This window comes from Oceanobacillus sp. GQ8 (genome assembly GCF_059758495.1).
In genome coordinates, this window is record NZ_JCAXEV010000002.1 from 748,080 (window position 1) to 846,328 (window position 98,249).

The 98,249-nt window shown below is 40.1% G+C and carries 81 protein-coding genes (1 of these 81 only partly in view); 58 read left to right on the top strand and 23 right to left on the bottom strand.

Annotated features, from left to right (window positions below):
- The 4 genes in view from celB to chbG are tightly spaced (at most 42 nt apart) and all read left to right on the top strand, a layout consistent with a single transcriptional unit that may run on beyond the window.
- Positions 1-496, top strand: partial view of a PTS cellobiose transporter subunit IIC gene (gene celB / locus AC6CHS_RS08535; protein ID WP_498235597.1) — the 3' portion only. The gene continues 833 nt to the left of window position 1, outside the view; only the last 496 of its 1,329 coding nucleotides appear in the window; its start codon lies off the left edge, out of view; the stop codon is at positions 494-496.
- Between the two features lie 10 nt (positions 497-506).
- Complete coding sequence (locus AC6CHS_RS08540; RefSeq protein ID WP_498235598.1) at positions 507-818, top strand: PTS lactose/cellobiose transporter subunit IIA; 312 nt, start codon at positions 507-509, stop codon at positions 816-818.
- Positions 819-832: 14 nt separating this feature from the next.
- Positions 833-2,149, top strand: coding sequence for a 6-phospho-beta-glucosidase (locus AC6CHS_RS08545; RefSeq protein WP_498235599.1), 1,317 nt, complete (start codon positions 833-835; stop codon positions 2,147-2,149).
- 42 nt (positions 2,150-2,191) lie between these two features.
- Positions 2,192-2,902, top strand: coding sequence for a chitin disaccharide deacetylase (gene chbG / locus AC6CHS_RS08550; RefSeq protein WP_498235600.1), 711 nt, complete (start codon positions 2,192-2,194; stop codon positions 2,900-2,902).
- A gap of 264 nt (positions 2,903-3,166) precedes the next feature.
- Here chbG and AC6CHS_RS08555 read toward each other — a convergent pair whose 3' ends face one another.
- Entirely contained in the window at positions 3,167-4,345 is a 1,179-nt protein-coding gene (locus AC6CHS_RS08555) for an ROK family protein (RefSeq protein ID WP_498235601.1), read from the bottom strand.
- 298 nt (positions 4,346-4,643) lie between these two features.
- Between AC6CHS_RS08555 and xylA the strand changes: the two genes are divergently transcribed.
- The 20 genes from xylA (at position 4,644) to mmsB (ending at position 28,874) form a co-directional block, all read left to right on the top strand.
- Complete coding sequence (gene xylA / locus AC6CHS_RS08560) at positions 4,644-5,972, top strand: xylose isomerase (RefSeq protein ID WP_498235602.1); 1,329 nt, start codon at positions 4,644-4,646, stop codon at positions 5,970-5,972.
- A gap of 26 nt (positions 5,973-5,998) precedes the next feature.
- Complete coding sequence (gene xylB, locus AC6CHS_RS08565) at positions 5,999-7,498, top strand: xylulokinase (protein ID WP_498235603.1); 1,500 nt, start codon at positions 5,999-6,001, stop codon at positions 7,496-7,498.
- A gap of 67 nt (positions 7,499-7,565) precedes the next feature.
- On the top strand, positions 7,566-8,192 hold the full coding sequence (locus tag AC6CHS_RS08570; RefSeq protein ID WP_498235604.1) for an SGNH/GDSL hydrolase family protein: 627 nt from the start codon (positions 7,566-7,568) through the stop codon (positions 8,190-8,192).
- Between the two features lie 36 nt (positions 8,193-8,228).
- On the top strand, positions 8,229-8,639 hold the full coding sequence (locus AC6CHS_RS08575) for a GNAT family N-acetyltransferase (RefSeq protein ID WP_498235605.1): 411 nt from the start codon (positions 8,229-8,231) through the stop codon (positions 8,637-8,639).
- Between the two features lie 545 nt (positions 8,640-9,184).
- Positions 9,185-9,901: an L-ribulose-5-phosphate 4-epimerase gene (gene araD, locus AC6CHS_RS08580; protein ID WP_498235606.1), complete on the top strand. Its 717-nt coding sequence runs from the start codon at positions 9,185-9,187 to the stop codon at positions 9,899-9,901.
- Entirely contained in the window at positions 9,898-11,601 is a 1,704-nt protein-coding gene (locus AC6CHS_RS08585) for a ribulokinase (RefSeq protein ID WP_498235607.1), read from the top strand. The genes araD and AC6CHS_RS08585 overlap by 4 nt, the downstream gene beginning before the upstream one ends.
- Positions 11,602-11,629: 28 nt before the next feature.
- Positions 11,630-13,114, top strand: coding sequence for an L-arabinose isomerase (araA, locus tag AC6CHS_RS08590; protein ID WP_498235608.1), 1,485 nt, complete (start codon positions 11,630-11,632; stop codon positions 13,112-13,114).
- 79 nt (positions 13,115-13,193) lie between these two features.
- Complete coding sequence (locus AC6CHS_RS08595) at positions 13,194-14,324, top strand: GntR family transcriptional regulator (protein WP_498235609.1); 1,131 nt, start codon at positions 13,194-13,196, stop codon at positions 14,322-14,324.
- A 47-nt stretch (positions 14,325-14,371) separates the two neighbouring features.
- A complete protein-coding gene (locus tag AC6CHS_RS08600) occupies positions 14,372-15,529 on the top strand; it encodes a family 43 glycosylhydrolase (RefSeq protein ID WP_498235610.1) in 1,158 nt (385 codons plus the stop codon).
- A gap of 321 nt (positions 15,530-15,850) precedes the next feature.
- Complete coding sequence (locus AC6CHS_RS08605) at positions 15,851-17,185, top strand: ABC transporter substrate-binding protein (protein WP_498235611.1); 1,335 nt, start codon at positions 15,851-15,853, stop codon at positions 17,183-17,185.
- Positions 17,186-17,424: 239 nt separating this feature from the next.
- Complete coding sequence (gene arfA, locus AC6CHS_RS08610) at positions 17,425-18,918, top strand: arabinosylfuranosidase ArfA (RefSeq protein ID WP_498235692.1); 1,494 nt, start codon at positions 17,425-17,427, stop codon at positions 18,916-18,918.
- Positions 18,919-18,944: 26 nt separating this feature from the next.
- Positions 18,945-19,934, top strand: a complete 990-nt coding sequence (locus AC6CHS_RS08615; RefSeq protein ID WP_498235612.1) for a carbohydrate ABC transporter permease — start codon at positions 18,945-18,947, stop codon at positions 19,932-19,934.
- A complete protein-coding gene (locus tag AC6CHS_RS08620; protein WP_498235613.1) occupies positions 19,927-20,775 on the top strand; it encodes a carbohydrate ABC transporter permease in 849 nt (282 codons plus the stop codon). Before AC6CHS_RS08615 ends, AC6CHS_RS08620 begins: the two co-directional genes overlap by 8 nt.
- A gap of 29 nt (positions 20,776-20,804) precedes the next feature.
- On the top strand, positions 20,805-21,443 hold the full coding sequence (locus AC6CHS_RS08625; RefSeq protein WP_498235614.1) for a YesL family protein: 639 nt from the start codon (positions 20,805-20,807) through the stop codon (positions 21,441-21,443).
- A gap of 27 nt (positions 21,444-21,470) precedes the next feature.
- Positions 21,471-22,940 carry an alpha-N-arabinofuranosidase gene (locus tag AC6CHS_RS08630; protein WP_498235615.1) on the top strand — a complete coding sequence of 490 codons (1,470 nt, stop codon included), beginning with the start codon at positions 21,471-21,473 and terminating at the stop codon, positions 22,938-22,940.
- Between the two features lie 72 nt (positions 22,941-23,012).
- Positions 23,013-24,242, top strand: coding sequence for a sn-glycerol-1-phosphate dehydrogenase (locus AC6CHS_RS08635; RefSeq protein WP_498235616.1), 1,230 nt, complete (start codon positions 23,013-23,015; stop codon positions 24,240-24,242).
- Positions 24,232-24,483: a DUF6171 family protein gene (locus tag AC6CHS_RS08640; RefSeq protein ID WP_498235617.1), complete on the top strand. Its 252-nt coding sequence runs from the start codon at positions 24,232-24,234 to the stop codon at positions 24,481-24,483. Before AC6CHS_RS08635 ends, AC6CHS_RS08640 begins: the two co-directional genes overlap by 11 nt.
- Before the next feature lie 534 nt (positions 24,484-25,017).
- On the top strand, positions 25,018-26,097 hold the full coding sequence (chvE, locus tag AC6CHS_RS08645) for a multiple monosaccharide ABC transporter substrate-binding protein (RefSeq protein WP_498235618.1): 1,080 nt from the start codon (positions 25,018-25,020) through the stop codon (positions 26,095-26,097).
- A 79-nt stretch (positions 26,098-26,176) separates the two neighbouring features.
- Positions 26,177-27,712 carry a multiple monosaccharide ABC transporter ATP-binding protein gene (gene mmsA / locus AC6CHS_RS08650; protein WP_498235619.1) on the top strand — a complete coding sequence of 512 codons (1,536 nt, stop codon included), beginning with the start codon at positions 26,177-26,179 and terminating at the stop codon, positions 27,710-27,712.
- Between the two features lie 49 nt (positions 27,713-27,761).
- Positions 27,762-28,874 carry a multiple monosaccharide ABC transporter permease gene (gene mmsB / locus AC6CHS_RS08655; protein ID WP_498235693.1) on the top strand — a complete coding sequence of 371 codons (1,113 nt, stop codon included), beginning with the start codon at positions 27,762-27,764 and terminating at the stop codon, positions 28,872-28,874.
- 76 nt (positions 28,875-28,950) lie between these two features.
- Here mmsB and AC6CHS_RS08660 read toward each other — a convergent pair whose 3' ends face one another.
- Positions 28,951-30,561, bottom strand: coding sequence for a glycoside hydrolase family 43 protein (locus AC6CHS_RS08660; protein WP_498235620.1), 1,611 nt, complete (start codon positions 30,559-30,561; stop codon positions 28,951-28,953).
- Positions 30,562-30,898: 337 nt separating this feature from the next.
- Between AC6CHS_RS08660 and AC6CHS_RS08665 the strand changes: the two genes are divergently transcribed.
- The 3 genes from AC6CHS_RS08665 (at position 30,899) to AC6CHS_RS08675 (ending at position 33,995) form a co-directional block, all read left to right on the top strand.
- The gene (locus tag AC6CHS_RS08665; RefSeq protein WP_498235621.1) at positions 30,899-32,197 is read left to right on the top strand and encodes an extracellular solute-binding protein; all 1,299 of its coding nucleotides are present in this window, start codon (positions 30,899-30,901) and stop codon (positions 32,195-32,197) included.
- A gap of 81 nt (positions 32,198-32,278) precedes the next feature.
- Positions 32,279-33,157, top strand: coding sequence for a carbohydrate ABC transporter permease (locus tag AC6CHS_RS08670; RefSeq protein ID WP_498235622.1), 879 nt, complete (start codon positions 32,279-32,281; stop codon positions 33,155-33,157).
- A gap of 16 nt (positions 33,158-33,173) precedes the next feature.
- Positions 33,174-33,995 (top strand): carbohydrate ABC transporter permease, encoded by an 822-nt coding sequence (locus AC6CHS_RS08675; RefSeq protein WP_498235623.1) that lies wholly within the window; start codon positions 33,174-33,176, stop codon positions 33,993-33,995.
- Positions 33,996-34,246: 251 nt separating this feature from the next.
- On the opposite strand, the gene AC6CHS_RS08680 is transcribed toward AC6CHS_RS08675, so the two are convergent.
- Entirely contained in the window at positions 34,247-34,867 is a 621-nt protein-coding gene (locus tag AC6CHS_RS08680) for a YesL family protein (protein ID WP_498235624.1), read from the bottom strand.
- Between the two features lie 256 nt (positions 34,868-35,123).
- Between AC6CHS_RS08680 and AC6CHS_RS08685 the strand changes: the two genes are divergently transcribed.
- Entirely contained in the window at positions 35,124-36,272 is a 1,149-nt protein-coding gene (locus tag AC6CHS_RS08685) for an ROK family transcriptional regulator (protein ID WP_498235625.1), read from the top strand.
- A gap of 358 nt (positions 36,273-36,630) precedes the next feature.
- Here AC6CHS_RS08685 and AC6CHS_RS08690 read toward each other — a convergent pair whose 3' ends face one another.
- Positions 36,631-37,359 (bottom strand): MurR/RpiR family transcriptional regulator, encoded by a 729-nt coding sequence (locus AC6CHS_RS08690; RefSeq protein ID WP_498235626.1) that lies wholly within the window; start codon positions 37,357-37,359, stop codon positions 36,631-36,633.
- Between the two features lie 190 nt (positions 37,360-37,549).
- Between AC6CHS_RS08690 and AC6CHS_RS08695 the strand changes: the two genes are divergently transcribed.
- Positions 37,550-38,878, top strand: a complete 1,329-nt coding sequence (locus AC6CHS_RS08695) for a 6-phospho-beta-glucosidase (RefSeq protein ID WP_498235627.1) — start codon at positions 37,550-37,552, stop codon at positions 38,876-38,878.
- Positions 38,879-39,098: 220 nt separating this feature from the next.
- The gene (locus AC6CHS_RS08700) at positions 39,099-40,142 is read left to right on the top strand and encodes an ATP synthase beta subunit C-terminal domain-containing protein (protein ID WP_498235628.1); all 1,044 of its coding nucleotides are present in this window, start codon (positions 39,099-39,101) and stop codon (positions 40,140-40,142) included.
- 77 nt (positions 40,143-40,219) lie between these two features.
- Here the strand turns inward: AC6CHS_RS08700 and AC6CHS_RS08705 are convergent, their stop codons facing one another.
- From AC6CHS_RS08705 to AC6CHS_RS08720, 4 genes are read right to left on the bottom strand one after another with little or no spacing between them, the layout of a single operon-like run.
- Positions 40,220-41,257 (bottom strand): aldose epimerase family protein, encoded by a 1,038-nt coding sequence (locus tag AC6CHS_RS08705; protein WP_498235629.1) that lies wholly within the window; start codon positions 41,255-41,257, stop codon positions 40,220-40,222.
- 15 nt (positions 41,258-41,272) lie between these two features.
- On the bottom strand, positions 41,273-42,745 hold the full coding sequence (gene galT, locus AC6CHS_RS08710; protein WP_498235630.1) for a UDP-glucose--hexose-1-phosphate uridylyltransferase: 1,473 nt from the start codon (positions 42,743-42,745) through the stop codon (positions 41,273-41,275).
- Positions 42,742-43,743, bottom strand: a complete 1,002-nt coding sequence (gene galE, locus AC6CHS_RS08715; protein WP_498235631.1) for a UDP-glucose 4-epimerase GalE — start codon at positions 43,741-43,743, stop codon at positions 42,742-42,744. Before galE ends, galT begins: the two co-directional genes overlap by 4 nt.
- Positions 43,740-44,915 (bottom strand): galactokinase, encoded by a 1,176-nt coding sequence (locus AC6CHS_RS08720; RefSeq protein WP_498235632.1) that lies wholly within the window; start codon positions 44,913-44,915, stop codon positions 43,740-43,742. The genes galE and AC6CHS_RS08720 overlap by 4 nt, the downstream gene beginning before the upstream one ends.
- A 457-nt stretch (positions 44,916-45,372) precedes the next feature.
- On the opposite strand from AC6CHS_RS08720, the gene AC6CHS_RS08725 reads away from it, so the two are divergent.
- The 9 genes from AC6CHS_RS08725 (at position 45,373) to AC6CHS_RS08765 (ending at position 61,948) form a co-directional block, all read left to right on the top strand.
- The gene (locus AC6CHS_RS08725; protein WP_498235633.1) at positions 45,373-46,650 is read left to right on the top strand and encodes an ABC transporter substrate-binding protein; all 1,278 of its coding nucleotides are present in this window, start codon (positions 45,373-45,375) and stop codon (positions 46,648-46,650) included.
- Between the two features lie 229 nt (positions 46,651-46,879).
- Complete coding sequence (locus AC6CHS_RS08730; protein ID WP_498235634.1) at positions 46,880-47,734, top strand: carbohydrate ABC transporter permease; 855 nt, start codon at positions 46,880-46,882, stop codon at positions 47,732-47,734.
- On the top strand, positions 47,731-48,567 hold the full coding sequence (locus AC6CHS_RS08735; RefSeq protein ID WP_498235635.1) for a carbohydrate ABC transporter permease: 837 nt from the start codon (positions 47,731-47,733) through the stop codon (positions 48,565-48,567). Before AC6CHS_RS08730 ends, AC6CHS_RS08735 begins: the two co-directional genes overlap by 4 nt.
- An 18-nt stretch (positions 48,568-48,585) precedes the next feature.
- Positions 48,586-50,310: a glycoside hydrolase family 35 protein gene (locus AC6CHS_RS08740; RefSeq protein ID WP_498235636.1), complete on the top strand. Its 1,725-nt coding sequence runs from the start codon at positions 48,586-48,588 to the stop codon at positions 50,308-50,310.
- An 11-nt stretch (positions 50,311-50,321) separates the two neighbouring features.
- The gene (locus tag AC6CHS_RS08745) at positions 50,322-52,577 is read left to right on the top strand and encodes an alpha-galactosidase (RefSeq protein WP_498235637.1); all 2,256 of its coding nucleotides are present in this window, start codon (positions 50,322-50,324) and stop codon (positions 52,575-52,577) included.
- Positions 52,578-54,533 carry a beta-galactosidase gene (locus tag AC6CHS_RS08750; protein WP_498235638.1) on the top strand — a complete coding sequence of 652 codons (1,956 nt, stop codon included), beginning with the start codon at positions 52,578-52,580 and terminating at the stop codon, positions 54,531-54,533.
- A gap of 51 nt (positions 54,534-54,584) precedes the next feature.
- Complete coding sequence (locus AC6CHS_RS08755) at positions 54,585-55,559, top strand: LacI family DNA-binding transcriptional regulator (protein WP_498235639.1); 975 nt, start codon at positions 54,585-54,587, stop codon at positions 55,557-55,559.
- Positions 55,560-55,946: 387 nt separating this feature from the next.
- The gene (locus tag AC6CHS_RS08760) at positions 55,947-57,434 is read left to right on the top strand and encodes a glycine betaine uptake BCCT transporter (RefSeq protein WP_498235640.1); all 1,488 of its coding nucleotides are present in this window, start codon (positions 55,947-55,949) and stop codon (positions 57,432-57,434) included.
- 293 nt (positions 57,435-57,727) lie between these two features.
- Entirely contained in the window at positions 57,728-61,948 is a 4,221-nt protein-coding gene (locus AC6CHS_RS08765; RefSeq protein WP_498235641.1) for a GH92 family glycosyl hydrolase, read from the top strand.
- 260 nt (positions 61,949-62,208) lie between these two features.
- Here the strand turns inward: AC6CHS_RS08765 and AC6CHS_RS08770 are convergent, their stop codons facing one another.
- From AC6CHS_RS08770 to AC6CHS_RS08820, 11 genes are all read right to left on the bottom strand, one after another.
- Positions 62,209-63,084 (bottom strand): aldose 1-epimerase family protein, encoded by an 876-nt coding sequence (locus tag AC6CHS_RS08770; RefSeq protein WP_498235642.1) that lies wholly within the window; start codon positions 63,082-63,084, stop codon positions 62,209-62,211.
- 31 nt (positions 63,085-63,115) lie between these two features.
- Positions 63,116-63,436 carry a hypothetical protein gene (locus AC6CHS_RS08775; RefSeq protein ID WP_498235643.1) on the bottom strand — a complete coding sequence of 107 codons (321 nt, stop codon included), beginning with the start codon at positions 63,434-63,436 and terminating at the stop codon, positions 63,116-63,118.
- 107 nt (positions 63,437-63,543) lie between these two features.
- Positions 63,544-63,789 carry a hypothetical protein gene (locus tag AC6CHS_RS08780; RefSeq protein ID WP_498235644.1) on the bottom strand — a complete coding sequence of 82 codons (246 nt, stop codon included), beginning with the start codon at positions 63,787-63,789 and terminating at the stop codon, positions 63,544-63,546.
- A 275-nt stretch (positions 63,790-64,064) separates the two neighbouring features.
- On the bottom strand, positions 64,065-64,544 hold the full coding sequence (locus AC6CHS_RS08785; protein ID WP_498235645.1) for a DUF4306 domain-containing protein: 480 nt from the start codon (positions 64,542-64,544) through the stop codon (positions 64,065-64,067).
- Between the two features lie 109 nt (positions 64,545-64,653).
- The gene (locus tag AC6CHS_RS08790; protein ID WP_498235646.1) at positions 64,654-64,824 is read right to left on the bottom strand and encodes a hypothetical protein; all 171 of its coding nucleotides are present in this window, start codon (positions 64,822-64,824) and stop codon (positions 64,654-64,656) included.
- 158 nt (positions 64,825-64,982) lie between these two features.
- Positions 64,983-65,270: a TIGR04104 family putative zinc finger protein gene (locus AC6CHS_RS08795; RefSeq protein ID WP_498235647.1), complete on the bottom strand. Its 288-nt coding sequence runs from the start codon at positions 65,268-65,270 to the stop codon at positions 64,983-64,985.
- A gap of 392 nt (positions 65,271-65,662) precedes the next feature.
- Entirely contained in the window at positions 65,663-65,986 is a 324-nt protein-coding gene (locus tag AC6CHS_RS08800) for a YolC/YozM family protein (RefSeq protein WP_498235648.1), read from the bottom strand.
- A gap of 139 nt (positions 65,987-66,125) precedes the next feature.
- A complete protein-coding gene (locus AC6CHS_RS08805; protein WP_498235649.1) occupies positions 66,126-66,962 on the bottom strand; it encodes a DUF4037 domain-containing protein in 837 nt (278 codons plus the stop codon).
- An 85-nt stretch (positions 66,963-67,047) separates the two neighbouring features.
- Complete coding sequence (locus tag AC6CHS_RS08810; protein ID WP_498235650.1) at positions 67,048-67,281, bottom strand: DUF3953 domain-containing protein; 234 nt, start codon at positions 67,279-67,281, stop codon at positions 67,048-67,050.
- 216 nt (positions 67,282-67,497) lie between these two features.
- Entirely contained in the window at positions 67,498-67,839 is a 342-nt protein-coding gene (locus AC6CHS_RS08815; protein WP_498235651.1) for a hypothetical protein, read from the bottom strand.
- A gap of 34 nt (positions 67,840-67,873) precedes the next feature.
- Positions 67,874-68,059 (bottom strand): hypothetical protein, encoded by a 186-nt coding sequence (locus AC6CHS_RS08820; RefSeq protein ID WP_498235652.1) that lies wholly within the window; start codon positions 68,057-68,059, stop codon positions 67,874-67,876.
- A 496-nt stretch (positions 68,060-68,555) separates the two neighbouring features.
- Here AC6CHS_RS08820 and AC6CHS_RS08825 point away from each other — a divergent pair, with 496 nt between their 5' ends.
- The 6 genes from AC6CHS_RS08825 (at position 68,556) to AC6CHS_RS08850 (ending at position 75,867) form a co-directional block, all read left to right on the top strand.
- Positions 68,556-69,536, top strand: a complete 981-nt coding sequence (locus AC6CHS_RS08825; RefSeq protein ID WP_498235653.1) for a sugar-binding protein — start codon at positions 68,556-68,558, stop codon at positions 69,534-69,536.
- Positions 69,533-70,978 (top strand): sensor histidine kinase, encoded by a 1,446-nt coding sequence (locus AC6CHS_RS08830; RefSeq protein ID WP_498235654.1) that lies wholly within the window; start codon positions 69,533-69,535, stop codon positions 70,976-70,978. Before AC6CHS_RS08825 ends, AC6CHS_RS08830 begins: the two co-directional genes overlap by 4 nt.
- A complete protein-coding gene (locus tag AC6CHS_RS08835; protein WP_498235655.1) occupies positions 70,959-72,374 on the top strand; it encodes a response regulator in 1,416 nt (471 codons plus the stop codon). The genes AC6CHS_RS08830 and AC6CHS_RS08835 overlap by 20 nt, the downstream gene beginning before the upstream one ends.
- Before the next feature lie 104 nt (positions 72,375-72,478).
- Positions 72,479-73,774, top strand: a complete 1,296-nt coding sequence (locus AC6CHS_RS08840) for an ABC transporter substrate-binding protein (protein ID WP_498235656.1) — start codon at positions 72,479-72,481, stop codon at positions 73,772-73,774.
- 333 nt (positions 73,775-74,107) lie between these two features.
- A complete protein-coding gene (locus AC6CHS_RS08845) occupies positions 74,108-75,046 on the top strand; it encodes a carbohydrate ABC transporter permease (RefSeq protein WP_036576003.1) in 939 nt (312 codons plus the stop codon).
- Between the two features lie 68 nt (positions 75,047-75,114).
- Positions 75,115-75,867, top strand: coding sequence for a carbohydrate ABC transporter permease (locus AC6CHS_RS08850; protein WP_379553672.1), 753 nt, complete (start codon positions 75,115-75,117; stop codon positions 75,865-75,867).
- A 345-nt stretch (positions 75,868-76,212) separates the two neighbouring features.
- Here the strand turns inward: AC6CHS_RS08850 and AC6CHS_RS08855 are convergent, their stop codons facing one another.
- Complete coding sequence (locus tag AC6CHS_RS08855; RefSeq protein ID WP_498235657.1) at positions 76,213-77,412, bottom strand: AGE family epimerase/isomerase; 1,200 nt, start codon at positions 77,410-77,412, stop codon at positions 76,213-76,215.
- A 61-nt stretch (positions 77,413-77,473) separates the two neighbouring features.
- A complete protein-coding gene (locus tag AC6CHS_RS08860; RefSeq protein ID WP_498235658.1) occupies positions 77,474-77,947 on the bottom strand; it encodes a hypothetical protein in 474 nt (157 codons plus the stop codon).
- Positions 77,948-78,090: 143 nt separating this feature from the next.
- On the opposite strand from AC6CHS_RS08860, the gene AC6CHS_RS08865 reads away from it, so the two are divergent.
- Both AC6CHS_RS08865 and srtD read left to right on the top strand, forming a co-directional pair.
- Positions 78,091-79,470 (top strand): processed acidic surface protein, encoded by a 1,380-nt coding sequence (locus AC6CHS_RS08865; protein ID WP_498235659.1) that lies wholly within the window; start codon positions 78,091-78,093, stop codon positions 79,468-79,470.
- A 13-nt stretch (positions 79,471-79,483) separates the two neighbouring features.
- Positions 79,484-80,065, top strand: a complete 582-nt coding sequence (gene srtD, locus AC6CHS_RS08870; RefSeq protein ID WP_498235660.1) for a class D sortase, LPxTATN-specific — start codon at positions 79,484-79,486, stop codon at positions 80,063-80,065.
- A 113-nt stretch (positions 80,066-80,178) separates the two neighbouring features.
- Here the strand turns inward: srtD and AC6CHS_RS08875 are convergent, their stop codons facing one another.
- On the bottom strand, positions 80,179-81,114 hold the full coding sequence (locus AC6CHS_RS08875) for a type II toxin-antitoxin system SpoIISA family toxin (protein WP_498235661.1): 936 nt from the start codon (positions 81,112-81,114) through the stop codon (positions 80,179-80,181).
- A gap of 265 nt (positions 81,115-81,379) precedes the next feature.
- On the opposite strand from AC6CHS_RS08875, the gene AC6CHS_RS08880 reads away from it, so the two are divergent.
- On the top strand, positions 81,380-82,102 hold the full coding sequence (locus AC6CHS_RS08880) for a nuclease-related domain-containing protein (RefSeq protein ID WP_498235662.1): 723 nt from the start codon (positions 81,380-81,382) through the stop codon (positions 82,100-82,102).
- Between the two features lie 813 nt (positions 82,103-82,915).
- On the opposite strand, the gene AC6CHS_RS08885 is transcribed toward AC6CHS_RS08880, so the two are convergent.
- Positions 82,916-84,007 (bottom strand): C40 family peptidase, encoded by a 1,092-nt coding sequence (locus tag AC6CHS_RS08885; protein ID WP_498235694.1) that lies wholly within the window; start codon positions 84,005-84,007, stop codon positions 82,916-82,918.
- Positions 84,008-84,466: 459 nt separating this feature from the next.
- On the opposite strand from AC6CHS_RS08885, the gene AC6CHS_RS08890 reads away from it, so the two are divergent.
- From AC6CHS_RS08890 to AC6CHS_RS08935, 10 genes are all read left to right on the top strand, one after another.
- Positions 84,467-85,093 carry a helix-turn-helix transcriptional regulator gene (locus AC6CHS_RS08890; protein ID WP_498235663.1) on the top strand — a complete coding sequence of 209 codons (627 nt, stop codon included), beginning with the start codon at positions 84,467-84,469 and terminating at the stop codon, positions 85,091-85,093.
- A gap of 526 nt (positions 85,094-85,619) precedes the next feature.
- A complete protein-coding gene (locus tag AC6CHS_RS08895; RefSeq protein ID WP_498235664.1) occupies positions 85,620-86,807 on the top strand; it encodes a glycosyltransferase family 4 protein in 1,188 nt (395 codons plus the stop codon).
- A 29-nt stretch (positions 86,808-86,836) separates the two neighbouring features.
- Entirely contained in the window at positions 86,837-88,123 is a 1,287-nt protein-coding gene (locus tag AC6CHS_RS08900; RefSeq protein ID WP_498235665.1) for a glycosyltransferase, read from the top strand.
- 30 nt (positions 88,124-88,153) lie between these two features.
- Positions 88,154-89,257, top strand: a complete 1,104-nt coding sequence (locus AC6CHS_RS08905; RefSeq protein ID WP_498235666.1) for a class I SAM-dependent methyltransferase — start codon at positions 88,154-88,156, stop codon at positions 89,255-89,257.
- Positions 89,217-91,916 (top strand): glycosyltransferase, encoded by a 2,700-nt coding sequence (locus AC6CHS_RS08910; RefSeq protein WP_498235667.1) that lies wholly within the window; start codon positions 89,217-89,219, stop codon positions 91,914-91,916. The genes AC6CHS_RS08905 and AC6CHS_RS08910 overlap by 41 nt, the downstream gene beginning before the upstream one ends.
- Before the next feature lie 34 nt (positions 91,917-91,950).
- A complete protein-coding gene (locus tag AC6CHS_RS08915) occupies positions 91,951-93,228 on the top strand; it encodes a nucleotide sugar dehydrogenase (RefSeq protein WP_498235668.1) in 1,278 nt (425 codons plus the stop codon).
- Positions 93,225-94,028: an ABC transporter permease gene (locus tag AC6CHS_RS08920; protein ID WP_498235669.1), complete on the top strand. Its 804-nt coding sequence runs from the start codon at positions 93,225-93,227 to the stop codon at positions 94,026-94,028. Before AC6CHS_RS08915 ends, AC6CHS_RS08920 begins: the two co-directional genes overlap by 4 nt.
- A 17-nt stretch (positions 94,029-94,045) precedes the next feature.
- Complete coding sequence (locus tag AC6CHS_RS08925; protein ID WP_498235670.1) at positions 94,046-95,686, top strand: ATP-binding cassette domain-containing protein; 1,641 nt, start codon at positions 94,046-94,048, stop codon at positions 95,684-95,686.
- Positions 95,687-95,785: 99 nt separating this feature from the next.
- Positions 95,786-96,607 carry a glycosyl transferase family 2 gene (locus tag AC6CHS_RS08930; RefSeq protein WP_498235671.1) on the top strand — a complete coding sequence of 274 codons (822 nt, stop codon included), beginning with the start codon at positions 95,786-95,788 and terminating at the stop codon, positions 96,605-96,607.
- Positions 96,608-96,695: 88 nt separating this feature from the next.
- The coding region (locus AC6CHS_RS08935) for an SH3 domain-containing protein (protein ID WP_498235672.1) at positions 96,696-98,249 on the top strand (1,554 nt) is incomplete at its 3' end.

The following is a 98,249-nucleotide window of genomic DNA, read 5'->3' on the forward strand; positions in this document are numbered from 1 at the left end:
GGAGGGGATGGCTGCAGCCGATTTACCGAACATCTTTACTAAACAATTCTTTGATATTTTCGTCTTTATGGGTGGATCTGGTGCGACTTTTGCGCTCGTTATTGCGATTTTGTTCTGGGCGAAAAGTAAACAGATGAAGCAGCTTGGCAGGTTATCCGTAGGTCCTGGAGTTTTTAATATAAATGAACCGATTATTTTCGGTATGCCAATTGTGTTAAATCCATTGTTAATCATTCCGTTTTTGCTAACACCACTTGTTATTGTTCTTACAACCTATATTGCGATGTCAACTGGCCTCGTTCCAAAACCAATTGGTATTGCAGTGCCATGGACGACTCCACCGGTTATAGGAGGGTATTTAGCAACGGGAAGTCTAGCGGGTTCGATTCTGCAACTGGTTAATATTTTCATCGGGTTACTCATCTATCTACCATTTTTCAAGATTTGGGACACGATGAAAGTAAAAGAAGAAAAAGCGGCAGAGGAAACGAACTAGGAGGATTTATATGAATACGGAAGAAATAAGCTTTCATATTATTTTACATGGTGGAAATGCAAAAAGTTGTGCAATGGAAGCAATACGCTTTGCCAAGGATGTGGATTTCATATCCGCATCTGAAAAAATAAAGGAAGCCAGAACGGAACTGGGAAAAGCGCACCGATTCCAGACGGATTTAATCCAAAGAGAAGCGAAGGGTGAGTTTAAACAGGTTAGTGTGTTGCTTGTCCATGCCCAAGATCATTTTATGAATGCTATGACGATTACCGATCTGGCAAGTGAAATCATGGAAGTTCACCGAAGACTCGCGGAGAAATAGAAGGAGGAATTTTGTTGAGTAAAGGAGTAAAAATTGTCACCATTGGTGGAGGTTCCAGTTATACCCCGGAGTTAGTTGAAGGATTTATTAATCGATATGAGGAGTTTCCTGTTTCCGAGCTATGGCTTGTGGATGTTGAGGCTGGAAGAGAGAAATTAGATATTGTTGGGAATCTGGCGAAGCGTATGGTGAAAAAGGCGGGACTTCCGATGGCTATTCATCTTACGCTTGATCGTAAAGAAGCGTTAAAAGGTGCGGACTTTGTAACGACCCAATTCCGTGTAGGACTCTTGGATGCGCGTGCTAAGGATGAAAGAATCCCGGCAAAACATGGCGTCATCGGCCAAGAAACAAACGGACCTGGCGGGTTATTTAAAGGGCTGCGAACAATCCCTGTCATTTTGGATATTATTCAAGACATGGAGGAGCATTGTCCAGATGCCTGGCTGATTAATTTTACCAATCCTGCAGGCATGGTGACAGAGGCCGTGTTCCGCCATACAAATTTTAGAAGGATTGTTGGGTTGTGTAATGTCCCAATTGGGATGGAAATGGGAATTTCGAAACTATTAGAAGTGGACCATTTAAGAATTCGTATCGATTTTGCAGGGTTAAATCATATGGTTTATGGGTTAGAAGTCTATCTGGATGGCGTCAGTGTTAAGAATAAGGTAATCGAAATGCTATCTAATCCAGAACATAGTAGTTTTGTTAAAAATATTGATGGTCAAGGCTGGGAAGTAGAGTTTATCCGTGGGTTAGACGCTCTAATGTGTCCGTATCACATGTATTATTATAAAACAGATGAAATGCTAAAAAAGTCGATAGAAAGCTACGAAAAAGGTGAAACGAGAGCAAAAGTTGTAATGAAGCTTGAAGAAGAATTATTCGAGCTTTACAAAGACCCTGATTTAGCTATCAAACCACCACAATTAGCAGAACGGGGTGGGGCTTATTATAGTGATGCTGCAGTTCGGCTTATTACTTCTATCTATAATGATAAGCGCGATATTCAGCCTGTGAACACGATGAATAATGGTGCGATTGCCAGTGTTCCGAGTGACTCTGCAGTTGAAGTAAGCTGTGTGATCACAAAAGAAGGACCTATCCCGATTGCAGTTGGAGATATCCCTGTAGCAGCCCGGGGTCTTGTGCAGCAAATCAAATCATTTGAAATCATCTCGACTGATGCGGCTGTAACAGGCGATTATGATAAGGCAATGCTTGCGATGACCATTAATCCCCTTGTACCATCCGATGTTGTGGCGAAAAAGATATTAGATGAAATGCTAGAAGTTCATAAAGAGTTTTTGCCTCGGTTTTTTGATTGAGTTTGAGGAAGTGAAAAACTCGCTTTTTTAGGAGGAAGTCAAATGATAAAGCTAATCGTAAATGCAGACGATTTCGGGTATTCCAATGCGGTGAATTATGGTATTCTCGATGCGTTTAAATACGGTGTCGTTCGTTCCACTACCATGATGATGAATATGCCTGGTACAGAACATGCTGTAAAATTAGCAAAGGAAAATCCTTCACTTGGTGTTGGCATCCATCTGGTCTTAACGTGTGGCAAGCCCTTACTTCATGATGTAGATAGTCTAACTGATGAAGAGGGGAATTTTTTTAGAAATCCGGATCTATTTTTCTCTAACCATATTAGCATGTCAGATGTGGAGAGAGAATGGAGAACCCAAATTGAACTTTTCCTAAGCTGTGGTCTTACTCCTACTCACTTAGATAGTCACCATCACATGCACGCACGGAGATTACTCCACCCAGTTATCGAAAAACTTGCCATAGAGTATGACTTGCCTGTAAGGAAATACGTTGGTATGAAGATAAGCCCTTTTACAGATGAACTAAATGTAGATTTTTATGGGAAGAATATCTCTCACAGTGTCCTAGATGACGCTGTTTCAATCATAGAAGATGAAAAGAGCTTGGAAATAATGGTCCATCCTGGTTACTTGGATTCTGTGATCATGAATGGCTCTTCCTATAATGTAGAACGTGTAAAGGAAGTGGATGTATTGACCTCTTGGGACATGCCAGAGCATGTTCTTCTAGTGAAAGAAGATAGTTAATAGTGAAACTTCATTTGGTAGGGGTTTCCCTACCTCTCCCACTTAGAACGCTTGATTGCTTCTCACATTCTTGAAGTGGGGGTTTTATGCCAGTTGAGGCGGGATAAATGGTCCTTCGTTATTTACAAAGCTAAGGGAAGGAAAGGAACAGAAGATGATTGTTAGTACCAGTTTCTCCGTCAAAGAAGCAGCTTAAACAAGTAAAGCACTTGGAGATCATCCAAGTGCTTTACTTGTTTTTAAACTACTTACCCTACCATTCACTTATATTACCTTAACCCGATTTATATCCAGGAATTTTGAAATAACAAAGGCTGACGCTCCCAAAGCGTTTGAATATTTTCCAAGGGAGGAGACAGTTAAGTTCACAGCGTTACCATGAAAAGCGGAAAGTCTGTCGTCTAGTACACTCTTTATCGGATTCATTATCCAATTTTCAAAGCGGGCCATTCGGTTTCCAATGATAAGCATATCGGGGTTAAATGTGTTGATTATGTTGACTAAACCAACCCCATTATATTCTCCAATGGTGTGCAACAGCCTCAAAACGTCTTTATTTCCTTTTTTGGCCTCTGACTCTATATGATCCAATGTGATGGAAGGAGTATCCTTAAAGTATTCTAATTTTTTTGCTTCCGTTAACAAAGCACTTTCCGAGGCATACAGTTCCCAACATCCACGGTTACCGCAACTGCATTTTCTCCCATTTACTTCAATTGTAAGATGCCCCATTTCTCCTGATATACCTGTTGCACCTTTATAAAGTTGGCCGTTAATAATAATCCCAGTACCGATTCCAATCCCGACACTTACATAGATAAGATTCATAGCATTTTTTCCAGCACCGTAAAGATGTTCTCCTAGTGCTCCTGTATTCGCCTCGTTATCTATTAAGGTAGGAATATTAAATTCGTCTTCTAGAATTTGCTTCAGATTAACTTGATTTAAATCTAAATATGGAGTGAAGAGAATAAGACCATCTGGATCAACAATTCCAGGGGCGCCAATACCTATTCCCACAACACCATAGGGACTATCAGGTGATTTCTCATTTAGCGAACGGATAAGGGAGCGTAAAGCCTGCATAATTTCCTCAGCACTTTGACCTGAAAGAGGGGTGGATTCTTCTTCTACTATTTCACCACTCAAATCTGTCAATACCGCTAAAATATAATTCACCCCAAGATCAATACCAATAGCATAACCAGCATGGGTATTAAAATAAAGCATGACTGGTTTTCTTCCACCACTAGACTGCCCCTGCCCCAGTTCGTTAACAAGCTTATCCTCAATTAGTTCACTGACCATGGTAGAAACCGTGGTTTTATTTAATCCTGTATCTTTAGATATTTGCGCCCTGGAAATAGGGCCCTTTTTTTCAATTTCATTTAAAACGATTGATTTATTAATCTGCTTCACTAATGTTAGGTCCCCAGTTTTCATTTTATATAAAATTCCCCTCATTGTTTATTGCTTAAATATAGTGTAACCATTTTATCACAAATATAATGTAGTCAGGTAAACGGATTAATTAATAGTTATGACGAAAGATAATGTTGACATCGCTTACATATAAATTTATACTTTGTTTAATGAATAAACTAAATGGATGGGAGGAGTGGTCAAAACGCCGATATGGATAACGGGCATGACATCATGATAATTCATATAAAAACAAGGGAAAATCACTCGCATACCAAAAGTAAGGAATTTTTTATACTAAACTTATAGAGGTGAAACAATGACGACTTATTTTAAAGATATTAATCATATTAAGTTCGAGGGAGCTACTTCAACAAACCCATATGCATTTAAATTCTACAACCCGGAAGAAAAACTAGGTGGAAAAACGATGGAGGAAGTCCTCCGATTTGGTGTGGCATATTGGCATACATTTACGATGGATGGTTCCGATCCATTTGGGGCGGGCACAATGCAACGACCATGGGATAAGTACACAGGAATGGACCTAGCAAAAGCCCGCTTAGAGGCAGCTTTTGAGCTATTTGAAAAATTGAATGTCCCGTTTTTCTGTTTTCACGATGTGGATATTGCCCCAGAAGGAAGTAGTCTTCGAGAAACGAATAAAAATCTCGATACCATTGTGGGCTTAATGAAAGATTATATGAAAGATAGTAAAACAAAGCTCTTATGGAATACGGCAAACAATTTTACCCACCCTCGATTTATTCATGGTGCTGCTTCATCAAATAGTGCAGATATTTTTGCTTATTCGGCTTCCAAGGTGAAAAAAGGACTGGAGATTGGGAAAGAGCTCGGTGCAGAGAATTATGTTTTCTGGGGTGGTAGAGAAGGTTATGAAACGCTCCTTAATACAGATATGAAATTGGAAATGGATAATTTAGGCCGATTCTTCCAGATGGCCATTGATTATGCCAAGGAGATTGGCTTTGATGCCCAATTTCTAATTGAACCGAAACCAAAAGAACCAACGACCCACCAATATGACTTTGATGTGGCGACAGGTTATGCGTTCCTGCAAAATTATGGTCTACAGGATGACTTTAAATTCAACATAGAAGCAAACCATGCTAGGCTTGCTGGCCACACTTTTGAACATGAACTTCACTATGCAAGAATACACAATATGCTTGGTTCAGTTGACGCAAACCAAGGTGATCCACTAATTGGCTGGGATACAGATGAGTTCCCGACAGACTTGTATTCTACTACACTGGCAATGTATGAAATTCTGAAAAACGGCGGGCTTGGACGTGGTGGCTTAAATTTTGATGCCAAAGTTCGCAGAGGATCCTTTGAAGCAGAGGACCTTTTCCATGCACACATTGCAGGGATGGATGCTTTTGCTGTCGGCCTGCGCGTTGCACAAAAGTTGCTTGATGATAACGTGCTTGAAGGAGTAGTTGAGGAACGCTACCAAAGCTATACGAATGGAATTGGGTTAGAGATTGTCCAAGGAAAAACAGATTTTCATAAATTAGAAAAACATGCATTAGAGATGAATGAAGTGACGCATTCTTCTGGTCGCCTGGAAAGAATCAAGGCAACAATCAACCAATATTTACTGCGAGCCTACGCCGGAGAATAGGTTTGCTTTGAAAGAAGAGGTGCGAAATGAAATATGTAATTGGAATTGATTTAGGAACAAGTGCCGTAAAAATTCTACTTGTTGACCAAAACGGTAACGTAACACAGGAGATTACGAAGCAGTTTGCTTTAATTCAGGAAAAGCCTGGATATAGTGAACAACATCCAGAGGATTGGGTGGAACAAACAATTGCAGGGCTTGCTGAATTGCTTGAAAAGTTCCCTGGAAATAAGGATGCGATTGAAGGGATCAGTTTTTCCGGGCAAATGCATGGACTTGTATTACTGGATGAACAGCAGAAAGTATTGCGTCCTGCCATCCTTTGGAATGATACGAGAACCACTTCGCAATGTGAGGAAATTTACCGGCTGGTTGGGGAAGAGCGGTTATTGGACATTACGAAGAATCCAGCACTAGAAGGATTTACGCTTCCAAAGTTGCTATGGGTTAAGCAGCACGAACCAGAAATTTACGCACAGGTGAAGACTTTTGTTTTGCCAAAGGACTATGTACGATACAGGTTGACCGGCGCCTTGCATATGGACTATTCCGATGCTGCGGGTACTTTGTTGCTGGATATCGCCAACAAAGAGTGGAGTTCGGAGCTATGTGATGTGCTGGGCATTGAAGCTAGTCTCTGCCCGCCATTAGTAGATTCCCATGAAGAGGTGGGCAGTGTAACAGAGGAAGTTTCCGAGAAAACTGGACTATCGTCAGCAACCCGTGTGTTTGCGGGAGGTGCTGACAATGCATGTGGCGCGATAGGCGCAGGTATTTTATCGGAAGGAAAAACGCTTTGTAGTATTGGGACATCAGGGGTCGTCCTCTCCTATGAGCCTCAAGCGGATAAAGAATTTGGTGGGAAAGTACATTACTTTAACCATGGTTCTCCTGACGCTTATTATACAATGGGCGTCACATTGGCAGCAGGACACAGCTTAAGCTGGTTTAAGGATGTTTTTGCGGAGGATGTATCCTTTGAGGAGCTGTTAGCTGAGATTGCCACCGTTCCCGTTGGATCGAATGGACTACTGTTCACACCATATATTTCAGGCGAACGTTCACCACATGCGGATGCCATAATTCGAGGAAGTTTTATCGGGATGGATAGCAGACATAAAAGGAAGGACTTTGTCCGAGCTGTGATGGAGGGAATTACGTTCTCTTTAAATGAATCTTTAGAGTTGTTTCGTGAGAGTGGAAAAATAGTCGATACCGTCATTTCAAGCGGTGGGGGCAGTAAAAATGAAGCATGGTTGCAAATGCAGGCCGATATTTTCCAGGCAACGATTGTAAAGCTGTCCAATGAACAGGGACCAGGAATGGGAGCGGCAATGCTCGCTGCATATGGTTGTGGCTGGTTTGCTTCCCTGCAGGAATGTGCAGATCGCTTCTTGGAAAGAGACAAAGTTTATAAACCAAACACTGAAAATGTTGCAAAATATAAAGAATTGTTTGCTATTTATCAGGATGTGTATGGACAGACGAAGAAGTTAAATGATAGGTTAAATGTATACCGCATGTAAAATAGGCAAGCATCAGCTAATTAAGCGGCTGGTGTTTTCTTTTTTACTTTTGAAAGGAGCATGGTTCATGAAAAAAATACTCTTTATCGGCGACAGTATTACAGAGTGGGGAAAGCCGGAAGACCCAGAAGACTTAGGGATTGGATATGTTCGTCTGGTTCATGACTATTTACGGGTTACCTATCCTGCGGCGGAATTTAATGTCGTGAATAAAGGCATTGGTGGCAACCGTGTCACAGATTTAGCGAACAGATGGGAAAAAGATGTGCTAGAGGAGAAGCCGGATCTGGTTTCAATTTCTATTGGTGTAAATGATGTTTGGCGACAACTGGATCAGCCAGACATGGACCAGGTAACTCCAGAACAATTTGCGCAAGTTTATGAAAAGCTTTTACAGCAGCTGAGTGGCATGGAAGTTGTGTTAATGGAGCCGACGATTATTGAGGAGGACGTAGAAGCAGTGGGGAACCAGAAGCTTTCTGCGTATGTAGAGATAGTACGTGAGCTTGGAGAAAAGTATCAGGCGAAAATAGTACCAACTCATAAAGCATTTTTAACATATTTAAAGACTGAAAATGGCGTTGGGTTGACGACTGATGGAGTACATATGAATTCAAAGGGTAATATGCTCATGGCAAAGACGTGGCTTGATGTCGCGGGAGATAGCTGTGTGAAGATTCTTAGCGCTGAGTAAGAGGTAGATGTTAATAACCAGAAGGAGAAGATTATAATGGATAATAATTTTAGTATTTTACATGAAGCCCCGACTCCGCAAGAATATATTGATCTACGATTAGAGGGTGGCATTAGTGGAAAGTCCACGGAAGCTGCAACCATCGGTTTGAAAAACTCCTTGTTTGCAGTGAGCCTCTATGATCAGGAAACACTCATTGCAATGGGACGAATCATCGGCGATGGAGGAGCATTTTTTCAAGTAGTGGATATTGTAGTAAAGCCAAGTTATCAAGGAAAAGGACTAGGGAAAACGGTTATGCGAGAACTTATGGATTACTTGGATAGCAATACTTATTCCGGTTCCTATGTAAGTCTGATAGCGGACGATCCAGCGAATAAACTTTATGAGCAATTTGGATTTCGTTATACATACCCAGCGTCACATGGGATGTTTCGCAAATATTAGTGTTTGATATAAATAGGAATGCCAAGGCATCTGCATAGCAGGTGCCTTTTTTGGATGGATAAACTATCAATCTCATTATTTTGGGAACAATTGACTGAGTTAAGGTTAAAAAGAAGCACTGCATCGGCAAAAACAAGGGAGTATCAGCAAATAAAGGGAGAGCGTCGTTCGAAAAGGAAGAAACATCGGCCAAGAAAGAGAAAGCTTCGTCCGAGAGAGAAGGGACATCGGCCAAGAAAGAGAAAGCTTCGTCCGAGAGAGAAGGGACATCGGCCAAGAAAGAGAGAGCATCGGCCGAGAAGGAAGAACAATCGGCCAAGAATAGGAGTACATCGTCCGAGAGGGGAGAAACATCGGCTAAGAATACGAGGACATCGCCAGAGAGCCCCATGCCACACCAGATCCACACCCCTTCTCCCTAACACAAAAACTAAAAAAACTTCTTAAAATTTTCAAATTAATATTGATTGTACGTACGAATTGTATTATTATAGATCACATAAGTTAAATATACGTACAAGTTAAGTAGATGAGAGGTGAGTAGAATGCTAGAAGATTTAAAAGAACAAGTATTGGAAGCAAACTTACAACTCCCTAAGCATAATTTAGTCACTTTTACGTGGGGTAATGTAAGCGGTGTCAACAGAGAACAAGAACTTATTGTTATTAAACCAAGTGGTGTGGATTATGAAAATATGAAAGTGGATGACATGGTGGTCGTAGACTTTGATGGCAACGTAGTGGAAGGAAATTTAAACCCATCATCAGACACACCGACCCATATTGTGCTTTATAAAAATTTCCCAGATATAGGTGGAGTTGTTCATACACACGCGCCATGGGCTACGAGTTGGGCACAAGCAGGTAGAAGTATTCCGCCACTTGGCACCACTCATGCTGATTACTTTTATGGAAGTGTTCCATGCACGAGGGAAATGACGGATAGAGAAATAAATGGGGCGTATGAGTTGGAAACAGGAAATGTGATTGTGGAAACGTTCAAGGAACAAGATATCAATCCGAATGCCATTCCTGGCGTACTTGTACATAGTCATGCACCTTTTACTTGGGGAAAAGACCCAGCAGAAGCAGTGCATAACGCAGTAGTGCTAGAAGAAGTTGCCAAAATGGGGTGGAAAACATTCCAATTGAAACCAGGTACAGAAGACATGAATCAAGCGCTTCTTGATAAGCATTATTTAAGAAAACATGGGGCTGAAGCTTATTACGGCCAAGGAAAAAATGAGGTGAGAAGGTCATGACAAAATTTGCAATTGGAGTAGATTATGGCACTGAATCAGGTAGAGCTGTATTAGTTCGTGTTGCTGATGGGCAGGAGATAGCCGATCATGTAACCCCATATAAACACGGTGTCATTGATGAGAAATTACCGGAATCGAATGTGCTACTCGGGAACGAATGGGCTTTGCAGCACCCTGAGGATTATCTTGATGTGTTGACACAATCTATTCCTGCAGTGTTGAAAGAATCTAAGGTTAATCCAGAAGATGTCATCGGGCTTGGAATCGATTTTACTGCATGCACGATGCTTCCACTGGACCATGAAGGAGAACCACTTAGCCTTGATCCGTTGCTTAAAGAGAATCCACATAGCTGGGTAAAGCTTTGGAAACATCACGCAGCACAAGAGGAAGCGACGAGAATTAATCAAATCGCAGAACAAAGAGGAGAAGCATTTCTCGCGAGGTATGGTGGGAAGATTTCTTCGGAGTGGATGATTGCAAAAATCTGGCAAATTCTTAATGAGGCACCCGACATTTATGAGGAAACAGACCGTTTTTCTGAAGCAACGGACTGGGTCGTTTCCAAATTGACCGGTCGTTTTGTACGTAATAGTTGTACTGCCGGCTATAAATCAATTTGGCATAAACAGGACGGTTACCCGGACAAGGAATTTTTTGCTGCACTAGATCCTCGTCTGGAAAATCTAGAAGAAACGAAGCTACGGGGAGACATTGTACCACTTGGCACGAGAGCTGGTGGACTGACAGAAGAGATGGCAGCCCGAACAGGGCTTTTACCTGGAACATCGGTGGCTGTTGGGAATGTCGATGCCCATGTATCTGTACCAGCAATGGGTGTGGCTGAACCAGGTAAACTTGTGATGACGATGGGGACATCAATTTGTTCCATGATTCTTGGCGAGGAAGAGAAGGAAATTGAAGGCATGTGTGGTGTTGTGGAGGATGGCATCATTCCTGGATTTTACGGATATGAGGCTGGCCAATCAGCTGTAGGTGATATTTTTGCCTGGTTTGTAGAGCAGGCTGTTCCAGAAACTGTGAAAAAAGAAGCAGAGGAAGCAGGCGAGAACATCCACCAATTTTTAGAGAAGAAGGCAACCAAATATAAGCCTGGTGAAACAGGGCTACTTGCACTTGACTGGTGGAATGGAAATCGTTCAGTGCTTGTCGATACAGAACTCAGTGGCGTAATACTTGGAATGACCTTGCAGACAAAGCCAGAGGAGATGTATCGCGCCTTACTTGAAGCAACAGCATTTGGAACGAGAAAAATTGTAGACGCTTTCCACCATAATGGAGTAGAAGTGGAGGAGCTCTATGTCTGTGGCGGACTACCGCAAAAAAATAAGCTCTTGTTGCAAATTTATGCTGATGTAACCAATCGTGTTATCAGAATTGCTGACTCTGTACAAACCCCTGCACTAGGTGCAGCCATGTTCGGGGCACTTGCTGCAGGATCAGAAAATGGTGGATTCGACCATATTTTAGATGCAACCAAACAGATGGGAAGGGTAAAGGATAAGGTGGTCAAACCTATTCCAGAACATGTGGCGATCTATGAGAAGCTCTTTCAGGAATATAACCGACTCCATGACTATTTCGGTAGAGGCGAAAACGATGTAATGAAGCGGCTACGCGGTATTCGAGATGGACTGAATAAAATAGATGGTCTTCATCCATCAATACCAGTTTCATAGAGATACCAAAAATTTAGGGGGACACGAAATGCTAACACAAAAGAAATATCAATTCTGGTTTGTAACTGGAAGCCAACACTTATATGGCGAAGAGGCACTTCTCGAAGTGGAAGAGCATGCTAAAGCAATAGTAAAAGGATTAAACGAAAAAGAAGGTTTGAATTATGAGATTCAATTTAAGCAAACATTAACCAATGCCAACGACATCCAAGCACTTATGTTAGAGGCCAACAACGATGAAAATTGTGCTGGTATTATGTCATGGATGCACACCTTTTCCCCAGCGAAAATGTGGATTGCAGGTCTTAAGGCTCTACAAAAGCCTTTGTTGCATTTGCATACTCAATACAACAGGGAGATTCCATGGAACGAAATTGATATGGACTTTATGAATATCAACCAGTCAGCGCATGGAGACCGAGAGTACGGATTCATTGGGACGCGCATGAATATTGCCAGAAAAGTTGTGGTGGGTCATTGGGAAAACGCGGATGTAGAACAGAAAATTGGCGACTGGATGCATACTGCGGTTGCGGTGACAGAAGGGACATCTATTCGGGTAGCCAGATTTGGTGACAACATGCGTAATGTAGCGGTTACCGATGGAGATAAAATAGAGGCGCAAATAAAGTTTGGTTGGACCGTAGATTATTACGGAATTGGAGATCTGGTGGAAGAAATAAAGGCACTATCAGAAGAGGCAGTTGACACCCTATACCAAGAGTACGAATCGCTTTACACACTACCACCAGAAGCTGTTGAGTCCGGTTCAGTGCGTGAATCAATACGCGAGCAAGCTCGAATTGAGCTGGGGTTAAAGGCATTTCTTTCCAAGCATAATTACAACGCCTTCACAACAAACTTTGAAGACTTACATGGCATGGAGCAACTTCCAGGACTAGCAGCACAACGATTGATGGCTGAAGGTTACGGGTTTGCTGGAGAAGGAGATTGGCGGACAGCCGGGCTTCTGCGTCTGATGAAGATTATGGCAGACAACAAAGGAACGTCCTTTATGGAAGATTATACGTACCATTTAGAAAAAGGGAATGAACTAGTGCTAGGCTCCCACATGTTAGAAATTTGTCCAACGATCGCGGCAGATAAGCCAGCTATTGTCGTCAATCCATTGTCGATTGGAAATAAAGCTGATCCAGCAAGACTTGTTTTTGATGGGAGAGAAGGTAAGGCACTTGTCGCGTCTCTAGTAGAAATGGGGGGAAGATATCGCCTTATCGTCAATGAAGTTAATGCAGAAACGGTAAAAGAAGAAACCCCGAATCTTCCGGTGGCAAAGGTATTATGGAAACCAGAGCCGTCATTAAGTGAAGCAACAGAGGCCTGGATTTATGCTGGAGGAGCTCACCATACCGTATTTTCTTATGAAGTATCTGTAGAACAATTGATGGATTTTGCGGACATGACAGAGATAGAATGCATCGTTATTGATAGCACCTCGACTGTTCGCAGTATTAGACAGCAATTGCGATATGGAGAGGCGGTTTGGCGGTAAGTTTTCGCTTAAGAGAGGCATAGGAAATAGCAGGCTTATATGGTATCCTTAACTTATACGAATAAGTTGAGGTGGTTGCATGGAAACTAAGTACAGCATGGTAAAGCGAGCAATTCAATCCGATGTTCTGGACGGTACGTATATACCGCATCAAAAAATCAGCTCGGAAAGTGAATTGATGAAGCAATTTGGAGTCAGTAGACATACCGTTAGGCTGGCGATCGGCGATTTAGTAGCAAAAGGTTGGCTATATCGTGAGCAGGGGGCTGGTACGTTCGTTGCTGACAGAAAAGAAGAGCAGGATACCATACAAGTAGATCGAAAAAACATTGCGATAATTACAACCTATATTTCGGATTATATTTTCCCTTCTATTATTAGAGGAGCGGAATCTACCTTAAGCCAGGAAGGCTATCAAGTAAGTATCTTCAGTACAAATAACGATCATGAAAAAGAACGTGAAATACTGGAAAAGATTCTGAGTCAGCCTTTTGATGGGGTGATTGTGGAGCCGACAAAAAGCGCTTTTTCCAACCCAAACATCAATTATTATCTTAATTTGGAGCGTCTTTCCATTCCGTATATCATGATTAATGCTTATTATGATGAACTGGAGCCTACAAGTATCGTGATGGATGACGAAAAAGGTGGCTTCCTACAGACAAAGCATCTTATTGAATTAGGACATACAGAAATCGCAGGCGTTTTTAAAACAGATGATACACAGGGTACAAAGCGGATGAAGGGATTCTTAAAGGCCCATCGTAGTCACGGAATACCACTCAATCCAAAGAATATTATTACTTATCATACCGAAGAAAAGCATACAAAGCCCATCAAAGAGTTAGAGAAAATGCTGTTTTTTGGGGACACGCGGGGTATTACGGGTCTCGTTGCTTATAACGATGAGCTGGTGATCAACGTGTTGAATCTTCTGCGTAATAAAGACATGCAAGTTCCAAATGATCTATCGATTGTTGGGTACGATGATTCCTTCTATACAGAAGTATCAGAGGTGAAGCTTACCTCTATTGCGCATCCTAAAAGCGAGATGGGGCAAGCTGCAGCTAAGACAATACTTGATCTTATTAAAAGGAAAAATAGTAATAAAGTAAGCGCCCCAGAGCAGGTTGAATCCATTGTGTATCAGCCTGAACTGATATTGCGAAGTTCAACAAAAGAGTTAAAAACAATCGAAATCACTTCTTAAGATGAGGCCCGGTAAGGTGGCCTCCTTTAAACCGGGAGGGAGTATCATTGATAGTTAAGCAAGTGAATCCTGTCTCCGTGCATACGACAGTGGGCGCCAAGCCTGTTCTACCGTCCAAGGTAGCTGTTGAACTTGAAGATGGGAATACAGTAGAAATGCCTGTGGAATGGACAGGTGGAGAAAACATAGATTACCAGAATGATGGAAAGTATGAAATCGATGGAAATTTATACTACAAGCAATACCCTAGACCGTTAATTGAACAGCGTGCAGACCCGTATATTTATTTGCATGAGGATGGGTATTATTATTTCACAGGATCCTACCCTCTCTATGACCGGATTGTGCTTCGTAGAGCAAAAACAATAGAAGATTTATCACAAGCTGAAGAGGTTACCGTTTGGGTGAAACGCCAAGAAGGGATCCTTTCTGAACATATCTGGGCGCCAGAGATTCATTTCATTGACGGTAAATGGTATATCCATTTTGCTGCTGGCGATAAAGATGACGTCTGGGCGATTAGACCGTATGTCTTGGAAACGAGCTCTGCTAACCCGCTAGAAGGGGACTGGCTGGAAAAAGGACAAATCAATACGGCTTTTCAAAGCTTCTCTCTTGATGCAACGACTTTTGAACATAAAGGTTCGAGATATCTCGTATGGGCCCAAAAAGTCGAGGAGGATACGATCTCCAATATGTACATTGCCAAAATGAAAAACCCGTGGACACTTGATGGGGAGCAAGTTCTCTTATCAACTCCCGAGTTCAAGTGGGAGCAACAGGGGTTTTATGTGAATGAAGGGCCATCCCTATTAAAACGTAATGGAAAACTATTTATCTCGTATTCTGCAAGTGCAACAGATGACCGTTATGTAATGGGACTACTTACCGCTGATGAGAATAGCGATCTATTAGATCCGAATTCGTGGAAAAAGGAACCAACGCCAGTTTTTGTTTCAAATGAGCAGCACCAACAGTATGGACCAGGACATAACTGCTTTACAGTCGATGAAGAGGGGAATGACCTGCTTGTTTATCATGCAAGACCGTACAAGAAGATCACTGGAAATCCATTATACGACCATAATCGTCATGCAAGGATACAGCCTTTGCTTTGGAGAACAAATGGAACACCATACTTTGGGTCACCTGGAGAGATGCTAGAGGGCGAGACAACTGTTAAATGTAGCGTAGAAGTAGAGTAGTTCGTTTTTAACTCTCGAAGAGACCCATTTTTGTATTTCCGTACGTATAAGTTAATTTGGAATATTCTTATAAGTTATTGACTAGTTATAGTAGTAGTGATACTATTTTATCAACATAGACCAAAGTGATGTGTTTGAAGTAAACAACACCTATCTTCAAACATGTACGTACAAGATTCGAAATGAAGGCGTTATCAAGAACTCATAGTCCAAAAAGGCAATAGGGGGTGGAGGCGTTAACTCATTACTCATTATTGAATTTCAAATAAGGATCAGATGCTAATTGTGTAAGCGCTTTATAATAGTGGAGGGGGAAAAGAAATGAAAAAGTTCTTATTATTGGTAGTTCTCATGTTTATCCCTGCAATACTTGCAGCATGCGGAGGAGATAGCGATGAGGCAAGTGGTGAAGCAGAAGAAACTGAGATCATTGGAGAAGATATCGAAGGTGCGACAGAGTTAACATACTGGACCTTTGTAGGGCAGCACGTTGACTTGTTCCGAGACTCGGCTGAAAGATGGAATGAAGAAAATCCAGACAGACCAATTAAACTGGTTGCTGAGACGTATCCTTATGATCAGATGCACAATAACTTATTATTAGCCTTACAATCAGGCAAAGGGGCACCAGACATATCCGATATTGAGCTTGGCCGTTATGCAAACTACCTGCAAGGGGAGCCGCAATTAGAGCCAATGAATGAATATGTAGAGCCAGTTTTAGATGAATCCGTCTCCTCAAGGTTTGAGCTTTATGCAAAGGATGGGAATTACTACGGAATCCCAACACATGTAGGGGCCACAGTCATGTACTATAATACAGAGATTATGGATCAAGCAGGCGTTGATATTGATGCAATTAAAACATGGGACGACTATGTGGAAGCAGGAAAGCAGGTTGTCGAGAATACAGATTCTGTGATGTGGAACGTAGGAACAACAGACTTTTTAATGGATTTTTGGCCAATGGTTTCTCAACGGAAATCTGACTTTTTTGACGGGAATGGCGATGTAACGCTTGATAATGAAACAAATGTTGAGACACTTCAGTTCTTACATGATGTCATATATGAAGAAGAGATCGCAGAACTTACACCAGGTGCTATGAACCAATCGGAAGAATTTTATGGCTATATGAATGATGGTGGAGCAGCATCTATCTTAGCGCCAATCTGGTATATGGGAAGATTCATTGATAGCATGCCAGATTTGGAAGGGAAGATTGCGATACGTCCAATGCCCGCATGGGAAGAAGGAGGCAATCGCTCTGCCGGAATGGGTGGAACAGGTACAGTTGTAACAAACCAATCGGAAGCAACAGATCTTGCAAAAGAATTTCTTGCTTATACAAAGCTATCAGAGGAAGGAAACATAAACCTTTGGACTGTTCTTGGTTTTGACCCTCCACGCTGGGAAGTTTGGGAAAGTGAAGAAGTAAGAGAAGACAATAAATATTATCAATATTTTGGGGAAGGTATTTTTGACACACTATTAGATGTTAAAGACGAAATACATGAACTGAATATAACGGAAAATACTCCTGATGTGGCTACAGAATACAATACAAATGTAGCGGAAAATGTACTCAGACAACAGGCCCAGTCACCAGAAGAAGCTTTAAAAGAGGCTGCAGACAAGATTCGAGATATGCAGTAGAAGATGCGAACAAGAGTGGGGAGACGCAAGGAGAATCTCCTTGCTTTTGTTCTTTTATTTAGTCTAGCAAATTTTTTAAAATGATTGAAAAGTAAAATAAGTTTATATATAATCAACTTATACGTACCAATTATGCTGTAGTATAGTTACACACATATGAATGAATGTAGAGAGGGACATAGGTTACATCTTACTTAAATATGGGAGGAATTGCGTTGTCTAATGAACTGAAGGCGAAAATGGTATTAGATAAGAGCTATAGTATTTCCGAAATAGATAACCGAATATATGGATCTTTTATTGAACATCTGGGCAGAGCAGTCTATGGAGGGATATATGAACCCGATCATCCTGAAGCGGATGACCAAGGCTTTCGGAAGGATGTTATAGATCTCGTGAAAGAATTAAATGTCCCAATTGTCCGGTATCCAGGTGGAAATATGGTATCTGCTTATAATTGGGAGGATGGAGTGGGGCCGAAAAGTCAGCGGCCGAAAAGGCTTGAATTAGCTTGGCGGACAATCGAAACCAATCAAATAGGGACAAATGAATTTATGGATTGGGCTAAAAAAGTGAATACAGATGTCATGATGGCTGTCAATTTAGGAACTAGGGGAATTGATGCTGCAAGAAACTTAATAGAATATACGAACCATCCTGGTGGAACTTACTGGAGCGATCTGAGAAAAGAACATGGATACGAGGACCCGCACAATATCAAAACATGGTGTCTAGGGAATGAGATGGATGGCCCATGGCAGGTTGGACAAAAGACGGCCTATGAATACGGAAGAATTGCGAAGGAAACCGGAAAAGCTATGAAACTCGTAGACCCATCCATCGAATTGGTTGCTTGTGGGAGTTCAAATACGGGAATGCCAACCTTCCCAGAATATGAAGCGACAACGCTAGATATAGCATATGAGGAAATAGATTTTATTTCCTTGCATCAATATTATGGAAATAGATCGGACGATACCGCCAACTATTTAGCTAAAACAATGGACATGGATCACTTTATTAAAACAGTTACGTCCACCTGTGATTATATTAAGGCAAAACATCGAAGTAAAAAAACGATCAACTTAAGCTTTGATGAATGGAACGTTTGGTATCATTCCAATGATGCGGATAAACAAATTGATGCCTGGCAAATTGCTCCCCCTCAGTTAGAAGATGTCTATAACTTTGAAGATGCGTTGCTTGTTGGCAGTATGTTAATCACATTTCTCAATCATGCAGATCGTGTCAAAATGGCTTGTATGGCACAGTTAGTCAATGTCATTGCGCCCATTATGACGGAAAATAATGGACGATCATGGAAGCAAACAATTTATTATCCATATATGTACACATCCTTATATGGACGTGGGACAGCACTGAAACCAATCCTTTCTTCACCAAAATATGACTCAAAAGACTTCACGGATGTTAATTATATTGACTGTGCAGCTGTTTATCAAAAAGAAGCGGAAGAAGTTGTTCTCTTTCTAGTAAATAAAAATTTGCAGGAAAGTATTTCAGTTACGACGGATGTAAGGTCCTTTGAAGGATATCAAGTATTGGAACATGTGGTTTTAGAGAATGAGGACCTAAAGGCAACAAATAAACCAGGTAGTGAAAAGGTCACGCCACACAAAGGTGGTTCTTCCAAAATAAACGATGGTGTATTGGAAACAAGATTATCGAAGGCATCCTGGAATATGATCCGTTTAAAAAATGTAAACGCTTAAAAATCAAGGTTTAAGGAGGGGAAACGATGGAACCGGCATCAAGCAATGTACAGTTACAAGTAGAAAACGAGGTGCGGCATCCAAATGAAAGTGGACCGCAACCTAAAGGGAAGAACAAAGGACCGAATAAACTTTTAAAGTTCCTAAATTCAAAGAAAGTAGTACCATATGTTTTTGTCTCACCATTTATTATTACGTTTCTTGTGCTTACCTTATATCCAGCTATACAAGGGATCATCATGAGCTTCCAAAGTGTACTACCGGGACAGGTAACCTTTATCGGGTTGGAAAATTACTCTAGGATTACAAATGGCACGTTTCTTAAAGCATTAACCAATACGACCATTTATGTGGTCTTAACGGTTATTATATTGACTATCATTCCCATGTTATTGGCAGTATTTTTAGATTCCAAGTTTGTTAAGATGAAGACTTTTTTTCGGGCATCTTTCTTTATACCAGCCCTTACGTCAACCATAGTTGGTGGTATGATCTTTCGTTTGATGTTTGGAGAACAAGATACAGCAATCGCAAATCAAATTTTAGGATTTTTGGGAATGGAATCTGTTAACTGGCGATTTACTGCATGGTCAGGGATGTTTTTAATGGTACTTCTAGCTTCCTGGAGGTGGATAGGAGTTAACATGTTGTACTTTCTGGCAGCATTGCAAAATATTCCAACAGAATTATATGAGGCTTCGGAAATTGATGGAGCATCCAAGTTAAAGCAATTTTGGTATGTTACCCTGCCACAATTAAAACCAATCATTATATTCGTAACGACGATCACGATAATTAACGGCTTTAGAATGTTTGAGGAAAGCTTTGTATTTTGGGAAGCAGGTTCGCCCGGAAATATTGGTTTAACAGTTGTAGGCTATATTTATCAACAAGGTATTCAGCAAAATAATATTGGTTTCGGAGCAGCTGTAGGTGTCGTATTAATGCTCATCATTTTTGTCGTTAGTATTATTAACCTCATCTTAACTGGTGCTTTCAAAAAGGGGGATGAGTAGATTGAGTAGAAAGCGTTTTCCTTTACTAAAATGGGCTATTAATATTGGTTTATTCATTACTGCGTTGATTGCGCTGTTTCCTATTATAAGTCTTGTCATTTCATCTTTTATGCCTTCTTCTGAATTGATGAGAAATGGTATTTCTTTAAGTGTAAGTTTTGACCAGCTACAACTAGATAACTATCTTTATATTTTTACGCAAGCCTCTGAGTATTGGGCCTGGTACGGAAATAGTTTAATAATCTCAGCCATTACGATCGTCCTTTCCTTATTCTTTTCGTCCATGGTAGGTTATGCGTTAGCATTGTACGATTTTAAAGGAAAAAACCTTTTCTTTATCCTCGTGCTATTTATCTTAATGGTACCGTTTGAAATATTAATGCTTCCATTATTCCGTATGATGATAAGTACACAATTAATCGATACATACTTTGCTGTCATCTTACCATTGGTGGTAGCTCCAGTAGCCGTGTTTTTCTTTAGACAATATGCGCTTGGACTACCTAAGGAATTAATGGATGCCGCAAGAATAGACGGCTCTACGGAGTATGGGATATTCTTTCGGATTATGTTACCGCTAATGGGGCCATCGTTGGCAGCAATGGCAATCTTGCAAGGTCTTGCAAGCTGGAATAACTTCCTGTGGCCATTGCTCGTGCTCCGGTCTAACGATATGTTCACATTACCAATAGGTCTCGCTACATTGCTGACACCTTATGGAAACAATTACGATGTGTTAATCGCTGGTTCAGTTATGACCATAATTCCAATTATTATTTTGTTTATCTTTTTCCAACGCTATTTTGTGTCAGGTCTTACTGTAGGTGGCGTTAAAGGATAGTTAGGTAGTTAAAGAGGGGGTTGCACAAGGTGAATGTGAATGGAATGGTAACAACTTTAGAAAAAATGATGAGTTGGATTGTTAGATTGGCGTATGTAAACATGTTGTGGTTGCTGTTCTCTTTAAGGGGCTTCTTAGTGGCTGGTGTCTTTCCAGCTACTATTGCAGCACTTGGGGTGTCCAGAAAATGGGTCTCTGGTGAACAGGATATAAAGATATGGAAAACCTTTAAAGAGGGGTATACGAGTGAATTTAAAGCAGCCAATGCTTTAGGGTGGATATTAACAGCGATTGGCTCCTTGCTTTACGTCAATTACCGCGTGTTACAGGGATTACAAGAAACGGTTTCATTCATTGTTCCCTTTGCCTTTTACTTTATCATCATCGTGTATCTTCTAGTGATTATTTGGAGCTTCCCGCTCTTAACACATTACCAGACGAATATTTTACAGCATTTAAAAAATGCATTCATTATTGGCTTTTCAAAGGTGCATATATCGATTGGCATCGGGATACTTGGTTTTATTAGTATTTATCTTTCTCTTGAATACCCTGCGCTCATTCCGTTTTTTCTATTTAGCGTAATCGCAATCATGTGGATGTGGGCCGCAATGTATGTCTTCACAGCGCTAGATAAAAAGACAATTAAGGTAGGAAACGAAGCATAGACTGTAACCATAAATGGAGGAGTTTTAATGAACAACATTATTATTAATACAGATGTAGGGGAAGGAACAATTAACAAAAATATTTACGGCCACTTTGCTGAGCACTTGGGTCGTTGTATATATGAAGGAATTTGGGTTGGAGAAGATTCTAGTATCTCGAATACGAAGGGGATCCGGAATGACGTCCTGCAAGCGTTGAAGAATATTGATGTTCCTGTCCTGCGCTGGCCTGGTGGCTGTTTTGCAGACGAATACCATTGGAAGGATGGAGTCGGCCCTGCTGAGAATCGCAAGCGGATGGTGAATACCCATTGGGGCGGAGTAGTGGAGAATAATCATTTTGGTACACATGAATTCATGCTGCTATGTGAACTGCTAGGGACCGAACCCTACATTTGTGGGAACGTAGGCAGTGGCTCTGTCCAGGAAATGTCTGAATGGGTAGAATACATGACATTCGATGGGGAATCTCCAATGGCAAACTGGCGTCAGGAAAACGGTCAGAAGGAGCCGTGGAAGCTGAAATACTTTGGTGTGGGCAATGAAAACTGGGGATGCGGTGGTAATATGCGCCCAGAATACTATGCTGATTTGTATCGTCAGTATCAAACATACTGCCGTAACTACGGGGAGAATACCTTGTACAAAATTGCTGGAGGTGCCAATGTAGATGATTTTAATTGGACGGAGGTCCTGATGCGTGAGGCTGCTCCGTTAATGGATGGATTGAGCCTGCACTATTATGTTCATCCAGGCGGGTTTGATAATAAAGGCTCTGCTGTTGACTTCACGGAGGATGAATGGGACATCACGATGAAAAAAGCACTGTTTATAGAAGAGCTCATCATGAAGCATGGCACCATTATGGACAAATATGATCCAGAAAAGCGTATTGGCATGATCATTGATGAATGGGGAACATGGTTTGATGTAGAAAAGGGGACAAACCCAGGTTTCCTATATCAGCAGAATACTATTCGTGATGCCGTTGTAGCAGGGGTGTCTCTCAATATCTTTAACAACCACAGCGATCGAGTTCAGATGGCGAATATTGCACAGACCGTCAATGTTCTGCAAGCGATGATTTTAACAGAAGGAGACAAAATGATTCTGACGCCGACATACCATGTGTTTGAAATGTACAAAGTACATCAGGATGCTGAGAAGCTAAGCCTTGACCTAACGTCTGAAAATGTCGGAAACAATGAGTTCCCCCAAGTTAGTGCTTCTGCATCTAAAGCAAAGGATGGTTCGATTAACATTAGCCTTTGTAACATGGATAAAGCAACCGAGACTAACGTCACGTTAGAACTGCGGGGATTAAACACTGCTAACATAACAGGACGTATATTAACTGCAGATGAAATGAATGCACGAAATACTTTTGAAGCACCTGAGGAAGTACAACCAACTAAATTCACTGGGTTTACGTCTCAAGAAAACAAACTGGCTATTACATTGCCAAAAATGTCTGTAGTAACGTTAACTGTAAAATAATGTTCTTGAGAGTCGGTAGGTCAATGTCTGCTGGCTCTTTGCTTTAATCACTTTAAGACAGGAGGAATACATATGGAGATGGAAAATGAATGGCATCAACTTGCAAAGGAATTAAAAGTGGATAAGCAAATGTTGCCGGTAATCGATATATCCGCTGGAAGTGTAAAGCATCTCGCTCCCTTTTTACAGGAGAAGAAATTAAGTAGAGCGGTTATCATTGCGGATCGAAACACGTTGCAGGTAGCAGGCGAAGAAGTACAACGATTACTGGAACTAGAAGGTATAGAGACCACTGTTATACGACTTGTGGAAAATGAGCTGGACCAAGTAAACGCCGATGAAGCGACATTGATGCAAGTGATGGTGGAAACACCAGAAAACGTTGATGTACTCCTGGCAGTGGGAGCGGGAACAATCCATGATATTACAAGGTTTTGTGGTTACAAAATGGGGATTCCCTTTATATCGTTACCGACAGCTGCATCTGTCGATGGCTTCACATCGAAGGGAGCGCCATTAATATTAAGAGGTGTGAAACAAACGATTCAAACAGCATCGCCTATCGCTGTTTTTGCTGATAGTACCATCATAAGGAACGCACCGAGAGAGCTAACGGCGGCGGGCTTTGGAGATATGCTCGGGAAGTATACTTCCCTTTTGGATTGGAAAATTTCTTATTTGGTTGGAGAAGAGCCATATGTTCAAACAGCTGCATCGTTAACGGAGAACGCGTTGCAAGCTTGTGTAAACCATGTTGAAGATATTGCTTCATCGGACGGAACTGGCGTAGAAATACTCATGCAGGCACTCATTGAGTCAGGTCTTGTCATGCTGTTAATTAATTCATCTAGGTCTGCTTCAGGGGGAGAGCATCATCTTTCTCACTTTTGGGAAATGGATCTTTTGAGAAAAAAACATCGCCAAATTCTACACGGAGCAAAAGTTGGTGTTGCAACCATTATTATCACAAAGTTATATAAGCAGTTTGCGAACCAATTTAATCCTGATAATGTAGCGAAAGAGAATCTATATTTGCAAAGACTTTCTGATCGTTGGCCTGAACTAAAGACTGCAATAGAGCAACTTCCAGATCCTGATCAGCTAAGGGCGTTGCTCGAAAAGGCGGGTGGCCCGAGTTCACCGGAAGATCTAGGAATCGGACATGCACTTGTGGAAGAAAGTCTGAATGAGGCCTATCACTTACGCGATCGATGTACAGGGCTACGATTAATCAATAAGCTAAAGCAAACAAGAATTACGTATCAACCAGAAGATGTGGAGAGTAGTTACAGTGGCTTGTAAGGGCTGTGGGCGTTCCATTGCCGTACTCTCAAGTGATTTACAGGATCTATTAGAAGAACAGCTTGCCATCGAGACAGACATCGTGGTAGATGAGATTTATGAGAAACGTCTTGCTGTATGTGCCGCTTGCCCCTTCCTTATAAATGAAACAACGTGTGGGCTCTGCGGCTGTTTTGTACAATTTAGGGCAAGGCTTGCGTATAAGCAGTGCCCCGATCCAGAAGAAACTAGATGGTATTAAAAGTATAATTTCTCTAAATTTTATTAGATTTACTAAAAGTCTCAGTCGTTCTTTATTCAAATATGGCATCACTCTGTATGTAAACATATAGGTTCTAATTATAAATTAATTTAATTAACGTATTGACAATGGGTTAAAGGATTGTTTTACCACATTGGGTTTCCATAGAGGTATCTGTTGAACTGCTAAACGATTTTGAAAAAACGTTGAAAGCAATACTTCAACTGTTAACTTATACGAATGAGTTTAGGTAGCTTCGTGAAAATCAAATACAAGATTGGGAAAGAAACAACTCTATAAAACGTAGGGGTCGCTTTACGTAAAGGTTGAGAGACACAAATATTGTAAAATTATTTTGAAAATTGGGTTGAAAAAGAAAAACTCATCGACTATAATAATACGTACGTACGAGTGATGGAAAAATCTTCACTTGTGCTTACAAATTCAGGTGTTGGTGAAAGTATCAGAATGAAAATGTAAGCGTTACCTATTTTGGTTTGAAGCCAATACATAAAAACAAGGGGGATGACGTTGATGAAGAAAGGTTTTTGGTTTGTAGTCTTAACACTGATTGTTTTAACCATAAGTGCTTGTAGTAGTAGTGCTGGTGGAGAAAATGGAGAAGGGGAAAAGACAGTTGGGATTGCAATGCCGACTAAATCATCTGAACGTTGGGTAAAAGATGGGGAAAATATGCAAAGTCAATTTGAGGAATTAGGTTACAAGGTTGATTTACAATACGCAGAGGATGTAGTGGAAAATCAATTATCACAGATTGAAAACATGATTACAAAAGGCGTGGATATTCTTGTAATCGCCTCCATTGATGGGGAAGCATTATCAGATGTTCTTGAGCAAGCTAAAAATCAAGAAATTCCGGTAATTGCATACGATCGCTTAATTATGAACAGTGATCATGTAAGTTATTATGCAACTTTCGATAATTTCCAGGTTGGAGTATTGCAAGGAGAATATATGGTCGAGAAGCTTGATTTAGACAATGCAGAAGAGCCTTTAAACATCGAGCTATTTGCAGGATCTCCAGATGATAACAATGCTTACTTCTTCTGGGATGGGGCAATGTCAGTACTTCAGCCTTATATTGATGAAGGAACCCTTGTTGTTCAAAGTGGCCAAGAAACGTTTGAACAAGGAGCAACACTAAGATGGGATGGAGCGAAAGCGCAAGAACGTATGGATAATCTACTTAGTGCCCACTATTCCGGTGAGCAGGTGGATGCTGTCCTTTCACCATTTGACGGAATTAGTAGAGGAGTCATTTCTTCATTAAAAGCGGTAGGTTATGGTTCTGGTGACAAGCCAATGCCATTGGTAACTGGCCAGGATGCAGAGCTTGCTTCTGTTAAATCAATTATTGCCGGAGAGCAGACGCAAACAATCTTTAAGGATACAAGAGAGCTGGCGAAGCAGGCAGTTAACATGGCAGAAGCTGTGTTGAGCGGGGAAGAGCCAGAAGTGAACGATGAAGAGACATATGATAACGGAGCTAAAGTAGTACCATCTTACTTGCTAGCACCAATTTCTGTTGATGCTGATAATTACAAGGAAGAATTAGTAGATACAGAGTACTATACCGAAGAAGAGCTTAACTAATCATGCCGTTTGGCAGCAGCACGGTGCAGATGGTGCTGCCAAACGACCTTGTTTTTTTAAGGAAAGGGGCAGGCTCAGAATGTCTGAAAGAATACTAGAAATGAACAGTATTACCAAAACTTTTCCCGGTGTCAAGGCATTAGACGACGTTAATTTGGACGTAAGGAAAGGTGAAATACATGCACTGATTGGAGAAAATGGGGCAGGAAAATCAACGTTAATGAAAGTGTTGAGTGGCGTGCATCCCCATGGAACATACGAGGGAGACATTCTATTCCACGATAAGCGTTGTGAATTCAAAAACATTAACCAAAGTGAAGAACTTGGCATTGTTATTATTCACCAGGAGTTAGCGTTGATTCCAGAACTATCGATTGCGGAGAATATATTCTTAGGAAATGAGCGGGCTTTAAAAGGTGTTATTAATTGGAACAAAACCATCATAGAGACACGGGCATTACTGAAAAAGGTTCGCCTTAACGTAGATCCCGAGGAAAAAATTAAGAACCTTGGGGTAGGTCAACAGCAATTAGTAGAAATCGCGAAAGCCTTATCTAAAGAGGTGAAATTACTTATTCTGGATGAACCCACAGCAGCCTTAAATGAAGAAGATAGTGAAAACCTTTTACAATTATTGAAAGAGTTTAGGGAACAGGGCATGACCTCTATTTTAATTTCCCATAAATTAAAGGAGCTTCTTAAAGTCTCCAATAGCATCACGGTTTTACGTGACGGACAGACGATACGTACATATCGTCGAACAGAAGAAGAAGTTACGGAGTCTATGATTATAAAAGAAATGGTAGGACGAGATCTTACAGAGTTATTTCCAGATAGAGTTTATAACGTGAAGGACAAAGTCGTGTTCGAGGTGAAGGATTGGTCGGCGTATCATCCTCTGGATGTGGAAAGGCAAATACTTCATAATGTGAATCTCCATGTTAAAGAAGGCGAAATAATCGGGATTGCGGGATTAATGGGGGCAGGCAGAACAGAGCTTGCAATGAGTTTATTTGGAAAGTCTTATGGTAAAAAAATTACCGGAACCATAATTAAAAATGGTAAGGAAGTTTCCTTTAAGACAGTAGATCAAGCTATTAAAAGTGGTGTTGCCTACGTTTCGGAAAATCGAAAAGAATTTGGGCTCATTTTAATAGATGATGTGAAGAACAACTTGACGTTAGCGAACCTGGATAGAATCTCCAAACACAATGTCTTGAACACGAGTAAAGAAGTGGTTGAAGCAGAAAACATGAAACAAAGGATGAACGTTAAAACCCCGTCTATTCAGCAAAAAATAGTGAATCTAAGTGGTGGAAATCAACAAAAAGTGGTGCTAGGAAAATGGATCTTTACCGATCCTGACGTTCTTATATTGGATGAGCCAACAAGAGGCATTGATGTGGGAGCCAAATTTGAAATCTATAAGATTATTAATGATTTAGCGGAAAAAGGAAAAAGCATTATCATGATTTCCTCAGAGTTACCGGAATTAATGGGTATGTGTGACCGAATTTACACATTGTGTGAGGGAGAAATCACAGGAGATATCGCTGCCAAAGATGCGACACAAGAAACATTAATGACCTATATGACACAGAAAGGGAGGTCTTAACGTGGAGGGATTAAAACAGCTTCTTAGTAACAACGTAAGAAAGTTTGGAATGATTATCGCACTTATAGGTATCGCTTTATTATTCCAAATCCTAACAGACGGGATCTTGCTAACCCCCCTAAATGTTACGAACATTATCATGCAAAATAGTTATATTATCGTCCTTGCTATTGGGATGATGCTCATCATTATTACGGGAGAAATTGACTTATCTGTTGGTTCCGTAGCAGCCTTTGTTGGGGCTGTCGCCGGAGTATTAATGGTTACCATGGACTTCCCGGTGTTTGCTGGCATTTTAATTTGTCTTGCTATCGGGGCAATTATTGGAGCATGGCAAGGTTTCTGGGTGGCTTATGTGAATATTCCTTCCTTTATTGTTACACTTGCTGGAATGCTTATTTTCAGAGGATTAACCTTAGTCGTTCTGCAAGGGCAAACCATTGCGCCGTTCCCAGATGGGTTTCGAGGTTTAAGCTCAGCCTTTGTTCCAGATGTATTCGGTGGAGAGGGAGAAATTCAATTATTTACAGTAGTAGTCGGGATTGTCCTTTCAATTGTATACATTTTATCAGAATTAAGGATTAGAAGAACGGATTTAAAGTATGATTTCAAAACCATACCCTTTCCGTTATTTATCGTAAAACTTGTTCTCTTTACCATCGTTATCAATCTGTTTACATACGTACTGGCGCAATACGAAGGAATACCGTATGTGCTGATTGTATTGTTTGTTCTTATTATTGGATATACGTTTGTGATGAACAAAACAGTGATCGGAAGGCATATCTACGCAGTAGGTGGTAATGCTAATGCCGCACAGCTTTCCGGTATCAAAACGAAGAAAATGAAATTTTGGGTATTTGTAAACATGGGTGTCCTTGCTGCACTTTGTGGAATGATTTTTGCCGGCAGGTTAAACGCTGCTACTCCACAAGCGGGAAATCTGTTTGAACTAGATGCCATCGCAGCAGCCGTAATTGGGGGTGCTTCCTTTACAGGTGGAGTAGGAACAGTGTTTGGAGCTGTAATAGGGGCACTTGTAATGGGAGTTTTGAATAACGGAATGTCCTTAATGGGAATTGGCATCGACTGGCAGCAAGCAATTAAAGGTCTTGTCCTATTAGCCGCTGTAGCCTTTGATGTATTGAATAAAAATAAGTAGGGATGAAAAACCGGTTACGCGAATTAGAGGCGTAACCGGTTTTTTTATAAATCCACTCGTGCTCTCACCTCACTCTTCAGCTTTCACTCCGATAAAGAAAGTAGTCAAAATCTGCATGCAGATTTTGGCCAGAGGTATCCTGACACTGCATGCCTACAAAAGCTCCCGTAAAGAAGCCGCCTCCCTTAATATAATCATCTGAAAGTTTATGCGATGGTAATGTAACCGGAATCGTTGTCCATGTTTCCCCTTCAAAAGAATAGGCATATTCATAGGTATTGGTACGTACGACGACACGTAGATATACAGCCTCTAACTCTTCAGGTACGGTAATCTCATTCCCCAGTAAAGGCTGCTCCATTTGTTGATTATCATAAATGGTTAAGTCTAGTATTTTCCCTTTCTCTTCATCGTGTGTTAGCTGTAATGTTGTCCAATTTTCCGAGTTATAGTAATTCACCAGTCCTGCTGCTTGCTGAAAAGAGGTGGGCTGAAAGGCTACCTTCGTCTCTGCAGTAAACTCAAAATGTTGCCAGCGTCGGGCTACGTGTGCTTGCGTGAATTTGGATGTCAACGATTCTTTTCCGTATAGCCGTAAATGACCTGGGTTATCTTTCAGAGAAAGAATGGAATCACCTAAAGGAATGCGCAGGGATTGAAAATGCTGGCTTAACGTTTCCTTGTTAAAATCGTCCTTTTCGTCAAAATCACTATCCCATTTGACCTCTGGTAGGTTAGGTCCTTCAATATGAAGCGAAGGCTCATTTCCGCCTACGACATAGGGCCAGTCCTTTTTCCATTCCAGACGTTGTATAGCGGTTTCCCTTCCAAGTGGACAATACCCTCGTGGATCCAACAATGGCTTATTTTCTTCAGGCAGGGGCCGCCCTGTCAGATGTACAAGAAACCATTCATCGGTATGAGTCTGTACCATGGAGGCGTGCCCCGCTTTTTGTAGCGGATTTCTTGGATATGGAAACGATGTAATGAGCGGATTGTCTGGATGGACTTCATATGGACCGTTGATGTTTCGAGATCGAGCGATCGTTGCCTGATGGTCGTATTTTGTTCCCCCCTCTGCAGTGAGAAGATAATAATACCCATTACTTTTATACAGATGGGGGGCTTCTGTTAATTTCACATCTGTCCCTTTAAAAATAATCTCTCTTTTTCCAACAAGCTTTTGCTGCACAGGATCATACTCCTGTAGGACAATGCCGTAAAAACTATGATTATGTGCGCGATGGTCCCAGACCATATTCACAAAGAATTTCTTGCCATCCTCATCATGGAAAAGGGAGGGGTCAAAACCAGAGCTGTTCATGTGGATTGGCTCAGACCATTCCCCGTCAATTGTGTCACAGGTGACCAAATAGTTGTGGCAATCCTTCCAACTGCCATCTACCACTTTTACGTCCGTATAAATGAGCCAGAACTTCCCATCACTGTATGATAGCGCGGGTGCCCAGACGCCGCCCGAGTCAGGGTTTCCAAGCATATTCAATTGACTAACGCGCTGGAGCGGCCTTGCGATAAGTCTCCAATTTTTAAGATCCTTAGAATGATAAATTCCTACACCTGGAAACCATTCGAAGGTTGAAACGGCAATGTAGTAATCTTCACCAGCTCGACATATGCTTGGATCTGGGTTAAAGCCTGTTAAAATTGGGTTTTGAATTGTTGACATGCTACACACTCCTTTAGTATTTTCATAGATTTTACAAAGATAAAGAGCAGACCTTAACGAGGTGAATCTATTTAGTATGCGCTTACAAAATAAATGGTCAGCTACAAAACTTTGTCTAAGGAGCCGATAAACGATGGATCCTCATTTATTATTTAGGAGCATAACACAGGAAATTGAAGTTGGGAAGTGGCAAAATAGGATGCTACCCGCTATATTTCCGAAAAAAAGCCTCAAAAAAATCTTTGTTTATCCGCTAGACAAACGATGTGGCACGTGTTATTCTATGTGTAAGCTTTGACAGGAAAATTTTTAAAAATAAACTATTGGGGGTTAACACATGCTTAAAAGGAAAGCGTTTGCAGGTGTCTTTGTTATTTTCCTTTCTGTTTTGGTCATGGTGGGGTGCTCTTCTGATGAAGAGGCAAATTCAAGTTCTAGTGGTGACAAGACGATCGAGTTTATGCACTTATGGCCAGAAGGTAGTTCTGCACAGCACAATAAAATTGTAAGCGATATCATTAAAGATTTTGAGAGTGAGCATGACGGTGTAACCATTGATTTGGAAGTCCTGAGTAATGAGCAGTACAAGGACAAATTAAAGGTATTATCTACATCTAATGAACTACCAGATGTGGGAATGACATGGGCGGCAGGATTTTTAGAGCCATATGTGGACGGGGAGATGTTTACTCCGCTAGATGATCTACTAGAAGGAGACTTAAATGATAGCTTCGTTTCCGGAACAGCAGAAGCTTATGAAATAGACGGTAGCACATACGGGCTTCCACTGGAATTAAATATTGCCACGGTTTTTTATAATAAAGCTATATTTGATCAGTATGGACTAGAAGCCCCTTCGACGTATGAGGAACTCCAACAAGTCGTGAAGACGTTGAATGAAAATGATGTTGCTCCAATAGCCCTTGGAAATAAAGACCGCTGGACTGGTTCCTTATGGTACATGTACTTGGCAGATCGTATTGGAGGGGCTGAAGTGTTAACAAATGCAATTAATCGATCCGGTTCTTTTGAAGATCCAGCTCTTGTAGAAGCTGCTGAGAAAGTACAGGAATTAGTAGACATGGATAGTTTTGTAAAGGGTTTTAATGGCCTTTCAGATGAGGAAGCCAAAAGCATGTTTATGAACGAGCAGGCTGCTATGTACCTTATCGCCACATGGGATTTACCGAATTATACAACAAATGAAGATGTTCCACAGGAATTTAGAGATTCTGTAGGATATTTTCCTTTCCCAACAGTGGAGGGTGAAGGAGACATGAACAGCTTTGTTGGTGGACCTGGTGTAGGATTGTTTGTCTCTGAAGATTCTGAGGTGAAAGAAGAGGCGAAAGAGTTTGCATCCTTCTTTGTTCAGGAATGGGGAGAAAAGTCTGTGACAGAGGCGGGTGTTATTCCGGCTACTAAGGTAGATGCTGGGTCATTGGATTTGCCTGATATGTATGTTGATGTGCTGGATGATCTAAATGAGGCAAGTAATATCACATTGTTTGCCGATGTACAGATGAGCGCGGATGTAGCGCAGGTTCATTTGGACATGATCCAATCACTTTTCGGCACGGAGATATCTCCTGAAGATTTCGCTAAAGAGCATGAGGAAGCACTTTCAGCAGAGTAATAGATTGATTTAATAAAAGAAAAGGGCATCTCCATCAAGTGGAATGTCCTTTTCTACATAATAGATATGGGGTTGAATGGTATGAATAAAGTAATGTCCAACAAATGGATAATAGCACTGTATGTTCTCCCAGCGCTCTTGTTAATTGCTGTGCTCATTTTTATTCCACTCATTTTGACTGGATACTATGGATTGATGGATTGGAATGGCATTGCCTCTATGGAGTTTATTGGGCTTGAAAATTATATTAACGCGATCCAGGATGCGAAATTCTGGGAAAGCGCCTTACATTCTTTCTTACTCGCTTTATTTTCCACGCTCAGTTTACTTGTTTATCTAGCAATCTCGTTAATATTAGCTTCGAAAATTAAGGGATCCGATCTGTTGAGGAAAATTTATCTCATTCCAATGCTTCTCTCATCTGTTGCAATTGCGCAACTATGGATAAAAGTGTTTAATCCTTCAAATGGAATGTTAAACAGCATTTTAATGGCATTGGGTGTAGATAATCCTCCCGCCTGGCTGGCAGAACCTTCTATTGTATTGTACGCAATTTTTATCCCAATTTTGTGGCAGTATGCAGGGTTTTACATTTTGATCTACTACGCAGCTTTAAAAAATATCCCAGAATCTTTAGTAGAAGCGGCTAGAATCGATGGTGCGACACCACTGCAAATAGCCTACAAAATTAAATTACCATTGATTATGTCTGTATTTAAAGTAACCATTGTGTTAGCGATTGTCGGGTCTTTAAAATATTTTGATCTTATTTATGTTATGACAGGTGGGGGACCAAATGGTGCAAGTGAAGTAATGGCCTCCTATATGTACAAACTTGCCTTTTCGAGTAATGAATTTGGCTACGGGAGTGCAATCGGCTTTTTGTTACTCATCATCACCCTGATTGTAACGGTTATTGTGCGAAAAGCTACAGCAACAAAAGAAGAAATCCAATATTAAAAAAGGGGGTTATATAGTGGGACGAATTGGTTATATTATACTTTACTTTTGCTTAGGTCTTGTTGCATTATTTCAGATATTCCCGATCATCTGGTTATTCCTATTTTCTTTAAAAGATAATAAAGAAATATTCTCCGGATCACCTTTTGCGTTGCCAGCAGAATTTCGCTGGGAAAACTACGTGAAGGTTTGGGAAGGCGGGATTGGACTTTACTTCTGGAATAGCATTTGGATTACAGGGATCGCGATTATTTTAACTGTATTACTGGCAAGCATGGCTACATTTGTTATTACAAGAATGCACTGGAAGCTTAGTAAACTGGTATTAGGGTTGTTTATGATTGGTTTAATGATCCCAATCCATTCGGCGATTATCCCTTTATTCAGTATGTTTTTAAATGTCGAGTTAATTGATAATCCTTGGTCAATCGTCATTACATACACGGCATACAATCTACCCATAACCATGATGATCTTGTTAGGATTTTATTACACACTACCACGTGAAATAGAGGAGGCAGCTATTATTGATGGTTGTTCCATTCATCGCATGTTTTTTAAAATCATTCTTCCGATGACGATGCCGGTTATGTCTACTACCGTCATTATTAACATGATTTATAACTGGAATGAGTTTGTGTTTGTGAATACCTTTATTAGCTCTGATAAGTACAAAACGCTTACTGTAGGGATTCAGAACTTTATTGGCCAATATATGACAGATTGGGGGGCGATTGGCGCAACCTTAATTATAAGTGTCGTTCCCATTTTACTCGCCTTCCTCTTTTTCAGTAATAAAGTAGTGGAAGGGATCTCCTCGAGTGCAATAAAAGGATAAGCAACATCCCCTTGGTTTCATAGACACAAGGGGATGTTTTTTTATTGTCTAGCAAATTATAGATTGTGAGTACTGTGGATAATCAAGTAACTGAATTAGCTACGTTCAGCTCCAGAGCCCAGAAACTAGGCGACTTCACGAAGTCGCCCTACGATAAGTCATCATCGGCTCGAATCCTCACCGTGATTCCTTTATCTCAGTTGATTCGCTCCACTCGCTACGTTTCTAAACGGGCGCTTGCGCTTTTGTTCTTAAACACGTTGCTTTTTTTGAATTCTATCAAATGCATGAAGGCAAAGCCACATTGTAATAAAAGCGGAGGAGGGTGCTCCAAAGAGGAAGGCTAATGCTGGAAGAAAATCCATTACAAAGTAAAGGGAAAGAAAACATACTGCCATAAGCAGGCTATGTAATGGATGAATTAGCATAATGAGGAAGGCATTCTTAAATAATCTACCAAGATTTAAATCATAATGTACAAATGCTGGGAAAAGATAACAAAGATAGATAGAAAACAAGAGTATAAATGCAAATAAGGGGGAGAAAGTCCATGTGGGCAAAATGCTTCCATAAAAACGAACGAACCAAATATCAGCACCAATTAATAATACCACTCCCATAAGCAGCATTCCGAAACGGTTACTTTTCCAAAAGTCTTTTTTATAATAGCTTAAGTATGTCTTAAAGAGTGGCTGCTCTGTATTCCCTCTCAACCAATCTCTCATAATAGCAAACATAGCTACTGTCGATGGGAAAAAACCGAGGAAGATTCCACCTATCAAGGAAAAGAAGATCCAGAGAAGTTGAACATAAGCAAATCTCGTAATCCATTCCATTATGGTATATAGAACATTTCCTGCATTATTCATCATTCTGGCCCCCAAAGTATGTATCACGTTACCTTTCTCTATTATAACTGAAAGCGAATACATTCTGCAAAAAAGGTAGTTGGACTTACAAGTTAGTAAAAGAAGACTTTTTGATTAATCGTCCTAACTGTTTAACATCTCTATTTACCACCAAAACTAGCGTGTGAACAGAGCCTCCGCACATTTCGTATATGATATACTTAACGGTATATATTCTTATAAAATTTGATAGAATTCGATAAAGAACAGGAGCGGTAAAATGCAACGCGGTACCTTCCAATTAATGAAATCCGTAAATAAATCGATCATTTTAAATAAAGTACGAACAGCCGAACCAATCTCACGAGCGCAAATTGCGAAAGAGACAAAGCTTACACCTCCCACTGTCAGCAGTATTGTGAAGGAGCTACTGGAAGAGGGAATTATTAGAGAAAGCAGTCTTGGAGAATCACAAGGTGGCCGGAAGCCAACCATGCTACATATTAATTTAGATGCTTTTTATGTCATTGGGGTGGACGCTGGGCCACAGAGGGTAACTAGTATACTGACAGATTTGGCTGGGAACATCATCCACCGTGCAGATAAGCAGCTTTTTACACCTATAACAAATGAGCAATTCATGGGAATTTTAAAGGATGCGATAAGGGAAACAATTGAGGCCTCGAATAGGGAAAAAAGAGAAATGGTCGGCATTGGTGTTGCCATGCATGGGGTTGTCAATGTGGAAACAGGTACCTCGCTCATTGCGCCAAACTTAAAACTGAAAAACATACCGATCAAAGAAGAATTAGAGAAGGAATTCGAGCTTGATGTAAAAGTAGAAAACGACGCGCGGGCCATGGCATTAGGCGAGTCATGGTTTGGCGGGCATGCTTCAGCCAGTATGGTTGCCGTAAATATTGGACATGGCGTCGGTGCAGGGCTCGTAATAAATGAAAAATTATACCACGGTGATCGGGATATCGCGGGAGAAATCGGCCATATGACGATCGATTTGCATGGCCCTACATGCACATGTGGGAATACCGGATGCTTACAGGCTTTTGTATCAGGACCTGCTATAGCAGCTCGTGCCCAAAAGGAAGGACTAACTGGCGAGGACATTGCGAAACTGGCCAAGAGTGGGGACCAGGAAGCAACTTCCCTCCTAGAGGAAACGGGCAAGCTGATTGGCATTGGGTTAGTTAACCTCATTCATTTGGTTAACCCAGAGAAGATTGTCCTTGGTGGTGGAGTGATGAAAAGCGAGAATTTTATCCTGCCAGCGATTAAAGAAACCATTTCAGCCAGAGGCCTTACTCAAGATGCCAAAGAAACCAACGTATCCGTTACAAAGCTTGGTGATCATGCAACATTACTGGGAGCCGTAGCACTCTTGCTTGTGGAGTTGTTTGATCCGGTAGGGTAGGGAGACGTAGGAGAAGTTATAAATAGTAAACACAAAGAAGAGGCTGGGACATAACTAAATCGTCTATGCTTAAATACGAATAATAAGCTTTAGCACCGCTTCGGCGGAACACTCCGCTTTCCACGGGCACGGCCTCAGCCTCCTCGTGGAAAGGACACCACTCCGGGGTCTTCGGACTCGTGCTGTTCCCGTTGGAGTCTTCGCGTTCTGCCTACGCTAAAATAAGAAAACCCGAACTAGGCAAACCTTTATTAACGGATTTGCAAGATAGTTCGGGATTTCTTGTGTTAAGAGAACTTTTGTCTCATTCTCTTTTTATTTACATCTCGAATTTCCTATTTATAAAGATGAGTCAAATTTACGTCCTATTTCGTATTTCATACACTTTTCTTGCTAACTCTTCTAATATATAAATAACAGGGATTTGTGTCGTCACATTGGACTCGGCGAAAAATTCCTCCGTCACATAATAGGATACATTGTTATCAGAGGCTTTAGCGATGGTGGATTGCATGTTATTCGTGATACTTAAAATTTCACTACCTTTTTCTTTAAGCTTATGAATGTGAGATAAGGTAATCCCGCTTTCACCAGAAACGGACAAAGCAACGGTAACGCAGTCATGTAAGTCGGCGTGAATTGGAAAATACCAGTCTTTTAAATACGTGGAGAAAGTGCCTAAGCTCGATAGATACCTAGCACCATATTCTGCAAGCGCTCCTGAACTGCCAATCCCTATGAAATATACATGTTTCGCTTTAGAAATAGCTTCTGCAGCATCCGCTAGTTTGGAAGTAAAGCGCTCATTTTGGGTGCGCTCAAAAAACTCCGCTAACACGTGTTGGCCGCTTTTAACTTTCATGTTAGGTTTTTCATCAAGTAAGAGCTTTAACTTTACTTTAAACTCTGAGAAACCATCACAATGTAATTTTCTACAGAAGCGCATAATAGTAGAAGTAGAAACATGTGATTCAGCCGCAAGATCGCGTATGCGCATATAAACGACTTTTTCTTTATGCTGCATGACATATTTATATAGAAGCATTTCTAGATCATTAAACGATGCGATAACCTCATTTGTAAACAAAGGCTCAGCCCCTCCCGAAATAGTAGTCTATTCATTTAGTATAAACTAAATAGGAAACGGTGTGTGACAAATGCGAAACAAATTGCTTTCGGTGAAACAAAAATCTAACGCTTTCATAAGCCTATCAGAATCCTATAGTCTCCTATAGAATAGGGTTTGTACGTTCATTATCTATTTAGGAGGATGAATTATGAGCAAAGGATTGAAGATTGCGACGATCGGTGGAGGTTCAAGCTATACGCCGGAATTAGTAGAAGGCTTTATAAAACGATACGATGAGTTACCAGTACGTGAATTATGGCTGGTGGATATAGAAGCAGGGAAGGAAAAGCTAGAAATAGTTGGAAACCTTGCAAAACGAATGATTGAAAAAGCAGGACTGCCAATTGAAGTTCATTTAACATTAGATAGAAAAGCCGCATTAAAGGATGCTGACTTTGTAACAACCCAGTTTCGTGTCGGCCAATTGGACGCACGTGCTAAGGATGAAAGAATTCCACTAAAGCATGGTGTGTTAGGCCAAGAAACAAATGGACCTGGTGGACTTTTTAAAGGATTGCGTACGATCCCCGTTATTATAGACATTGTAAAAGACATGAAGGAGCTTTGCCCAGATGCTTGGTTAATTAACTTCACCAACCCTGCTGGTATGGTAACAGAAGCCATCCTTCGCTATACAGATCACGAAAAAGTAGTTGGTTTATGTAATGTGCCAATTGGAATGGAAATGGGCACAGCAAAGCTTTTGGATGTAGATCACTCCCGTATTCGAATTGATTTCGCTGGTTTGAATCACATGGTATACGGATTAGACGTGTATTTAGATGGTGTAAGTGTCAAAGATCGCGTAATGGAATTGTTAGCTGCTCCAGAGAATAGTAGCTTTGTGAAGAATATAGACGGACTAGGATGGGAGCCCGAATTTATTCGCGCATTAAACGCTCTAACTTGTCCATATCATCATTACTATTATAAGCGAAATGAAATGCTGGAAAAAGAGCTGAAAAACTTTAGAGAGGGCACGACGAGAGCAGAAGTAGTCAAGAAATTAGAAGCGGAATTATTCGAGCTTTACAAAGATCCTAATCTCTCCATCAAACCACCACAGTTAGAGGAGCGAGGCGGGGCGTATTACAGTGATGCAGCGGTTCGATTGATTTCATCCATGTATAATGATAAGCGAGATATTCAACCGGTTAACACAAAAAATAATGGATCGATCGCAAGCATCCCAAATGACTCAGCAGTGGAAGTGAGCTGTGTGATTACCAAAGAAGGGCCTAAACCGATTGTAAATGGGGACCTGCCAGTTGCAGTTAGAGGTTTAGTACAACAAATTAAATCATTTGAACGCATAGGGGCAGAGGCGGCAGTAACGGGTAACTATGATACGGCATTGCTTGCGATGACAATCAATCCGCTCGTTCCTTCTGACAAAATAGGAAAAGTAATAATGGATGAAATGCTGGAAGCACATAAAGAACATTTGCCACAGTTTTTCCAAGCTGTTGAAAAATAGGTGCAAAAGGAGTAGCAATATTATATTGCTGCTCCTTTTTCGTTTTATAAAAATAACGAAGTTTAATGCAGGCACTATTAAGACCTAGATATTTCCCCTAAATTCCCATAATAAATCTTTATAATTACTTCGAGGAGTAATAAAATTATATTTAAGCGTAATTAATTGTTGCTTTTAAACGTACTTTAAATTACTATATAAAGTAAGGGAGGTGAAAAAAGTGGATGATTTAATTTTAAATGTAGGTTTGTTACGCAGAAAAGTACCGAATCTTACAAGTGCAGCACGTCAAGTTGGTTTACGACCCGCCACTGTTTCTAATTTATGCACGGGAAAAATACCTATTGGGAGAGCGGAGGTTCGAACTTTAGCTGCACTTGCATCATTAGCCGATTGCAGTTTGGATGACCTGATTATCAGAGGGGAGAAGATCGAAATGATTGAAACCGGTGTAAAGACGCTAGATATGTTTGCTCCTTTAGCAAAGGGAGGGACTGTAGGTTTGGTTGCACGTCCTGGAATAGGACAGCTCGCTGTGTTAGCAGAATTACTCTATCTGTTTAAGAAGGAAGTTTATAAAACAATCTTTCTCATGCCTGAAGGGGAACACCAAGGGTTGGATGAAATCGTTAAAAATGCAGAAATTGTGACCCACACGATTGAAGAGTCCTATAAGCGGATGGAAGAGATTGGTGGAGGACAGGATATGATGTTCGTTGCAGACAGAACTCATGTTATAACAGGGCGCATTCACCAACTCCAAGAAAAACTTCAAGATGCTGGATTTCACTCTGTTACAACATTTCTTGTTGATTTAACAGGGGAGGTCGTAGATGAAGATTTACCATATGGACCACTTGAAACCTTATGGCAATTCGATGCAGACCTTGCTGCAAGACATCGCTTTCCAGCAGTTAATCCTCTAAGTTCAACATCCTCCGTTCTCGAAGGAGCCCATCTAGATCAAGATCACTTCACAATCCAACAAAAAGCTCTTAAAACACTTCGTCGCTATCGGGAACTCCGTTCATTAGTGAACGTTAGCGGAATGGAGCGAATCCCTAAATCCGAACTACAAACATACCAAAGAGGCGAGAGGCTTGAAGCCTATTTAACACAGCCTTTTCATGTTGCAGAGCCATTTACCAATAAACCTGGTCATACTGTTAGCCTTAAAGAGACATTGCGTGATGTGAAAGAGATTTTGAACGGGGCTTTAGATGCAAAAGATGTTTCAGAGCTAGAATTCATTGGAACGTTATAATGCAAGCTAGGTAAAGAGCCAGTAATTTAAAGAAGTGGGGGGACGCATTGTCCCCCACTAAAGTATTTCAATCTTTTTTACAAACCGCCAAAATCAAACAAAGTCCTAGTCTGATAAACTTCCCCAGGCTTCAACATGACTCCAGGAAATCCTTCATGATGCAAGGAAGCGGGCGAGGCTTGCGTTTCAAAGCAGACACCGAGGTATTGCCGTGAAATCCCTTCCTGTAGCTGCAATCCTTCAGGCAAATTATTCGATGTATACATCACCATGCCAGGCTGGTCTGTTTGCACCGTCATTTTTCTGCCAGAGACCGGGTCAGCTGCTGTTGCTTTTACTGCCTCATTGCTTTCATTAAAAATAAAATAGTGATCAATGCCCTTCCCAGCGACACGATTTTGTTTCGTATCTTCATTAAACCCATCCTGTAGGGCACGGGCTTTACGAAAGTCAAAGGTCGTTCCTTCTACGGAAAGCAGCTCACCTGTCGGGATAAGCTTTTCATCAAGCTCTACAAAATGATCGCTATCAATAGATACATGCTGTTCATGCAAGGTATTCTGCAAATTTCCGCTCAAGTTAAAATAAGAATGATTCGTCAACGTGAGCGGTGTTGTCTTGTCAGTTGATGCCGTATAGCTGATCTCAAATTGGTTGGTTTGATGTAAGGTGTAAGTGACTTCCACATCCACATTTCCCGGATAGCCACCTTCTCCGTCGGCTCTTGTATAAGAAAGCACAAGTCCAATAGCATCGGCCTTTTCAAAGGGTTCTACATCCCAAATAACCTGATGAAATCCTGTTGGGCCACCATGCAGGTGATGTGCGCCTTCATTTTTCTCTAGCTCGTATTTCGCACCATCTATCTCAAATAGGCTATTCGCAATTCTTCCTGCCACTGGTCCGATTATGGCACCGAAATAATTGGGGTTGCTTTGATACTCCTTATAATCGGCATAGCCAAGCAGAACGTTTTCTAGGTTGCCAGCTTTATCAGGAACGAGCATTTTTGTAATAATGCCACCAAAGTTAAGTACGTTAACCTGCATCCCACTCTCATTCGAGAGGGTATATTCCTTCCAAGCCTTCTCAAAATTCCTACTCTCTATTTTCACCATGATCCCACCTTTCTATAATGTGTGAAGGAAGCGCTGAAAAGCATCCTTCTCTTTAAAGACGCCGGCATCCTCGAGAACCCGGACGAATTTTTTACCAAGCTCGTGCTGAATGAGGTTTTTCGCTTCTGATGCTGTTTCTATCGTACCATATGTTTCTTTTAGCTCTGCTGCCCAATGCTGATGAATCGGGTCCACCATAGCGTTCTCGCCCATCAACTCTTTTTCTAGTTCCACAAGTTCTTTTTTCAAACGTGCAGGGAGAACGGCAAGGCCCATTACTTCAATCAAACCGATATTTTCCTTTTTAATATGGTGGACATCAGCATGGGGGTGAAAAATTCCCATTGGGTGTTCCGCTGATGTTCGATTATTGCGCAGGACAAGATCCAGCTCATATTTGCCATCACGCATACGGGCAATCGGGGTGATGGTGTTATGGGCAACATCACCAGTAAAAGCCTGAATGGCTGCACGCTCATCGGTATACCCGCTCCATGTTTGGAGAATGTGATCAGCAGCATCTAGTAACTGTGCTTTTTGTTCACTTTTTAAGCGAATTACGGATAACGGCCAATTTAGGACCGCTGCATGAACATCTGGAAAATTGCCGAGCGTAACAGGGAAGGCTTCTGCCGCATTGCTCATGGCAAATTCATAACGACCTGCCTGATAATGGTCATGACTTAGGATCGAGCCGCCAACAATGGGCAGGTCTGCATTGGAGCCAATAAAATAGTGCGGGAAAATATCCGTGAATGCGAGCAAGCGGGCGAACGCTTCCTTGCTGATTTTCATATCACGATGTTCTTCTGCAAGTAAAATGCTGTGCTCGTTATAGTAAACATAAGGAGAATACTGGAAGTACCATGTTTCTCCGCCGAGTGGCACTCGAATCATCCGATGATTAGCCCTTGCCGGGTGCCCAGTACGTCCTGCATAGCCTTCGTTTTCGATACAAAGCACACATTTTGGATAATCAAGTGCCTGCTTCATCTCCCGCTCGCGCCTAATTTGCTCGGGGTCTTTTTCTGGTTTGGACAAATTAATCGTAATATCCAAGTTTCCGTATTTACTCTCGGTTTTAAAATGCACGTTCTTCTTTATCCGATTCATTTGAATATAGTTGCTGTTTTTGCTGAGCTGATAAAAATAGTCGGTTGCTTCAACTGGAGAGACATCATATTTTTTATAAAACTGTTCGTTCACCACAGAGGGGCGCGCGATAAAGCAATTCATCATGTTGGCAGATAGCATTTCTTTTTCCTCTAGCACATCGGCAATGATGCCTTCCTTTATGGCGTAGGAAGTGATCGTCTCCAGGATATCGGGAATGGTGCGTTCTGTATCTGCTGAATTTATTTCCGGAAAGGATGGGAGCTGCAAAAGCTGCATCACTTGATTTCGTGCATAAATCTCATCAGCGGGCTCAATTAAATTTTCGGTAATGGCTTGCTGAACGAGGGCAGCGATGTCTTCATAAATCATTTACTGTCAGCCTCCTCGTACCCGGTTGGGCGGGATGTATGCCAGTTCCAGGCATCCTGCATAATGGTGTGAATGGCAGTGCGTGTTGGGATCCAACCTAGGATGCGCTTGGCTTTTTCTGGACTCGCGATTAAAACAGCTGGATCTCCAGCGCGGCGTGGACCAGATTGGGTTGGGATCTTTTTCCCTGTTACCGTTCGTGCAGCCTCAATCATTTCTTTGACGGAAAAGCCCTGACTGCTGCCAAGGTTAAAAATGTCACTACTTCCGCCTTTTTTTAAATATTCCAGTGCGAGTAGGTGGGCCACGATTAAATCTTCCACATGCACATAGTCGCGGATACACGTCCCATCTGCAGTATCATAATCCTCTCCAAATATGCTAATAGCCTCGCGCTGGCCAAGGGCAGCTTGTAAGATGATCGGAACGAGATGTGTTTCGGGTCGATGATCTTCGCCGATTTCCCCTGAGGCGCGGGCGCCAGCTACATTAAAGTAACGCAAGGAGACATAGCGGATGTCATGAGCCTGAGCAGCCCAGCGCATCATTTTTTCCATCGTTAGTTTTGTTTCCCCGTATGTGCTTGCCGGGTTTGTCGGCATTGCCTCGGTAATCGGCACGGCTTCTGGTTCTCCGTATGTCGCAGCAGTAGAGGAGAAGACAATCTCTTTGACACCATGTTCGACCATTTCCTCGAGCAAGATCTGGGTGCCATAAACATTGTTATCAAAGTATTGTAATGGCTTATCCATCGATTCTCCGACAAGTGAGCTTGCCGCAAAATGAAAAACGGATTCAATGGATTCGTTGGAAAAAACCTCGTGTAAAAAGTCGCGCTCGCGAATATCTCCCTTGTAAAAGGTAGCTTTCGGATGAACAGCAGCCCTATGACCTGTCAGTAAATTATCTACCACCACTACCTCTTTACCACTTTCAATTAATTGATAGACCGCATGGGAGCCGACATATCCCGCTCCGCCTAACACAAGAATGCTCATCTCATCACTCCTTCAGTTATTTCCATTGCCCCATCGCCAATGCTTGCAGTATAAAAGGTGGCTTCATAGCCGATTTTCTGTTTATAGGTGGATTGGATTTGTTCTTTTACCGTGTCTAGCTTCGCGTTTTCAACAATCGCAATCGCACAACCACCAAAGCCTGCCCCAGTCATTCTTGCGCCCACAACGCCATCTAACTCCCATGCAGTCTCCACAATCGTGTCGAGTTCTTCACCGGTCACCGCATAATCCTCTTTTAATGAGAGGTGGGAAGCGTTCATCAACTTACCGAAAGCTTTTACATCGTTTTCTTCTAGCTTTATTTTTGCCTCTAATGTGCGCGCGTTTTCATAAACGGCATGTTTAGCACGTTTTGCATGGATCGGGTCTTTAATTAGGTGTTTGTTTTGCTCAAATGCTTCTTTGGAAAGTTCCCCTAAACTTGTGATGTTAAGCTCTTCCTGCAAGTCAGCAAGTGCTGTTTCACATTGACTGCGGCGCTCATTATATTTTGAACCGGCCAGAGTGCGCTGTTTATTCGTATTAATGATTAAGATCGAATGGTTTTCCAGTACGAGCGGGGCATAGTGATATTCCAACGTTTGGCAGTTTAATAGAATCGCATGATCCTGCTTGCCCATACCGATAGCAAACTGATCCATGATGCCACTGTTTACTCCAATGTAGTTATTTTCTACATGCTGCCCGAGCTTTACCATGTCAATTCGGTCTAGTGTTATGTCGAATAACTCCTCAACAAGCACACCTGTCACCATTTCGATCGAGGCTGAGGAAGACAATCCCGCTCCATTCGGAATGTTTCCGTAAAATAAAATATCAGCCCCTGTTTCTAGTTGGTGACCTTTTTTGATGATGGCGCGGATCATTCCTTTTGGGTAATTGGCCCAGCTGTCAGCTTCATTGTAATCAAGGGCATGGATATCAGATTCAATCACTCCAGCTTCTGGGAAATTCATCGAGTAAAAATGTAGCTTTTGATCCGGACGCTTGCTGGCAACCGCATACGTGCCAAACGAGATGGCAGCAGGGAAAACATGCCCGCCATTATAATCCGTATGCTCCCCAATCAAGTTGATACGCCCCGGAGCGAAGAACATACGTGGCTGGCTAGATGTAGGAAAAACCCTTTTAAAATCCGTAACTAAATTCATGATATCCTCCTTGTTTATTTAGTTTATTAATTTAATTAATTAAGTAAAGCTTACCTTGTTTCTCGTAATCTTTCAAGCGCTTTCTTGATTAAAGTGAAGGAGGTTTTGGAGGACACGTGTCAGTTCCACAAGGTAGCGTGTAAACTTCAAGAAGTGAATCGAAAACCACGAGAAGTGAATCGGGAACCCCAAAAGTGAATCGAAAACCTCAAGAAGTGAATCGAAAACCTTAAAAAGTGACGCGTCAACCAACAAAAGTGACGCAAGCACCTCAAGAAGAGACGCAACACCCCTACAAGGCGACGCACCTACCTCCCGAAAACCGCACCAAACCAGCCTTCAATCCCATTAACTAAATATATTTACTAAAATATTTACTAAAACTATTGCTAATTATTTAAAATCAAGCTATGGTATTGGTAAGGCTTTCAAAACCAATTTTTTAGGGGGAAAGAGAATGAAAAGAGCTTCAATAATCTTTGCATTATTACTTTTTGCTTTAGCTGCATGTAGTGGAAATGACGGAGGTAGTGAACAAAATGAAAGCGGTGACAATAATACATTGTCGGTATGGGCATGGAATATTAATGTGCCTGTTATTGAAAAAGCTGCGGAAATGTTTGCAGAGGATCACCCTGGATTTGAACTTAATATAGTGGAAACTGGAACACCTGACGTTTACCAAAAAATCACCACAGGATTGCAGGCAAAAGGGGAAGGATTACCAGATGTCATGCTTGTAGAAGATGATCGACTTCAAGGTTATCTAAACTCGTTCCCTGAAGCATTTGTGAACTTATCTGAAAAAGGATTTGCAGAGGACCATATGGATAAATTCCCAGAATACAAGACGGAATTATTATCCAAAGATGGGGATATGTATGGCTTCCCATTTGATTCAGGTCCTGCAGGCGTGTTTTACCGTGTTGATTTATTTGAGGAAGCAGGAATCGATGCTAACGCAATCGAAACATGGGACGACTTTATCGAGGCAGGAAAAGTACTTAGAGACGAATTGGATGTTGCCTTAACTGGAATCGACATTAATAACGACGATGGAGTATACCGTTTAATGTTAAACCAACAAGGTATGTTCTACTTTGATGAGGAAGGAAACGTTGATCTTACTTCTGAGGAATCTGTGAAAGCGATGAATGTAATCCAACAATTGAGCGAAGAAGGATTAAATGAAAATCTTGTTGGATGGGATGCTTGGATTGGTGGGTTGGCCAACGGTACGGTAGCGACTGCTCCATCAGGTGCGTGGCTTTCTGGTTCATTAACTGGGCAGGCTCCTGATATGGAAGGACAATGGGGCGTATTTCCACTTCCTGCCATGGAAGAGGGTGGCAACAGAGCAGCAAACCTTGGGGGAAGTAACTACATGATCTCTTCTAACTCCGAGAAGGTTGACCTCGCTTATGAATTTATGGAATTTTTCTCAACATCTGATGAGGTCCAGCTTTTTGCGATGGAGAATGGACTCTTCCCATCATTAAATACTATCTATACGGAAGACGTGTTTAGTGAAGAAGTAGCTTATTTCAATGATCAGCCTATCTGGACGATGTTTGCAGACCTAATTGAGGATGTTCCATATGCTAACTATACGGGAGATTATTCTCTTGCTAGAGACGAAGCGACTAAGGCGCAATCACGAGCAGCTGATGGGAGCGATTCAGCAGAGGCATTAGAAGAAGCCGCAAAACAATTAGAAAACAGATTAAATAAGTAAACAATACGAACGTTGGAGAAGTATAGATTTCAGTCTAATAGATTCATCATCATGGGAAGCGTCCTTGCCTTTGAGGGTGTGAAGACGTCTCCCCTGAGGCTGGAGTCCATACAGCCCAACGTACTAGTAAACAAATAGTTTAAACAAATGAAGAATAAAGGGGGGAACCACGCACCCTTTATTCTGTCATTTTAGAGAATCACTCTATTCTGGAGAGGATGGAAAACGCATGAAGCAGTCTAAAAAATTTCCTTATTTATTCATAGCCCCAGCCGTTATTCTATTTATTGTTTTTACGGCCTACCCCATTATTGCTTCCCTCTATTTAAGCTTCCAGACCTATGAAGGAGGAAGTTATTCTTTTGCTGGGTTAAGTAATTATACGCGTTTACTAGAGGATTCTATTTTCTGGAAAGCGTTAGGGAACACGTTTATCATTTTCATTTTGCAGGTCCCGATTATGTTATTGATGGCGATGGCACTTGCAAGCGTATTGAACAGTCAATTACTTAAATTAAAAGGCTTCTTTAGGGTATCTTTCTTTTTACCAGCGGTAACATCCCTTGTTGCTTATTCGCTGCTTTTTTCGATTATTTTGCAGGACAATGGAATTTTAAATACGTTATTAAACGCTATTGGAATTGAGAAGATTCCTTGGCTTTCCGACCCATTTTGGGCAAAAATATCGATTGTGATGGCGATGATGTGGAGATGGACAGGGTACAACATGATCATTTTCCTTGCTGCATTGCAGAACATTCCGGATCACATGTATGAAGCGGCTTCGATCGATGGTGCCGGAAAGATACGTCAATTCTTTTCCATTACGATTCCAAACTTGAAACCTATTATTCTATTTGCAGGAATTCTATCAACGATTGGTACCTTACAGTTGTTTGATGAGCCATTTAACCTGACGCAGGGTGGGCCCGCAGATTCTACCATGACACTAGGATTATACATTTATGAAAATGGGTTTGAGTACTTTGACTTTAGCTACGGAAGTGCGGTTGCTTATGTAGTCGTTGTACTTGTGGCGATTTTATCTTACTTTCAATTTAAGTTTACGGGGGAAAAATCATGATGAATACAAACAAATCGAAACGTGGACTCGGCAAAGTTGGCATGTATGCGTTGTTGCTTCTGTTTTTAGTTATCTCCATTTTTCCTTTCTATTGGATGTTAGTCGGGTCAACAAACACCTCAGACAAGATGTTTACCAGCCCACCAACCTTGCTTCCAGGGTCTGAGTTTATGACGAACTTAAACAATCTTGATGCGACAGTCGGGATTTGGCGGGTGTTGTTTAACTCCTTGCTTGTTTCAGGACTTTATGTCGTGATTGCTTTGGCAGTGAGTGCGACGTCTGCCTATGCCTTTGCCAAATATGACTTTAAAGGGAAAAATGTAATTTTCACGATTTTCATTCTGTCGATGATGATTCCCTATCAAGCGACATTGATCCCTTTATTCCAAATGATGTCTAGCTACAATCTATTAAACACATATTTTGCGTTAATTGCACCACAGCTTTGTTATCCCTTTGCCATTTTCTTAATGCGGCAAAACTTTTCAGCATTCCCTACTGAGTTAATGGAATCTGCGAGACTGGATGGTGCAAGTGAACTGAAAATTTTCATGAAGATCGTGCTGCCTTCTATGAAACCTGCACTTGCTGCAACATCCATCTTTTTGTTTATGTTCCAATGGAATAACTTTATGTGGCCGCTAGTTGCCATTACATCACAGGATATGTATACCTTCCCGGTTGCGTTATCTACTTTAAACGGCGTTTCCTTTACAGACTATGGGCAAGTAATGGTAGGAATTACGATTGCAACCATTCCAATTATGATCTTTTTCTTGGTCTTACAACGCCATTTCATCTCGGGAATGCTTGGCAGTGCAATAAAATAGAAAAGGTGCGTGAACGATATGCTTACAGTGAAAGACGACCAATTTATGTTAAACGGACAGCCGTTTCAAATTTTATCAGGGAGTATCCATTACTTCCGTGTCCCCCAAGAATATTGGGAGGACCGCTTAATTAAATTAAAAAACTGCGGGTTCAACACAGTAGAGACATATATACCTTGGAACTTTCATGAACCGAAAAAAGGGCAATTTCATTTTGATGGCATGGCAGATATTGAACAGTTTATTGCAACAGCAGAAAGTCTAGGGTTGTATATCATCCTCAGGCCAGCTCCATATATTTGTGCAGAGTGGGAGTTCGGTGGCTTACCGGCATGGTTGCTTAAAGATCGTAATATGGCGCTGCGTTGTGCAGATCCGAACTTTCTTAAACATATAGAAGATTACTATGATGTGCTCCTTCCTAAGCTCGTACCGCATTTAATAACGAATGGTGGAAACGTCTTTGCCTTGCAAATTGAAAATGAGTACGGTGCATACGGGAATGACAAGCAATACTTGGAGCGAACCAGAGAGATATACAAAGAAAAAGGCATTGATGTGTTACTTTTCACCTCAGATGGCCCAGATATGATTGAAGATGGCTCCTTACCAGATGTTCTCACCACCTTAAACTTTGGTTCTCGTGTGGAAGATTCTTACGCAATGCTGGATGCATACAAACCAAATAGTCCGAAGCTGTGTGCGGAATTTTGGATTGGTTGGTTTGATAGTTGGGGAAAGGAACATCACACAAGAGACCCTAAAGATGCAGCAGCTACATTGCGTGCCATGCTAGAAAAGGGCGGATCCGTTAATTTCTATATGTTCCATGGTGGAACGAACTTCGCGTTTTATAATGGTGCCAATCAATACGAGGCCTATGATCCAACCATTACGAGCTATGATTATGATTCCTTGCTAACAGAGTCTGGTGAGATAACGGAAAAATACAGGGAAGTACAAAAGGTTCTTAAGGAATTCGTGACCATACCAGAGCCAGTTGAGCCCCCGAATATTCCAATTCTGCCAGAGCAAAAGGTACAGCTCGATCGTTCTGTTAGCTTGTTTGATACGTTAACGACGATAGCCAATCATCATAAACATGTGGTTCCTATGTCCATGGAAGAAATGGATCAGGCATACGGCTATGTCCTGTACCGCACGACGATTGACCGAAAAGCCGATATGGTAATGGATACGTCGATGATTCGGGACAGAGCTTTCCTATATGTTAACGGAGAATATGTCCAAACCGTTTACCGAAATGATGAGAAAAAAGAAATTACCCTCTCTTTCCCTGAGGACATAAACACGCTTGAAATTTTCGTGGAAAATATGGGCCGGGTTAATTATGGGAAGCATTTGAGGGATCGCAAAGGAATAATTGAAAATCTATGGATTGATAATCAATATATGTTTCATTGGGAAATGTTCAGTATCGAGCTTGACGAAGTCGTTTTAGACTTTTCAAGGGCGAACACAGAGCGCTTTCCGCAGTTTTATGAAGGAACATTTGAATTAGCCGAAACAGGGGACACCTTTATTAACATGGAAGGCTGGAAAAAAGGCAATGTGTTTATCAATGGATTTAACTTGGGACGATATTGGGAGATTGGACCACAGAAAACGCTATATCTGCCTGCACCCTTTTTAAATGTAGGAGAAAATACGATCCAAATTCTAGAACTTGAAGGAACGAAACAGCAGGAAGTTCTATTTGCCAATAAGCCTGACTTGGGATAGGAAGGATTCTTATGATGATTACAATTGACGACAGCAGAAAACAATTTCATTTAACAAACGGAAAAATAAGCTACCTATTCCATGTGATGAAAAATGGACAGCTTGGCCATCTGTATTATGGAAAAGCGATCAAGACAATAGGGCATATAGCAGACTTCCAACGCTATGACATTCCCACACCGAATACGACCCATCTTGAGGCAAACGATCCGGCATTTACGATGGAAACAACGAGGCAGGAATTCCCTGTCTTTGGCTCAACGGATTTTCGCGAACCAGCTCTAGGAATTCAGCAGGCTAATGGGAGCCGTATAAGCAATTTCGTGTTTGACTCATACCGTGTAGTGAAGGGGAAACCCACGTTGAAAGGCTTGCCCGCTACCTATGTTACGAGCGAGGAAGAAGCCGAAACAGTAGAAATTACATTGTATGATGCCGTAACCGATGTAGAGCTTTTACTAAGCTATACTATTTTCAAGGATGTAGCAGTTATTACGCGACATGCATGCGTTACGAACAAGGGAGAGGCAACCTTGACATTGGATCGATTGCTGAGTGGCAGCATTGATTTCCCACACGCTGATTTTGACATGCTCCAGCTTTCAGGGGCATGGTCACGGGAAAGGCACCTAAGAGAACGTAAGCTTGAAAGTGGAATCCAGTCTATCTCCAGCTTACGTGGATCCAGCTCTCATAGTCAGAATCCATTTCTAGCATTAAAAGAATCAGATGCGACAGAATTCACAGGGGATGTGTATGGTTTTAACCTTGTGTATAGCAGCAACTTTCTAGCACAGGTGGAAGTAGACCATTATGAGCAAACAAGAGTCTCAATGGGGATTCACCCATTTGGCTTTCAATGGAATCTGGAACCAGGGGAGTCGTTCCAAGCGCCTGAGGTTGTCATGGCGTTTTCAGCGAACGGCCTAAATGGATTGAGTAAGCAATTCCATGATGTATACCGCAACCATTTAATAAATCGAAAATGGCACGAGGCACCACGCCCTGTCATGCTGAATAATTGGGAAGCGACCTATTATGATTTTAATGAAGAAAAAATACTAGCGATTGCGAAAGAAGCAGTAGACTTGGACCTAGATCTGTTTGTGCTTGATGACGGTTGGTTTGGCAAACGGAACAGTGATACGACATCACTGGGAGACTGGTTCGTCAATAAGGAAAAACTGCCGAATGGACTTGGGAAACTCGCGCGCAACATACAGGAGCTTGGACTTGATTTCGGCCTCTGGTTTGAACCAGAAATGATTAGTCCAGACAGTGACCTTTATCGTGAGCATCCAGATTGGGTGGTGAAGACACCTTGGAGGTCAGCTTCGTATGGCCGTAACCAATGGGTATTAGATTTCAGCAATAAAGAGGTCGTGGCTTATTTATATGAGCGGATGCGCGCATTGATCGAAGAAACACAGCTTTCCTATATAAAGTGGGATATGAACCGAAACATAACAGAAGCATATTCATCCACATTGCCTGCAGCGCAGCAGGGGGAATTTTATCATCGCTATATTCTCGGGGTATACCAGCTCTATGAAAAACTAACAAGTGAATTTCCGGATGTACTGTTTGAATCCTGTGCAGGTGGCGGCGGACGCTTTGACCCTGGGATGCTTTTCTATGCACCACAAGGATGGATTAGTGACAATACAGATCCAGTCGAACGCCTACATATTCAATACGGGACATCAATTGCGTACCCGATAAGCAGTTTTGGTACCCATGTATCGGCAACACCGAATCATCAGACGGGAAGAACAACCTCGTTAAGCTTCCGTGCTCATGTTGCCTTGTTCGGCACGTTTGGGTACGAACTAAATCCATTAGGCTTTTCGGCCGAAGAGAAAGTGGAAATACGCAACCAGGTTGCGCTTTACAAACAACATCAGCGTCTCATGCTGACAGGGGATTTCATTCGACTGAAAAACCCTGCTGATGGAAATGAAGCTGCCTGGGTGATGGTGAGTGAGACAGGAGAGGAAGCGCTTGTTAGTCATTACCGAATTTTAGCAGAATCGAACCCTGGTAAGATGAAGTTTCTGCGCCTTAAGGGACTGGAATATGAGGCGTATTATCGTTGTCAGGATACAGAAGGTGTTGTACGTCATTACTATGGGAGTGAATTGATGTATAGAGGGATCCCACTTAAAGCCGAATTTAATGGAGCAAATGGCGAACTCTCGATCCCGATGCAAATAGGCGATTTTCAATCCGAGATTTTTTATATTTCCAAGGAAGAGGGAGAGGTTTAAATGCATCTTGGTGTAGATTATTACCCGGAACACTGGAATATTAGCTTAATTGACGAAGATTTAACGAGAATGAAGGAAATGGGCGTAAACACTGTAAGAATTGGCGAGTTCGCATGGAACATGATGGAGAAACAAGAAGGAGAATTCGATTTTTCCTTTTTCGATATGGTGATTGAAAAGTGTAAGGAATACGGGTTATTGGTCATGTTTGGCACACCAACAGCCACATTTCCTGCTTGGCTTGCAGCGAAACAGCCTGACATTTTTAATGTGGCGGAAGATGGACATCGGATTTCCTTCGGTGGCAGAAGACAATACTGTTATAATTCCGCTACATATTTGGATTATTCATTAAGGATTGTAAAAAAGTTGGTGCAACACTATAGTGCGGAAACCCAAGTGTTCGCCTGGCAAGTGGATAACGAGCTGGGTCATGAGGGAAGCGATGATTGTTATTGTTCCAATTGCCAGGAGGCTTTTTCGACATATTTAAAGCAGCGATACGACTCAATTGATGAACTAAATGAGGCGTGGGGCACCATTTTTTGGGGGCAAACCTATCAATCCTTTGACCAGATTCCCATGCCAACCCGCACGATCACGGTTCACAATCCGAGCATGCGACTGGAATGGCTCCGGTTTCGTTCTTACTCCCTTAGTCAGTTTGCAAAAAAGCACTTGGAACAGATAAGAAAGTTTAAAGGTGAACACCAAACGGTTACCACAAATATTCCTGGTGGATTCTTCGAGAAGAAATTTGACCATAATGAATTTTCCAGAGACCTTGATTTTGTTTCCTATGATAATTATCCAGTATGGGGTGGTTTAGCTGAACCGGTTTCGCCAGCCATGCTTTCCATGACTCTTGATTTCGTTCGGGGCTTAAAGCAGGAGAATTTCTGGATTGTGGAACAACTGATGGGCGCACAGGGGCATGATGTCATTGGTTATTTGCCAAGGCCGAACCAGGCAAAACTCTGGGCATATCACGCCTTTGCTCATGGAACAACGGATATGCTTTTCTTTCGCTGGCGTGGCATGACACACGGAGCGGAGCAGAACTGTCTTGGCATTCTGGATACAGACAACCGTTTAACCCGTAAATATAAGGAAGTACAGTCCTTTTTTAAAGACATTTCCAATTATAAAGAGGTCGTTGATTCTCCGATTAAATCGGAAATCGCTGTCATTTATGACTTTGATACGATCTGGTCGTGGCAAATACAACAAGAAAGTGCAGCCTTTGACTTTACAGAGGAAGTAATGCGCTTGTATGAACCGTTTTACAACCAGAATCAATCGATTGACGTTATTCGTGCTGATGTGGATTTCGGGAACTATCGGGTGCTGCTACTTCCTGTAATGAAAATAATGGATGAGCAGTTGGTGAAGCGCTTAGAAGCATTCACAGCTAACGGTGGTACTGTTATCTTTTCTTATCGGGCTGGCGTAAGAGATCGTAACAACAACCTAGTGCTAGGAGAACAGCAACCAGGCAAGCTAAGTCCGTTACTTGGTGTCCAGGTGGAAGAGGTGGAATCTCTGCCTGATGGCAAAGAAATCGAAATTCAAACCGATAAAGGGAAAAAGGGATCGAGCAAGGTTTGGCGAGAGCTGATCAAGCCGTTAGATGCTATAGGTCTTTATCATTATACAGACGCATATCGCGACTATGCTGCAGTGACAGTCAATACGTTTGGGAAAGGCAATGCCTACTATATCGGTACAGGTGCGGATAAAGAGGTCATGCAGGAAATTGCAAATCGTGTGGCAGATGAAAGGGAACTAAATACTACACAAACAAGTGCTGGGATTGAAGTCATGGAACGAACAAAAGAGGATGGAAGCAGTTATTTATTCATCATGAACCATAACGGTCAGGAAGGCTATTTTAATGATGTACAGCTTGCGCCATATGCTTGTAAAATTGTACGAAAGAATAATGAAAATGCCTAAGAAAATGGTATAGTTAAAAGAGATGATTGAAAAAAAGTAGAGGTGGCCATGTTGGCAACAATAAAGGACATTGCTGATAAAGCAGGCGTTTCGGCCGCAACCGTTTCAAGGGTGTTAAATTATGATCAAAGCCTTTCCGTTGCAGCTGATACAAAAAAGAAAATATTTGAAGTCGCAGAAGAACTATCCTATAAGCGACGTCACCGAAAACCAATTAGTAGAAAGATTGCCTTTCTGCATTGGGTTACAGAAGCAGAAGAATTAGATGACATTTATTATATGGGCATACGTTATGGGATTGAGCGGCGTGCTGAGGCGTTAGACGTGGAGCTTGTAAAATACGTTGAAGGGGAAACCATTGATACAAATATCGATGGGATTATAGCTGTTGGCCGCTTTAGTGAAGAACAAGTACGTCAGTTAAAAGCTATTTCTCCTCAGATCGTATTCGTCGATTCTAATCCAAACGAAGCAGAGTTTGATGCTGTTTTAGTCGATTTTGAACGTGTCACCCAACTCGTAATGGACCATTTTATTGAAAAAGGACATACTTCTATTGGATTTATTGGTGGGTATGAAACATTTAAAGAAAAGATTGCTCCTATTCAGGACATGCGAGAAAAGCATTATCGTAACTACTTACAAGAGAGAAATATGCTTGATGAGCGGTTTATTTTTCTCGATAGCTTTGCAGTGAACGATGGTTATGAACTCATGAAGCAAGCGATTCACGACTTGGGCGAGGAATTGCCGACAGCCTTTTATATGGCAAATGATCCCCTTGCAATCGGCGGCCTGCGAGCTCTCCATGAGGAAGGAATCCCTGTGCCTGGCAGGGTGAGCGTTATCGGAGTCAATGATATTAGTGTGTCCAAGTATGTTTATCCCTCTCTAAGCACAGTTAAAATTTATACCGAATTAATGGGAGAAACAGCAGTAGACCTTATTTTAGAGCGAATTGACGACAAACGAGAAGTGCCAAAGAAAGTATATTTATCAAATAAATTAATTATACGACAAACGTAAGACCTGAAAGGCAGCTATTCTTTGTGAATAGTTGCTTTTCTATTTTTTATAAGTAGCGGGCATTTACCTTGAGAGTGTGAGCTGCGTGAAGTCGCATGGGATCCAAGTAAGATCGCGTGTCAGCTCCGTGAAGTCGCGTGCCAGCTCCACAAGGTCGCGGGGGAACCACGTAAAGTTGCATGCCAGCCACAAAAAGTGACGCGCTATCCACACAAAGTGGCGCAAGGAGCTCACAAAGTGACGCAACATCCACCCAAAGTGACGCACCACTCCCACCAACCTCGTCCCATCCCACCATAAGAAAGTAAAATGAAACTCCGTATATTTTAAGCTTCACTTTAAATACTAAAAGGACAATGGTATTAGCGGATGGAGAGGAAGTAGAAGATGAAAAAAGTAGTCAATGAAGTGACGGTAGTATTCTGGATTACATTAGCGATCACGATTGCCATGTCCATTTGGGGGACTGTCGCTCCTAAAATATTTGAGCGTTATTCAGGTAATTTGATGAATTTTATATCTGTTCATTTTGGTTGGTATTATTTACTTGTTGTTACTTTATTTCTTGTATTTTGTATCTATTTGACCTTTAGTCGGTTTGGGAAGATAAGGCTCGGCAAGCCAAAGGAACGTCCTGAATTTAGTTATATATCATGGTTTGCGATGCTATTTAGTGCTGGTATGGGAATAGGGCTAGTGTTTTATGGTGTGGCCTCGCCTGTATCGCATTATATGAAAACACCGCCAATAGCAGAACCTGGGTCTGTTGAGGCAATCGGTGACGCGATGCGTATTACATTCTTCCATTACGGGGTCCATGCATGGGCCATTTATGCAATCATTGCATTGGTCCTAGCCTACTTTACCTTTCGTCTTGGAAGACCATTCTTGGTCAGTTCCACATTAGAGCCCCTTTTTGGGAAGAGTATGAGGGGCGGTTGGGGCAAGGTTGTCGATGTGATAGCCGTGTTTGCAACGGTCATCGGGGTTGCGACGACGCTTGGATTTGGTGCAACGCAGATTAACGGTGGGCTTACCTACCTGTTCGGTGTGAAAAGTGAATTTTGGGTGCAGCTCCTCATTATTGTAATTGTAACGGTGTTATTTATGATTTCGACCTATTCTGGTTTAGGAAAAGGCATTAAATATCTAAGTAATACCAATATGTTTCTGGCCGCAGCATTGTTTGTGGCGACATTAATACTGGGGCCAACCATGTATATTCTGAACACATTTACGAATTCTGTGGGGACCTACATTTTGAGCTTGCCTGTTGAGGGGTTACGCATTTCACCCAATGATGAGACCGAAAGACAATGGGTCATGGATTGGACGGTATTCTTTTGGGCTTGGTGGATTGCCTGGGCGCCATTTGTCGGCATTTTCATTGCCCGGATATCGAGAGGACGTACGATCCGGGAATTTCTGTCCGGTGTCATTCTAGTTCCGACTGTTGTGTGTCTTTTATGGTTTGCAGCATTTGGGAGTTCTGGAATCCACGTACAAAAAAGCGGTGCAGATATTGCGAGCCTGCCTGACGAGCAGATGCTATATGGTATGTTTGATAATCTGCCCTTAGGTATGATCCTATCTTTATTGGGGATTTTGTTAATATCCACGTTCTTTATCACATCAGCTGACTCTGCAACATTTGTTTTAGGCATGCAAACAACGAATGGATCTTTATCACCATCTACTGTGGTTAAGTTTACATGGGGCATAGCACAATCGTTAATCGCAGCGGTTTTACTTTACACTGGAGGATTACAGGCATTACAAAATGTGCTCATATCGGCTGCATTTCCCTTTTCCATCATTTTGATTTTAATGTGCTTGTCCTTTTATAAAGCCTTAAGAAATGATAAAGTGCACTAGGAGAAAAGATCCCCCTAAAAAATGCGTTTATGAAAACTGTAGGAAAAGAGTAATAGTGCTTTTTCTACAGTTTTTTTGTTATGAAAAAAACATCTGTAAATAATGCAGAAAATCGTAAACAAATGCTGTATTTTCTGTTATTATTATCAGAATATATTTTATATACTGCATGTAAGCGTTTACTAGGTTGGGAAGGCGCTTATTGTATTTTCACGTGCAGAAGAGAAGGGGGGATAGGATGAAGACCGGCAGCTTTCCTTACCAATAAACAGTAAACAAGGAGGGTTTAATTGGTGAATAGAAAACGATGGAAAAAGGTTTTTCCTATTCTTTGCTGTGTTGCGCTAATCGGGACATTCGTAAAAATACCATCGCAACAAACAGTATCAGCAGCTGCAAAGGATTTTTCTACCTCTTTTGAAGAGAATGATCCGGATCTTGATTGGGAAAACACAGTTGAAACAGATGCTGATGGAAATAAGATGTCCTCCGGTATTGATGGTAATATCCCCTTTGACGGAATTCAAGGTGATATTACCGATAAGATAGTAAATATCGAGGTGTCAGGTGAAAATCCGCCGAGTGAAACCAAAAACAAGCTAATTGACCGCGATTCGACTTCAAAATGGCTAACCTTTGAAGATACTGCTTTTATTGAGTTCGAACTGGAAGAGGCAGATACTGTTGTAAAGTATGCCCTCACCTCAGCAAATGATTATGCTGGCAGGGACCCCCAGGATTGGGAGTTACTTGGCTCCAATGATGGAGAGAACTGGACAGCCTTGGACAATAGGAGTGAGCAATCATTTGAGGACCGTTATGAAAGAAAGCTGTACGAGTTTGATAACGACACAGCTTATCAATATTATCGCCTCAATATAACGAAAAACCATGGTGAATCCATTATCCAACTTGCAGAGCTTGCTATTTCCAATGGAATTGACAAGCCAGCCCCACCCGCATCCGATATGAAAACAACCGTAACGAACGGACCGACAAGCGCGTACACGTCAAAAACAAATGTCGGCTGGTCTGGACTGAATACGGTAACCTATTTAGGCTCTCACCTTGAAGAGGGAAGGGCATATTCCTATAATAAAATTCTTGATGTGGACATTGATGTAACAGAGCATACTGAACTATCCTATTATATTTTTCCAGCATTTACAGACAAAGACCATACGAACTATGCGAGCACGTATGCTTCAGTTGATTTAGCATTTTCAGATGGTACCTATCTACATGACCTTGAAGCATATGACCAGCATGGCATCAAACTGGATCCACAAGCGCAAGGTGATTCAAAGACACTCTATGCCAATCAATGGAATATTAAAAAAGCAGCGATTGGCGATGTGGCAGAGGGAAAGACGATTGAACGAATTTTGATTGCCTATGACAATCCAACTGGCCCATCAACCTTTACGGGGCATATTGATGATATTCAAATTAAAGAACAGACAGAGGAGAGTACCTTTACAAATCCGTCTGATTACGTAAACATCCTGCGCGGTACACAATCAAATGGCAGCTTTTCCAGGGGGAATAATTTCCCGGCAGTTGCTGTCCCGCATGGATTTAACTTTTGGGCGCCTGTAACCAATGCCGGTTCGAATTGGTTATATTCTTATAATGAAAGCAATAACGAGGATAACCTCCCTGAGCTCCAGGCTTTCTCCTTAAGTCATGAACCGAGTCCATGGATGGGAGATAGACAGACATTTCAAGTCATGCCATCCAATGCAGAAGATGAACCAAGTGCGGATCGCAACGAGCGAGCACTAGCGTTTAATCATGCTAATGAAGTGGCAAAAGCACATTACTATGGTGTGGAATTTGAAAATGGCATCAAAACAGAAATGACACCAACAGATCATGCTTCGATGATGCGCTTCACATTTGATGACGAGCATGCGAATATTATTTTTGACAATGTCAGCAACAATGGCGGCATTAACCTTGATGCGGAAAATAGCATCATTTCAGGCTATACCGATCAAAAAAGCGGCCTGTCAACAGGTGCTACCCGCATGTTTGTATATGCCACGTTTGATAAGCCTGTTATAGATAGTGGCATGTTAACAGGAGAAGGCAGAGATAAAGTTGCTGCCTATTACAAGTTTGATACAGAAGAAACGAAAGAAGTTACGATGAAAATGGCTACGTCCCTCATCAGTGTTGATCAGGCCAAGAAAAACTTGGAGCAAGAAATTAATGCTGAGGACACATTTGAATCCGTAAAAAATCGAGCTGAAAATGCATGGAATGAGAAACTTGGAATTATTGAAGTGGAGGGCGCTTCAGATGATCAGCTGACAACCCTTTATTCCAATATGTATCGCTTATTCCTATATCCAAATTCCGCTTATGAAAATGTCGGTACAGTGGAAGAACCGGATTATAAATATGCAAGCCAACTAGAATTATCGCCATGTACGAATAGTACCGCGACTGAAACATGTGCCCCAATAGAAGACGGGGAAATCTACGTGAATAATGGGTTCTGGGATACCTACAGAACAACCTGGCCGGCATATGCTTTGTTAACGCCTTCTAAAGCTGGTGACATGATTGATGGCTTTGTCCAGCATTATAAGGATGGAGGTTGGATTGCCAGATGGTCATCCCCAGGCTATGCGAATTTAATGGCAGGGACCAGTGCCAATGTTGCGTTTTCTGACGCCTATTTAAAAGGAGTTACGAATTTCGATGTGGAAAGCTTTTACCAATCTGCCGTGAAGGATGCTTCCGTCGTACCACCAAATGCGAATGTGGGCAGAAAGGGAACGGAAACATCAATCTTTGATGGCTACACAAACACATCAACACATGAAGGAATGTCCTGGGCGCTTGATGGGTATATCAATGATTATGGAATTGCGAATTTGGCGAAAGCACTCGCTGAAAAAGAAAACGAAGAAGACCCTTATCAATCCGAGTACAGTGCGGACTATAACTATTATTTAAGCCGCGCACAGCATTATGACAACATGTTTAATTCTGAGTTTGGGTTCTTTAATGGAAAAACACCAGACGGAGAATGGCGCTCAACGTTAGAGAATTTCAACCCAGCTGAATGGGGGCATGACTATACCGAAACGAATGCATGGAACATGGCCTTCCACGCACCACAGGATGGTCAAGGACTAGCAAACCTATATGGTGGAAAAGAAGGGCTTTCTGAAAAGCTTGATACCTTCTTTACCACACCAGAAAAGGCAGCTTATCCAGGTAGTTATGGCGGACTGATTCATGAAATGCGGGAAGCCAGGGATGTCCGAATGGGAATGTACGGACATAGCAATCAACCGGCCCACCATATCGCATATATGTATAACTATGCGGGCGAGCCGTGGAAGACACAGGAAAAAGTACGTGAGATTTTAGACAGACTGTATATTGGCAGTGAGATTGGCCAGGGCTATGCAGGAGATGAGGATAATGGTGAAATGTCTGCCTGGTACATTTTCAGTGCGCTAGGATTTTATCCACTCAAAATGGGCAGCCCGGAATATGCGATTGGCGCACCATTATTCGAAAAAGCAACGATTCATTTAGAAAATGGAAAAGATCTTGTAATTAACGCACCAAATAATAGTAAAGAAAATAAATATGTCCAAGGTCTTCAAGTGAATGGGGAAGCTTATACGAAGAATTACATTACACATGAAGACATAGCCGAAGGTGGCATACTGGACTTTGATATGGGGCCAGAGCCTTCAGATTGGGGCAGTAAGCTAACCGATTTACCTGAATCGATTACGCCTGCGGCAACCGATGGACTCTTTGCACCAGAGTCATTAGGCGATGTGACAGATCAGGCAGTAGAAGAGGATGCAGGCATCGCGACGGATAGTGATGGCAGCGATACAAGTAAACTGTTTGATAATACGTCGCGAACACAACTGGAGTTAGAAGGGAAAACACCTTGGATTCAGTACCAGTTCACAGGAGAAAAGAAGAAAGCAAACATGTACACTCTAACCTCCGCAGATGCGCCTAATGGCTCAGACCCGCAAGCTGCCGATCCGAAAAGCTGGGTGCTAAAGGGATCTGATGACGGAGAAAATTGGACAATATTGGATGAACGGGAAAATGAAACCTTTAAATGGAGAAAATACACCCGGGCATTTGAAATTGCGGAGCCTGAAGCCTACTCCTACTATCAGCTAGAAATAACAGATAATGGAGGTCACCAAACAACAGCATTGGCTGAAGTAGAATTACTAGGATATGGTGAACAGCTTATTGGCCTGGCTGCTGGCATGCAGGATGTCGTGGACCAATTAGCTGAGGAAGGAGAGTTTAAAAATAATGGGGCAAGTCGTTCCCTATTGATGCACCTCACGGCAGTCGAACGATTTGAAGAAAAGGGAGATGAAGACAAGGTAGTAAAACATATGGAAGGCTTCCAAAAGTTGCTTGACCAGCAACATAAAACGGCATTGATCTCAGAGGATGCCTACAAGCTACTAAAAGGCAATGCAGAGTATATGTTAAAACGGTGGGAATAAAGTGGAACTTCAATCAGTGGAGGTTTTCGTTCTTCCCCCACTGATTGTTAGTTGATTGAATCGGGGTGTTAGCGTCCATTAACTCCCACTTAAAGATCACAGGTTCACTTCATGTTTTGAAGGGGGGGTTTTACGGACGGTTGCTCCGGGATAAAGTGAAAAAACCTAAATTGGTGTGAAGGCACCAATTTAGGTTTTTTGTTGTTGGTTGACTAGTGAAAACGACATTGCGAGTCACCTTGTCTAACTGGTTAAGCCTATTATTTAAACGAAATCTCATACGTACTTTCAAATGCCTTGCCAGCAGGCAGCTTGTTTATCCCGGCTTTTTCTTTTAGCTCCCCCGTTGTGTCATGCATATCGGCGATACCATGCCATGGTTCAATGCAGAGGAACGGGGCGATCTTGCCAGTTTCCTCATTATATTTACTCCAGATACCGAGATACGGGAACCCTGCACAGTCAACTTGGATGCCTTTCCCGGACTTTTTGGATTGAAGCTTCACTTGCTTGATATTACGGTAGATGAGCGCATCGTTTTTAAATAGATCATCCGAAAGAACAGGGGTGATTGGTGTTTGCAGATTGCTTTCTTTCACATGTATTAACGCATTTTCCAACTCAAATTGCGTCACATTTCCATCTCCTGCTAGTTCCAATTGATAATCTGCAAGTGTCTCCCCCTCAAGTAAAGGGATTTGAAAAGCGGGATGCCCTCCAATGGAAAAGTACATGCTCTCCTTATTTTCATTGATGATTTTCCAGCTGACGGAGAGGCTGTTCTCCTTTAATGTATAGGATATGATGGCCTGAAATTCATAAGGATATTGGGCCGTAAACTGCCCGTTTGATGAAAAGGAAAAGCTTACGTGGTCTGGGCGATGTTCCCTGAGTTCAAAGGTTACATCGCGTAGAAAGCCGTGCTGACTCATGGCATATTCCTTCCCGTCAACATGATAGCGATCATTTTTCAACCGTCCCACAATAGGAAAAAGTCCTGGAGAAACGCGCCCCCAATAGGCAGGATCGCCCTCCCACATATATTGCATTTCCTCTTGTTTGCTCCAGACTTCCCGAAGCTCCGCACCCTCAGGGCTGATGCTCACTTTTAAATGGTCATTTTCAATCACTTGCATGGCTATACCTCATTTCCGTTGTTGTCATGGCTTACATTATAGCAAAGTTTTGCCCAGCAAGCTGTTGGGGGAGATTGAATGAAGGGCGATCATCTTTTGTGTTTTTAGGAGGCAGCTCCATAAACCAGTCGTCGTTGTCACTTAAATTATCGGAAATATCAAGACTCATATCCTTTACTTCTTGTTTTACCAACTCTACATTTATTGCCCATTCAAGGTAATCTAACGCAGTATCATCTGGGCATAAAAACCGTAAATCCCCAACTGTTATTTCATTGCCTCTTACAGTTGCTGCCACATCATTGTCATCATAACCCGATACCTCACTACATCCGACTATGAGAATCATCATACAAATTAAAGATAAATAACTAAACAACGATTTCACCAAATTTCCCTTTGTTAAACTCTCCTGTTACTTCCTTAAACAATAACAACTATTAAATTTTTACAGAGTGGTTAGTAGTAAAAATAACTAAACGTTCTTCTTTTTAAAGAAATGAGAACTAGCATGAGGATTATCCCTATAATGGTTACTGGTAAGGAAAAAGGATAGAAGGCTGCTGGAATATCTTCTGCCATCACCCCACTCTTATTAAAAAATAACAATCCAGAAATAAAAAATAGAAAACCTAACCAACCAAGTATCCGCCCAAACGTCGTATTTCTTTCAATTTCATTGTTAACCCCCAGTTCATACTTCATTAATTTACTCTAGGAGTTCAAAACGCCAACTAATTCATTCAAGTTTATATTGCAATCCGAAATAATCTAGGGGTGAGATAAAGGATGGAAGGGACGTGTATTAAAGAAATGCATTTTCCCTTTGGTAAAGAAATCCTTATTGGAAATGATGTTTTAACCTAGTTGGCGAATAGGGGAGGGGAGATTGTTTCATTGGTGTGAAATAAATAATATTAAGTAAGGAAACCAGTCTGAATTTAGGCCCGCATCGCTCTTTTAACACTGCATCTAATAGCCTAATAGGATTCTACTATTTCTTTCTTTTTCCTAATTTTAATGAAGAATAGAAGCGAGAGAATAAGGTGAAGAGCACCAATAGCTGTAAAGACAATGGTGAAAACAGACCCTCCTATTGTTGGTGATTCTGAAATGAGAGCCCCCAAGAATACGTACAATGTGGCTAACATTAAAGATATGACAATCATAGCCTTTGAGTTCTTTCTAAATAAGGAGTAGAGGAAAAGAATTATAAGATAGGAGACGCTACATACCATTAGCACAGGAAAGACAGGGCTGAATTTCGCTGCATAGATGAAATGGTCCAGTTGTGAGATATCGGCAACACTTTTCACTTCGCCATTAAACCATTTTGAAAAAACTGCTGAGTACTTCCATTCAAATGAGTATTCTCTTATAGCACTGCCCTCATACCAAGCAGCAAATGTTGAAATAACCAAGATCATTAATGCTACTAGGTAGTGTACAATATATTTCATGTTCATCCCTCCAATGGGTAGTATATCTGAAATACAAAGGGTGTTTGGGATCGTTGGACGGTCAAGTCCTTATTTAACGCTTGCCACCCATTACTCTAAAATGATTTCTTCATTTTTCATTACTTTTCGTGTTGTTGGAAAATGTAGTCATTAAAACCATAAAAACAGGTAATAAACTCCATAAAAAGAATCCCCAGTGGCGTGTCATTAAAGATAATATTAAGAAGAAAGCAAGTGCTACAATTGAAATATAAACAGAACGCCGTTGATATTTCTTCACAGTGAACACCTCTTTTTAAATAATTAAAATATTATGTTTTCATTTTAACATATCTTATTCATTTAACCTGCTGTTTCCGTTAAAATAGACTACTAATAAACGGACTAACTATTGTGTTAAAGAATGCTTTAGCTTAAAAGTAAATTACTTAATTGAAATCACCAAAGAGGTTCTTCTACATTGGAAAGTTTAATCAGATAGGGATAGACACTCCAAATAACAGCTATGATAGGTATCATAATAACACCAACCATCCACCACGGAAAATTAAACAAAATGTTAATTGGCAAAGCAATTATTGGTAGTACACCAAATATAGACGTTCTTTTTCTGGAAGAAGCTGTCTCATACTGTTTTTCGCCACAATGCGGACATTTTAATCTGAACATTGTTTTAATTGTTTGCTTCCAAGTCCATTCTTTCTTACAGTTTTGGCAGGTTGGCAATTGTAAACCACTCCCTTAATTTTTAACCATTTAGTAATTATTTAAAGACATAATCACTATTCAAGAATACTGCCTCGTTAGTTTTAGTATATTCATTTAATATATTGAACCGTAATCTAATCAACTAACTTTTACAAAACGCCAAACCACATGTATTGATGTACGCCACCTTCACTCATTCCAGCACAAACAGGGCTAATGCGTTAAACGACAATAACAAAAGGAAAATTTAAAAGTTATATATATGAAATATCCCAAATATCCTCTTACTTAATCTATCTCTTAGTAGTAATGTCCTCTTTTATTTCTTCTTCAATAAAGCTACTATTTTGGATAAATATTCTTACTTCAGGTAATAACATAATATTCAAAAAATATAACTAAAAGAGAATTCAATAATCGATTCCTTTATTAGAAAACACGTTAATTTTATATTGTGCGAAATCATCTTTCGATAAACGAGCTTCTAGGTAATCCTCCACTTTTGGTATATCACTATTATCATAAACATCTATAAATATTGCAGGTTCACTATCAGTAGATTCCCCTATTCCACCAACTTGGGTACTTTGCACTTTATATTTATCCCATACAGAATCAACAACCTCTTTTACACTGTACGGCTCATCTTGATCTTGGGCAGACCCAATTATCAAAAATGCAGCAATACCGGCACAAATTAAAACCAGTATTCCTAACGTGCGTTTTATACTCATTTTTCAAACCTCCTTTTTGATATACTCTTATGGCTTTACATTAAAATGTAGCAACCGCAAGTTTTATTTCTTTGGGCTTATACTAGTTATGATAATAGCGTTTACTTAACTCTTGCACTCTATAGTACACAAGAGGCTATTAAATTATATTTTTCGGTCTTACAAATAATGATTTCTCAATAACGGAAGATAAATCTATTTGTGGATGCTTGTGCTGTATGAGTTCATATACTTCTTGAATTATTAATTCTAATTCTCTTATGGAAGTTGACGGGTTCTCTAGAAAAATAGATTCTAAACGATCACCTATATTTTCTGGAGCAATAGCCATTGATTGTAGTGTGTATTTTTGCCACTTGAAAGCAGGGTGATGAACGTACTGTCGATTCAAGCCAAACAATAATCCCATCATGTTAGTTTGAACATCGACTATTACTTTATAAAGCATTAACAAGTCCTCGCGGTTGAGTAGCGCTTCCCGATTATTCCATCTGTTTCCTAAGTGAATATTTTCTTTAATCATTGCTACACTTAATTCGGTAGGATATTTATTTACCGATTCTTTCATCCTTTTAATTAGCGAGTCACCACTGAGCGTAACCCCATTATGTACCGTAGCTACAATACACTGTTTATTCAAATCGGTCTCAAAAGATAAAGTAACGTCCTTAATTACTTTGTTAATTGTATCAGTTAAGAAATTACTTATTTCCAGCTTCACGCCTTCTGTAATATACGTTTCTGACCATTCCTCTTCTTCGTATGGATGAAAGTCGAGGATATCCCCTTCTAACTTTACAATTGGATTTTTCCTATCTTCATCTGTTGGAGGCTCTTCCCAAGAAACAAATAGTTCAATATCTGAGTATTGGTCATGCCAGTTTCTTGATACAGAACCGCCTAATAATACAGCTTCAACTTTTGGATTTATTTCATAAATCTTTGATATATCTGATGCAAATTTTTTTAAATCCACAGAATCCCTTCCTTTATTTAAAATTACATTTATTCTTAATCAGAACACCTTTTAACGCGTTGTCCATGATATGCTAACGCCCCGGTTACCTCCATAAAAATGTTTGAATTGATACAAATAATGAAAATAAGAAGGTGAAAATGCATACCCAACCATAATTCTTTCTCCCTTTTCTAAATTCAATTAATCCAATTACCAAAAATAATAATCCCAAGGAGAAAATCATAAATGGCTGGAATTCAAAATTCCCTGTAATTAGACCATAGGCAGCTATTAATATAGTTATTACACTTAAAATGATTCTCGTTATTTTTAACATCCTTTTTCCTCCCAATTAACCTTCTATAAAGCTACTTTCGTTATTTAAGTGTATTTTTTGCAACCTATGTATTGAAATTTTATTTGTTCTTTGGCTAAAAAGCTTTGGGCTTTATAACTTATATCATAATATTCCAATAATAATTGCTGTAAAAAAAGGTGACCGTTTTGATAATCACCAGCCGATAGCAGAACGATGAATACTTTGTTTCTGTGACTATATCAAGAAGAAAATTGCAACTGCAATAAGCACTGGCGTTAAAATACTTTTCATTTTATTTCTCTTCCGCCTATCCACCGTAATTGTAATGCCTCCTATAATCATTAAGGAAATTCCAAGTAAATTAATGATTGTTAGTGATAGTAGATTTCCGAGAGAAGCGAAAAAATAACCTATTACAAGGGAGCCGATAGTGAAAATGAAATATGGCGATTTAAAATCCTTCTTGGCGGAGTTCCTATCATCTGTATCCATTTTTAAATACGTTTGAACAATCATAAAAGCTGGTATTCCCCACGCAATAAGGAAAGTAACCAATGAATCAGTATCTATATTCAAGTACAGCCCCCCTTATCTATAGCTAACGTACCCGCTAGTCCACTTTCTCCATTAATTTTTTCTTTTTAATAGCGCCAACTATTAACATGGCCAAACCTATATAATTGAAAATTAAACCTGCAATAATATAACCATAATTCATTTCTTCCTTGAATAATCCGACAAGTATTAAACATAAACTTATTAAAAATGAAACCGTACTAATTTTGAAATACTTCAATCCAATTCTCCTTTATTTTGAGTTATCCTTCTACATTAGTACAAGAAGCAATTGACCATTAAATAACCGCACCGGTCTGTTGAATAGCTTAATAGCTAGAAATGGAATTTCAGCACCTTAATATCAAAGTACATAAACCTTTAAATCAATTCTAACATAAAATTTCGATTATTCCCTTTTCTTTCCAAAATTAAGGCCTAGATAGCATAGTAGATTTCCTGAAGGTTGCGCCACTTGCTTTATGGTGTATCTATGTACAAAAGTGGCGCACCAACCTTCAAAAGTCGCGTGAGCCCTCCGTAAGGTCGCGTGCCAGCTCAAGAAAGTCGCGTGGGCCCAAGGCAGAGTCGCGTCCCAGCCCACGCAAGTCGCATGAACACCCCACAGAGTAGCGCACCGCCCCCTCCCTAAAACCAACAAATTATCTCACAAACTAATCTGTTCCATGCTACAATGATAAAATATAAAGCGGTTACAAAGGGGCGGTGTACAAAGGATGCATAGGAGACGTTATTTTTATGGAGCGGCCATACTACTATTTCTCACTAGTTTCGTTGGCATGCTGATCTATGGGTACAAAACCTTCTACATAGAAAAGGAGCTGGCTGCTTCAGAGGAATATCGCTATCATTTTGCTTTAATAGCGGAGGAGACAAATAACGAGTACTGGCGTCTGATTGAAGAGGGAGCCAGGAAGGAAGCGGCAAAGCAAAATGTTTACTTGGAATATGTTGCGCCACAGAGAGCGGATAATGATGAGCTGCTAAAGCTGTTTGATAGAATGATAGCCGCAAAAGTGGATGGGATTATTGTCCAGGGTATTGAAGGCAGGCGGTTTGTTGACCTGGTACATAAAGCGACAGAACGGAGTATCCCTGTGGTTACAGTGGATACAGATGTGAAAAGCAGTGAGCGAAAGGCGTATGTTGGGACGGATAATCATCATGCCGGGGAGCTTGCGGGCAGGAGCATTTTGGAAAATACCGAGGGAGAGCAGTTTGTTGGCATCGTAACGGGAAGGTTTGATGCGATTAATCAGCAGGAAAGAATCGCGGGGTTAAAACATATACTCGAAGGAAATCCGCGCATCCAAATTGTCGGTGTGAAAGAATCGGGCATCACGGAGATTGGGGCAACTCAGGCAACCTATTCCCTTTTAAAAGAGTATCCACAAATTACGGCACTGGTCGGTACAAGTGCGCTGGATGGCATAGGGATGGTAGAAGGACTGGAAGAAATCGCCCCGGATAAGGACGTGTATATCACCGCATTTGACCTCATCCCCGAGACGTTGGACGCCATTGAAGCGGGGAAGATCCATGCAACGATTGCTCAGTTTCCTGAGAAAATGGGGAAGGAGTCCGTAACATCACTGCTTCGGCTGCAAGAGAAGGACTTGCTGGAAAATTTAATTTACACAGAGACAGGGATCATCGACAAGGATAATCTTCCTGCACTTCGGGAGGGGCAACCATGAAAACGATCAGGGGAAAGCTACTAATCTATTTCTTTGTGTTTGTCCTGTTATTTCAGATTACAGCCATCTCTATTTTCGTCAGTTCAAACCAGCTCACCACCATTTACCATGATAGCTTTGAACGCTTTTTACTATTAAATTCGATCTCGCATCAATCCGAAGTGCTTTATACCGAAACAAAGGCGCTAGTATCCGGCACGAAATCCAAGGACGGAATGGCATATTATGTGGCAAAGCGGAAATTAGAGGATGAAAAGGAACGCCTTAGCCACAAATTTGAAAACCCGGATGAAATCGAAATGAAGAATTACCTCAATTTGATCGATACGTTTATTTACGAAAGTGAATTGACTGCTGGGTTTGTCATAAAGGATGATATCGAACAATACACACTGCATCTAGAGGAAGCGAGGGTCGCCTCAGAGTACATTCAGGCCGCTGCATTGGAAATTTTAGATGTGGAGCTAACCGATTATCAATCATTTTATACCGACATGCAGCAGCGTAATGAGGATTTTTTCCTGTTTATTCTCCTATTATTTAGTACAACCATCCTGCTGGCGATTTTCTTTGCCCTGTGGTTTTCCAAAGGGATTACAAGGCCAATTGCCCATCTTTCTCATGCAGCAAGGGATGTGGCGAAGGGGAAGCTGACCGGAAAACCGGTACATGTGGAATCCAATGATGAATTAAAAGTGTTAGGGGACGCGTTTAATAATATGCGGTCGAACATCCATGGACTGGTCGAAGAAATCAAGGATCAGTCTGAGCTTGATCGGCTTGTAAAAGATATGGAACTAAAGCATCTTCAGAGCCAAATCAATCCGCATTTCTTATTTAATACATTAAACACCGTATCAAAGCTCGCTTATTTAGAGGATGCCAAATCAACATCGAAATTAATTGATTCGATCGCAACACTGCTTCGTCATAGCTTGGGTCAGCTTGATAAACAGGTAGCACTACAAGACGAGGTAGCGGTGGTGCGCGATTATTTTCATATTCAAAAGGTTCGCTTCTCAGAGCGAATCGCGTTCAAAACAGTGATTGATGAGGCCTGCTTAGACATTCGAATTCCGAGCTTGACCCTACAACCCTTAGTAGAAAATGCTTTTATCCATGGGATTGAGACAATGGAAGAGGGCGGCACGATATCCTTAAGCGTTTATCAGGCCGGCCCCGAGGTAATCGTCGAAGTTACAGACGATGGCGTTGGGATGAGCGAGAAACAAATCCGCGAACTTACAGAGGAAATGGAAGCAGAGAAAGAGCATGTTGGGCATTCAACAGGCATTGGCTTAGCGAACGTGATACGCAGATTACAACTGTACTATCAGAAAAAAGATGTTGTCGAGATCCTCTCCACCCCAGGAGAAGGCACAACAATCCGTTTAAAATTACCAAAAAAGGAGGGCGAGGCAAATGCGCATCCTCTTAGCTGAAGATGAATTGATTGAGCGCAAAGCGATGGTGAAATTTTTGCAGGAAAATTTTCAGAACATGGAAGTAGTGGGGGAGGCGGCAAATGGCCGAATGGCGGTGGAAATGGCTTTGGAAAAACAACCGGATATTATGTTCGTTGATATTCAGATGCCCGGCCTAAATGGACTGGAGGCCATCGAAAAGATTCAAGCACACAACCCGGCGATTCGTTTTATCCTTGTTTCTGCCTATGACTCGTTTGCCTATGCCAAAGAGGCGATGCGATTTGGCATTAAGGATTATATTCTAAAACCTGGCCGCAAGGAGGAAATTGTCAAAACGCTCCTCCGCGTGGCAAAAGAAATTAAGGCAGAAAAGGAGCATCATGCCAGGGAAGATGCGCTATTGAAAGAACAGCTGTTAATGAAAATGATGCAGCAGCCGATTGCCCAAGATGCCGTACGGCTACAAAAACAATGCTTTCCAGCCATGAAAAGTGCAGCCTTCTTTGTGATAAAAGCAGATTCCACTTCTTCCATAACAGAGGTGGAGCAAGAGCTTTCCGACTTGCTAGCTTGTGAAATCATTCTGATAGAACAGCAGCATGCCTGGATTATGGGTGCCATATCAGATAAACTTTTGGAAAAATCAGTGCTTTTACGTGCGGCCAAACAGCTGCAGGAGGCGATGCCCGGCCTGTTTATCGGGATAAGTGAGCCATGCACATCACTACAAAAAATGCCGGACGCTTATCAGGAGGCCTATGCGGCGTGTATGCAGCTAGAGGGGACAGATGGCAGGCATTACGGATTTTATCAAGCCGAGAAAAAAGCCATTCCCAATCAACGATTAGTAGAACAAATCACGTCACATATTGAAGCAGGAAACGCGACAGAGGCGGTATTATTTTTTAGAAAGAACAATAAGGTCCTGTCTGATGGGGAAAGGGAGGATTTGTACATACAGGTAAAACAACTGCTAACCAAATACGATACCCCACTTCCCCTTGGATCGTTCACTACATTAAAAACTGAGGAAGCCTGGCAGCGATTCATCCATCTCTGCTGTGTGCAAATGGGGGAATACCTTACCTCAAGGCAAACCATCATGCGGGTGAAGGCATATGTACAGGAACATTTTCGTGATCCACTAACACTAGAAGAAGTAGCTGGTGTCGTGCAATTAAGCCCGAATTATCTTTCCAATTTATTTAAGCAGGAGGTAGGCGAGACCTTTATCGATTATGTGACCCATGTAAGACTTGAAAAGGCGAAAGAGTTGCTGAAGGCTAATGCGTACACCCTCAAAGAGATCAGTTTCATGATTGGTTATAAAGACCCAAATTATTTCAGCAGGGTGTTTAAAAAACACTGCGACCTTTCTCCTACCCAGTACCAACGCCAAATCTGTAAATAATGAAGAAAACCGTAAAATAGTATAGAAATTGATTAGTCATTCATTCAGCAACCTACTATATACTTATTGATGAAAGCGGTAACAAAAACAAAGGGGGACTATATGTGAAGAAATTATTTTACTTACTTTTTGTAGCACTTGTACTTTTACTAGCTGCCTGTAATTCAGATTCGGATACTTCAGGCGAAGCAGAAGGCGATTCATCAGGAGATGACGGCGGCGAGAGTGCTGGTAAAGTCGAAATCTTTAGCTGGTGGACAGGGGCAGGAGAAGAAGATGGTTTATTAGCATTAATTGATTTATTTGAAGAAAAACATCCAGATATTGAAGTAGAAAATGCAGCAGTTGCTGGCGGAGCAGGTACGAACGCGAAAGCAGTTCTGGCCACACGGATGCAAGGGAATGATCCACCATCTACATTCCAAGTACATGGCGGGGAAGAATTGAACAAAAGCTGGGTGGCTGCTGACAAGATGGAGCCATTAAATGATTTGTATGAAGAAAACGAATGGATGGATAAATTCCCAGAAGAACTGATTGACCTTGTTAGTCAAGATGACAATATTTATTCCGTACCGGTAAACATCCACCGCGGTAACGTATTTTTCTATAATATGGCCGTATTCGAAGAGCATGGAATCGAGGTTCCAACAAACTTTGATGAGTTCTTCGAAGCAGCAGATGCCCTGCAAGAAGCTGGCGTCGTACCAGTTGCTTTAGGGGATAAAGAATCTTGGACAGCAACGCAAGTCTTTGAAAACATCTTATTAGGTGTTCTTGGACCAGATGATTATAAAAAGCTATTTGCAGGAGAAATTGGCTTTGATGACGATCGTGTCGTAGAAGCAGCTGAAATCTTCGGCAAAATGCTTGATTATGTGAACGAAGATCATGCATCCCGTAACTGGCAGGATTCCGCTCAACTTGTAGCCAATGGCGAAGCGGCTATGATTAACATGGGTGACTGGGCAAAAGGTTACTTTGCGAATGATTTAGATCTTAAAACAAATGAAGACTTCGGGTATTTCCCATTCCCGGCTACAGATGTTAGCTTTACCATCATCACCGATACCTTTGGCTTGCCAAAAGGTGTAGAAAACACAGACGAAGTAAAAGAATTTTTAACAGTACTTGGCTCAGTGGAAGGGCAGGATGCATTTAACCCTTTAAAAGGATCCATTCCAGCGCGCGTTGATGCAGACCCATCCAAGTATGATGAATACGGCACAGATGCCATGGAAGACTTCAAAAACTCCAGACTTGTACCAAGCTTAGCTCACGGATCTGCAGCATCAGAAGGGTTCCTGACAAAAGCAAACCAAGCAGTCAACATCTTCGTAACCCAACGTGATGTCGACAACCTAATTCAAGCACTAACTAATGCAGCAGGTGAGATGTAAGATTTGAAGTGGTGTGGGGTGTGGCGCGAGATTCATGCAAAGCGACGCGGGTTTCATACAAAGTGACGCGAGATTCACGCAAAGCTACGCGAGACTCCTGCAAAGTGACGCGAGATTCACACAAAGCCACGCAAAGTGAAACCAGAGTGGCGCAAAGTGAAACCAAAGCGACGCAAAGTGAAACCAGAGCGACGCAAAGTGAAACCACCGCACCACATTACATCAGCACAATGCGCCATCTAAAAGAAATTTAATCAACACCAAACTATAATGCAGAGGCTGCCTCAGGAAAGCAGGCGGCCTCTTGTTGTTTAATCGCAAGGAGGGATTTCTATGGCGAAGGAACTGCAGGTGCGAACGAAAAAACGCTTATCCAAGGATCATTGGACAGCCATTGCATTTCTAATCCCGTCATTTCTATTAATTCTCGTATTCGTTTATGGTTTTATCGGTTGGACGGGATATGTATCATTGAGCAATTATAATTCACTCGTTCCAGATTTTTCATTCGCAGGATTAAAAAACTACATCTATTTGTTCCAGGATTTCCGTTTTCAGGCTGATCTGCGGAACACCTTATTTTTCACCATTTTATTTATCGGCCTCGTAATTGTGCTTGGTATGGGGATTGCGGTCCTTATCGACCAAAAACTTAAAGGAGAATCGATCTTCCGAAATATCTTTCTCTTCCCAATGGCCTTATCCTTTGTCGTAACAGGGGTTGTGTGGCAATGGCTGCTTAACCCATCAACAGGGTTCAACCAATTTTTAAGTGTGTTTGGGATCCAGCCCAAATGGTATACGGACACAAACATCCTAGCTGGTTTTGAGTGGGGCAGCATTGAATTTGGATTACCTGTAGCCATCATCGCTGTTGTTATTGCAGCAGTCTGGCAAATGACTGGCTTCTCCCTGGCGATGTACCTTGCCGGCTTACGAGGGATACCAGATGAACTACGAGAAGCGGCCCGCATGGACGGCGCAAGCGAATTTCAAGTGTATCGAAAAGTGGTACTGCCGATGCTGATGCCCATCACCGTGAGTGTGGTTATCATCATGGCACATATCTCCTTGAAAATATTTGACCTGATTTACGCCATGACCGGCTCTGGAGCTAACTTCGTAACAGATGTTCCAGGTGTTTACATGTTTGAAACAACCTTCCGTGGAAACTATTACGCCAACGGGGCAGCAATTGCGATTATCATGCTTCTATTGGTGGCAGTATTCATTGTTCCGTATCTGTGGAGCAATCGAAAGGGGGAACAATAATGGCTACATTTAACATTGGAAAACTATTTAAATACCTCATCCTTTCCGTGCTGGCTATCATATTTTTAATGCCGATTTACGTCATTATTGTCACGAGCCTGAAGCCACTAAGTGAAGTATCGTTAGAAAGCATGTGGGCGCTACCGACCGCGATCGATTTCAGCTCGTACGCGGAGGCATTTCAACAATTGGCGCCTAACTTTATGAACAGTATCTATCTGGTCATCCCCGCGACCCTAATCTCAGCACTGCTTGGTGCGATGAATGGGTATGTCCTATCCAAGTGGAGATTCCGGGGTGCCAATACCATTTTCACCTTTATCTTATTCGGGATGTTCATCCCGTATCAAAGTATTCTCATACCATTAATTCAGTTTCTGAGAACGGTAGATTTGTATAACACGATTCCCGGACTGATATTGGTACATGTTGTTTATGGTCTGCCTATTACAACGTTGATGTTCCGTAACTTTTACGCAAATATCCCAGATACAATGATCGAAGCAGCCAAAATAGATGGCGCAAGCTTTCTAGGCATCTTCCGCCATATTATTGTCCCGTTATCGATTACTGGCTTTGTCGTTGTGGCAATCTGGCAGTTTACAAACATCTGGAATGAATTCCTATTCGCCGTCACCATCACGACATCCGACCAACAGCCGATCATGGTAGCCCTGCAAAACTTATCAGGTAGCCAAATCGTCCAATGGAACGTCCAAATGGCCGGCGCATTACTCGCAGCATTACCGACCTTACTCGTTTATATTTTCCTTGGAAAATATTTTGTTAGAGGATTGCTTGCAGGTTCTGTAAAAGGGTAATAGTAAAAACCTTTCTGTTTTGTGGCAGGAAGGTTTTTTGTTTGTGATTAGTGTGGGTTAGAGGTGAATCGTCATCAAGGAAAAGTGAATCGAGAGCGAGTCGAAATGAATCGTCAGAGCAGGAAAGTGAATTTTACTCATGAAAAACTGAATCGTCAGAGCGAGGAACTGAATCGAGAGGGGACCAAACTGAATCATCACCAGGGGGAAGTGAATCGAAAAAGGAGCCAAGCTGAATCGGCAGGAGGGAAAAGTGAATCGTCAGCACGCCAAACTGAATCATCACAAGTCGAACCCCACCCCAACAAAAAAAGCGCACCACCAAAGGTGATGCACCACTCCTTATCAAACTGCTCCCATAGCTCGTGCTCGTAATGTCTCATAATAATTCGCAATTGGATGGTAATCGGCTTTTGCTTTTTCACTTTTTATTGGGCTCTGGCGCAAGTTATCGCGGAACAACATGTTAAACCAGCCACCGCCATGCTCCTGGTCAATGAAAATCTCTGAACAATAATCCAGCATAGCTTCATAGCGTTGCCAGTACGACGGATTTCCCAATTTCGCAGCTAAGAGGGCGGAGGCGCCGAACGTTTCGGCCTGGACCCAATAATACTTATCGGTATCCATCATAATTTTGTCGGCGGAGATAGAATAGATGATGCCACCATATTCCGTATCGGCACCTTTTTGATAGCCTTCTTGATAGAGGTGGATAGCTCTATATAGCATCCACGGTTCACTAATATGTCGGTCCAGCATCAGCAACAGCTTGCTCCACTCGATGGAATGTCCTGGCACAAAACCATGTGGACGGAATTCTTGTTTGCTTTCTTCTGTTTCGACAAACGTCCAGTCCGGCTGCCAATCAGATGTATAGTGCTCCCAGATGAGTCCCTTTGTCTGAGTGGCAAGGCGCCCAGTAACAGCGTCGGCAATTTCATATGCTCGCTCCAAGTATTTCCTATCAGAGGTCGCTTCATAGGCCGCCATCATCGCTTCACACATATGCATGTTGGCATTTTGGCCACGATATCCTGCTGTTTTCGACCAGTCAGCAGTTAGTTCGTCTGCATATAACTGATATGGCGCCTCCCAGAAATGTTCCTCCAGCACCTGATAAACAGATTCCACTACATCACGCGCCCACTCGATGCCTGCCGCATAGGCCTTGGACGCTGCGAGCAACACAAAAGCATGGCCATAGGCATACTTCTTATCCTCGGTAACTTCCTGTCCATCCAATGTCCAGAAATAACCACCATTCACCTTATCTTGGTGATATTCCTGTAAAAAGCGCAGGCCATGTTCAGCAACGTCTTTGCAAAACTCGCCACGGCCAAGAATGGCGCCAATGCTGAAATTATAAATGAAGCGGGAGGTCCCAACTAAGTGCTTCGTCGTGTCGGAACTAAGCTCGCCATTGTCATAAAAACTATGATTATACCCACCATTCTCTTCATCTATGCAGGTTGGATAATAAAATGCTAAGGTGCTGTCAATTTGGTCGTACAACCAATCTTTGTTGTATGTTTCCGGTCCCAAAAAATCATCTCCTAAATCGAAACGTATGATGTAATTGGACTATTCCCGGCCGCATCCAACTTTAAAACGACTGCTCCGTTTTCTTCTTCATTGTTCTCAAAATAAAAATCACAAAGAATAGAGAAATGAGAAAGAGCATAATGATTGCTAGAGATAGGAGGGGCTGGAGTAAATTGCCGATCGGCAGCGATGTTACAGGTAACAAAGCAAAACTCAACACCAATAAAGCTGAAAAAAGAGCAGCATGCGTAACCAAAAACGGCTTGATAACCAATTTATTTTTAAAGGAACGAAAATACATAATACTTAACATGACGACAAACAATCCTAGAAAGATAAATTCGAGGTTTACTGTCCAAGCAGCCATTTGTGACATGGTTTCCCACTCCGATTCTGTAATCGTTCCATTTCCTCTCATTGCTCCTTTGGAAATACGGTAGTTATCTAAAGCTACATAGCCAAGATAGAGAAGAAGCATCATCATTGTATAAGCAAGATAATAAATCCGTTCAGCTTTTGAGTTAAATAGTTTCATGGGCAACCTCCTTACTTCTATACTAACATTTTCCATCATTCGAATCTTTACAAAAATTTATAAAAAAATAGATTGCCAGAACACCCGTACAAGGCTATAATCATTTCATAAAGATTTGCAATTTTAGGAAATGAGGAGAAGAAATGGAAAAAAGGGCAATTGCTTTATTAGCTTTTGTACTACTCGTTTTTACTGTAATGCCGGGCTTTGCAAGTGCAGGGCAGAGCGCAGGATTTGAAAAGGATTTTGCCAAATACTTGGAGAGGATCAGCAAAGAGCGAGGCTTTACAGTAACAGAGACAGATATCGAGTATTCCCTCTCATTATATGAAGATACATTAGACAACTTTGAAACAGTGGAAGACTTAGAAGCTTTCTTAGGGGAAGTTATTCAAAAAGATAGCGGGAACTTACATTTTCTTTATGAAGACTACGAAATAAGCAAAGAAGAACTGGGAGCATTATTAGCTGAAAACGGCGAAACATTGAATGACTATGTATTCGTCGATGATCTCTATCAAGCGGTGGAATTTTATTTAGAAGCAAAGATTGTACGTGATCCAGATTTTGATAAAAATCTAGAGATCCGTTTAAAAGAAGTTAGCAAAGTAAGAGGATTTACGGTCACCCGCGAGGATGTGGTAGCATCACTAGCTAGATATGAAGAAACATTGGACAACTTTAAAACAATAGATCGCCTTTTTGACTTTTTAGGTGAAGTTATTAAGAAAGATTTAAGCAATCTTGATTACTTTACTGACGTATATAATGTAAACAAAGATGAATTACTTGCGCTTATGAAGGAGAACGGACTTGATATTAACGATTATATCTTTATCGATGATCTTGAACAGGATATAAATGGTTACTTTGAGGATATGTACCTTATCGATGAATTAAGCTTATTAATGGAAGAGTATGGTTTGACCATGGAAGAGATTGATAAGTTGGAGGCACATTTCCTTCCCATCTTTGAATCGATGAGTGACGAATCACTAGAGCGCATATTTAATTTAGCTGAACGCATGATGGCATTTGAAGACTTCGACACAGCAACAGAACTAACACCAAAACAAGCAGCCGAATTACTGTCCATTTACAAAGAATTCATTTCGATCTTCCAGTTAAAGGTGGAATTCAGCCTAATTCAAGATGGCACGGAAAAACCATTATCCTTAACCGCCTTGTTCAATATGACAGAGCTAGTGAACGCAGACTTGAAAATATCGCTATATAACTTACAGGGCGAATTTCTGGCAGATTTGATTATAACGGGAGAGATGGTTGACTCGGAAAGCCTACATGACACAGGACAAGCACTTTCAAACGGAACCGAAAAACCAACACCAGCACCAGTCAAGAAGACCGTTTCATCTGACGGAACAGCTCCAGCTACTGTAAAAGGAGGAGAGCTGCCAAAAACAGCTTCCAACTATGGCATGGGGACGCTTGCTGGATTGTTCATCATCACTGGAGGAATATTCTTATTCCGTAAAACAAGGGCAACAATCCTTGAAAAGTAAAAAACAACGGCTCATGCTAACCAGTGCCATCCTGCTTGTAGCGGGTGGTCTCTGGTTAACCGCAACCAATGGATGGACCTTTTTAAAAGGATATAATCTTGGTGGGGAAAGCAAACAGGCGGAAGTCTCTGCAGAAAGCAACAAGGCTGTCGAGGAAAAAAAGATAGCAGCATCAGAAGTGCTTTATCCAGTGCGCCCAGAAATCGGTGATGAGATAGGCGAGCTCTCCATTCCGAAGCTCAAGGCGGTTTTGCCCATCTTTCACGGAACAGATGAAGATGAATTAGCCAAGGGTGTTGGGCATTTCGCAGATAGTGTACTTCCAGGTGAGAAAGACAACTCTGTTCTTTCCGGCCACCGGGATACCGTATTTCGTAAGCTAGGAGAAGTAGGTGTTGGCGACGAACTAATCGTCACAAGTGATGCAGGGGAGTTCACGTACAAGGTGCGCAAAGTGCGGATTGTCGATGCAGATGATCGCACCGTTATCGTGCCCAAACCACGGGCGACCCTAACTGTTAGCACATGCTATCCGTTCGATTTTGTTGGATCGGCACCAGAGCGTTATATATTAGAAGCATATTTGGTGAACTAAAGGACCTGGAGAAATCCGGGTTTTTTTATTGGGCTCTATTTTCAGTGTCTCCAGTTCTGCCAAGATGCAAATTAGGTTAATATATGAAAAAAGAGCGCATAAGCACTCCAGAATTAGAACCTGAACTTTTCTTGGTGTTCTTTTTTTAAAGTAGATACAATTCTTCTGTTCTTTTCTCTCATCCTTATAGAGTGGCTACTTTCCGTAATCTGCGGAATCGTAGCGGTTGCACGTTTAGTCGGCTTGTCAATGACTTTCTTCTTACCAGTAAATCCTGATACGTTCTCAGACATTACTTCTACACTATCGTTAAGATATTCATTAACCGCTAAACTAAAAGAGATTATTAGCGTATTAATAACCAATCCATCTATTTTCGAGATTTTATTTCCTTCGTTAACAGTTTGAACTTGTACCACATAGAATCTCTTCAATATATGATATGGGTATAAACCTAAATGGTCTTTCTCTAAAAGAATAGTATTTTGTTGACTTAGAAACCTTTCAGCCCTTTTCTTGTTCCTTCCTAACCCTTCGAAAATATTTTCCTTTTCTTCTTCCGTTTCATAAGGAAGAAGGTCAATGACTAAATTCTCTCTTTGAGCATATTTGTTCAAGATTTCTCCTAACTGAAATATATACTCATCTGTATCTAAAGTATTTAACGGAAAATCAAAAGAGGTCAAGATATCGGGTATATGTCCTGTTTTTCTATTGTTTTCTTCCAATTTTTCCTGCGTAACTCCAACCTGGACTTTTACACTCTCTAATTGGTGTCCACCTAGCGTACTTACATAAAGGTTTAAAAATATTAAAGAATCAACGATAACAAATATAAAAAGCACTATTAGGTAGTTATTCCAATTTGAAAATAGCAGACTTGGGTTGTCGCTTATAAACACCAAGCTACCAAAAATAAAAATCACATACCATGTCTTTCTTATTGCAGATGTATAGTTTTCCAAACCTCTGTTTAACCAAGCAATTACCGTGTAAATTACTAGTAAGGCGAACACCAACCACATTCCAATGAGTGCGAAAGTCTCCAACCTATCTCCTCCTCGTTTATATCTATAGATACAATAGAAGCTTTTCACGATCAAATTGCTATAACTCTATTTTTATTATAACAGAATTGCTTCTCGATAAAAGGGAGTAAAATTACTTATCCTACCCCTAAATGGTAGATAAATTTAGTTTCTGTTTAAAAGAAAAGACTAGTTTGAGGGTGCTTTTCTTTGTGAAAATACGATTTTGCATATTTCTCACGTTTTCGAATAGAAGGTAAGATAGCAAGTAAAAAAGGAGAACAAAATGATTATTAAAAAAAGAAACAAAAATGAGCTGGAACAATATGAAGCTCTATTATCTAGAATGAGACCTGACCACCCGAAATTCAGAGAGGTGGAAAGCGACTATGCACGACGGAAGAAAGGCTATATTGGTGAGCGACAGGTGGATTATTATTTAGAGGATCTGGCAAACGAAATGACAATCTTACAAGATCTCAACCTATCCGTTGAGGGAAAGAATATGCAGCTTGATAATCTGCTTATCTCGCAGCATGCCGCGTATATTGTGGAAGTTAAAAACTTTACAGGATCTATTACATTCGACACGGAGTTACAGCAATTCACCCGTGATGACAGCACACAGGAGAGAGGATACCGACACCCCATCCAGCAGGCCGAGCTGCAGAAGCAGCGACTGCAAGCATGGTTGCAGGAAATGAACCTACCTCCAATCCCCATATATTGCTTTATCGCCATTAGTGACCCCAGCACCATCATCAAGGTAGAGGGAAATAAAGAAGAGATCGCCAAAGTCGTGGCCCACGCTGCTCATATACCAAATAAAATCAAGCAACACGGGGCCCGAGGTAGCAACCAACAACCAATCCAGCATCAAAAGTTTGGCCACTATCTTATGCAGGCAGCCAGGAAGAGAGAATATAATCTGATGAAAAACTATGAGATAAGGCCGGAGGATATACTGCCAGGTGTGCGCTGTCCAGCTGTCCAGGGTGTGGATACTTAGGGATGCGCAGGCTGTATGGCAAATGGCAGTGCCCAAAATGTAAAATGATAAGCAAACAGGCGCATAAGCGCGCTATTAATGACTACTTGTTCCTCATCCAAACGACCATCAGCAATAGAGAGTGTAGAAGACTCCTCAATATTTCTTCTAAAAATATAGCCACTAAACTACTAAAAAAAGAATTAGTATACGATAAAACAAAAAGAAGTTGGAAAAAACGCTGAATAAAAGTTCCCAATATAGTGGGAACTTTTGGTATCTTGTAAGGTGGATCTTCTTAGAGACGCACCGCCCAAGAAAAGAGACGCAGCTCCATCAGGAAGAGGCGCGCCGCCCAAGAAAAGAGACGCAGCACTCCTTAGAAGAGACGCACTGACCAAGGAAAGAGACGCAGCACCATCAGGAAGAGACGCACTGCCCAAGAAAAGAGACGCAGCACCCGAGAAGAGGCGCACCAACCAAGGAAAGAGGCGCAGCACCCCTCAGAAGAGGCGCACCGATCAAGAGAAGAGACGCAGCACCCCCGAGAAGAGACGCGTCGATCAAGAAAAGAGACGCAGCGTCCGCTTCAAGAAACCCAGCCAATCCCAAAAAGAACTCCAGCTTGCTGGAGTTCCCATTAACAAAACCCAATTTAATAAAACCGTCTACCAAAAGACCAAATTCACAACTCTATTATTAGCCTGCAACTCAAAAATAACAGGTTTAATTAACAACAAAATGAGGAATCGTTAGACTATAGAAGTCACATCCAGACCAACAACAAAAAAAGAACTCCAGCCATGCTGGAGTTCCCATTAACCAAAACCTATATTAATAAAAACGTTTAAATCCATCAAATTTGCTCTTCCAATAAGAGTTGCTCAAACTTGTTTTGGTAACTCCTGTGGATGAACCTGCATGGATGAATTCGTTGTTTCCGACATAAATTCCCATGTGGGAAATGCCGGCACGGTAGGTACCTGAGAAGAATACAAGGTCGCCTACTTGCGGTTTGCTAACATAGAATGAGCGGTTATAGTAGCCATCTGTTGATAGGCGGCTGATGCTCATGCCTGCTTTTTTGTATGCATAGTAGATGAATCCGCTGCAGTCAAAGCCGCTTGGAGTTGATCCGCCCCATACATATGGTACGCCGAATTGGCTTTTCGCTGTTGAGATAAGCTTGCTGACATTATAGCTTACATCAGCTGTTGGTTTTTCACTAGCTGAGCTATTGCTAGAGCCAGAGCTAGATGACCCACTTGCTCCAATGTTTAGCTTCTGTCCGATCAAGATTAAATCAGATTTAAGGTTGTTCCATTTTTTCAAGTTAGCTACAGTTGTGCCGTTTTGGGAAGCGATACGTGATAGGGAATCGCCTGATTTAACGGTATAAACTTTTGCTGAACCTGTTGATGGAGAGCTGCTTCCGCCAGAACTTGAACTGCTTCCACTTGAGCTAGACCCACTAGAATTTGAGCTAGATCCTCCATTTTTGCTAACAACGAATTTGTTACCTGGGAAGATGAGCGTAGAATTCAATCCGTTCCAATCCATTAAATTCTTCAAAGAGATGTTGTGTTTCGAGGCGATGCCACTCAATGTGTCGCCGCTTTTCACGGTGTATGTAGATTTAGTTGAAGTAGATGTATTAGTAGAATTTGAATTGCTAGAATTAGAATTAGAGTTAGATGATTGCTTTTTCGATGTTTCCAAAACTTGGTTCGGGAAGATGATATCTCCTGAAAGTTTGTTGATTGATTTCAAATCTGAAACACTCGTGTTGTATTTCTGTGCGATGGTCCAAAGCGAGTCGCCACTCTTTACTTTATAAGATGCTGCGTCTGCCTCTTCTGCACCGACGATGGCTGATGCTATAGCTGCACCGGCAGTAACCGACATGATCATTTTCTTATTGGCCAAAGTCGTTTCCCCCTGCATAAATTGTGTTTTCTTTCCAATATCTACTAGAAAGTACTTTTATTATATCTTTTCCGACAATAGATTGATAGACAACAAACAGCTTTGTAATATAACTGTAATATATAATAAAACCAAAGGACTAGGCGTAATTATTCCGTGCCTAATTGCTAATAGCAACGACCCTGTAGATTTAACACTAGTAAAACTATTAAACAGGGGGTTGTACCATATAAAAATATAATATAATAGTAGAATACTTCGATAAATGTAAAAGTCTAATATTAAATGATCAATACCGGATAGATCTTATCCTAGATTTTAATTCCTTTAATTCCTATATTCGGCTTTATTTTCTACTAGGTCTTTAGTATCATGTTATGTAATGTATTTTAATTTATTTGAATGTTTAAGCTAAATTAATTAACATACGAAATATCAGCTGAGAATGAAGGTACAATTATGTTCTATGTAGGTTTTTATCAACCAAGAGATAGTGTGAGAGAGATAGTAGCACAGTTGGAGGAACAGCATGACATTCCGGCCATGATTGGATCAATTAAAGTACTTGTTAGATGTTGTAGTCTAGTCTTTCTGGATCTTCAAAAGCTCAATCTAAAAAATAGTATTACCCTCACAAAAGAATTAGCTAAAGAAAACGTAAAAGTGATAAGGTTAATTTCCGGGAATGAAGAACTTGGTTATTTGCTACGCCATATTGAAGCGGGAGTTTTAAGTTTGATAGAAGACCGTTCACTACCAGATTTAGTAAAAGGAGTTTATTGGGCGCAAAATAACCAGAGTATTTTACCATCATCCTTGTCACATTTTTTAGTAGAAAATATCGCCAAAATGAGCCAATTGGAACAAGAGGCCTTTGCACACAAGTTATTAAAATCAGGCATTAACTTTACCCCTAAGGAAATCGAAATTTCCTATTTATTAGAAAAAGGGTTAAAAAACCGTGAGATTGCGTTTTTAATAGAGGTGAAGGAAAGCACGGTAAAGGTACATGTTAGTCATATTTATACAAAAACCGGTATGAAATGCAGACGGGATCTTGTTCAATACTTCAAAGAGAAAAAATAAAACTACATTGTTTTTATGAGCTAGCAATCGTTAATGTATGTTCCGGTCACCAAAGTAATGAAAGCAACTTGAATTGAGGAGTTGAATTAAGAGATTGGTCGTATGTATTTGACAAGGAAACGTTGCATGATAAGTGTTGAACTTTTGTTTTCTTGTTTTATCCCCCTCCGATATTAGGTTCCACACAGCCCTTATTATAGATCAGTTTCATTTATGCGTATTTTTATACAAAATACGACAACTTACTCAATTTTCAAGGTAAATATGATATAATTTTTAATTAGAATGATTTTGTAGACTCTTAGGCTAATAATGTATTAAGGCATAAAAGAAGATTGAATAAATGCCTCGGGTTGATACCACAACAGAATGCCTTTTAGTACATTATAAAAACGTTGTGATATTTTTACTATAATTATCCAAATTAGTAAATTAAAGTAAAAGGGATAGGTATTTTGTGCTATAATATTTTTGCTCTAATTTTAAATACTTGAAAAAAATATAGACACTGTTAGGAAGTAGATATATGAAAAAAGTTTTGCTTATTTCTCAGAATTTCTACCCGGAAATTGGTAGTGCTAGTAATAGGATCAAAAACATTTACCTTTTACTAAGAGATAGAGGGTTTGAGGTAAATGTACTGACAACCGCTCCAACCTATCCAAATAGAAATTTATATGAAGAGGAAAATTTCTGGGATCATTCTGAATTAAATGAGGATGATAAGATTCACCGTGTAAAAATAAAAAATAAAAAGTATTCGAGAAATATCCTTAATCGTTTATTGTACTATCTGGAAATGGCAATTAGGATGGTTTTTTTTGTATTGCTAAATAGAAATAGGTATGATTATGTCTTTGTTACATCTCCACCGATTTTTGTTGCAATTGTAGGGTTAATTGCAAAATACCGTTATAAAGCAAAACTCGTTCTTGATATTAGAGATTTATGGCCGGAATCATTAAAAGGTGTCGGGGTATTTAATTATGCATTTATTATTAATATATTTAAAAAAATAGAAACGCTTTTGTATGCAAAAGCAAGTAGTATAATAGTTAATAGTCAAGGATTTATAGAACATATTGTTACAAAGTCACAAAACTTTGCTGAAAAGATAACTTATATACCAAATGGAGCAAGAAGAAAAGAAATTAAAGTTTCTACAAAAGAAGATGACAGTTTTAAGGTTATTTATGCAGGAAACATTGGACTTGCTCAAGATAATGAACTGATAAAAGAACTAGCAAAAGAATTAAATACAAAGAAGATAGAACTTACTATAATTGGTTATGGTATACGACGTGAAAGTTTAGTTGATTATATCAAGGAAAACCAATTAGAGAACATAAATTTTGTGAAACCTACTACAAGACAAGAGTGTTTTGAGATTATATCTAACCATCAGATTGGGATTGTCACACTTGTAAATGAGGATGTCTTTGAGACGGTATTACCTGGAAAGGTTATTGATTACATGACGTGTGGTGTTCCGATGGTAGCCTCTGTTTCAGGTTTTTCAAAAGCGATAATAGAAAAAGAAAGAACTGGTTTTGTATCTGAAAATCAAGACGTTGATGAATTAATTGCTTTTATTGCGGAACTACAAGAGAATAAAAAGCTTCGACAGGAAATGAGTGGAAATGGAAAAAGGTATGTGGAACAGAAATTTCTTTGGGAAGATAATATAGATACCTTAGTGAAGATTCTAACATAGTAATTATCTTGTGTTTAAGGGAGAAAAAAATGAATCAAAATATTTGTATGTTTGTGTGGAATCACTTTACAAATGACGCTAGAGTTTTAAGAGAATGTACTGCTTTAGCGGAGGAAGGCTACAATGTAGATTTAATTTGCATCCACGATCCAAACGATAAAAAATTGCCCATGTTTGAACAACGGAAATCAAATTTTGCGATTTATCGTGTGAAGAGATATCCTGTTGTCTTGGAATTTATGCAGAAGATTTACAGAAAATCTCGACAGAATAAATTTATAGGTTTTCTGTTTTTTTTGGTATGGCTAGGCGCGTTGTACCTAAATCCTTTAATTGTTAGTGCATTAACCGTATTCACACTGGTATTATTCAAAACAAAACTGAATGTAATCTGGGTTCGAAGTAGTATAATCATTCGTATGATAGCTAGAGGTTTTCAAAAGAATTATAGTTTTTATCACTCAAACGATCTCAACACACTCCCTCAAGGGTATATATGCTCCAAACTTCGTTTCCGGAAAAAGAAACTAATTTATGATTCACACGAAGTGCAGACTAGTCGTACTGGTTATGACAGTAAAGCATACGGTAGGTCAGAGAAGTTCTTTATTAAAAAAATTGACACCATGATTGTTGAGAATGATACAAGAGCGAAATACAACGAAGAAATATATGGTTTCTATCCCTATGTGGTTCATAATTACCCGTTTAGACAGGAGGGTAAACAATTAAGAAAAGCACAATTGAGAGAAACTTTAAATCTACCAAAGGATGAAAAAATCCTCTTATATCAAGGTGGTATACAAGCTGGTAGAGGATTGGATAAACTAATTAAGGCAGTACCACATTTTAAAAAAGGTACTCTAGTGTTGATTGGTGATGGAAGAATTAAGCCTGAATTAGAAAAATTGGTTGATACAATGGACTTGCATCGTAGAGTAAAGTTCTTACCAAAGGTACCAGTTGAAGACCTACCCAACTATACGGTAAATGCGTATATAGGGTTTCAGGTCTTAAATAATATAAACTTTAATCATTATTCTGCGTCGTCGAATAAATTGTTCGAATATATGATGGCAGGAGTCCCGGTTGTCGCTTGTAGTTTTCCAGAGATCAAGAAAGTTGTTGAAAAGGAAAGCATAGGGGTCTGTGTTGATTCGCATGACTACCTATCTATTGCAAAAGGAGCGAATTTATTATTAGAAGACGAAGCTTTTCGTAATCAACTGTCTATTAACAGTAAAGCTGCAAAAGAAAAGTATAACTGGGATAAGGAAAAAAACTACTTTTTATCTGTATATAAAGAGCTAATGTAAGATTGATCATTGAGTGAAGAGGTGTTCGAAGTGAGAAAACCATTAGACAGAGTTACTGAAGCATATTTTGACGAAATGGGAACGGAGTTTGGAAATCAAACTAGAAATAGAATACATTGGGTCTGTGAAAAAGCAGAGGGTGAAAACATTCTAGATGTCGGATGCTCTCAAGGTATCACCTCTATTTTGTTAGGTAGAGAAGGTAAGAGCGTACTAGGGATTGACCTTCTGAAAGAATCTATAGAGTTCGCTGAAAAGACCTTACACAACGAATCTGAACTAACTAAAAAATATGTCGACTTTAAAAATGCAAATTTCATTGAAGAAAGCTTTGATGAAATTATATTTGATAGTATTATTTTTGGCGAAGTTCTTGAGCATATTACAGACCCAAAGCGGTTTATTAAAAAAGCAGAAAAACTTGTAAGTGAGAATGGAAGCATCATTGTTACCGTACCATTTGGTATAAATGATTACTTTGATCATAAGAAAACTTATTATCTTAATGATCTTTTAAATTTACAAGTAGAAGACCTAGTAATGACAGATATTAAGTTTTTTGGAAAATGGGTCGGAGCTGTTTACCAAAAGGGAGAAGGCAACAAATTGTTGTTAGACCAGGATATGCTAAAAGCTTTGGAAGCTAACTTCTACCAAGTGGAAAGAAGTATAATGGATAATATCTTAAATAATAACAATAAGTCTGAATCGGAACGTGGTATAAATCAAATAAATGGCCGAAACACGAGCGATCAAGAGAATCTTCCTCTTGATAATTTAATTGATGAGGAAGATTATAAAAAAGAAATAAATAAATTGAAGGAAAATGAAAATAATTTGAAAGACAAGATTAAAAAGCTTGAAAAACAGAATAAAAATAAACTCTCTGCTGCAGAAAAGAAATTTATTCTGGAAAAGAAGAAAAAAGTGCAATCAGATAAACTTCTTTTGGATGCATATAACAAGGAAGAAAGATTACTTAAAACGCATTCCAGTTTACTAAAGCGTTATGAAGCGTTAAAAACCTCTAAATTAGGAAACCTTACAATTAATTATTGGAAATGGCGTAGAAAATATTTTGGAGGGAAAACAAGTGGATCAAAAATCAATAGATCAGCGGCTCGCAACAATTAAAAAATTAAAAGAAAAACTAGAAGAAAATATAAATGAAGAAATGGCTTTTCTTAAAAATGGTTCTTCTTTAACATACAGTGATACACCTGCTAAGAAAAAGCAAAATACAACGAAAAACAAAATGACTGAAGAAGAGATACAAAAAAAGAAAAATTATTTAGCTTTAAGAGATAAAGTTGCTGATGCTAATTTCTCTTCCAAAATTGAATCTTTGCTAAAACAAATCCCTGAAAGTAATGGTAGTAGATTCTACAAAAAGTATGATGTGAATATTGGAATTATAGCAGATGAATTCCTTTATAACTCTTTTGAAGGGGTGGCTAATTTTCATTATATTACGAGAGACAATTACAAAGATTACACAGACAAACTTGATATCTTTCTTTTAGTCACAACGTGGAAAGGAATTGATATGAGCTGGAAGGGTTTGGGAAACCCAAACATCAGAAAACACAGAAAAGATATGTTTGAGATACTGAAACATTACCAAACTAACGGAATTAAGACGGTTTTTTATTCAAAAGAAGATCCTGTTAATTATGAGATTTTCATAGAATTAGCTCAAAAATGTGATTATGTATTTACAACTGCAGAAGAAGTGGTAGAAAGTTATAAAACTGATTGTAATAACGAAAAGGTCTCCGTTCTTAACTTTGGTGTAAACCCCACTTATCATAATCCGGTAGGGATTCGTAAGTTCAAAAAGAGAAAAGAAGTCCTTTTCTCTGGTTCTTGGTATGTTAAATATCCCCACCGTATTGAAGATACACAAAGAATTTTTGATGGAGTTTTAGACAATGGTACCGATTTGAAAATAATTGACCGTAATTATCAACTGAAATTAGAAAGGCACTTCTTTCCTGAAAAGTATTTAGAATATATCTCACCTGCTTTGGATCATCATACTTTGCAAAAACTTCACAAGTTGTTTGACTGGGCAATTAATCTAAATTCTGTGAAATACAGCAATACGATGTTCGCAAATAGAATTTATGAATTACAAGCTTTAGGTAATATCCTTCTTTCTAATTACAGTACAGGTGTAAATAATAAATTTCCAAATGTATTTCTAGTAAACAATCGTAACGAAGTAAAAGATATATTAAATGGTTTCTCTGATGAGGAAAAATATAAACACCAAGTATTCGGGGTTCGCCGAGTGATGTCTAGAGAAACAACCTATATAAGAATTCAAGAGTTATTGGAAGCTACCAATACGCCTTATGAAGACCAATCTAGAAGTGTAGGGGTTGTCATAAAGGAAAATTCGAAATATATTAATGAAATGTTTGAAAGGCAGTCATATCCTCATAAACAGCTTATTCTAGAACAAGATTTTAGCGAAACAGTAAAAGAGAAGTTTGATATGATTACTTTTTTTGATGTAAGTAAGGAGTACGGCGAGTTTTATTTAGAGGATATGGTTAATGGGTTCAAATATACTGATTCTGATTTTATAACAAAGGAAGCTTATTACGACGGCGATAACTTTGTAAAAGGAACAGAGCATGATTATGTAAAGGTTATTAAAGATAAGACTAGAACGATTTTTTGGAGTGAGGCCTTCACATCAGAAGAATTAATGAAAATGGACAAGACTTTTCATAGAGAAAATGGTTTTAGTATTGATCGTTTTGAGTTCAATAACAAAAACGTAGTGAATGAAGTGAAGGAAGTTGAATATAAACTTTCTGTTATCGTTCCAACTTACAATAATGGCGATCATTTGCTGAATAAGTGCTTTAACAGCCTTAGACGGAGTAGTATATTTGAGGAAATGGAAATAATTATTGTGGATGATGGTTCAACAGATAACTATACAACTAGAATTATAAATAACATAGCAAGACAATATTCTAACGTAAAAACTTTCTTCTTTAATGACGGAGGAAGTGGGAGTGCTTCTCGACCAAGGAACAAAGGGGTCGAAATCGCATCTGCATCATATGTAACCTATTTGGATCCTGATAATGAAGCTATCAATGATGGATATGCAGGTCTATTAAAAGAGATACATCAAGAAAATTATGACTTTGTGGTAGGAAATATGTTAAAGGTTTCAGACAAAGTGTTAAACTTTGATTATTATAAAACCATGATGCAGTTTAATGGAAGTGACGTTATTTATAAACGAAATATTAAGCAATATGTTGTTAATACTTCCTTTAAAGCCATGAGTATTCAAGCTCTTGTATTGAGAAAAGATTTAGTGACAGAAAATTCTTTGAAAATGGTAGAAGGGGCTATTGGTCAAGATACTTTGTTCTTTCAAGAATTACTCCTTAACTCTAAAAAGGTGAAGGCTATTAATCTAAATATCCATGTTTATTATGCAGCAGTAAATGGCTCCGTTACAAATGTAATTTCCAAGAACTTTTTTGAGAAGTATCTCCTTTTAGAAAAAGAAAGGATTTCCTTCCTACAAGAACACAATCTATTAAATGATTATATGGAAGAAAAGTTCTATATCTACTTTACAAACTGGTACCTAAAGCGACTAAATAAAATTAAGGCAGAAGATCTAGAAGATTCGATAGAGAGCTTATATAAAATCCTTGCTTTATATAGAGGCTATATAAAAGACGAGGATGAAGCCATACGGCGTTTTGAAGATTTATATCGTAATAAAGAATTTGAAAAGATGTTAAGTAGTTTTTAATATAACGCATAAAAAATCTTAGGAGGAATTTTAAATGAAATTAACAACAGTAGGGCTTGGGTATATCGGGTTGCCGACATCTATTATGTTTGCTAAGCATAATGTAGAGGTAGTAGGGGTAGACGTCAAACCCGAGGTTATCGACTCATTGAATGGCGGAAAAATTCATATTGAAGAGCCAGGATTACAGGAAGCACTTGAAGAAGTAATTTCTTCAGGGAAGTTTAGAGCTTCTCTAACACCTGAAAAGGCTGATGCCTTTATAATATCGGTGCCAACACCTAACCATGATGATGCGCACAAGTCAATGGACCCAAGTTTCGTATTAAGTGCCGTAACGGCAGTACTACCATACCTAGAAAAAGGTAATGTTGTGATCGTAGAATCAACAATTGCACCAAGAACTACTGAAGACCTAGTACAGCCTTTATTGGAAGAAGCTGGCTTTGTAATTGGAGAAGATATCTATCTGGTACACTGCCCTGAGCGTGTTCTACCAGGTCAAATAATGCATGAGCTAATTTACAATAACCGTATCGTAGGAGGAGTAACACCTTCATGTACAGAAGCTGGTGCTAAAGTTTACGGTACTTTTGTGCAAGGTGAACTAATCAAGACGAATGCAAAGACCGCTGAGATGTCTAAATTAATGGAAAATACGTTTAGAGATGTTAACATCGCCCTAGCAAATGAGTTAACTAAAGTAAGTAATGAACTAGATATTAATGCATTAGATGTTATAGAAATGGCTAATAAACACCCAAGAGTAAACCTTCATACTCCAGGCCCAGGTGTAGGAGGGCATTGTTTAGCAGTTGATCCGTATTTTATCGTTTCAAAAGCACCAGAAACAGCACAGCTAATTAACTTATCAAGAACAATTAATACTTCTATGCCACATTATGTTGTGGAAAATATTAATAAACTAATGGAACAAGTTAGTGGTAAGACAGTAACAGTCTTTGGGCTTGCCTATAAAGGAAACGTGGATGATATCCGCGAAAGTCCAGCAATGGAAATTTACGAGATATTAAAGAATCAAGCAAAATATGAAGTGAAAGCCTTTGATCCACATGTAGATAAAGAATGGGTCGCAAATGACTTAGATTCAGCTGTATTCGGTTCTGATCTAGTAGTCATATTAACGGATCATAATGAATTCAAAGTATTAGATTGGAATAAATTCTCATCTATGAATAATGCGAGAATTCTTGATACTAAAAATGTAGTCTCCAATCCAAGTGAAGATGTACAATACATTAATTATGGGAACCTTTATCAATTTATTAACAAAGAGAAAGCTTTGGTATGAGCACCGTATTAAAAACTTTGAAAGACCAGATCATTTACTTCCCATTAATATTCAGACTTGCGATCTATGAAATAAAAAGCAAGTACCAAATGCACTATTTAGGTATTTTATGGCAATTTTTAAATCCATTTATACAAGTGTGTGTCTATTGGTTTGTTTTTGGGTTAGGCCTAAGGGGAGGAGAACCTGTAGGGGATATTCCTTATTTGATCTATTTACTAGTGGGACTGATACCTTGGTTTTTCATCAGTCCTACAATTGTACAAGCTTCCAATAGCATCTATACTAAAATTAATTTAGTCTCTAAGATGAAGTTCCCAGTCAGTATTTTACCCACAATCACAATTATGGGTAATACTTTTAATTTTATAATTATGATAGGTTTATTGATTATAATGTGTCTTTTTTATGGCATCAATTTTTCTCTGCAGTGGTTACAATTACCTTATTATATTTTTTGTATGTATTCTTTTTTATTCGCGGTAACAATACTAACATCAACCGTTTCTGCGTTAATAAGAGATTTTCAGCTATTTATTCAATCGGCAATGAGGTTATGCTTTTTTCTAACACCCATTTTTTGGAGCATGGGTAATTTTTCTAAGAAGTATCAAACCTTCATTGAATTAAACCCATTTACGTATATAATTAATGGGTTTCGAAATTCCCTTTTATCGGGTGACTGGTTTTTCGAAGAGCGAAGATATATGCTTTATTTTTGGTCGCTAACGGTTTTACTACTGTTTATCGGGAGTTTAATTCATAATAATTTCAAAGATAAATTTGTAGATTATTTATAAAGTACGGAGGCTTATGTATGGATAGCCCAGTTGTTAAGTTTAGAAATGTGTCTAAGACCTACTCTTTGTATAAGAAGAGGTCAGATAAGTTGTTAGAGATATTGTCTTTTAGAAAAAACGGAAAAACTTTCTCCGCATTGTCAAATTTATCATTCGAGGTATTTAAAGGAGAAACGATTGGTATTATCGGGGTAAATGGTTCAGGGAAGTCAACTTTGTCAAATGTACTTGCGCAAGTGACTCCTCAAAGCTCGGGTGATATTTATATAGATGGTGAAACTTCGTTGGTTGCGATCTCTGCTGGTTTGAATAACCAACTGTCCGGTCTTGAAAACATTGAGTTAAAGTGCCTTATGCATGGTTTAAATAAGAGAAAGATAAAAGAAATAACTCCAAGTATAATTGATTTCGCTGATATTGGAGATTTCATAAATCAGCCCATTAAGAGCTATTCTAGCGGTATGAAGTCACGACTGGGTTTTGCAATTTCTGCGCATATCCAACCTGATATTTTAGTAGTTGACGAAGCTTTATCAGTCGGTGACTCTACTTTTTATCAAAAATGCCTTGATAAGTTTGATGAGTTTAAAGAGCAAGGAAAAACCATCTTTTTCATTAGCCACTCCCTATCCCAAGTAAAAGCCATTTCTGATAGAATATTGTGGTTGAATTTTGGGAGAGTTGAGATGTTTGATGAGAAGACAGTGGTGGCTAAAGAATATACCAAATTCATTAAATGGTTCAACCAATTAAATAAGCAAGATCAGAAAAAATATAGAAAGAAAATGTTGAGTAATCAAATTGCTAGCGGTAAAGGGCTACCCAACACAGAAGAGGCTATAGGTTTAAGCCGACGTCATATAAAGAGAAAACCTAAAAATAGTAACGCTTTGTTTGTACAAATTTCATTATTGGTAATTTTATTCTTAGTGAGTGCTCTACTAATGTTTATAGACAACCCACTTGCAGCAGTAAAAAGTTTTTCTGAAACAAATGATAATGATGCCCATATAGAAGTAAATACAAATGAGCCTTCTCAATCTCCAACTTTAGATGTAAATAAGACAGGCTATACTGCGGAAGAAGAAGTAACAGTTTTTAAAGATAATAACCTTGATCAGGAAATCATGCAGTTACCTTTCGCCAAAGAGGTTTCAGTGTTAGAGAAGATTGATGGATTTTTATACAAAGTAAGGTTTGATGGTAAAGAGGGGTATATTAAGGAAACAGATATTGAAATTGTGGCAGAGACCGATATGGATGATTGGAATGTTGTACTTGAAGATTTTTTGCCAATATTCCCAGAACAATTTAGGGAGTCCTATTCTTTCTTGTTTCTTTTCTTAAATACGGAATATGAAATGGTTAAAAGTAAGCTACAGGGATTAACAGGCGAGTATACTGACAACTTAGGTAGACCTGTCCTTGATTATGAATCAACCCACATCTCATATATTTTTGATGACAATCAGACTTCAGTAGCTATTGAAGTAAAAGATATTGTTATGGAGGAGAATCTTCTGGAAAGGCTCCGTGATGAATCGATCGTAACCTCAAATGATTCACAATTATATTATGTTTTAACAAGCGAATATGAGGCTTATTTGGATCTTGAAAATGCAACGATTACATTTTCATCTAGAAAAGGTGATATCTAAATACAATATAATCAGGACCTGAAAATTACACTCGACCTTCTTATTCAGAGATGTATTAGAGCAGAGGAATTTATTGTTAAACTAGTTATACGACTAAGGATGGGGGATATTATGTTTGAAGAATACAAGAAACTCAGTGTTGAATACAATCAGCTAGAAGATCTTGATTTAAGTAATGAAAATCAATTATTTTTAAAAGTGATGGTTGATAATATACCTTTTGAATTTCTACTTAATGTTAAGAGGGATTCAGAAAAAATGATTGTGTTTGGATCAGGTGCATACGATAGTCAAAAGTTGACCCCCCCTATTTTTAACCGTTTTAGTTGGAGAGATAAGTTTGATTGTACAACAATTTACTATAATGATCCTACACTTTATATGGGAAAGATAAATTTAGGTTGGGGTTACGGAGATGAAAAGAAACATTACCTGAAAGTCATATCAAATATAGTTAGACGCATAAAAAATAGATTATCTATCTCAAATAGAAAAATCCTATTTTTTGGAAGCTCAGGTGGGGGCTTTAATAGTTTGATGTTGGCTGGGATGATTCAAGGCTCTAAAGCTTTCGTTAATAACCCGCAGACCATTATTACGAATTACTTTAAAACACATGTTACTAGTCTACATCAAGCAGTTTATGGTAACGAATTGAACAATAAATTTGTGCTAAAAAGAGTGAATGTAATAGAGTTATATAAAAGTCTAGATTATGTACCTGAAATTTTCTATGCGCAAAATATAGCAGCTAAACATGATATGGATAATCATTTAATTCCATTTATTGAGGGTCTAAATAGATTACAGGATAATATTATAAATAATAAAATAACGATGTACTATTATTCAGATAAAGAACAGGGGCATCATCCTTTAGATACAAAGACAACAATAGAGTTAATAAAAAGTTGTATATAAATAGAGAAAACACAAAAATCTACTATATAAAAAGTCTTTTCTTTTAACGTTCCAAGAATAATTCACCTATTTACGAAAGGAGATACACATGTATAAATACAAACAATTATTCTTTATTTTAAGTGTTTTTTTTCTTGTATTGTTTTATCAAATAACTAATCCAGTTGATACATATGCTGAACTATTAGATGATAAGAAAGATTTGCAGTTATTCCAAATTAATAAAAAGGTAGATTTAAACTCAGGGATCACATTTTTTGAGAATACTTATCTTTATGGATTCGAAGTAGATGAAGGTGTGAAAATACAACTAGCAGATAATTATGAAGTACTTCCTTATAATGACGTCGATAAAATAGAAGTGGCAGGAGTACCTGTTTACAATAAACCACTTGATAGTGTGAAAACTACTACACTTAAGGAAAATAGTACCTTATATGACTATCGGAACAATCGAGCTATAAATTTAAAAAACGAAATAAAGTTACAAGTATATAAGAATGATAATGACCAAAATGTGATTTATTTTGGGAACCAGGAATTTTACTTGAAAGAGGAAGTAAGTAATGGAGAGATTTCTAATCAAACTATTACAGCTGAATTGTCGAAAGAAAGTTCCACTGAAAGTAAGCAAGAGGAAATTGAAGGAACTGAAAAAAGTGAAAGTTTGGTAGATGATAAAAGTCAAGAGGTAGAGGAAAGCGAAGGAACCGAGAAAAGTGAAGGTTTGGTAGATGATAAAAGTCAAGAGGTAGAGGAAAGCGAAGGAACCGAAAAAAGTGAAGGTTTGGTAGATGATAAAAGTCAAGAGGTAGAGGAAAGCGAAGGAACCGAAAAAAGTGAAGGTTTGGTAGATGATAAAAGTCAAGAGGTAGAGGAAAGCGAAGGAACCGAGAAAAGTGAAAGTTTGATAGATGATAAAAGTCAAGAGGTAGAGGAAAGCAAAGAAAATGATGTAAAAGAAGTAATTAACGTAGAAGGTAGCGATTCTACTGAAAAAAACTCAGTTGACTCAACTAAGGAAGAATTAAAATCAAGATCTTTAGTGGCGTTATCTACACTTGAAAATCCATGGTCAGGTGTGGATGCTAATTACTTTAAAGTTATTACTAACAATTTAACAGTATATGATAACCGAGGATCTGGCCCATTAAAACCAATAGGAGAATTAAAAAAAGGCCAAGCATACTCTATAGTAAGTGATTATGGCAGTTGGCACAGAATTCAATTTGGAGAAATTTATGGTTATGTAAAAAAGGCCAATACTATTCCTGATAGTGGTTCGTCTTTAAAAAACGTAAATAGTGGTTATAAAAATACTTCACGAAGTTTAGAAACATTACAAGATGTAACAGTATATGATAATAGTTCAGGAAATTTAATACCAATGGGTGTAATTAAAAAAGGACAAAAGTACTCGCTAACATCGGATTATGGAAACTGGTGGAGAGTCCTATTAGCAGACCGAGTAGGCTATGTTAGAAAAAGTGAAGTGAAGGCTGAATTCCAAGATGGAGACCAGTATTTCCGAGTACATACTGATAACTTGCCAGTATATGACAATAGAGGCTCAGGTGCACTACAAAAAGTAGGGCAATTGAATAAGGGTGAGAGTTATTCTATAGTAAGTAACTATGGAGAT

What these genes read in the sequence shown, in the direction of transcription:
- AC6CHS_RS08745 (WP_498235637.1), top strand. Translation starts at nt 50,322, where the DNA reads ATGATGATTACAATTGACGACAGCAGAAAACAATTTCATTTAACAAAC.
- chbG (WP_498235600.1), top strand. Translation starts at nt 2,192, where the DNA reads ATGATAAAGCTAATCGTAAATGCAGACGATTTCGGGTATTCCAATGCG.
- AC6CHS_RS08665 (WP_498235621.1), top strand. Translation starts at nt 30,899, where the DNA reads ATGCTTAAAAGGAAAGCGTTTGCAGGTGTCTTTGTTATTTTCCTTTCT.
- AC6CHS_RS08680 (WP_498235624.1), bottom strand. Translation starts at nt 34,867, where the DNA reads ATGATGAATAATGCAGGAAATGTTCTATATACCATAATGGAATGGATT.
- AC6CHS_RS08920 (WP_498235669.1), top strand. Translation starts at nt 93,225, where the DNA reads ATGAGCACCGTATTAAAAACTTTGAAAGACCAGATCATTTACTTCCCA.
- AC6CHS_RS08670 (WP_498235622.1), top strand. Translation starts at nt 32,279, where the DNA reads ATGAATAAAGTAATGTCCAACAAATGGATAATAGCACTGTATGTTCTC.
- AC6CHS_RS08825 (WP_498235653.1), top strand. Translation starts at nt 68,556, where the DNA reads ATGCATAGGAGACGTTATTTTTATGGAGCGGCCATACTACTATTTCTC.
- arfA (WP_498235692.1), top strand. Translation starts at nt 17,425, where the DNA reads ATGGTATTAGATAAGAGCTATAGTATTTCCGAAATAGATAACCGAATA.
- AC6CHS_RS08780 (WP_498235644.1), bottom strand. Translation starts at nt 63,789, where the DNA reads ATGAAGTATGAACTGGGGGTTAACAATGAAATTGAAAGAAATACGACG.
- chvE (WP_498235618.1), top strand. Translation starts at nt 25,018, where the DNA reads ATGAAGAAAGGTTTTTGGTTTGTAGTCTTAACACTGATTGTTTTAACC.
- AC6CHS_RS08845 (WP_036576003.1), top strand. Translation starts at nt 74,108, where the DNA reads ATGGCGAAGGAACTGCAGGTGCGAACGAAAAAACGCTTATCCAAGGAT.
- AC6CHS_RS08900 (WP_498235665.1), top strand. Translation starts at nt 86,837, where the DNA reads ATGAATCAAAATATTTGTATGTTTGTGTGGAATCACTTTACAAATGAC.
- galE (WP_498235631.1), bottom strand. Translation starts at nt 43,743, where the DNA reads ATGAGCATTCTTGTGTTAGGCGGAGCGGGATATGTCGGCTCCCATGCG.
- AC6CHS_RS08585 (WP_498235607.1), top strand. Translation starts at nt 9,898, where the DNA reads ATGACAAAATTTGCAATTGGAGTAGATTATGGCACTGAATCAGGTAGA.
- AC6CHS_RS08735 (WP_498235635.1), top strand. Translation starts at nt 47,731, where the DNA reads ATGATGAATACAAACAAATCGAAACGTGGACTCGGCAAAGTTGGCATG.
- mmsA (WP_498235619.1), top strand. Translation starts at nt 26,177, where the DNA reads ATGTCTGAAAGAATACTAGAAATGAACAGTATTACCAAAACTTTTCCC.
- AC6CHS_RS08865 (WP_498235659.1), top strand. Translation starts at nt 78,091, where the DNA reads ATGGAAAAAAGGGCAATTGCTTTATTAGCTTTTGTACTACTCGTTTTT.
- AC6CHS_RS08850 (WP_379553672.1), top strand. Translation starts at nt 75,115, where the DNA reads ATGCCGATTTACGTCATTATTGTCACGAGCCTGAAGCCACTAAGTGAA.
- AC6CHS_RS08605 (WP_498235611.1), top strand. Translation starts at nt 15,851, where the DNA reads ATGAAAAAGTTCTTATTATTGGTAGTTCTCATGTTTATCCCTGCAATA.
- AC6CHS_RS08785 (WP_498235645.1), bottom strand. Translation starts at nt 64,544, where the DNA reads ATGAAATATATTGTACACTACCTAGTAGCATTAATGATCTTGGTTATT.
- AC6CHS_RS08740 (WP_498235636.1), top strand. Translation starts at nt 48,586, where the DNA reads ATGCTTACAGTGAAAGACGACCAATTTATGTTAAACGGACAGCCGTTT.
- AC6CHS_RS08835 (WP_498235655.1), top strand. Translation starts at nt 70,959, where the DNA reads ATGCGCATCCTCTTAGCTGAAGATGAATTGATTGAGCGCAAAGCGATG.
- AC6CHS_RS08925 (WP_498235670.1), top strand. Translation starts at nt 94,046, where the DNA reads ATGGATAGCCCAGTTGTTAAGTTTAGAAATGTGTCTAAGACCTACTCT.
- xylA (WP_498235602.1), top strand. Translation starts at nt 4,644, where the DNA reads ATGACGACTTATTTTAAAGATATTAATCATATTAAGTTCGAGGGAGCT.
- AC6CHS_RS08725 (WP_498235633.1), top strand. Translation starts at nt 45,373, where the DNA reads ATGAAAAGAGCTTCAATAATCTTTGCATTATTACTTTTTGCTTTAGCT.
- AC6CHS_RS08695 (WP_498235627.1), top strand. Translation starts at nt 37,550, where the DNA reads ATGAGCAAAGGATTGAAGATTGCGACGATCGGTGGAGGTTCAAGCTAT.
- AC6CHS_RS08685 (WP_498235625.1), top strand. Translation starts at nt 35,124, where the DNA reads ATGCAACGCGGTACCTTCCAATTAATGAAATCCGTAAATAAATCGATC.
- galT (WP_498235630.1), bottom strand. Translation starts at nt 42,745, where the DNA reads ATGATTTATGAAGACATCGCTGCCCTCGTTCAGCAAGCCATTACCGAA.
- AC6CHS_RS08555 (WP_498235601.1), bottom strand. Translation starts at nt 4,345, where the DNA reads ATGAAAACTGGGGACCTAACATTAGTGAAGCAGATTAATAAATCAATC.
- AC6CHS_RS08890 (WP_498235663.1), top strand. Translation starts at nt 84,467, where the DNA reads ATGTTCTATGTAGGTTTTTATCAACCAAGAGATAGTGTGAGAGAGATA.
- AC6CHS_RS08720 (WP_498235632.1), bottom strand. Translation starts at nt 44,915, where the DNA reads ATGAATTTAGTTACGGATTTTAAAAGGGTTTTTCCTACATCTAGCCAG.
- srtD (WP_498235660.1), top strand. Translation starts at nt 79,484, where the DNA reads ATGCTAACCAGTGCCATCCTGCTTGTAGCGGGTGGTCTCTGGTTAACC.
- AC6CHS_RS08810 (WP_498235650.1), bottom strand. Translation starts at nt 67,281, where the DNA reads ATGTTAAAAATAACGAGAATCATTTTAAGTGTAATAACTATATTAATA.
- AC6CHS_RS08540 (WP_498235598.1), top strand. Translation starts at nt 507, where the DNA reads ATGAATACGGAAGAAATAAGCTTTCATATTATTTTACATGGTGGAAAT.
- araA (WP_498235608.1), top strand. Translation starts at nt 11,630, where the DNA reads ATGCTAACACAAAAGAAATATCAATTCTGGTTTGTAACTGGAAGCCAA.
- AC6CHS_RS08895 (WP_498235664.1), top strand. Translation starts at nt 85,620, where the DNA reads ATGAAAAAAGTTTTGCTTATTTCTCAGAATTTCTACCCGGAAATTGGT.
- AC6CHS_RS08570 (WP_498235604.1), top strand. Translation starts at nt 7,566, where the DNA reads ATGAAAAAAATACTCTTTATCGGCGACAGTATTACAGAGTGGGGAAAG.
- AC6CHS_RS08615 (WP_498235612.1), top strand. Translation starts at nt 18,945, where the DNA reads ATGGAACCGGCATCAAGCAATGTACAGTTACAAGTAGAAAACGAGGTG.
- AC6CHS_RS08830 (WP_498235654.1), top strand. Translation starts at nt 69,533, where the DNA reads ATGAAAACGATCAGGGGAAAGCTACTAATCTATTTCTTTGTGTTTGTC.
- AC6CHS_RS08630 (WP_498235615.1), top strand. Translation starts at nt 21,471, where the DNA reads ATGAACAACATTATTATTAATACAGATGTAGGGGAAGGAACAATTAAC.
- xylB (WP_498235603.1), top strand. Translation starts at nt 5,999, where the DNA reads ATGAAATATGTAATTGGAATTGATTTAGGAACAAGTGCCGTAAAAATT.
- AC6CHS_RS08575 (WP_498235605.1), top strand. Translation starts at nt 8,229, where the DNA reads ATGGATAATAATTTTAGTATTTTACATGAAGCCCCGACTCCGCAAGAA.
- AC6CHS_RS08915 (WP_498235668.1), top strand. Translation starts at nt 91,951, where the DNA reads ATGAAATTAACAACAGTAGGGCTTGGGTATATCGGGTTGCCGACATCT.
- AC6CHS_RS08860 (WP_498235658.1), bottom strand. Translation starts at nt 77,947, where the DNA reads ATGAAACTATTTAACTCAAAAGCTGAACGGATTTATTATCTTGCTTAT.
- AC6CHS_RS08760 (WP_498235640.1), top strand. Translation starts at nt 55,947, where the DNA reads ATGAAAAAAGTAGTCAATGAAGTGACGGTAGTATTCTGGATTACATTA.
- AC6CHS_RS08660 (WP_498235620.1), bottom strand. Translation starts at nt 30,561, where the DNA reads ATGTCAACAATTCAAAACCCAATTTTAACAGGCTTTAACCCAGATCCA.
- AC6CHS_RS08770 (WP_498235642.1), bottom strand. Translation starts at nt 63,084, where the DNA reads ATGCAAGTGATTGAAAATGACCATTTAAAAGTGAGCATCAGCCCTGAG.
- mmsB (WP_498235693.1), top strand. Translation starts at nt 27,762, where the DNA reads ATGATTATCGCACTTATAGGTATCGCTTTATTATTCCAAATCCTAACA.
- AC6CHS_RS08775 (WP_498235643.1), bottom strand. Translation starts at nt 63,436, where the DNA reads ATGATGATTCTCATAGTCGGATGTAGTGAGGTATCGGGTTATGATGAC.
- araD (WP_498235606.1), top strand. Translation starts at nt 9,185, where the DNA reads ATGCTAGAAGATTTAAAAGAACAAGTATTGGAAGCAAACTTACAACTC.
- AC6CHS_RS08595 (WP_498235609.1), top strand. Translation starts at nt 13,194, where the DNA reads ATGGAAACTAAGTACAGCATGGTAAAGCGAGCAATTCAATCCGATGTT.
- AC6CHS_RS08930 (WP_498235671.1), top strand. Translation starts at nt 95,786, where the DNA reads ATGGGGGATATTATGTTTGAAGAATACAAGAAACTCAGTGTTGAATAC.
- AC6CHS_RS08880 (WP_498235662.1), top strand. Translation starts at nt 81,380, where the DNA reads ATGATTATTAAAAAAAGAAACAAAAATGAGCTGGAACAATATGAAGCT.
- AC6CHS_RS08635 (WP_498235616.1), top strand. Translation starts at nt 23,013, where the DNA reads ATGGAGATGGAAAATGAATGGCATCAACTTGCAAAGGAATTAAAAGTG.
- AC6CHS_RS08730 (WP_498235634.1), top strand. Translation starts at nt 46,880, where the DNA reads ATGAAGCAGTCTAAAAAATTTCCTTATTTATTCATAGCCCCAGCCGTT.
- AC6CHS_RS08800 (WP_498235648.1), bottom strand. Translation starts at nt 65,986, where the DNA reads ATGAGTATAAAACGCACGTTAGGAATACTGGTTTTAATTTGTGCCGGT.
- AC6CHS_RS08620 (WP_498235613.1), top strand. Translation starts at nt 19,927, where the DNA reads ATGAGTAGATTGAGTAGAAAGCGTTTTCCTTTACTAAAATGGGCTATT.
- AC6CHS_RS08750 (WP_498235638.1), top strand. Translation starts at nt 52,578, where the DNA reads ATGCATCTTGGTGTAGATTATTACCCGGAACACTGGAATATTAGCTTA.